Source organism: Gemmiger formicilis, from assembly GCF_018784445.1.
Classification (GTDB): Bacteria; Bacillota; Clostridia; order Oscillospirales; family Ruminococcaceae; genus Gemmiger.
Map to the genome: position 1 here is coordinate 1 of NZ_WQOH01000031.1, position 103,638 is coordinate 103,638.

Annotated in this window: 102 protein-coding genes and 1 tRNA gene; 42 read left to right on the forward strand and 61 right to left on the reverse strand. The window is 58.7% G+C overall.

The annotated features are described in order from the left end of the window. Positions 1-44: 44 nt before the first annotated feature. Complete coding sequence (locus GPK89_RS10065) at positions 45-1,667, reverse strand: relaxase/mobilization nuclease domain-containing protein (RefSeq protein ID WP_215692802.1); 1,623 nt, start codon at positions 1,665-1,667, stop codon at positions 45-47. Continuing rightward, entirely contained in the window at positions 1,639-2,037 is a 399-nt protein-coding gene (locus GPK89_RS10070) for a plasmid mobilization protein (RefSeq protein WP_034479871.1), read from the reverse strand. The genes GPK89_RS10065 and GPK89_RS10070 overlap by 29 nt, the downstream gene beginning before the upstream one ends. A gap of 73 nt (positions 2,038-2,110) precedes the next feature. On the opposite strand from GPK89_RS10070, the gene GPK89_RS10075 reads away from it, so the two are divergent. Next, a complete protein-coding gene (locus tag GPK89_RS10075; RefSeq protein ID WP_055168421.1) occupies positions 2,111-2,629 on the forward strand; it encodes a hypothetical protein in 519 nt (172 codons plus the stop codon). 51 nt (positions 2,630-2,680) lie between these two features. Here the strand turns inward: GPK89_RS10075 and GPK89_RS10080 are convergent, their stop codons facing one another. The 3 genes from GPK89_RS10080 to GPK89_RS10090 all read right to left on the reverse strand — a co-directional run bounded on the left by GPK89_RS10080 (position 2,681) and on the right by GPK89_RS10090 (position 4,154). Further along, positions 2,681-3,001, reverse strand: coding sequence for a hypothetical protein (locus tag GPK89_RS10080; RefSeq protein ID WP_044960761.1), 321 nt, complete (start codon positions 2,999-3,001; stop codon positions 2,681-2,683). Positions 3,002-3,246: 245 nt separating this feature from the next. Next, positions 3,247-3,834, reverse strand: coding sequence for a DUF2812 domain-containing protein (locus GPK89_RS10085; RefSeq protein WP_005927795.1), 588 nt, complete (start codon positions 3,832-3,834; stop codon positions 3,247-3,249). Further along, on the reverse strand, positions 3,831-4,154 hold the full coding sequence (locus tag GPK89_RS10090; RefSeq protein ID WP_005927798.1) for a PadR family transcriptional regulator: 324 nt from the start codon (positions 4,152-4,154) through the stop codon (positions 3,831-3,833). The genes GPK89_RS10085 and GPK89_RS10090 overlap by 4 nt, the downstream gene beginning before the upstream one ends. 198 nt (positions 4,155-4,352) lie before the next feature. On the opposite strand from GPK89_RS10090, the gene GPK89_RS10095 reads away from it, so the two are divergent. Continuing rightward, the gene (locus GPK89_RS10095) at positions 4,353-5,027 is read left to right on the forward strand and encodes a glycosyl hydrolase family 28 protein (protein WP_252261626.1); all 675 of its coding nucleotides are present in this window, start codon (positions 4,353-4,355) and stop codon (positions 5,025-5,027) included. 459 nt (positions 5,028-5,486) lie between these two features. Here the strand turns inward: GPK89_RS10095 and GPK89_RS10100 are convergent, their stop codons facing one another. The 6 genes from GPK89_RS10100 to GPK89_RS10125 all read right to left on the reverse strand — a co-directional run bounded on the left by GPK89_RS10100 (position 5,487) and on the right by GPK89_RS10125 (position 13,119). Beyond that, entirely contained in the window at positions 5,487-7,166 is a 1,680-nt protein-coding gene (locus tag GPK89_RS10100) for a glycoside hydrolase family 13 protein (RefSeq protein WP_215692806.1), read from the reverse strand. 11 nt (positions 7,167-7,177) lie between these two features. After that, entirely contained in the window at positions 7,178-7,816 is a 639-nt protein-coding gene (gene pgmB, locus GPK89_RS10105) for a beta-phosphoglucomutase (protein WP_215692808.1), read from the reverse strand. Between the two features lie 16 nt (positions 7,817-7,832). Continuing rightward, complete coding sequence (locus tag GPK89_RS10110; protein ID WP_215692810.1) at positions 7,833-10,142, reverse strand: glycoside hydrolase family 65 protein; 2,310 nt, start codon at positions 10,140-10,142, stop codon at positions 7,833-7,835. Between the two features lie 18 nt (positions 10,143-10,160). Then, complete coding sequence (locus GPK89_RS10115) at positions 10,161-10,994, reverse strand: carbohydrate ABC transporter permease (protein ID WP_215692812.1); 834 nt, start codon at positions 10,992-10,994, stop codon at positions 10,161-10,163. A gap of 14 nt (positions 10,995-11,008) precedes the next feature. After that, complete coding sequence (locus GPK89_RS10120; RefSeq protein WP_215692815.1) at positions 11,009-11,920, reverse strand: carbohydrate ABC transporter permease; 912 nt, start codon at positions 11,918-11,920, stop codon at positions 11,009-11,011. A 104-nt stretch (positions 11,921-12,024) separates the two neighbouring features. Beyond that, positions 12,025-13,119 carry an extracellular solute-binding protein gene (locus GPK89_RS10125; protein WP_346344852.1) on the reverse strand — a complete coding sequence of 365 codons (1,095 nt, stop codon included), beginning with the start codon at positions 13,117-13,119 and terminating at the stop codon, positions 12,025-12,027. Positions 13,120-13,145: 26 nt separating this feature from the next. On the opposite strand from GPK89_RS10125, the gene GPK89_RS10130 reads away from it, so the two are divergent. The 4 genes from GPK89_RS10130 (at position 13,146) to GPK89_RS10145 (ending at position 14,804) form a co-directional block, all read left to right on the forward strand. Then, complete coding sequence (locus GPK89_RS10130) at positions 13,146-13,430, forward strand: hypothetical protein (RefSeq protein WP_215692819.1); 285 nt, start codon at positions 13,146-13,148, stop codon at positions 13,428-13,430. Positions 13,431-13,585: 155 nt separating this feature from the next. Next, positions 13,586-14,311 carry a Rep family protein gene (locus GPK89_RS10135; protein WP_215692821.1) on the forward strand — a complete coding sequence of 242 codons (726 nt, stop codon included), beginning with the start codon at positions 13,586-13,588 and terminating at the stop codon, positions 14,309-14,311. Between the two features lie 65 nt (positions 14,312-14,376). Then, the gene (locus GPK89_RS10140; protein WP_215692823.1) at positions 14,377-14,535 is read left to right on the forward strand and encodes a hypothetical protein; all 159 of its coding nucleotides are present in this window, start codon (positions 14,377-14,379) and stop codon (positions 14,533-14,535) included. Positions 14,536-14,591: 56 nt separating this feature from the next. Continuing rightward, on the forward strand, positions 14,592-14,804 hold the full coding sequence (locus tag GPK89_RS10145) for a hypothetical protein (protein ID WP_215692824.1): 213 nt from the start codon (positions 14,592-14,594) through the stop codon (positions 14,802-14,804). A 68-nt stretch (positions 14,805-14,872) separates the two neighbouring features. Here GPK89_RS10145 and GPK89_RS10150 read toward each other — a convergent pair whose 3' ends face one another. After that, on the reverse strand, positions 14,873-15,061 hold the full coding sequence (locus tag GPK89_RS10150) for a hypothetical protein (RefSeq protein WP_215692826.1): 189 nt from the start codon (positions 15,059-15,061) through the stop codon (positions 14,873-14,875). Between the two features lie 55 nt (positions 15,062-15,116). Between GPK89_RS10150 and GPK89_RS10155 the strand changes: the two genes are divergently transcribed. The 9 genes from GPK89_RS10155 (at position 15,117) to GPK89_RS10195 (ending at position 21,999) form a co-directional block, all read left to right on the forward strand. After that, positions 15,117-17,591 (forward strand): hypothetical protein, encoded by a 2,475-nt coding sequence (locus tag GPK89_RS10155; protein WP_215692828.1) that lies wholly within the window; start codon positions 15,117-15,119, stop codon positions 17,589-17,591. 4 nt (positions 17,592-17,595) lie between these two features. After that, positions 17,596-17,952, forward strand: a complete 357-nt coding sequence (locus GPK89_RS10160; RefSeq protein WP_215692830.1) for a hypothetical protein — start codon at positions 17,596-17,598, stop codon at positions 17,950-17,952. A 2-nt stretch (positions 17,953-17,954) separates the two neighbouring features. After that, positions 17,955-18,101, forward strand: a complete 147-nt coding sequence (locus GPK89_RS10165) for a hypothetical protein (RefSeq protein WP_215692832.1) — start codon at positions 17,955-17,957, stop codon at positions 18,099-18,101. Continuing rightward, positions 18,101-18,598 (forward strand): hypothetical protein, encoded by a 498-nt coding sequence (locus tag GPK89_RS10170; RefSeq protein WP_215692835.1) that lies wholly within the window; start codon positions 18,101-18,103, stop codon positions 18,596-18,598. The genes GPK89_RS10165 and GPK89_RS10170 overlap by 1 nt, the downstream gene beginning before the upstream one ends. A gap of 83 nt (positions 18,599-18,681) precedes the next feature. Then, positions 18,682-18,861, forward strand: coding sequence for a hypothetical protein (locus GPK89_RS10175; RefSeq protein WP_215692836.1), 180 nt, complete (start codon positions 18,682-18,684; stop codon positions 18,859-18,861). Then, entirely contained in the window at positions 18,861-19,775 is a 915-nt protein-coding gene (locus tag GPK89_RS10180) for a hypothetical protein (protein ID WP_215692838.1), read from the forward strand. Before GPK89_RS10175 ends, GPK89_RS10180 begins: the two co-directional genes overlap by 1 nt. Before the next feature lie 20 nt (positions 19,776-19,795). Further along, entirely contained in the window at positions 19,796-19,990 is a 195-nt protein-coding gene (locus GPK89_RS10185; RefSeq protein WP_215692840.1) for a hypothetical protein, read from the forward strand. 3 nt (positions 19,991-19,993) lie between these two features. Beyond that, entirely contained in the window at positions 19,994-20,224 is a 231-nt protein-coding gene (locus GPK89_RS10190) for a hypothetical protein (protein WP_215692842.1), read from the forward strand. A gap of 707 nt (positions 20,225-20,931) precedes the next feature. Then, a complete protein-coding gene (locus GPK89_RS10195; RefSeq protein WP_215692844.1) occupies positions 20,932-21,999 on the forward strand; it encodes an IS30 family transposase in 1,068 nt (355 codons plus the stop codon). A gap of 136 nt (positions 22,000-22,135) precedes the next feature. Here the strand turns inward: GPK89_RS10195 and GPK89_RS10200 are convergent, their stop codons facing one another. Together GPK89_RS10200 and GPK89_RS10205 are read right to left on the reverse strand one after the other, a co-directional pair. Then, entirely contained in the window at positions 22,136-22,576 is a 441-nt protein-coding gene (locus tag GPK89_RS10200; protein WP_215692846.1) for a hypothetical protein, read from the reverse strand. 195 nt (positions 22,577-22,771) lie between these two features. Beyond that, positions 22,772-23,791, reverse strand: a complete 1,020-nt coding sequence (locus tag GPK89_RS10205) for a LacI family DNA-binding transcriptional regulator (protein WP_215692848.1) — start codon at positions 23,789-23,791, stop codon at positions 22,772-22,774. Between the two features lie 257 nt (positions 23,792-24,048). Here GPK89_RS10205 and GPK89_RS16785 point away from each other — a divergent pair, with 257 nt between their 5' ends. Together GPK89_RS16785 and GPK89_RS10215 are read left to right on the forward strand one after the other, a co-directional pair. Continuing rightward, the gene (locus GPK89_RS16785; RefSeq protein ID WP_215692850.1) at positions 24,049-24,216 is read left to right on the forward strand and encodes a helix-turn-helix domain-containing protein; all 168 of its coding nucleotides are present in this window, start codon (positions 24,049-24,051) and stop codon (positions 24,214-24,216) included. Further along, on the forward strand, positions 24,137-24,541 hold the full coding sequence (locus GPK89_RS10215) for a site-specific integrase (protein ID WP_215693037.1): 405 nt from the start codon (positions 24,137-24,139) through the stop codon (positions 24,539-24,541). Before GPK89_RS16785 ends, GPK89_RS10215 begins: the two co-directional genes overlap by 80 nt. 410 nt (positions 24,542-24,951) lie before the next feature. Here the strand turns inward: GPK89_RS10215 and GPK89_RS10220 are convergent. Further along, positions 24,952-25,040 (reverse strand) — tRNA-Ser (locus GPK89_RS10220). 405 nt (positions 25,041-25,445) lie between these two features. Between GPK89_RS10220 and GPK89_RS10225 the strand changes: the two genes are divergently transcribed. Then, positions 25,446-26,627 carry a hypothetical protein gene (locus tag GPK89_RS10225; RefSeq protein WP_215692852.1) on the forward strand — a complete coding sequence of 394 codons (1,182 nt, stop codon included), beginning with the start codon at positions 25,446-25,448 and terminating at the stop codon, positions 26,625-26,627. 257 nt (positions 26,628-26,884) lie between these two features. On the opposite strand, the gene GPK89_RS10230 is transcribed toward GPK89_RS10225, so the two are convergent. Then, a complete protein-coding gene (locus GPK89_RS10230) occupies positions 26,885-27,730 on the reverse strand; it encodes a glycosyltransferase (RefSeq protein WP_215692854.1) in 846 nt (281 codons plus the stop codon). Between the two features lie 295 nt (positions 27,731-28,025). Here GPK89_RS10230 and GPK89_RS10235 point away from each other — a divergent pair, with 295 nt between their 5' ends. Then, positions 28,026-29,516 carry a carboxypeptidase M32 gene (locus GPK89_RS10235; RefSeq protein WP_215692856.1) on the forward strand — a complete coding sequence of 497 codons (1,491 nt, stop codon included), beginning with the start codon at positions 28,026-28,028 and terminating at the stop codon, positions 29,514-29,516. Between the two features lie 37 nt (positions 29,517-29,553). Here GPK89_RS10235 and GPK89_RS10240 read toward each other — a convergent pair whose 3' ends face one another. The 3 genes from GPK89_RS10240 to GPK89_RS10250 form a co-directional block, all read right to left on the reverse strand. Next, a complete protein-coding gene (locus tag GPK89_RS10240) occupies positions 29,554-30,117 on the reverse strand; it encodes a hypothetical protein (RefSeq protein ID WP_215692858.1) in 564 nt (187 codons plus the stop codon). A gap of 239 nt (positions 30,118-30,356) precedes the next feature. Next, a complete protein-coding gene (locus GPK89_RS10245; protein ID WP_215692860.1) occupies positions 30,357-30,881 on the reverse strand; it encodes a hypothetical protein in 525 nt (174 codons plus the stop codon). A gap of 30 nt (positions 30,882-30,911) precedes the next feature. Further along, positions 30,912-31,295 carry a winged helix-turn-helix transcriptional regulator gene (locus GPK89_RS10250; protein WP_252261627.1) on the reverse strand — a complete coding sequence of 128 codons (384 nt, stop codon included), beginning with the start codon at positions 31,293-31,295 and terminating at the stop codon, positions 30,912-30,914. A 233-nt stretch (positions 31,296-31,528) separates the two neighbouring features. Here GPK89_RS10250 and GPK89_RS10255 point away from each other — a divergent pair, with 233 nt between their 5' ends. The 7 genes from GPK89_RS10255 to GPK89_RS10285 all read left to right on the forward strand — a co-directional run bounded on the left by GPK89_RS10255 (position 31,529) and on the right by GPK89_RS10285 (position 39,143). Further along, positions 31,529-32,827, forward strand: a complete 1,299-nt coding sequence (locus GPK89_RS10255; RefSeq protein WP_215692861.1) for a M18 family aminopeptidase — start codon at positions 31,529-31,531, stop codon at positions 32,825-32,827. Next, the gene (gene gluQRS, locus GPK89_RS10260) at positions 32,824-33,744 is read left to right on the forward strand and encodes a tRNA glutamyl-Q(34) synthetase GluQRS (RefSeq protein WP_215692863.1); all 921 of its coding nucleotides are present in this window, start codon (positions 32,824-32,826) and stop codon (positions 33,742-33,744) included. The genes GPK89_RS10255 and gluQRS overlap by 4 nt, the downstream gene beginning before the upstream one ends. Positions 33,745-33,934: 190 nt before the next feature. Next, positions 33,935-36,535, forward strand: coding sequence for a heavy metal translocating P-type ATPase (locus tag GPK89_RS10265; protein WP_215692865.1), 2,601 nt, complete (start codon positions 33,935-33,937; stop codon positions 36,533-36,535). Beyond that, on the forward strand, positions 36,532-36,816 hold the full coding sequence (locus GPK89_RS10270) for an acylphosphatase (protein ID WP_215692866.1): 285 nt from the start codon (positions 36,532-36,534) through the stop codon (positions 36,814-36,816). The genes GPK89_RS10265 and GPK89_RS10270 overlap by 4 nt, the downstream gene beginning before the upstream one ends. Positions 36,817-36,924: 108 nt before the next feature. After that, the gene (rsmI, locus tag GPK89_RS10275) at positions 36,925-37,758 is read left to right on the forward strand and encodes a 16S rRNA (cytidine(1402)-2'-O)-methyltransferase (protein WP_215692867.1); all 834 of its coding nucleotides are present in this window, start codon (positions 36,925-36,927) and stop codon (positions 37,756-37,758) included. 168 nt (positions 37,759-37,926) lie between these two features. After that, positions 37,927-38,412, forward strand: a complete 486-nt coding sequence (locus GPK89_RS10280; protein WP_215692868.1) for a metallophosphoesterase family protein — start codon at positions 37,927-37,929, stop codon at positions 38,410-38,412. Beyond that, on the forward strand, positions 38,409-39,143 hold the full coding sequence (locus GPK89_RS10285) for a biotin--[acetyl-CoA-carboxylase] ligase (protein ID WP_252261628.1): 735 nt from the start codon (positions 38,409-38,411) through the stop codon (positions 39,141-39,143). Before GPK89_RS10280 ends, GPK89_RS10285 begins: the two co-directional genes overlap by 4 nt. Before the next feature lie 104 nt (positions 39,144-39,247). Here the strand turns inward: GPK89_RS10285 and GPK89_RS10290 are convergent, their stop codons facing one another. The 3 genes from GPK89_RS10290 to GPK89_RS10300 all read right to left on the reverse strand — a co-directional run bounded on the left by GPK89_RS10290 (position 39,248) and on the right by GPK89_RS10300 (position 41,750). Further along, the gene (locus tag GPK89_RS10290) at positions 39,248-39,859 is read right to left on the reverse strand and encodes an ECF transporter S component (RefSeq protein ID WP_215692869.1); all 612 of its coding nucleotides are present in this window, start codon (positions 39,857-39,859) and stop codon (positions 39,248-39,250) included. 152 nt (positions 39,860-40,011) lie between these two features. After that, positions 40,012-40,692: an HAD family hydrolase gene (locus GPK89_RS10295; protein ID WP_215692870.1), complete on the reverse strand. Its 681-nt coding sequence runs from the start codon at positions 40,690-40,692 to the stop codon at positions 40,012-40,014. 185 nt (positions 40,693-40,877) lie between these two features. Continuing rightward, complete coding sequence (locus tag GPK89_RS10300; RefSeq protein WP_215692871.1) at positions 40,878-41,750, reverse strand: patatin-like phospholipase family protein; 873 nt, start codon at positions 41,748-41,750, stop codon at positions 40,878-40,880. Positions 41,751-41,877: 127 nt separating this feature from the next. On the opposite strand from GPK89_RS10300, the gene aroD reads away from it, so the two are divergent. Then, positions 41,878-42,621: a type I 3-dehydroquinate dehydratase gene (gene aroD, locus GPK89_RS10305; RefSeq protein WP_215692872.1), complete on the forward strand. Its 744-nt coding sequence runs from the start codon at positions 41,878-41,880 to the stop codon at positions 42,619-42,621. Positions 42,622-42,758: 137 nt separating this feature from the next. Here the strand turns inward: aroD and GPK89_RS10310 are convergent, their stop codons facing one another. From GPK89_RS10310 to GPK89_RS10330, 5 genes are all read right to left on the reverse strand, one after another. Further along, positions 42,759-42,926 (reverse strand): DUF362 domain-containing protein, encoded by a 168-nt coding sequence (locus tag GPK89_RS10310; protein ID WP_078784341.1) that lies wholly within the window; start codon positions 42,924-42,926, stop codon positions 42,759-42,761. A 197-nt stretch (positions 42,927-43,123) separates the two neighbouring features. Beyond that, positions 43,124-43,963: a PSP1 domain-containing protein gene (locus tag GPK89_RS10315; RefSeq protein ID WP_215692874.1), complete on the reverse strand. Its 840-nt coding sequence runs from the start codon at positions 43,961-43,963 to the stop codon at positions 43,124-43,126. Positions 43,964-43,995: 32 nt separating this feature from the next. Beyond that, complete coding sequence (locus GPK89_RS10320; protein WP_215692876.1) at positions 43,996-44,922, reverse strand: DNA polymerase III subunit delta'; 927 nt, start codon at positions 44,920-44,922, stop codon at positions 43,996-43,998. Next, entirely contained in the window at positions 44,922-45,245 is a 324-nt protein-coding gene (locus tag GPK89_RS10325) for a cyclic-di-AMP receptor (RefSeq protein ID WP_215692878.1), read from the reverse strand. The genes GPK89_RS10320 and GPK89_RS10325 overlap by 1 nt, the downstream gene beginning before the upstream one ends. A 37-nt stretch (positions 45,246-45,282) precedes the next feature. Next, on the reverse strand, positions 45,283-45,927 hold the full coding sequence (locus GPK89_RS10330) for a Rhomboid family protein (RefSeq protein WP_215692880.1): 645 nt from the start codon (positions 45,925-45,927) through the stop codon (positions 45,283-45,285). A gap of 248 nt (positions 45,928-46,175) precedes the next feature. Between GPK89_RS10330 and GPK89_RS10335 the strand changes: the two genes are divergently transcribed. Both GPK89_RS10335 and GPK89_RS10340 read left to right on the forward strand, forming a co-directional pair. After that, the gene (locus tag GPK89_RS10335) at positions 46,176-46,685 is read left to right on the forward strand and encodes a helix-turn-helix domain-containing protein (protein ID WP_215692882.1); all 510 of its coding nucleotides are present in this window, start codon (positions 46,176-46,178) and stop codon (positions 46,683-46,685) included. Between the two features lie 358 nt (positions 46,686-47,043). Next, positions 47,044-47,268 (forward strand): hypothetical protein, encoded by a 225-nt coding sequence (locus tag GPK89_RS10340; protein WP_215692884.1) that lies wholly within the window; start codon positions 47,044-47,046, stop codon positions 47,266-47,268. Between the two features lie 88 nt (positions 47,269-47,356). Here GPK89_RS10340 and GPK89_RS10345 read toward each other — a convergent pair whose 3' ends face one another. After that, complete coding sequence (locus tag GPK89_RS10345) at positions 47,357-48,202, reverse strand: MurR/RpiR family transcriptional regulator (RefSeq protein WP_215692886.1); 846 nt, start codon at positions 48,200-48,202, stop codon at positions 47,357-47,359. A gap of 73 nt (positions 48,203-48,275) precedes the next feature. Beyond that, positions 48,276-48,944, reverse strand: coding sequence for a GDSL-type esterase/lipase family protein (locus GPK89_RS10350; protein WP_215692888.1), 669 nt, complete (start codon positions 48,942-48,944; stop codon positions 48,276-48,278). Positions 48,945-49,490: 546 nt separating this feature from the next. Here GPK89_RS10350 and GPK89_RS10355 point away from each other — a divergent pair. The 8 genes from GPK89_RS10355 to GPK89_RS10390 all read left to right on the forward strand — a co-directional run bounded on the left by GPK89_RS10355 (position 49,491) and on the right by GPK89_RS10390 (position 57,497). Further along, positions 49,491-50,846, forward strand: coding sequence for an ABC transporter substrate-binding protein (locus tag GPK89_RS10355; protein WP_215692890.1), 1,356 nt, complete (start codon positions 49,491-49,493; stop codon positions 50,844-50,846). 169 nt (positions 50,847-51,015) lie between these two features. Beyond that, the gene (locus tag GPK89_RS10360; protein WP_215693043.1) at positions 51,016-51,894 is read left to right on the forward strand and encodes a carbohydrate ABC transporter permease; all 879 of its coding nucleotides are present in this window, start codon (positions 51,016-51,018) and stop codon (positions 51,892-51,894) included. 16 nt (positions 51,895-51,910) lie between these two features. Continuing rightward, positions 51,911-52,879 carry a carbohydrate ABC transporter permease gene (locus GPK89_RS10365; protein WP_215692892.1) on the forward strand — a complete coding sequence of 323 codons (969 nt, stop codon included), beginning with the start codon at positions 51,911-51,913 and terminating at the stop codon, positions 52,877-52,879. A gap of 272 nt (positions 52,880-53,151) precedes the next feature. Beyond that, entirely contained in the window at positions 53,152-54,081 is a 930-nt protein-coding gene (locus GPK89_RS10370; RefSeq protein ID WP_215692894.1) for a dihydrodipicolinate synthase family protein, read from the forward strand. A gap of 11 nt (positions 54,082-54,092) precedes the next feature. Then, positions 54,093-54,542 (forward strand): YhcH/YjgK/YiaL family protein, encoded by a 450-nt coding sequence (locus tag GPK89_RS10375; RefSeq protein WP_215692895.1) that lies wholly within the window; start codon positions 54,093-54,095, stop codon positions 54,540-54,542. A 242-nt stretch (positions 54,543-54,784) separates the two neighbouring features. After that, the gene (locus GPK89_RS10380) at positions 54,785-55,486 is read left to right on the forward strand and encodes an N-acetylmannosamine-6-phosphate 2-epimerase (RefSeq protein WP_215692897.1); all 702 of its coding nucleotides are present in this window, start codon (positions 54,785-54,787) and stop codon (positions 55,484-55,486) included. Positions 55,487-55,497: 11 nt separating this feature from the next. Continuing rightward, positions 55,498-56,415 carry an ROK family protein gene (locus GPK89_RS10385; protein WP_215692899.1) on the forward strand — a complete coding sequence of 306 codons (918 nt, stop codon included), beginning with the start codon at positions 55,498-55,500 and terminating at the stop codon, positions 56,413-56,415. 203 nt (positions 56,416-56,618) lie between these two features. Then, positions 56,619-57,497 (forward strand): helix-turn-helix domain-containing protein, encoded by an 879-nt coding sequence (locus GPK89_RS10390; protein WP_215692901.1) that lies wholly within the window; start codon positions 56,619-56,621, stop codon positions 57,495-57,497. Positions 57,498-57,568: 71 nt separating this feature from the next. Here the strand turns inward: GPK89_RS10390 and GPK89_RS10395 are convergent, their stop codons facing one another. From GPK89_RS10395 to GPK89_RS16270, 26 genes are all read right to left on the reverse strand, one after another. Beyond that, positions 57,569-58,108, reverse strand: a complete 540-nt coding sequence (locus GPK89_RS10395) for a DUF5662 family protein (RefSeq protein WP_275951435.1) — start codon at positions 58,106-58,108, stop codon at positions 57,569-57,571. Between the two features lie 126 nt (positions 58,109-58,234). Continuing rightward, positions 58,235-59,857 carry an MBL fold metallo-hydrolase RNA specificity domain-containing protein gene (locus GPK89_RS10400; RefSeq protein WP_215692903.1) on the reverse strand — a complete coding sequence of 541 codons (1,623 nt, stop codon included), beginning with the start codon at positions 59,855-59,857 and terminating at the stop codon, positions 58,235-58,237. A gap of 335 nt (positions 59,858-60,192) precedes the next feature. Continuing rightward, the gene (locus GPK89_RS10405) at positions 60,193-62,961 is read right to left on the reverse strand and encodes a GH25 family lysozyme (RefSeq protein ID WP_215692905.1); all 2,769 of its coding nucleotides are present in this window, start codon (positions 62,959-62,961) and stop codon (positions 60,193-60,195) included. A gap of 294 nt (positions 62,962-63,255) precedes the next feature. Then, positions 63,256-64,587 (reverse strand): MATE family efflux transporter, encoded by a 1,332-nt coding sequence (locus tag GPK89_RS10410; protein WP_252261629.1) that lies wholly within the window; start codon positions 64,585-64,587, stop codon positions 63,256-63,258. Between the two features lie 9 nt (positions 64,588-64,596). Then, complete coding sequence (locus GPK89_RS10415) at positions 64,597-66,162, reverse strand: glucosyltransferase domain-containing protein (RefSeq protein WP_215692907.1); 1,566 nt, start codon at positions 66,160-66,162, stop codon at positions 64,597-64,599. A gap of 3 nt (positions 66,163-66,165) precedes the next feature. Continuing rightward, a complete protein-coding gene (locus GPK89_RS10420; RefSeq protein ID WP_215693049.1) occupies positions 66,166-67,110 on the reverse strand; it encodes a glycosyltransferase family 2 protein in 945 nt (314 codons plus the stop codon). A gap of 260 nt (positions 67,111-67,370) precedes the next feature. Next, a complete protein-coding gene (gene leuS, locus GPK89_RS10425) occupies positions 67,371-69,914 on the reverse strand; it encodes a leucine--tRNA ligase (RefSeq protein ID WP_215692909.1) in 2,544 nt (847 codons plus the stop codon). 206 nt (positions 69,915-70,120) lie between these two features. Continuing rightward, positions 70,121-70,495, reverse strand: coding sequence for a ribosome silencing factor (rsfS, locus tag GPK89_RS10430; protein ID WP_215692911.1), 375 nt, complete (start codon positions 70,493-70,495; stop codon positions 70,121-70,123). A gap of 21 nt (positions 70,496-70,516) precedes the next feature. Continuing rightward, entirely contained in the window at positions 70,517-72,448 is a 1,932-nt protein-coding gene (locus GPK89_RS10435; protein WP_215692913.1) for an LCP family protein, read from the reverse strand. A 30-nt stretch (positions 72,449-72,478) separates the two neighbouring features. Then, a complete protein-coding gene (gene yqeK, locus GPK89_RS10440) occupies positions 72,479-73,045 on the reverse strand; it encodes a bis(5'-nucleosyl)-tetraphosphatase (symmetrical) YqeK (protein WP_215692915.1) in 567 nt (188 codons plus the stop codon). A gap of 125 nt (positions 73,046-73,170) precedes the next feature. Next, positions 73,171-73,770: a nicotinate (nicotinamide) nucleotide adenylyltransferase gene (gene nadD, locus GPK89_RS10445; protein WP_215692917.1), complete on the reverse strand. Its 600-nt coding sequence runs from the start codon at positions 73,768-73,770 to the stop codon at positions 73,171-73,173. Continuing rightward, positions 73,767-74,069, reverse strand: coding sequence for a YhbY family RNA-binding protein (locus GPK89_RS10450; protein ID WP_215692919.1), 303 nt, complete (start codon positions 74,067-74,069; stop codon positions 73,767-73,769). Before GPK89_RS10450 ends, nadD begins: the two co-directional genes overlap by 4 nt. 145 nt (positions 74,070-74,214) lie before the next feature. Beyond that, a complete protein-coding gene (gene rdgB / locus GPK89_RS10455) occupies positions 74,215-74,844 on the reverse strand; it encodes an RdgB/HAM1 family non-canonical purine NTP pyrophosphatase (RefSeq protein WP_215692921.1) in 630 nt (209 codons plus the stop codon). Next, positions 74,841-75,839 (reverse strand): signal recognition particle-docking protein FtsY, encoded by a 999-nt coding sequence (gene ftsY, locus GPK89_RS10460; protein WP_215692923.1) that lies wholly within the window; start codon positions 75,837-75,839, stop codon positions 74,841-74,843. The genes rdgB and ftsY overlap by 4 nt, the downstream gene beginning before the upstream one ends. Before the next feature lie 118 nt (positions 75,840-75,957). Beyond that, positions 75,958-79,515 (reverse strand): chromosome segregation protein SMC, encoded by a 3,558-nt coding sequence (gene smc / locus GPK89_RS10465; protein ID WP_215692925.1) that lies wholly within the window; start codon positions 79,513-79,515, stop codon positions 75,958-75,960. Between the two features lie 151 nt (positions 79,516-79,666). Further along, the gene (gene rnc / locus GPK89_RS10470) at positions 79,667-80,332 is read right to left on the reverse strand and encodes a ribonuclease III (RefSeq protein WP_215692927.1); all 666 of its coding nucleotides are present in this window, start codon (positions 80,330-80,332) and stop codon (positions 79,667-79,669) included. A 141-nt stretch (positions 80,333-80,473) separates the two neighbouring features. Beyond that, a complete protein-coding gene (gene plsX, locus GPK89_RS10475; RefSeq protein WP_215692929.1) occupies positions 80,474-81,502 on the reverse strand; it encodes a phosphate acyltransferase PlsX in 1,029 nt (342 codons plus the stop codon). After that, entirely contained in the window at positions 81,499-82,809 is a 1,311-nt protein-coding gene (gene trmFO, locus GPK89_RS10480; protein WP_215692931.1) for a methylenetetrahydrofolate--tRNA-(uracil(54)-C(5))-methyltransferase (FADH(2)-oxidizing) TrmFO, read from the reverse strand. The genes plsX and trmFO overlap by 4 nt, the downstream gene beginning before the upstream one ends. Before the next feature lie 46 nt (positions 82,810-82,855). After that, a complete protein-coding gene (topA, locus tag GPK89_RS10485; RefSeq protein ID WP_215692933.1) occupies positions 82,856-84,940 on the reverse strand; it encodes a type I DNA topoisomerase in 2,085 nt (694 codons plus the stop codon). 131 nt (positions 84,941-85,071) lie between these two features. Then, positions 85,072-86,172: a DNA-processing protein DprA gene (locus tag GPK89_RS10490; protein WP_215692935.1), complete on the reverse strand. Its 1,101-nt coding sequence runs from the start codon at positions 86,170-86,172 to the stop codon at positions 85,072-85,074. 127 nt (positions 86,173-86,299) lie between these two features. Then, complete coding sequence (locus GPK89_RS10495) at positions 86,300-87,067, reverse strand: TrmH family RNA methyltransferase (protein WP_215692937.1); 768 nt, start codon at positions 87,065-87,067, stop codon at positions 86,300-86,302. 319 nt (positions 87,068-87,386) lie between these two features. Beyond that, positions 87,387-87,740 (reverse strand): 50S ribosomal protein L20, encoded by a 354-nt coding sequence (rplT, locus tag GPK89_RS10500; RefSeq protein ID WP_078783376.1) that lies wholly within the window; start codon positions 87,738-87,740, stop codon positions 87,387-87,389. 58 nt (positions 87,741-87,798) lie between these two features. Next, positions 87,799-88,005: a 50S ribosomal protein L35 gene (gene rpmI, locus GPK89_RS10505; protein ID WP_078783375.1), complete on the reverse strand. Its 207-nt coding sequence runs from the start codon at positions 88,003-88,005 to the stop codon at positions 87,799-87,801. A 29-nt stretch (positions 88,006-88,034) separates the two neighbouring features. Beyond that, a complete protein-coding gene (infC, locus tag GPK89_RS10510) occupies positions 88,035-88,601 on the reverse strand; it encodes a translation initiation factor IF-3 (RefSeq protein WP_374116781.1) in 567 nt (188 codons plus the stop codon). Between the two features lie 354 nt (positions 88,602-88,955). Next, entirely contained in the window at positions 88,956-89,879 is a 924-nt protein-coding gene (locus tag GPK89_RS10515) for a transposase (RefSeq protein WP_252261630.1), read from the reverse strand. Between the two features lie 353 nt (positions 89,880-90,232). Next, positions 90,233-90,751, reverse strand: coding sequence for a type II secretion system protein (locus GPK89_RS16270; RefSeq protein WP_252261631.1), 519 nt, complete (start codon positions 90,749-90,751; stop codon positions 90,233-90,235). 160 nt (positions 90,752-90,911) lie between these two features. On the opposite strand from GPK89_RS16270, the gene GPK89_RS10525 reads away from it, so the two are divergent. The 5 genes from GPK89_RS10525 (at position 90,912) to argS (ending at position 95,977) form a co-directional block, all read left to right on the forward strand. Then, positions 90,912-91,232, forward strand: coding sequence for a helix-turn-helix domain-containing protein (locus tag GPK89_RS10525; protein ID WP_215692941.1), 321 nt, complete (start codon positions 90,912-90,914; stop codon positions 91,230-91,232). 316 nt (positions 91,233-91,548) lie between these two features. Then, positions 91,549-92,658, forward strand: a complete 1,110-nt coding sequence (locus GPK89_RS10530; RefSeq protein ID WP_215692942.1) for a D-alanine--D-alanine ligase family protein — start codon at positions 91,549-91,551, stop codon at positions 92,656-92,658. After that, a complete protein-coding gene (murI, locus tag GPK89_RS10535; RefSeq protein WP_215692943.1) occupies positions 92,658-93,473 on the forward strand; it encodes a glutamate racemase in 816 nt (271 codons plus the stop codon). Before GPK89_RS10530 ends, murI begins: the two co-directional genes overlap by 1 nt. Positions 93,474-93,659: 186 nt before the next feature. Further along, a complete protein-coding gene (locus tag GPK89_RS10540) occupies positions 93,660-94,097 on the forward strand; it encodes a DUF1934 domain-containing protein (protein ID WP_215692944.1) in 438 nt (145 codons plus the stop codon). 122 nt (positions 94,098-94,219) lie between these two features. Continuing rightward, positions 94,220-95,977: an arginine--tRNA ligase gene (gene argS, locus GPK89_RS10545; RefSeq protein WP_215692945.1), complete on the forward strand. Its 1,758-nt coding sequence runs from the start codon at positions 94,220-94,222 to the stop codon at positions 95,975-95,977. Between the two features lie 1,476 nt (positions 95,978-97,453). Here the strand turns inward: argS and GPK89_RS10550 are convergent. The 6 genes from GPK89_RS10550 to GPK89_RS10575 form a co-directional block, all read right to left on the reverse strand. Further along, on the reverse strand, positions 97,454-97,927 hold the full coding sequence (locus GPK89_RS10550; protein ID WP_215692947.1) for a GNAT family N-acetyltransferase: 474 nt from the start codon (positions 97,925-97,927) through the stop codon (positions 97,454-97,456). 60 nt (positions 97,928-97,987) lie between these two features. After that, on the reverse strand, positions 97,988-98,221 hold the full coding sequence (locus tag GPK89_RS10555) for a methylenetetrahydrofolate dehydrogenase (protein WP_215692949.1): 234 nt from the start codon (positions 98,219-98,221) through the stop codon (positions 97,988-97,990). A 53-nt stretch (positions 98,222-98,274) separates the two neighbouring features. Further along, a complete protein-coding gene (locus GPK89_RS10560) occupies positions 98,275-99,066 on the reverse strand; it encodes a TatD family hydrolase (RefSeq protein WP_215692951.1) in 792 nt (263 codons plus the stop codon). Beyond that, the gene (locus GPK89_RS10565; RefSeq protein ID WP_215692953.1) at positions 99,063-100,001 is read right to left on the reverse strand and encodes a DMT family transporter; all 939 of its coding nucleotides are present in this window, start codon (positions 99,999-100,001) and stop codon (positions 99,063-99,065) included. Before GPK89_RS10565 ends, GPK89_RS10560 begins: the two co-directional genes overlap by 4 nt. 9 nt (positions 100,002-100,010) lie before the next feature. Continuing rightward, positions 100,011-102,026, reverse strand: coding sequence for a methionine--tRNA ligase (metG, locus tag GPK89_RS10570; protein ID WP_215692955.1), 2,016 nt, complete (start codon positions 102,024-102,026; stop codon positions 100,011-100,013). Positions 102,027-102,255: 229 nt separating this feature from the next. Next, complete coding sequence (locus tag GPK89_RS10575) at positions 102,256-102,948, reverse strand: aspartate/glutamate racemase family protein (RefSeq protein ID WP_215692957.1); 693 nt, start codon at positions 102,946-102,948, stop codon at positions 102,256-102,258. Between the last annotated feature and the right edge of the window lie 690 nt (positions 102,949-103,638).

A 103,638-nucleotide genomic window follows, 5' to 3' on the forward strand; every position in this document is an offset into this window, starting at 1 on the left:
GCCCCCTTGTTCTGTATGGGTTCGGGTACATTTTGGGGTGGTTTTTATCGCTCCTGTTCCTGCCTTTTCACAGGCTTGCGTTCCCGGCGTAAAATCTGGTCAATATTGCCCTTGACAGTCTGTAAGCAGCGGTATTCCTCCCGTTTTGCCCGGTAATCGTTGTAGCCGCTGTTTTTCTCTTTGATAAGGGCTTCAATCTCTGCTTGCAGGGCTTTATAGCTTGGCAGCTTGGAAATGCCGTTCTCCCTAAAATAACGGGCGGCTGCGTCTGCTATGATAAAGTCGCTTTCGTGCTTCTGTCGGTAGGCTGCTTTTGCTTTGGTGTTTTTCTGCTGTTTCAGCCCGTCCCGGACAGGGCGGGTCTTGGAATAGGCAAGCACCTGCCGTTGCAGCTCCTTTTTCCCGTTCAGCGTCTTTTCCACCTGCTTCAGCTCTGTAAGGCTTTCCTGCATGGCGGCATAGGCGGCAGAACAGGCTTCGTCCAGTTCCTCCGGGGAAGAAAAGCCGTACTGCTGATAGGCGGTAACGGTAGCCGCCATTTGCTTTAGATTGTGCTTTGCCGCCCAGCGGTCATAGCCTACTCCCTTGCCCTCAGCTCGCTTGGCTTCCCGGTCAACCATGCGCTGCAAGGTGTTGTCTGCCGGGGTGGTTTTTGCGGCTTTTTCCTCCCGCAAGCGTTCCTTTTGGGTGTGCGGGTATTCGGGTATGGCTGTGGTCTTTTCGGCGGCTCTGTGGGCGTTCTGCGTGAGCAGGGCAAGGACAGCAGCCTTGTCAAAATCTTCCCCCAGCTTCCGGGCTGTGATAGGCTTTGTCCTGTCCGGCGTGAGGTAGGAAAGCCGCCCCCGGCTCTCCTTGACGGTCACACCCTCCCGCAGCAAAAGGGAAGAAAACTCGTCAAAGCTGGTAGCTTGGGAAAATGCCTGCCGTATCGTCCGGCGCAGCTTCGCCTTGTCCGTTTCAAACTTGGTGGGCTTGGTCGGCTGTCCGGCGGCTTCTCTGGCGGCGTTCTCTTTATCAAGGGCAAGCTGCCCTTTCTTTGCCGCCCAGTATTCCCGTTCCGTTATCCGTTCCTTGCTGCCGTTCAAGAGGTCGATTTGGTAAAGCCCCTCCCGGTGGCACATCTCCATGACTTCACTCTTGAAATATTCCATAGCGGCGTTGGTACAGCGGTGCTTGCAGCCCTCCCTTGTGTCGGCTGGTCTGTCCATGTAGGGCAGAAGCGGGACTTCGTAAATCCGCAGGGAGTTGATGACGATATGCACATGGATATTGCCGCTGTGGTTATGCCCGTCCGGGTGGGTGCATACAAGGGCTTGGTGTCCGGGGAAATGCTCTTTGCAGAACTGCTCGCCCAGCTCCTGCGCCCGGTCTACGGTCAAGCCGTTGTCTGTTCCGTCCCGTGGGTCAAAGCTGATGATATAGTGGTGGCTTTTCACATCTTCCCGTTTTTGATTTTTCTCATGGCGGAGATTGGCTCGCATACAGGCAACGGCGAAATCCTCGCCCCCGCAGTTAAGGGAAGAAATGCGGTAATCCTCCCTCGGTATCAGCCGCCCGTTTTCATCAAGGGTGGGCTTCATGGTAAACTCGTCATGCTCAAATGTGAGGTAGGCTTCCGCTGCGCCATAGTCCGCATTTTTAGAGCTGATATGTTTGAATGTTGCCAACAGCGTCACCTACTTTCTGCAAGACTTCAAACTTTAGGGCAGCAAGGTCGGAAACCGCCGCCCGTACCTCCCCGGCAAGCTGCGGGTAGGGGCTGTGCCACTCGTTCAGCGTCCGGGCTATCTGGTTTAAGTTGCCGCCGATCCTGCCGTATTCGGCGGTCAGCTTCCCGACAGCGGCAAGCAGCTCGTCGTTGACGGGGGAAACGGTTATGATGGGGCGTATGGCTGCCCCGGTTATGGCTTGCCGGATAAACTCGGCTTGGCTCATGTTGCAGGCAGAAAGCCTTTCCGCAAACTCGGCGTATTCTTCCTCGGTCATGCGTGTCTTGACTACCCGGCTGCGGTGCGGCGTGTTGTATCGTTTTCGCATGGTAAAACCTCCTTTCTGTGCGTGGTGTCCTCTCACTAATAGGAGAAAAACGGGGTGTGAAGCGGAACTGTTTTTGAAAAATCCGAAAAAATATTTTGAGGGATTTTTAAGCGGCGCAAGCCGCATAAGCAGGGTTTGGGGAAGGCACTCCCCAACAAGATTCCCGCAGGGGCAAAATGAGCGAAAAGCGAATTTTGGTACTGCGGTAGAATCTTGCTCTGAAAAACTGCCACTTTCCTCTGCGGCTGACTTTGCGGCAATCTACAAGGGTCGGTGTGGCTGCTTTCGTCAATATAGCGATTGCGGAGGCGTGTCCTGCCCACCTTTGTTCCCCTCTACGGACAGAAACGGAAAATGCCAAACGCTCATTTGGATTTTTCATCACTACTACGGCAGGCAAGCCCATTTCGGGCAAACTTCCCCGTCACTCACTACTACAAGGGAACGGGGCGTTTTGCCAAAAATGGGAGCAAAAAACGCCACGGATTTTCAAAAATCTGTGGCGTTGCTGTTTGGAGCAGTATTCAATTTTAGTCTCCCGTTCCCTCTTTTGGGTAAAAGAAAAGGACAACCGATTTTGGCTGTCCTGTGAAAATGTGTATTATGTTGTATTATGTATGATTGACAAGATTAAATTTGAAGATCATTCTTCTACAAAGTATCTGTATGCGGCGGCTTCAAGCTCTCCACATTCGTTAAGCAAGTTGCCATTTTCATCATAAAGCTTATAGGTAATTTGAGTATTACCTAACGACGCTTCTCCGTCCAATCCAAGCAACAAAGTATAGTAATTTTCTTTTAGTACCAAATTCAATAGATCATACAAATCATCTTTTGATATACCTTGTTCAGTTATTGCACTGATTTTTTTGCCGACAACTGATGAAGAATTAGGATTGAAGTATTCGGCTAAAATGGTTTTCTTTTCTTCGTAGCATAATTTAACAAATTGTTCTCCTGTCATTTTTATACTCCCCATACCGTAGTGTAAAATATATATTTATATTTCATTCTGTCGGAACTATTATAGCACATAGATGTGAAATTTTCTACTGTCTTTCCCCCATAATGGGCGGGAGCGACAGCACTTTAGTCTGTCGCTCCCTTGATTGCCACAAAAGCAGGACGGGCGGCGGCTGTCAACGGTGGCACATTTGCGCCGTTCATCTTGACCGTTGACTGGCTCGGCTGGATTTGCTATTTATTTCCTCACCATTCCTGTGTCTTGGCTTCCTTCCGGATTTTCATTATCTGTATTTGATATATACTGCCAGGAATTACAGAAACCAACGCAAAAATACCAAAGATTATAGATTGCTTTGTAACTGCGAATAGTGCAAACATGAGCAGTAGAAATAGCCACGGATTGCGTAAGTTGCGATAATATTTTTCTTTATCGTCATAAGAGGTATGGAGTTCAAAAGGCTTTCCATCATTTGCTTTTTCCACAATCAAGATTTCTCGATTAAAAGTTGTTGTGTTTGTCGCAATACGACCGCCCCTTTCTGCCCATGGGCGCCAACGAACTTTTCCAACAGAATAGTTTAGATTGATATTTTTAAAAAACACCTTATATCCCATATCCTCCAAAAAATTAGCATAGTCTATTGAACTCTCTTTTGATTTTTCTCCGATAAACTCTACACAATAGGTCACTTCATCGGGCTTGCATTTTTCAAATTCGTATAACAGTTTTCCTGTCCGAACAAGTCGATAACCCTTTTCAGACATTTTGTTTAGCCATTTTTCCTGCGTATTTAGCAATCCGCCAAAAAAGCGATAACATTTTTTACTCATACTGCACCTCCAATAATTTCACTTGCAATGCTTACAAGTTCATTTAGTCTTGCAAGCTCTTTTTCTGCAATTTCTTTTCCCTGTGCTGTAATGTGGTATTCTTTTTTTCTTCCCTCACTATCTCCATAAGGTTCAATCCACTTCTTGTCCTGCAAAGAGTTTAATGCTCCATATAAAGTGCCTGCGCCTAACGAAAGCCGCCCGCCCGTTTTTTCTTCAACAAACTGCATAACGGCGTATCCGTGTTTTGGTGTATAAAGAGAGAGTAAAATATAAAAGGTCACTTCTGTAAGTGCGCCACTTTTTGCATTGTCTCTCATAGTCCAGCCTCCTTATTACGATTACTGTAATAAATATATCACTAACCGTAATATAAGTCAAGCAGATTCAAGGAAATTATTTAAGGGGCATGAAAATGGAGCAGCAACATTTTCGTGTTACTGCTCCACTTTGATACAGAATAGTAGGGTACGCTGTTCTCAATTTGTGTTGTTGCTTCTTTACCGTATATGAGCATTATGTCGAGGATTGTAACGGGAGACGGTATTGATATTACGAGCAGCCAGGACGTAGAGGTGAAAAATTGCTTTATCCGTTCCACAGATGACAGTATCTGCATCAAATCCCAAAGATTGTTTGAAGATCCGTCAACGGTACGTGACGTAACAAAAGTGCGTGTTCACAATAACGTGATCTGGAATGCAGAACCCGGTAATGCCATAGAGCTTGGTTATGCCCTCCAGAGCGAAATCCACGACCTAGTATTTGAGGATTGTGATATTATACACTGCCAGTATGAAGGAAACATGGGTGGTGCGGCGATTTCCATCCATCAGGCAGATGGCGGCCATGTTCATGATATACATTATAAAAATATCAGAGTAGAGCAGGCAGAACAGAAACTGTTCGATATTAAGGTTCTGCTTTGCAGATATACGGAACAGCTTGCCAAAGGAGAGATTAATGATATCTATTTTGATAATATCCAGGTGCTGAACGGAGATATCCCGGTCTCCATGATCCGGGGGTATCAGACGCCGACAGAAGAAGTACGTGTCCATGATGTCCATTTTGATAACATTACTTTTATGGGGAATAAGTGTGAAACCTGGCAGGATATGCGGCTTGTTACAGAACTGGCAAATGACATTTATGTCAATGGTGCCAGATTATGCAGACAGATGAAATTCTGAGAATATCACCATATAGAGATGGTTTTATTACTTGCAGCAAGGAGGGTATTTATGGAACAAAGCAGCGATAACTGCTGAAGCAGTTCTTGGCTTTGCAAAAGGCCATCGGGGTTTATTCTGATGATGCTAAATGATGTCGCGGAAAACAAATACTCTGGAAAGAGACACACCAGCTGTGATTGGAAGAACTACAAGATGCTTTTGAAGTGTTTGAGAACGCCGCCAATGGTGATTTGTTATCTAAAGACTTAGGAGCAGCATAGAATAACGCAATCTACCGCCTTATCGTGAGATAGGGCGGTATTTTTTGAAAAATATGTAGGCAGGCGGCACGGGCGACAGCACCGACATTTTGAGGTGGTGCAAAGCGGGGTTCGGGTTGACCCGTTGAGTTTTGTGCCCTAAAAGAAGAAAGTCCTGATGCCGAAATTCGGCATCAGGACTCTTTACTGTTGCGTTTTACTTTCTGTAAACCACCGCTTCAAACGGTCGCAGACTTCCGGGGTTTCCGGGGGTGTTGTAGTTGCTGATAAGCAACTCTGTGTTCTGCCAATCGTTCAGCAATGGGCAGGGTACGTCATGGTCGGTAAAGTTGCAGACCACGAGTATCTGCTCGTCGTTCAATGTGCGGGTGTAGGCGTAGATCTCTTCGTCGTCGGGCAGCAGCAGGGCGTAGTGACCGTAGACGAAGGTCTTGTCCGACTTTCGCAGCGCCAGCAGGCGGCGGTAGAAGCTGTACACCGAGTCCGGGTCGCCCACCTGTTTGGCTGCGTTGATCTGCGGGTAGTTGGGGTTCAGCGGTATCCACGGTGTGCCGGTGGTAAAGCCTGCATTGGCGGTATCATCCCAGTGCATGGGGGTGCGGGTGTGCTCGCGGCTGATGTAGTTGGCCGCCTTCATGAAATCCGCCACGCTCTCGCCGCAGCGCTGGGTCTTTTCAAAGTAGGCGTTGCGAGTCATAACATCGTTAATGGGGTCGATGCTGTCGAAATGCTTGTTCGTCATGCCCAGTTCCTCACCCTGATAAATGTAGGGCGTTCCCTGCATCAGGTAGAGGCAGACAGCCAGCATTTTGGCCGACCGCACACGGGATTCTTCGTCCTTGGTGCAGCCGAAGCGCGACACCACGCGGGGTTGGTCGTGGTTGTTCCAGTACAGACTGTTCCACGCCTTGCCGTCCAAACCGGTCTGCCAGCGGGTCTGTATTTTTTTGATGTCTGTCAGCTTCCACGGGTGTTCGGGTTCCCACTTGCGGCTCTCGCCGCCGTCAACATCCATCAGTTCAAACTGGAACACCATGTTCAGCTCATGGCGATCCTCGCCCGCGTACAGGCAGGCAAGCTCCGGGTTGACGTTGGCGTTCTCGCCCACCGTCATGCAGTCGTAGTGGCTCAGCACACGGCGGTTCATCTCCTGCAGGTATTCATGCACACGGGGACCGTTGGTACACTGGTCGGTATAGTCGCCGTACAGACCATCGGCGCAAAGTGGCCCGTCTGCATATCCGGCCTTGGAGATCATACTGATGACGTCCATGCGAAAGCCGTCGATGCCCTTTTGGAACCAGAAGTTCATCATGTCAAAGACCTGATCGCGAACCTCCGGGTTCTCCCAGTTCAAATCGGGCTGTCCTTCAGCAAAAAGGTGCAGGTAATACTGACCGGTTTTCTCGTCGTACTTCCACGCCGAGCCGCTGAAACAGCTGCGCCAGTTGTTGGGGGCACCGCCGTCCGGGGCGGGGTCTTTCCAGATATAATAGTCGCGTTTGGGGTTGTCGCGGCTGGAACGGCTCTCAATAAACCACGGGTGCTGGTCCGACGAGTGGTTGACCACCAAGTCCATGATGAGCTTTAACCCATGGGCATGGACATCCGCCAGCAGGGCGTCAAAGTCGGCCATTGTGCCGAAGTCTGTCATGATATCGCGGTAATCGCTGATGTCATAGCCGTTGTCCACATTAGGAGATTGATAGATCGGGTTCAGCCACAGCACATCGACGCCAAGGTCTTTTAAGTAGTCCAGCTTTTCACGGATACCGTTCAGATCACCGATACCGTCACCGTTGGAGTCCTTGAAGCTGCGCGGGTAGATTTGGTAGACGACGGCCTCTTTCCACCACGCGGGGTGAACGCTTTCCATAAGTATACCTCTTACAAAATCGTTCCCGGCAGTTTGGTCACGTCCTGCATATGGTAGGTAGGTTCAAACGGCATCGGGGCCGTGCCGACGATGGCACAGTCCATGCCGCCCGCGCGGGCGGCCTCCAGCCCGGCAGCAGCGTCCTCCACAACCAGGCAGTCTGCCGGGGCAAGCCCCACCATGGCGGCAGCCTTGGTAAAGACCTCCGGGTCAGGCTTGGAATGAGCGATCATCGTGCCGTCACACACAGCGTCAAAGTAGCGGTTCGCGTCGAGCCGTTCCAAGATGTAGGCCGCGTTTTTGCTGGACGAACCAACAGCCAGCTTCAGCCCCGCGTTGTGCAGCGCCGTCAGGGCGTCGCGCACGGCAGCGGGCATATCGGCGGGCGACATCTGCGCCAGCAGCTTGCGATAGCGGTCGTTTTTCTCGGTGGCAAGGCGTTCCTTTTCCGCATCGGTAAAGGTCTTGCTGCTGCCGGAAAGGATGATTTCCAGACTCTCCATCCGGCTGACGCCGCGCAGCTTCATGTTGATGGTTTCGTCAAACGGTGCGCCGACTTCCTCGGCTGTCTGTTTCCACGCTTCAAAGTGGAAACGGTCTGTGGAGCAGAGCACTCCATCCAAGTCGAAAATAATACCCTTGTATTTCATAGAAAGTTCCTCATAGTTACTCGGCGGCCAGCTTTACCGGGTGACCGTCCACGGTAATTTCCACAGCGGAACCGCCGCGGTGGGTGACAGTGATGCCCGCATGGGTGACTTCCACATGGAGCTTTGCACCGCGCCAGACGATGTTGAACGCCGCGCGCTGCCAGCTTGCGGGCAGATGACTGCGCAGGGAAAGCCCGCCCTCGTGCCATTCCATCCCGGCAAAGCCGCAGACAACACACTGCCAGACGTTACCCATCGATGCACTGTGGATGCCTAAGTCGGACGACTTCATATTCGGGCCGAGGTCAATGGCAATGGCGTGGCGGTACATATCCAGCGCCATATCGTCCAGTCCCTCCCACGCGGCCAACACACAGTGCTGACCATGGCTCAGGGAGGAATCATGCAGTGTGCGGGACTCATAGAACATAAAGTTCTTGCGGCGGGTCTCAGCATCGAACAAGTCGGGCATAATGCGCATGAGCATGACCAAGTCAGCCTGCTTCGAAACCATAAGTTGGTTCATCTGGGCGGGACTGTAATCCTCGTAAATCGAGGACACGCCCTGCTGGTTTTTGTATTTGCTCAGGTCGATCGCATCCAGCCCCAGATATTGGGCGTTCTGCGGCACGATGCCATCGGCGTTGGGCTGCGGCAGGTAGACTTTTGCCTTTTTGTCCTGCAATTCAGCCGCCAGAGCATTCAGGTCATAGCTGTCGCTCAGCTTGGCGTAGGCATCCGGCCACTGGGTGGGCATATCTTTGATGCAGCGTTCGGCCTGTTCCATGGCAAAGACGGTCAGATAGTTTGTAAAGGCGTTGTTATCGACGTGATCTTTGTACTCATCCGGACCGATGACGTCTTTGATTTCATAGCGCTGCGTATCTTCCTGCCACTCTACGCGGCTTGCCCAGAAACGGGCAATTTCAATCAAAAGCTCACAACCGCGGCGGTTCATGAAATCATCATCGCCGGTGGCTTGGTAGTACAGCCAGACACTCCAGGCAATATCCGCAGAGATATGCTGCTCGATCATACCGGTCAAAACCGGGCTGCTCTTGCCGGTGACGATATCCGCACCGCAGTAAAGCGGCGTTACTTCGCCGTCGTCCAGCCACGCACTCTCCCAGGGGAACATAGCACCCTGATAGCCATTCTCGCTGGCCTTTTTGAACGCGCCGGGCAGGCTGCGCCAGCGGTAGCCCAGCAGGGTCTTGGCGGCGGCGGGGTCAGTCAACAGGTAGTAAGGCATCAGGAACATCTCGGTATCCCAGAAAGAATGACCTTTGTAGCCCTCGCCTGTCATGCCCTTGGCACCGATGCCAACGCGGTCATCATCGCGCTTGATCATAATGTTCAGGTGATACAGCGCAAACCGCATACCCAGCTGGTCAAAGCTGTCATCGCTTTCGATCTGCACATCCTGCTCTGCCCAGTAAGCTGCCCACTTTTTGGCGGAGGCTGCAAGCAGAGCGTCATAACCGGTATCCGCAAACTTTGCCGCCAGCGCATCACCGGCAGCGGCAACGATGTCCGGGTTCGTTGTGCCGCGCTGCTGACCGTAGACCGTAAACGGCAGGTCACGGCCTGTGTGGTAGCAGGTCAGCTTTTCGATGCGCAGCGTCTGCCCTTTTGCCAGCCGGAACGTGTAGCGCCCCACAAAGCGGCGGCGCTCAATGACCGGCAGCGACTCGGAGGGTTCTGCGCTGAATTTGTGCAGGCAGTGTACACTGATCGGCACATTGCTCTCATTCGTATGGGTCATCAGGCGCAGGATGCCACCGGGCAGCATCCGCATTTCGCCCTCCACACAGTGCTGAGAGCCGGTATTGCTGTTGCGGGTCGAGATACCGCTATTGACGACCAGCTCGATATCCTGATTCGTCGGTGTGACTTCCACCGAGAACGCGGCAATATGCTCATTATCCAGCGAAACAAAGCGACGGAAGGTTAGTTCCAGCGCTGCCCCGGCAGGGCTTTTCCACTGCACGGTGCGCGTTGCTTCGCCGGTGTGCAGATCCAGTGTGCGCAGGTAGCTTTGCAGCGTACCCTGATCCATGGCGAAACGCTCACCGTTGACGATAAACTCCATAGCAGTCACGTCAGGCAGGTTGGGCAGCTCGGTCACTTCGTCGGGCATAGCCTTATTGAATGTGCCCGTGATAAAAGCGCCGCGGTAGGTATCAAGGTAACCCTCCTCCAGCGCGCAGCGGATGTTGATATAGCCGTTGCCCTGGGCAAAGATGGATTCACATTTGGCGGTGCGGCACGGGTCAAAGGTTTCCTCTGCCACGATCCAGCCGCGGGGTTCGAGATCATATTTCATAGGCGGGTTTCCTTTCCATCAGCCCTTGACACCGGAAGCGGCCACGCTGGCCTGCACCTGATCCTGTGCAAGCGCATACAGGATGATGCCGGGCAGAATGACAATGGTAAGCGCGGCAAACAGCTGGGTGTAGTTGTAGGAAAATTCGCTGGTGAAGAACGCCAGCGCGATGGGCAGTGTGCGCTGCGAGTCCGAAACGGTCAGCAACGAGGCAAAGTAGTACTCGTTCCAGTTGCCGAGGAACATCAGGATGCCGGCAGTCGCCAGTGCGCTTTTTGCCAGCGGCAGGTTGATGGTCCAGAACGTGCGGAAGAAGCTTGCGCCGTCCAGTGTCGCAGCCTCGTCCAGGCTTTTGGGAATCGCCATAAAGCCGGCTTTCAGCACAAAGATGGACATAGCCATACCGGCAGACAGGTAAACAAGGGTGACGCCCCAGATGCTGTCATAAAGGTTCAGTTTCGTGATGAGCGAGAAGATGGGCTGGGTCTTGCTGTGGCTGGGCACAAGCAGCGTGATGGTGAACAGCGCAAACAGCAGCTTGCGACCGGGAAACTCAAACTTGGCAATGACATACGCGCCCATGGCATAGAACAGCAGCGAAACCAGCGTCGAGACGCCCGCCGCCAGCAGCGAGTTGAAAAAGTAGGTGGGGAAGCTGTACTTCTGGAAAATGTCAATGAAGGTATCCAGCGAGAAGTGGGCGGGCAGCGCCAGCGGTGAACTTAAAATTTCGCCGTTCGTCTTGAAGGACGACATAATGACCCACAGAATGGGAAACACAGAGAGAATAATGACGATGGCCTCCACAAGGTACATCAAAACCTTTGCCCAAGGCTTGTATTTGATTTTCATGGTGTGCCTCCTTCTCAGTAATCAGCTTCGTCCATGCGGAACAGCTTGTTTACGATGCCCAGCACGATCAAACCGATGATAAACATGACCACGCCCACCGCGTTGGCGTAACCGTAACGGTAGTCCATGATGCCCTTGACCAGAATGATGGGCAGGCTCATCGTGTCGTCGCCCGGACCGCCGGACGTCGTCAGGGCAATCTGCTCATACATGGCAATACGGGATGTCAGCGAGGCAATGACGCTGGTGCCGATGGATGCACGGCACAGCGGCAGCTGGATATAGCGGATCAGCTGCCAGCCGGTAGCGCCGTCCATGAGGGCGGCTTCATTCAGTTCCTTCGGAATGTTCATCAAATCACCCAGCACGACCAACGTGACGATGACTGCATAGAACAGCCAGGTGAACGTAACAGCCCAGAACGCCCACGGCGATTTGTAGAACCACTGGACGTTGAAATTCGGGTTAAAAACGCGGATGACCGAGTTCAGGATGCCGAAATCATTGTTGAAAATGAATTTGTAGATCATCGCCCAGGCCGCCGCACTGATGACGTTGGGGATCATGAACACTGTACGGGTGAACTTCCAGCCGTGGGGGCGCTGGTACAGTACAAAAGCGACCAATGTGCCGAAGCCGACGTGCAGCGTCAGGGCAATCACGCACCACCAGAGCAGGTTTTTCAACGCAATGAGGAACGAACTGTTGGTAAACAGATTGATATAGTTTGTCAGACCGTTGAACTTTGGTGCGTTGAAGCCATCCCATTTCGTGAACGACGTCACAAATACCTGCGCAATGGGCATCAAATAGAACATCGCAAAGATCACGATGGTGGGAAGCAGGAACAGATAGATCCATTTGTAGTTTGCACGCTGGATGCGGCCCGCCTTGATGCGCGTTGCTTTTTTCGGGGCGGTTTTCATGGCTTTGCAGCTCCTTCCTTTTCAAAAAATGCGTGCCGCCGCCGTATGCAACGGGACGGCGACACGCCTTGAATTACATATTGTTCTTGCGCGGATTGCGCGGATTACTCGGCGCTGGCTTCCGCGGCCTTGTCACTCATCCATTGGGCGAACTGCTCCGGGGTGCAGGTGCCGTCGGCCAGGCTGGGCAGCAGCTTACCAAACTCGGTGTTGGCAACGGAGGCAGGGATCACATCGAGGATGCGGGGGACAAACACGGTATCAGTAGTGGTGTCGGCTGCCAGATCAGCAAGCACCTGGGTTTCGCCCTGCTTTGCCTTGAAGTCGTCGGAGTAGGTCAGCTTCGGTGCGTCGCCACCCTCGGCCAGCATGTAGGCTTCCAGCTCAGCGGGGCTGTAAATGAACTCAAGGAAAGCCTTTGCAAGAGCAATTTCATCCTCAGAGGCAGAAGCAGAGATCCACCACTCACCGAGAGAGGCGGTGTCGGCAATGCCGACGTCGCCCGGGAACAGGGAGGCACGGACCTTCGCGCCGTCAAAGCCGTTGGACCACTTGTCGGAGTTGGAGCTCTCGAAGTCAGAGGACATCCAAGGACCGTTGGCAATGATGGCGGCCTGCTCGCTCATGAAAGCGTTGGCGGCATCCGCGTAGGCTGCGCCTACCGAGTTGGAGGCTGCGTTGTTCTGCAGCAGATTCTGCAGCTTGGCCACAGCGTTGATGAAGCAGGGCTGGTTGAAGTCGGTGATCTTGGTCTCGATGCCACTCTTCAGCCATTCTACGCCACCGTCTTCCTCGGCCACCAGCGCGGTCAGGAACAAGGCGGAAACCCAGCCGTTCTCGGCGGTGGAGAAGGCGATCTTCTGGTCGCCCAGCGCGGAAACAAATTCATCCATGCTCATAGCGCTGATGTCAGCATCGGTGCTCCACATAGCAGAGTTGTAGAAGAAGCCGATGGGACGTACCGTTGCCAGAGGCATAACCATGACTCTGCCATCCTCATTGGAGCAGTATTCACGACTGTCGTCAATCAGGACATCCTTGATGGCGGGGGTCGAGTCGATCCAGTCGGTCAAGTCGTAGGCAAGGCCGTTGGGGATAACGACGTTCTTGCTTAGAGTTTTATAATCGTGACAAAGGCCGCAAGACCTTGAACCTGACCGAAAAGTACAAAAAATAAGAGTGCTGGCAACAAAGAAAATAAGCCCAGCGGAAAGAGAGAAAGAAAATGCTGTATCAGGTTATTGGCGTTGAGCGTAAAGAGGGCGAGTTCACTCCGCAGGACAAGCCGAACCAGAAGATTCACTATGACAACATCGTGTTCCACGTTGTCGGTCTGAAAAAGTCCATCGGCGTGACCGGCCAGATTGCCGAACAGTTGTCCATCAAAACTGTGGACGCCGGGGAAATCGTCGATGCTGTCGGCGGCAAGGTCGAAAACGCTGTTGGTCGTCAGTTCGACTTTGAGACCCGCTACGGCAACAAGATTCGCGCGTGGGAGTTGGTTAAGTAATGCTCCCTGCCCCACCAGAGAACGCCCAGCCGCCACCATGTAAATAATTGCCGTCAGCCGCGCGGCTGACACTCCAAAGGCGCTACGTCCTTTGGAGTGTCAGTGTCAGTGCCAAGACACAAAATAAAAATGACAGTAAACAGGATGGTAAAGCTATGGGCGACACAAAAGCTCCACCACGTTTGCGCAGTCGGCAGTGTATGTTTGTACTGTACCCCGAAAGCCAGCAAGCATCAATCGACTATTGCAAACAAAACCTGCCCTGCGCGTGGGCGCTGCATGATAAAGACGTGTACACGCAAGCGGCGTTCGACGCCTACGTGAAAAAGCACGAGGGAACGCTTCCGGATTGGATGCCGGGCGACCTCAAGAAACCGCACGTTCACTTTGTGTGCAGCTTTCCTAATGCCCGGTATTTCTCCGGCATTGCAAAAGAAATCGGCGTTGAGGTCAACGTCATTCGCAAGGTGAACAACCTTTATAAGGCGTATGTTTATCTGTGGCATATGCTTGACCCCGACAAATACCAGTATAGCAAGGATATCGTCGGCACTCACGAATTTGAAGAACCCAGCGAACACGCCGGTATGTCCCAGATGGAAGATGACCAAGTGCAAATTCTACTGGATATGCCAACGTTCGACACCTTCAACGAACTGTGCCGGTGGGCGTATGAGCAAGGCTGTTGGGCCACCTTCAAAAACAACTACGCCATGTGGCGCGACCAGTTCATTGAACGCCAGCGCCTTCGGGATATGGCCCAGACGGCCAACGAACGGCTAGAAATGCAAGCCCGCCTTGCCGAACTGGGCAACAGCCAAAAGGTCAACGACGTGGACGGCTTTGTTATGATTGCCGATGATTTGAAGGAAAATTTCTAATGAGAATCACACAAAAAACCTTGTATGATTACGGCGAACTTCTTCCGGAGATTTGCCAAGCGTCTATGGATGAAAATCTTGAATTTCTCTTGCTGCTGATTGCCGCGAAAACCGATATCGAACGAGCATACGCCAGCCAGTGCAACAACTATTCCGTGCTGGTTACCTGCTTTGAAGATGAACCGGACGATTACAAAATCGTTCCGCACGATTACCAGTTGTAACGCAAGCCCCCAAAAGCAAGCGATTACATAAAAATTCTAGGAAAGGAGAAGCAACTATGTACACTATGTTCGCCGCTGGCGACGGTGCAGAGGTTGCAAAGAGCGCTATGGAAACCGTTATCGCCGCAATGACCGATGTGTTCACCCTGTCCGGCACCGTCGTTACCGAGATTACCAAGCAGCCCATCCTGCTGTTCTGTCTCGCCGCTGGTCTGGTTCCTGTGGGTATCGGCATCTTCGCCCGCTTGAAGAACGCCGCCCGCGGCTGATTCAGACAAGCCCCTGCGGGGCCGGAAAGCTCCGGCCCCGCTATTTTTTTTAACTAAAAAAGCCGCCATCACTGGCGGCTGTTGATGTTAAAACGTTCTTGTAACCAATAAATGATGTTTGCAAAATTAGCATCAATTATTTTTATTGCTATTCCTATGATAATTGCTCCTGTTATAACTGCGTATAAGTTTAGATGCATTATCATTGCCACGATAAGATATAGCACCCAAATAATTGCTTTGTCTTTTGTATCCATATATATCGACCTTTCGACCTTTTCTATATTTTACAACTTCTTGTAGGTGATGTCAATGAAAAAGCGATTACTTTCCTTATTTCTTGTTTTGGCAGTGGTGTTTTCGTTTTCCCTTTCCGTCTTTGCTACTGATACCGGCATTGATATTATTGATGACCCGCTATCATATTACCTTGAGAATCAGGTGCTAGGCGTGTATAAGGGTACAGGTGTTACTCTTGTTTGTCCTAAATGTGATTATAAGGTTGTTTATACTGGTGGCACATTAGTTACTTGCCCCTATGACGGTGAAGCTTTGGTACTTTCTGACCTTGCAGGTGTTCATGCCGAAAAAGTTCCCTCCGGCATTGGTCGCAAAGACCTTCCCGGTTATGAAGATGATGAAGGCACGGCCCAAGTCAGCAAGGAAGGTGTGTTGACATACGTTGCACATCCTAGATGGTTTATTAGTGATGGTGAGAAAAAATATTCGACCGTCCCATATCAAGACTTTTATGAGCATCAAATATGGGATGATGAAAAATGTGTGGCGGGTAGTGGTCATACATCTAGTTGTATAGATAGTGAATTTTATTTTACATACACTTCTGGTGGATATGATTTTAAATCAATAAATAATTTTAAGCCAAAACAATCATCGAGACTTTCGATGGCATGGGATATTGCCGATGGTAAACCTGCTCCAGGTATATATTATGTAGCTGCTAATCAGCCGTATGGCCGCTATCGAAAATCCCTTGGCGCGGATGAGACAATTCGTTATACAAGTAGTCGCACTATCGCTTTACCCTTGTCTGATGGGTATACTAACTACGGTATCTCGTTATATATGCCCTTTTCTACTACGGTTATGTGTTATAATGCTGATAGTATATCACGAACACTTACAGCGCACTTTTACCCTTTTATTGTAACTTGTGACCCCACGGAAAACACCATCACACCGAAAGACACGGTTACTATCGGCGATAACACATTCACCGGCAAAATTTACGAAGATAGCAATACAGATTTAACGTATATCTATCCCGAGTGTTCTACTACTGGTGATGATGGGGATACTATTACGGTTGTTCCCGACCATCCGCTTATTTACAATTCTGGTTCGGATACATACTATATTTACGACAATTCGACAAAGAACTATTACTATTTAGACTATACGCCGCAGGTAACGCCCACGCCCAGTCCTACACCTTCACCGACCCCTGTTGTAACGCCTACTCCTTCCCCTGAGCCTGTCGTCACGCCTACTCCGACGCCGGTTGTAACGCCGACACCTTCTCCCGAGGTGACACCCACTCCTACCCCTGACGCCGGAAACAATGACCATTGCGACCACACCGGCATTATTGCCGTCTTAGAACAAATTCGGGATAAAATGGTTGCTGGCTTTACAGATATTACGGCTAATATACACGCCGACATGGTAGACTTTAAGGCCGCTGTGGTTGCCGGTTTCACCGACATTACTACAAATATTACGGCGGTGGTGGCAGACTTCAAAGCCGCCGTTGTGGCTGGCTTCGCTGACCTTTCCGCAAATTTCCAACTTGCTATTGAGAATCTGAACATCAACATTCAGAATTTCTTTAACAAGAAAATGGAAGATTTACCCGAGCCGACGCCCGCTCCCAGCCCGACGCCGGAACCTTCCGCGCCAACACCCAGCCCGGCCCCTACGGAGCCGCCCGCGCCTATTCTTCCCGAAACGCAAAACTTAATTATCCCGAAGATGAACAGCAATACCTTTACCGATGAACACGGCACTTGGATTGCTTCTGGTTCCTCAAAGTATAGTGATGTGTTCGACTTCTTCCATGCTTTTGACCGTTCGACTTCCGATTTTTGGGAAACAAATGCAAGTCCCTCTTACCTGCAAATTGAGATTCCCGACCCCAAAAATTATTACGTTGACGGTTATATTATGCGGATTTCTAAATTCACTAACCGTTACGCTAAAGAATGGACGCTTCAAGGCTCTGACGATGGCAAAACATGGGACGATTTGGATACACAAAAAGGCCAAAATCTCTCGGATTTGGAAGAACACAAGTATCCCCTTACCCTGCGCAAGGCGTACAAATACTACCGCTTGAATATGTCGAACTACGCAAGTTCTATGTGTTCCCTTAGTCACTTCAACCTTTTGGGCTACGATGCAAAAGATGTTGTAACTCCTACACCTGCACCGACTAACCCGCCTTCGCCTAGTCCTGCACCTGACCCCGGTACAGACCCGACACCTGTACCCACACCGGGCGGAGATTCTGGCGGTAACAATTCCAGTAGTGGCGATTCCAGTTTGAACCCCTTCAAATGGTTGACCGACTTACTCAAAAATATTGTAGAAGGTATTTTAAAAGCCATCTGGAAACTAATAACCGCACTGTTCGGTTTCCTGCTCTGGCTGCTCTCCCTCGTCGGTAGTCTGTTCCCCTTCATCCCTGGTCAAGCTGTTCTCGCGGTAACATCGGCAGTGGTTATCGTGGCTGTTATCCGCATTATCAAATTTATTACAGGTAGGTGATACCATGAAAAAACTGTGCGCTATTCTAGCTCTGTTTTGCGTCCTGCTCTGCACGGCCTGCCCGGTCTTTGCGGATGAAGTGGCTGGCGATATCAGCACCAGCGAGACAGCGCAGGCCGGCGACGATATGGCCAACGCTACCACGGATTCAGCCGATGCGCTTACAAACCTTATGAACGGAGTAAAAGAAAAATGGGAAGAACTTTTCGGCGGTTTAGAAGGCGTCCTAGAATTTACTACCGTCTGCGTCGGCGGTGCTATCGGTTGTTTACCTTCGTCCTTCGCGCTGTATCTCATTATGTTGTCGGTCTGTGTCGCGGTGGTCGCTATCTTTAAAGCCTTGGGCGGAAAGGATAAATAAAAATGTTTGTAGCAGTTATGACAGAAATTGCAAAATTTCTGCAAATCAAAATGGACATATACGGCGCTGTATTCTCGTTCTGGGATTTCATGCTCTGGACGCTATTAGCCGCGCTGGTCGTCTGGGTCGTAAAGGAGATGCTGTGGTAATGAGCGACAATTTCAATAAATTCTGTGGCGTTCTCATCCTACTGTTGCTCGGTCTTTCCACGCTGTTCACGCTCCGGGCCAGCGCCGAGGACTACACCCCGCCCGCCGATGCAGCAGAAACGACCGAAGAAGAAACACATGAAGTAATTCAAGTGCAGGGCGTTCAGACCTACGACCCCCAGCTATATGAAAAGTTGGACACCTTGCAAGAATCCATCAACACACTGGTGGACGTTCTGACCCCTGCCGAGGATGCAGCCGACGTGTCCGAAACGCAGACCGCCGAACTGGCGCAAGACTATACGGCCCAGTTGGACACGATCTCCGAACAACTTGTGGACCTGCGCACAGCTGCGGAAATGGCGACCGCCGAGACGGCCCAGCCCGCTGCATTCGAGAAAGCATTTTCCGATTACAGTGTATCCGAGGTGCTGCTGTTGGTGCTGGCCGCCGTGGTCGTCGGTGCAATCGTCGTCGGTTTGGTTCGTGGCTTTTAAGCAAAAGCGGCAAGCGCGTTCGGGGCGCGGGGGCTATTGCCCCCGCCCCGCGCGCGCGTCGCCGCAAAGTGAGGTGTAAAAAAATGGTATCTCTGTTCTATGACCTGCTGGCGTTCTTCGGTATCTCTGCCGACGCGCCGCAAAACCTGTCCGAGTTCTTCCCCTGGTTCCTTGCAATCCTTGTGGCCATGGCGCTGTTCCTATTCGTGTTCGGCATCGTCAAGGATTTCACCCACACATTTGCACGTGGGGGTCGCTTCTGATGAACGGTTACATGGTTCTGCTTCTGGTCGCTGTGTTCATTACGTTGGGTGTCTCTCGCATTGCGCGGCAAATAACGTTCCATCCCTTCCAAACCGGCTTCAACGCTATCAAAGACCTGTACTATTACCAGCTGCACCGGGGCTGGCATAACTGCCCGGTGGGTGCGCTGGATATCTACTGCGGCTACTTCGGCTCCGGTAAAACGCTGTCGTTGGTACATAAAGTAGTTGGCCTGTATAATCGCTACAATGATAAAGTAGTATGGTGCCCCCGGCGTAAAAAGTTTGTGGTGCAGAAAATCAACATTCTTTCGAACGTGGATTTGGCTGTTCCGTACACAAAATTAGAAAGTCTTGCACAGGTCGTCAAGGCAAGCAAAACCACGAAAGCCATAGACGACGAGGAAGAAACGCTGACAGTAACCATTGTAGCAATGGACGAGCTTTCCGTGCAGATGAACAGCCGCTCCTTTAAGGACAACTTCAACGCCTATTTCCTCAATACGCTGCTTTGTTGCCGACACTACCATATCAGTTTCTACGGCTCGGCCCAGCGGTTCCAGCACGTGGACAAACTGCTGCGGGATGTTACCCACACCGTCATTCAGTGCAACAAGATTTGGCGTTTTCAACTCTGGGCAAGCTATGACGCATGGGAAATGGAGAACGCCACAAATGCCGAAATGATACGCCCGCTCCGGTGTGGCCTGTGGTTCGTGCTCGACCGCGACTATAACGCTTATGATACCTTGGCCGTCGTGGACAACCTGCAAAAGAAATTCGAGGAAGGCGACATTCTCCCCGAAGCGGAAATTATCAGCAATCAGGCCCCGGCCGGGCCGCTTGGTCTGGAAGTCGCAAGTAAACCCACAAAGAAAGCCCAGCGCCGTATGTCCGGGCAGATTAAGAGATAGCCCCAAAAGGAGAACGTAAAATGACTTTTAAAGAATTGTACGAAATCTCTAGCGAGATTCACTTTGACCTGTTTGACGAAGTTGACGGTTCACTTGGTTGTTTGTCCACCGGCCCCATCGTTGATGATGGGCTATTTGAAATGGTGGAAGATGCCACTGTGCGGAAACTTGTGTGTGTTTCTCCGCATATGCTTATTGTGTTTCTTGAGGTGTAATAGATGAAAAAGGTTTGCCGGATAGACAAAACGAATAAGCGCCCTTACTGCCTGCGCAAGCCGTGCTCGTATCGGCTGGATGGTAGTTGCTCCGGGCCGGTGGTGGCCGTGAAGGACTATTACTCTGTGCACAACTGCCCGGATGTGCCTATCAGCCTAGCCCCGCCGCCTGACTGCGGCCAGCACGCCGAGTGTGCCTTCTGCCGGGATAGAAAGCGTTATGGGGCGCAGTAGTCCGCGTATGGACGCGCACACAGAACGGTGCTATACTTGAAAAGTCACCTGCAATCTTCCGGGTGTTCGGCCCACACAATTTTTTAAAGTGGGCCGGTTTGGCGGGTATGGGGCGCCTAGCCCCATATTGGCAGCGCCTGCGCGGCGCTCACCTTCCCACGCCTGCAACTGAAATCGCGCAAAGGCAAGAGTAGGAACTTCCCGGAGCCCGGAATTTTCCTCTTATTGGCCTCAGCGCCAGACCGCCAGTCTTGCCCGGCCAGCAACGTGAAACGGCGCAAGAGTGCGAGACTTTGCCCCGCGTCAATCCTTCGGGCGGCGCTCTGGCTGTGGGTTATCGCAGGCCGTCCCTCGTGACCGTCCCCGGTCCCGACCGGGGACTAAAAAGACACATTAGAATCCGCGGCCCGCGAACGCGGGCTTGTGCATAATTTTTGATAGCCGAACCCCCAATTTATAAAGGGTTCGGCGTCTGAGCGGGCACATGCGCCGCAGGCACATTCTTTTATGCAACTTAGCGCAGTGCGTGTGTAGTAGGCGCGGAGAAGGTGTGAAACGGCTGTGAAGGGTCTAGGCCCGAAACAGTCGTGCAGCCCTTCGGAACGTCTGCGGAACGCGCCGAAGCGGGCCATGCAACAAACAATAAAGTAAAAACTGCCGTTGCGGCCCAACAGGACGCGGCGGCAGTTTTTGTGTAGAGGTGTACCATGTACGAACAGCAACGGAAAAAAGGCCGACCATTGACCGGCACAGAACGCAACTTAATCGCACATCTGTATAAACTGGGCTTCACGCAAACCGCCATTGCAAAAGAGGTCGGCGTTTGGCCGTCAACCATCTGCCGCGAACTTCGGCGCGGCATGGTTGACCAGCTGAACGGCGCAACATGGGAATACTATAAAACTTACTCGCCGCAAAAGGCACAATGCCACGCTGATTATATGCGTACCGCCCATGGCCCCGATTTAAAGATAGGCAGTCGCGCGGACTATCTGGCCGCGCTGGAATCGTATATGCTGACCGGATCCAGCCCGCAGGATGCAATAGCACAAGTCGGCAGCGCCTACGGTATCACGATAAGTAAAACAACCTGTTACCGCTATATCCGCATGAGCCTGTTTCAAACGCTGCGCTATAAGCACCTGCCGCAGGGCCACCCAAAGAAGGGTAAAGGAACCGTCACACACTCGAACGTATCCCACCCCAAACACCGCAGTATTGAACACCGCGCAAAGAGTATCCGAAACCGTGAAGAAGTCGGACACTGGGAACTGGATAGCGTCATAGGCAAGGCCGAAGGAACCGGCGAGAGTTGCCTTGTAATGACCGACCGCAAAACCAGAGGTGAAATCATCATCAAAGCCCGGAGTAAAACTGCCGCCGATACAGTCCATGCCCTGCAATGGCTCAAATGTCAGATTGGCCGCGATTGGAAGTTGATATTCCACACCATCACGAACGACAACGGCTCCGAGTTTGCCGACCAAGACGGTATAGACGCGCTGGGCGTGACAACATTCTATTGCCATCCGCAAAGCCCCCACGAGCGCGGTACTAATGAGGTCACAAACAAATTGGTGCGCCGCAAACTGCCCAAAGGTAAGAGCATGGCGAAGGTCACGCAGAAACAGGCCACCGAGGTGCAGCACTGGGTCAACCACTACACCCGGCCCATGTTCGGCGGTAAGTCTGCCGCCGATATGCTTAAAGAGGAATTAGACAAACTGCCCCTATACAACCGCGAAAAGGTGTACCGCTTCTTTGACCTGCTCTAGCAGCGGGCCACAATATGCCCCACCAGCCCGCCGCAATGCGACGGGCTAAAGGTGTTGCAAAAAGCAGAAAATCCCGGTGCAGATTTGCGCAAGCAAATTCCGCACCGGGATTTTTCACCACAAAAGCAACAATTATCTATTGACGCTTTTGTGTAAATCGTCTAATTTTGCCAGGAACCCTTGACAGTAGCATAACGACGTTCTTGACCCAGTCCGGGTCACCGCCCTCCACCAGCACCGGCAGCTTGTTCTGCTGTGCCAGCTGCTTTATGCGGTCATTGAAAATACTATCCTGGGGTACGCTCTCCAGATTGATTTTGTACTTCCCGGCGTACTTCTCGTTAAAACGCTCGACCTGCGGCTCAAAGAAGACCGCACCGACGTTCTCGCCGGTTTTGAAGGAGGGAATGGTGACTTCCACCACGCCGCTGTTGGTATCAGCGGATGCCGTGCTGCTGGCAGTATCGCCGCCGGTTGTGGAAGTTGCAGCAGAGGATGCAGCGCCACCGCAGCCGGCCAGGCTGGCGGTCATCATGGCAGCGGCCAGAGCGCCTGCGAACAGTTGCTTCTTTTTCATAGTGTTTCTCCTTTACTTTTGTGCTTTTTTGTTTTATTAACACGGTGCGGTTGCACCAAATGTTCCAAAAGTTATTGCAAAAACGTTTTTGTTTTGCGGTTAAAAATATTTGCAGTGAAATTTGGCTTAAGAAGTTACTGCAAAAACGTTTGTATCTCTGTCTGAAAAAAGCGGCCTTAACCGCTGATTTCGGTTTTATAGGGGGCGGACGCTGTCGCGCACCGTCAGGGTGTGGGGCAATACCAGCCGCTGTGCCTTGCGCTTGCCGCGGATCATATCGCACAGTAGGCGAGTAGCCTCGTAGCCTTTTTGCTGGATGTTCTGGTCAATGGTGGTAATAGCCGGGTCGGTGTAGTTGGTGACTTCCAACCCATCGAAGCCCACGACCGAGTAGTCTTTTGGCACTTTATAGCCCAGTTCTTTCAGCCCCTCGATCGTGCCAATGGCCAGCATATCGCTCATGCAGAGGAACGCCGTGGCGCTGTCCGGGCTGTGGGTTCGGAAGTATTCCTTCACACCGTCGCGGGCTTCCTCCCGCCCGAAGTTGGTGTAGATGATGTTGTCGCGGGGCAGCTCCAAACCATTGCGCTGCATAGCTTGGTACGCACCCACAAGGCGCTGCATACTGACCATAGCCAGCTTGCGGCCATGTACCACCACGATCTTGCGGTGTCCCATGTCGATGAGGTATTGGGTCAGCTCGTCAAACGCTTTGATGTCGTCCATCATCACACAGCTGACATTCGGACCGGGAACCTCAATATCAATGGTCACGCAGGGGTATTTGCTTTTCGCCAGCAGTTCGCAGTAAGGGTCGTTGGTTCTCAAACCCATCAGGATCGCGCCGGCGATGTTGTGCTCATAGCAGAGCTGTTCAAAACTTTTTTCGGTCTGGATCTTGGTGTTGATAACCTGAATGGACATTTCCACATCGTTGTTGACTGTGTAGTGGAAGCAGCCTTTCATCAGCAGTGCATCAAAATCGTTGATAAGCTCTTCTTCCAGAAAGCCTGAAAGCACCAGCGCGATATTGTGATTGTGCTTGGAGGAAAGGTTGCGCGCCATCTGGTTGGGGCGATACCCCAACCGCTGCGCGGTCTCTACGATGCGCTCCCGTGTGGTAGGGCTGACATCTGGGTAGTTGTTGAGTGCGCGGGAAACCGTACCGACCGTGACTCCGGCTTCCCGTGCAATGTCGCGGATCGAAACTGCCATGCCTGCTCACTCCTGATCCTCTTTTCAACCAAAACCGTTTTCGGTACCGTGTATACCACTGCGCTCCAAAAACGTTTTTGTTGTGATTTCTTTATACTCTAATTTCCCTGTTTTGTCAACACCCTCTGCCTGCTTTCTACATTTTGCAAAAGAAACAGGTTGTGGTTTTGTGTAGCTTGCACAAGTGCAAAAGGCAGAAGAGGGGACGGTATTTTTTTGGGGGGAACAATTGCAGATTTTTCTCCAACATCGAGCAGATGTGCGATGCCCTGCGAATCAGCACCAAAACGGGGTACAAGCTGCTGCACGAAGGCAAAATTCCGGCAATAAAAATCGGGCGCTCGTATCGCATCCCCAAAGCCCACCTGTTTACCTACCTTCAGATTTGCGGTCAACACTGTCGAGCAGAGAATCGACAGTGTTGATTGTTTTGCGCCGATGCGGTATGTATTTGTGGATGCAATGGGCAACCTGATCCAGCCGGATTCCGTGACGACAGGCTTTCCACAGTTGCTGAAAGAGAACGGTCTGCGCAGGATCCGATTCCACGACTTGCGCCACTCCTGTGCCAGCCTATTGCTGAAAGAGGGTGTACCGATGAAGCAGATTCAAGAGTGGTTAGGCCACAGCGATATTTCTACCACGGCGAATATCTACGCGCATCTGGATTCGCAGTCTAAGAACCTGAGCGCCCGGACGATGGCAAACACGCTGACACTGCCCGAAGCGCAGCCCATAAAGAAGTGGTGATTTGAACAGCGGCGGCATCTGAGAAATCAGGTGCCGCCTTTTTTGCTGTCAATTTGTACCCAAGCTGCGGGAAGAATCTTGTGTAGTTCTGTGAATAGCTATTTGCCGCGATTGCTGGTATGATTTGTACCGAACCCGAAAATCACTACTTGAAAATAAAGGGGAGATGTTTATAAGAAAAGTACGGGGATTTTACAAAGCGGCAGCAAAAAATCACTACCCAATGTAGAATTGAGTAGTGATACTTGGCGCAGACGGTGGGATTCTCCCGCGCCCTTGCAACAGTCCGCAGGACTGTTGCAGCCCGGCGGGACGCAAAGCGCCGGGCACGGGCTGTTCGAATCCCACCTTGCAACCCTTGCATAGTTTGCCGCAAAAATAAAAGACAGCACCCCGCAGGGTGCTGTCTTTGGCGCAGACGGTGGGATTCGAACCCACGTGGCATTGCTGCCAAATTGATTTCGAGTCAATCTCGTTACGACCGCTTCGATACGTCTGCCTATTTAGTTTTTATCGCACCGCCTCGCACAGCGTTTGGAAAAATGCGAGATTTCGATGCAAGATAACGATGAAAGGTTGGGTACGCGACACCCGATAAAGCCCGCCGTTATGGGATTTCCTGCGGACAAGGTGACCTGCCGGATGCAAACTTTCGAGTGCTCCCTCTTACGACCACTTGAGTACATCTGCCTGTGTACTTTACCGCACCCACACAGGGATACTTATAGTATTATACCAACTCCCCGCCCGGTTGTCAATCATCCGCCAAGGTTTTCTGCCATTCATACGCTTTCGATGACCATTCATCCTACTTTCCCCCGCAGTGACCCCACCCATGCTATACTGTGTACAGTTCAAGCAAAACTTCTCCACTCCCCCACCACAAAGAAAAGGATGGATAATCATGAAAAAGACACTCAAACATCTGCTCCCTGCGCTGTTCCTGGCGGCGGTCATGGCTTTGCTGACCGGCTGCACCAAATCCGTGGATCTGCTGCAATACGCCGACGTCACCTTCGACGGTGCCAGCGGCAACGCCACAGCCACCGTAACACTCGACTACAACGGCCTGGGCAAAGCGCTGTTTAGCAAAGGCAAGGACCAGGACATTTGGGACGAAGCCCAGACCGAGCTGAGCCTGATGGGCCACGTCAACTACACCGTCACCCCGCAGACCGGGCTGTCCAACGGCGACACCGTGACCCTGACCGTAAGCGCCGACGACACCTTCCTGAAGAACCACGAAATCACCTTGAGCGAGACCAGCAAGACCCTGACCGTCTCCGGCCTGAAGGAACCTGAGACGATCGACCCGTTCGAGGACAGTCTGCTGAACATCGCCGTTGAAGGTGAAACCGCGAGCGGCAAGCTCAACATCCTCGTCCGCGGCTGCGCCCCGCACCTGGGTGTCACGGTCTCCAGCGACCTGCCCGCCGACGACCCTCGTTCGGCGCTGACCTATTCCGTCGCGCCCGAAAGCCCCGAGGGCGGTTATGCCCAGGGCGATGTCGTCACCATCACGGCCACGCCCAAGTTCAGCAGCGACTTCACCAATAACTACATTCTCTCCCGCGACAGCCTTGAAGTTTCCCTGGAAAACGTTCCCCACTACCTCAACTCCGCCGACGAAGTGACCCCCGACCTGCTGGCCCAGCTGAAGCCCCTGGTCGAGAACGAGCTGAACAGCAGCGTCGACTACGGCATGACCTATACCAGCATCTGGGCCGCCGACGGCAGCTCTCCGGTTTCCAGCGAGTCCAGCGCCAGCGGTCCCCGCTGGACCGGCACAGCCTCGCTGCTGGTGGACAAGGACAGCGACATCTACAACGGCAGCTACTACGGTGACAATATGCTGGTTTTCCCCTACGAGATTGCCTACAACGTTTTCTCCGGCGAGGGTTCCGGCACGGCGGTCGGTGGTATCTACCTGCTGAACGTCAAGGTCAACGCGGACGGCAGCTATGATCTAAGCGAAGTCTCCACCGGCACGACCAGCTATTACACCGACATGGACGCTTTTCTGGCTAAGGAAGTCAACAACCGCAGCGAGTGGTACGACATCGCCACCGCGCCCTTCAACTGGTAACAACTCTACGCTCCGCAGGTTGTACCGTACAGCTTTGCGTCAGCGACAAGATCGTCTCCAAGTGGGAGACTGCCCGCAGCCTGCCCGACATCATCCTGTTGGAGCCGCCGGGGCCATGGGAAGCTGTACTGGTACTGCAACCGGCACGGATTATTTGAGCAAAAGGTATAACAAAAGCGAGCAGCCCATCATCGGCTGCTCGCTTTTATTTTGTGGCCGAGGGCTGGGTATGTCCAGCCCCTACACACGGTATTCTTTTACGCTTCCGCCACGGCCACCAGGTATTTGTAAATCTGCGGCTTGTATTCCTCGTACAGGCCCAGGTGCTCGTACAGTTCCTTATAGTAGGCAAACAGCGTGGCGCGTGTGGCAACAACGTTGACCGGGTTCAGCGCTGTGTGGACCGCACTGCCGGGCGTATTAAAATAATTGTAAATCGGCGTGGAGAGGGCGTAGAACTTTTCCGCATAGCGGATGTAGCTCAAATTGAAATACAGATCTTCCGACCAGTCCATATCCTCGGCGCAGATGATATCATCGTGGGCGCGCACGATATCGGCGCGGTAGAGCTTATTCCACATAACACCATAATAAAAGCTGGCCGGTTCCTGCATCAGGCCCGCGGCGAACTCCTCCTTGGTCATGGGGCCTTCCAGCAAAAAGCCGTAGGTCTGCACCTTGGTCGGGCGCTCGGGGCGGGGGTCATCCTCGGCCCGGGGGCGGGGCGGCGTGATGCGGTTATAGTGGGCAATGACCAGGTCAGCCCCGTTTTCCTCGGCGCGCTGCACCAGCATTTCCGTCGCGTAGGGCTGGATGGTGTCATCCGCATCCACAAATTGCAGGTACTTTCCCTTGGCCTCCCGCAGGCCCATGTTGCGGGTGGCGGCCACGCCGCTGTTGGCCTTGTCGATAAGGACGATGCGCGGGTCAACGTTGGCGTACATTTTGCAGACTTCCAGGCTGACGTCCTTACTGCCATCGTTCAGCAGCAGGATTTCCAGGTTTTTGTAGGTCTGGCGGCGGATGCTTTCCACGCAGCGTGCAATATGATCCTGGGCATTGTAGATCGGCACAATGATACTGACGAGCGGCTGTTCCGGCATGGCTGGCGGCCTCCTTTTTACTTAGTATACCCACAATACCATAATTTTGCCCGGTTGGCAATGGAAAAAATCCGCCGGGTGTGGTATGATGAAAGTAAAGGCTTCTCCCGAGGGAGAATCTGTCCGCGAAGCGGACTGATGAGGGACGCGTTTCCCGCGGCTGCCCCTCATTCGGCCTGCGGCCACCGTTCAGTCTACGCGCTAAGAGCCGCCTTCGGCGGTTGCGCTCCGACACGCGCCTGCGGGCGCAGCCCCAAGGGGGAAAGCATTTCTGTTGAAACGAGGAACACCACACATGAAAGACTCCATCATCCGCCTGCGTGCGCTGGAAAAGCAGCTGTACGCGTATCTCTACGCCCTGACCGTCATTGACTTTGACGCCGAGACCATCGCACCCGAGGGTTCGGCCGACGGCCGTGCCGAGGCTACCGAGGTGCTGAGCCGCGCCAACTTTGACCTGCTGGTCAACGAAAAGACGGCTGCCCTTTTAAAAGAAGCAGCCGCCGATGCCGAGACCGAGCAGGAAAAAGCCGAGGTGCGCAATTTGCAGCGCCAGTACGACGAAATCGCCAAGATTCCCGCCGACGAATACGCCGCTTTCACCAAGCTGTGCAGCCAGAGCGTGCCCGCCTGGGTCAAGGCCAAGCGCACCAACGACTTCAGCATCTTTGCGCCGTATCTGGAAAAGATCGTCGCCGCCCGCCGCGCCCAGGCCCACTACTTTGCGCCCGACCGCGACCCCTACGAAGTGCTGCTGGACCGCTACGAGAAGGGCCTGACCATCGCCCAGTGCGACGAATTTTTTGCCACCCTGCGGGAGACGATCGTGCCGCTGCTGGCGGACATCCAGGCCCGGGGCAGCGCCGTCCGCACCGACTTCCTCGACCAGGAATGGCCCATCGACGCCCAGCGCAAGGTCAGCGAGAAGATCATGCAGCTGTGGGGGCTGGACCCCGCCCACAGCCACCTTTCCGAGAGCGAGCACCCCTTCACCACCGAGTTCTGGCGCGGCGATGTGCGCATCACGACCCATTACATGGAGCGGGATATGTTCTCCAACCTGTACAGCGTCGCCCACGAGGGCGGCCATGCGCTGTATGAGCTGAACATCAACCCGGACTACGACTACACCGCCGTGACCCACGGCGCAACCATGGGCATCCACGAGAGCCAGTCCCGCCTGTTTGAGAACATCGTGGGCCGCTCCCGCGCCTTTGTCAACTACCTGTACCCGACGCTGAAAGAGCTGTTCCCCGCCCAGCTGGCCGACGTCTCCGCCGAGGAGATCTGGCGCGCCGTCAACCGTGCTGAGCCCAGCCTGATCCGTACCGAAGCGGACGAGTTGACCTACGCGCTGCACATCATGGTGCGGTACGAGCTGGAAAAGGCTTTGATCCAGGGCACGCTGGCCGTGACCGACCTGCCCGCCGCCTGGAACGCTAAGTACAAAGAGTACCTGGGCGTCGATGTGCCCGACAACGCCCACGGCTGTTTGCAGGACATCCACTGGGCCATGGGCGACATCGGTTATTTTCCGAGTTATGCCCTGGGCAGTGCCTACGGCGCACAGGCCATTGACGACTTGCGCAAGACGAACGACTTTGATGCCCAGTGGGCCAAGGGCGACATGGAGCCGCTGAAAGCCGCGCTGAAGGAGCGCGTCTGGCAGTGGGGCAGCATGAAGGAACCCCAGTGGATTGTCGAGAGTCTGTGCGGCGGCAAGTTCGACCCGCACCATTTCACCGAGTATTTAAAGAAGAAGTATACGGAGCTGTATAACCTGTAATTGAAAGAGCCTTCCCCTAAGAGGAAGCCTTTTTATTTCAGCACAGCACACTGTCCGGGAAATTCAGGCAGGTGTACAGATACCGCAGGGCCTCGTCCATGGTGTCAAACTCGCCGCCGTCGGTGTCCGCCGGGCGGGCGGCGATGGTGGACTTATCAAACGGGATATCGTTCTGTCTGCGCCATTCATCCACCTGCACGGCAATGTTTTTCGCGTAGGCAGTGCGGTCACTGCTGCTGCCGTCGGCATCAATGTAGACGCAGGCGCTGTACTTGTCCTTGCCGGGCAGGTGTACCAGCTCCGCCAGCGTGTAGTAGTCGCGGTCAAAGTAGAACAGCATCCTGCCGCGGTAGGCGGCAATTTCCGCCACGTTTTCGTCACGGTTCGTGATCTGGGGTACGGTGTCCACCAGCTGGCGCAGTTCAGCCAGCAGGGCGTCGCCATCAGCGGGGTAGTTGTCTGTGCCCTTGGCATCGGCAATTTCGCCGAAGCAATAGGCCTGCCAGTGGGGCGGGCACTTGCCCAGTTTGGCGCGCTCGATATAGTAGAGCAGGTCCGCACGGTAAGAGGCTGCAAGAGCATTGGTTTTTACGTTTTCCATAAGTTTTCTCCTAAAAATCTGAAAGTAGTTTTGTACCGCAGCGCTCGCGCACTTCCTCCTAGTAAGTGCGCGGCGCTGCCTTTTTGTTTTTCCTAACAGCCCTATCGTATCACACTCCGCTGTCGAATCTTGCCACATTATAAGACCGAACGCCGTTTTATTTTGGGGACAGTTGTCCTGTGATGTCAAAAAACAAAATGCAGAGGCACAAAACGCACCTCTGCATTTTTGTTTGTCTATCAGCCCGCCTTGCCGGTCAGCACGGTGTCCACCGTCACGAGCTTATCGGGCACCTCGGTCAGGGCCATGTTTTCAAAATCCGTCGTCACACCTGCAGTGATCAGTTCATCAGCCTCGCCCGCAGGGTCACCGCAGATCGCCTCGGCCTCGCTCAAAATGCCGGGCCAGTTCAGGTCCAGCAGCTCCTTCTGGTCGTCGGTCAGGCCCGTGCACCAGTCAGCCATCACATCGGCATCCAAATCCGAGCAGCTCAGATATTCTACCAGCACGGCAGCGGCTTTGGCAGTCTTCAGGCTGCCGCCTGCTGTGTCCGCGCCAAAATCCACCAGCTGATCCAACACATCGATCTGCTCGCCGGTCGTATCATACGCCGCAGGGTCCTCGGCCGCGGTCGGCTCCTCGGTGGGAGCCGGGGTAGTTTGCGCCGTGCCGGACGCAGCTGCCGCCGATTCCGATGCTGCCGGGGCAGCGGCACAGCCAGCCAGCAGAGCAGCCCCCAGCACAACAGCAATCAATTTACGCATAAACGATTCCCCCTACGCGTTTATTTCATATTATTCACAGCAGGCGTGCTTTGCGCCGCCCCCGCAGCAATCATTGCAGGCGTGGCCGCGGATATACCGCTGGATATCGTCAAAAATCGGCATAAGCGCCTCGCCGTTGGGGGTCAGGCGGTACTCGACCCGGGGCGGGACCTCATTATAGTCGATGCGCTCCACCAGGCCGTCCGCAGCCAGCTCTTTTAACTGGTTCGAGAGCATCTTGTGGGTCACACCGTCCAACAGCTTGCGCAGCTCGCCATAGCGCAGCGTGCCGTGGGCACCTACCATAAAGAGTATGCGCATTTTCCACTTGCCGCTGATCTGGTCCATGACCTCTTCCATCTTGTCGCAGCCCACATCGGCATAGCGGCAGTTGCAGTGTTCGTTCGGGTGCATAGGGGTTCACTCTCCTTTTGGGTAGCGGTTTCCAAAAAGTGCGTACTTGTCAAAACCGACCATTTCGCTATACTGAGTATAGAACAATTTTCGCAGGTTTGCAACTTGTTTCTTACCGGCTTTTGCGGTAATATAGTTGTGTGCAGCTCAAGCGTAGGGCGGCATGCCCCCATGCCGTCCCACGGTATCACCGCCAACCGTGCGGAATATTGTTCAAGAGGAGAAACCGACCTATGTACGATGATCTCGTAGAATTTTTGCAGGAATCCGTCACCCCGTTCCACGCCGCTGCCACGGCCGAAAGCTGGCTGCGCGCCGCCGGTTTTACCCGGCTGGAAGAAGCCGACTACTGGAACCTGGAACCCGGCAAGGGCTACTACACCACCCGCAACGGCTCGTCCGTGGTGGCCTGGCGCGTGCCGGACCACGCCATCGGCGGCTGGCGCATCGTGGCCAGCCACAGCGACTCCCCCACTTGGAAGATCAAGACCGACATCGTTGAGAATGACGGCTGCCGCCGCCTGAGCGTCGAAGGCTACGGCGGGATGATCATGTCCACCTGGCTGGACCGCCCGCTGACTGTCGGCGGCCGCGTCATTGTCAAGACCGAGGACGGCATCGAGAGCCGCCTTGTCTGCATTGACCGGGATCTCCTCGTCATCCCCTCGCTGGCCATCCACTTCCAGCGCGACATCAACAAAGGCCACACCTTCAATCCGCAGGTCGATATGCAGCCGCTGTGGGGCCCCGCAGGCAGCCGCACCCTGACCGACCTGGTGGCGGAGGAACTGGGCGTGGACACTGCGGACATCCTGGACAGCGATTTGCAGCTTGTGACCCGCCAGGCCCCGACCCAGATCGGCCCCGACGGTGAGTTCTTCATGGCCCCGCGCATCGATGATCTGGAATGCGCCGCCACGACGCTGCTGGGCTTTCTGGATGCAGCCGTCGAGACAGACAGTGCCTGCGCCCCGGTCTGGGCGATGCTAGACAATGAGGAAGTCGGCTCGTCGAGCCGGATGGGCGCCCAGAGCAGCTACCTGCGCGACGTGCTGGACCGCATTGTTGACGCCATCCCCCACAGCGGGCAGGCCATGCACCGCGCCATGGCAAACAGCTTTATGCTGAGCGCCGACAACGCCCACGCCACCCACCCGAACTTCCCGCAGAAGTCCGACCCCTGCGCCCCGGTACGCCTGGGCGGCGGCGTGGTGCTGAAGTACAACGCCAGCCAGAAGTACACGACCAATGCCGTCAGCGGCGCGATTTTCCGCGCCATCTGCGAGAAGGCCGACGTGCCGGTGCAGGTCTTTACCAACCGCGCCGACGAGGCCGGCGGCTCGACGCTGGGCAATTTGCAGAGCCACACGCTGCCCATCCCGATGGCGGATATCGGCCTGGCTCAGCTGGCGATGCACAGCGCCGTGGAGACGGCCAGCGTCGCCGACGCCGAGGCCATGACCAAGGCCGTGGCCGCCTTCTACCGTGTCCATCTGCGTGCCCTGGGCGACGGCACCTACACGCTGGCATGATTACCGGACGGTACGCACCCAGCCCCAGCGGCCGGATGCACCTGGGCAATTTGATGTGCTGCCTGCTGGCCTGGCTGAGCGCCAAAAGCAAGGGCGGCCAGGTGCTGCTGCGCATTGAGGACCTGGACACCCAGCGCTGCCCCCGCGCCTACGCCGACGCTATCATCGACGATTTGGCCTGGCTGGGCCTGGCCGCCGACGGCCCCGAGCCGCCAATCTATCAGAGCGAACGCAGCGCCATCTACCAGCAGTATTTTGACGAGCTTGCCCGCCGGGGGCTGGTTTACCCCTGCTTTTGCAGCCGCAGCCAGCTCCACGCTGCCAGTGCGCCCCACCGCAGCGACGGCCAGGTCGTCTACGCCGGGACCTGCCGCGGGCTGACCCCCGCCGAAATCGCCGTGCGCACTAAGACCCGCGCCCCCGCCTGGCGCGTGCAGGTGCCCGATGAGGTCATCGCCTTTGAGGACGGCCATATGGGCCATTACGCGGAAAATCTTGCCCGCGACTGCGGCGACTTTTACCTGCGCCGGGCCGACGGTGTGTTTGCCTACCAGCTGGCCGTCGTCGTGGACGATGCCCTGATGGGCGTGGACGAGGTCGTGCGCGGCAGTGACCTCTTATCCAGCACGCCGCGCCAGCTCTGGCTTTACCGGGAGCTGGGGCTGACCGCGCCGAAATTCTACCATCTGCCGCTGCTTTTGGCACCGGACGGCCGCCGTCTCTCAAAGCGCGACGGCGACCAGAGCCTCGAAAACCTGCGCGAGAAATACACCGCCGGGGAAATCATCGGCAAGCTGGCCTTTGCCTGTAATTTGCAGCCCAAGCCCACCCCCACGACCCCGCAGGAATTAGCCCGCACCTTTGATTGGGCTAGGGTGCCAAAAAGCGACATACTTTTACCGGAAAAGCTGTTTTAATATAAGGTAGATACCTAAAGGCTTCCCCCCTTGGGGGAAGCTTTCTGCGAAGCAGACTGATGAGGGGCAGCCTTGCTGCTGTCGCCCCCTTCCCCGGGCGGCTATGGCAACCGCGCCCCTCATCCGGCCTGCGGCCACCTTCCCCCAAGGGGGAAGGCATTTACCATTTCACCAAAAGGAGACCTTCCCCATGCAACGCTATGACATCACCGGCATGAGCTGCGCGGCCTGCGCAAGCCATGTGGAAAAAGCCGTGGCGGCTGTGCCGGGGGTTGCATCCGTCGCTGTCAGCCTGCTGACCAACTCCATGCAGGTCGATTACACACCCGATGCCGACCCTGACGCAACCGCAAAACGCATCATCAAGGCGGTGGATGCCGCCGGGTACGGCGCATCCCTCGCCACCGCCGAAAGCGAGAACGCCGAGTTGGAGGACACCGAGACCCCAAAGCTGAAAAAACGCCTGATTGCCAGTCTGTGTTTTCTCGTTCCCCTCATGTATGTCTCGATGGGCCACATGATCGGCCTGCCGCTGGGCAGCGTGTTCCACGGCGGCGGTTGGCACGCCATTCTGTTTGCAGGCACCCAGCTGGCCCTGACCCTGCCCGTCTGCTGGATCAATCGTGCCTTCTTCATCTCGGGCTGGAAGGGCATCAAGACCCGCGCCCCCGGCATGGACACGCTGGTGGCCCTCGGCGCGGGCGCGTCACTGGCCTACGGCCTGTTCGCCATCGTCATGATCTGCGTCGGCCTGTACACCGGCAATGACGATTTGGTCATGCAGTACCGCCACGACCTCTATTTTGAATCAGCGGCCATGATCCTGACCCTGATCACCGTGGGCAAAACGCTGGAAGCATACAGCAAGGGCAAGACCACCGACGCGCTGAAAAGCCTGATGAAGCTGGCCCCGCAGACCGCCTGTGTGCTGCGCGGCGGCGAGCAGATCACAGTCCCGGTCAGCGAGGTCAATGTCGGCGACCTGTTCCTGGTTCGCCCCGGCGAGAGCATCCCGGTGGATGGCACAGTCGCCGAGGGCATTTCCACTGTGAACGAGGCCGCCCTGACCGGCGAGAGCATGCCGGTGGACAAGTTCCCCGGCTCGCCTGTCAGCGCCGCCACCATCAACCAGAACGGTGCCCTGACCTGCCGTGCCGAGCGCGTCGGCCAGGACACGACGCTGTCCCAGGTCATCCGCCTGGTGCGCGACGCCGCCGCTACCAAGGCCCCGCTTGCTAAGACGGCCGATAAAGTTTCCGGCATCTTCGTTCCCACCGTCATCTGCATTGCCACCGCAACGTTCCTGATTTGGCTGCTGCTGGGCCAGACCTTCACGTTCGCGCTGGCACGCGGTATCAGCGTGCTGGTCATCAGCTGCCCCTGTGCCCTGGGCCTGGCCACCCCGGTCGCCATCATGGTGGGCAGCGGCGTCGGTGCCAAGAACGGCATTCTGTTCAAGACCGCCGCCAGCCTCGAAACCACCGGCTACACCGACGCTGTGCTGCTGGATAAGACCGGTACCGTCACCACCGGTGAGCCGAGCGTCGTCAAAATCGTTGGCACCGGCAACGTGCCCGAAAAGTTCCTGCTCAGCCTGGCTGCCGGCCTGGAACTGCGCAGCGAACACCCGCTGGCACGCGCCATTTTGGAACGCGCCGACAAGGACAAGCTCTCCTACACCACCGTCGCCAACTTTGAGGCTGTCCCCGGCAAGGGTTTACAGGGCAAAGTTGCGGGCAAAGTCATCGCGGGCGGCAACGCAAACTTCATCCGCGAGCACTGCGAGCTGCCTGACGATCTGGCCCAGGCGGGCGACGCCATGAGCGCCGACGGCATCACGCCGCTGTATTTCTCGCTGGCCGGCAAGGCGGCGGGCGTCATCGGCGTGGCCGACGTCGTCAAGAAAACCTCGAAATCTGCCATCGACCAGATGAAGGCTCTGGGCCTGAAGGTCGTGCTGCTGACCGGCGACAATACCGCCACGGCCCGCCACATCGGCGCAACGATCGGCCTGGACACCGACCACGTCATTGCAGGCGTTCTGCCTGCGGGCAAGGAAGCCGAAGTCCGCGCCCTGCAGGCGCAGGGCCGCGTTGCCATGGTCGGCGACGGCATCAACGATGCCCCCGCCTTGACCCGCGCCGAGACCGGCATCGCCATCGGTGCCGGTGCGGACGTGGCGCTGGACGCCGCCGACGTTGTGCTGGTGCGCAGCGATCTGGCCGATGTGCCCGCCGCGGTGCGCCTGTCCCGCGCGGTGGTGCGCAACATTCACCAGAACCTGTTCTGGGCGTTCTTCTACAACGCCATCTGCATTCCGCTGGCGGCGGGCGTGTTCACCGGTATCGGCATCACGCTGAACCCGATGATCGCCTCGGCGGCCATGAGCCTTTCCAGCGTCTGCGTTGTCACCAACGCGCTGCGGCTCAACGCCTTTGACCCGCGCAATGCCGCCCACGACGCCCCGCCGAAGCGCAAGGCCCCTGCCCGTAAACCCATTTCTGAACCAACCACCTGCCCCACCGGCAGCTGCCCTGTACAGCCTGCCGAAATTGACGATAAAACGGAGGAAATCACCATGAACAAGACGATTCACATTGAAGGCATGATGTGCGGCCACTGCGAGGCCGCTGTGAAGAAGGCCCTGGAAGCCCTGGACGGCGTTGCCAGCGCCACGGTCAGCCACGAGCAGGGCACGGCCATCGTCGCCCTGACCCATGACGTGGCCGATGCCGAGCTGAAGGCCGCCGTTGAGGCCAAGGACTACACCGTTACCGGCATCGACGCATGAGCACCCTTCGCCGCCGCTGGCGGTTCACCGGCACGGTGCAGGGAGTGGGCTTTCGCTATTACGCCCGCGCCGCCGCGCTGCACCTGGGGCTGACCGGCTGGGTCGCCAACAACTGGGACGGCAGCGTCACGCTGGAAGCCCAGGGCGACCGCGCCGCGCTGGACGCGCTGGTCCCCTTGATCGAGCGCACCAACCGCTGGGCCCGCATCGAGAACATCGAGACCGCCACCCTCCCCCTCAAGGAGCATGAGTACGGGTTTGAGGAACGGAGCGGGGATTAAATTTACGGGCAGCACTGCCGAATGGCAGCGCTGCCCGCTTTTTTGCTTGCACTTACCCGCTGTTACGGCTATAATAATACTATATCAATATCAAAAGGGGTTTTCGTTTTGCCCGGAACTTTATATCTTGTCGCTACGCCTATCGGCAATCTGGACGATATGCCGCCCCGCGTGGCTGCCACCTTCGGCATGGCGGACTTCATCGCCGCCGAGGATACCCGCGTGACCCTGCGGCTGCTGAACCATCTGGGGCTGAAAAAGCCGATGGTCAGCTACTATGAACACGCGCTCCACCACGGCGAGGCCATTTTGCAGCGCATTGAAGCGGGCGAAAACTGCGCCCTTTGCAGTGATGCCGGTATGCCCTGCATCAGCGACCCCGGCGAGCAGATTGTTCGCGAGGCCCACGAGCGCGGCATCAAGGTCGTGCCCATCCCGGCCGCGTCAGCCTGCGTCACGGCACTGGCAGCCAGCGGCCAGCCCACGGCCCGCTTTGTGTTTGAGGGATTTTTGCCTGTGCCCAAGCGCGACCGCCGCGAGCGCCTTGCCTTTTTGCAGAACGAGACCCGCACCATGATCTTCTACGAGGCCCCGCACAAGCTGCGCGGCACGCTGGACGATTTGGCCGCGGCGTTTGGCGCAGGACGCTCTGTCTCGCTCTGCCGCGAGCTGACCAAGCTGCACGAAGAGATCAAAAAAACGACCCTTGGTGAGGCCGTGGCTTACTATAAAGAAAACGATCCCCGCGGCGAGTATGTGCTGGTCCTGGCCGGTGCCGACCCCGCCGCCGTTGAGCAGGCCGCTGCGCCGACTTTGGAAGAAGCCGTCGCCGCTGCCCGTGCCTTGCAGGCAAACGGCCTGCCCCCCGCTGCCGCCGCCAAGCAGGCCGCCGCCGGGACACCGTTTAGTAAAGGTGAAATTTATAAGCAGCTTATCCAATAAAAAGCCTTCCCCCTATGGGGGGAAGGTGGCCGAGCCCGCGAGGCCGGATGAGGGGCGCGTATGCCCAGGCTGCGCCGTAAAAGCGCAGCCTGGCAAGCCTGCCCCTCATCAGTCTGCTTCGCAGACAGCTTCTCCCAAGGGAGAAGCCTTTTTCAACAGGAGTTTCCTATGTGTAAAATCTTAGTCGTCTCCGACGTCCATGGCCGCCTGCGCGACCTTCGTTGGCTTTTGAATAACGAGACCGCCGACGCTATGTTCTACCTCGGCGACGGTCTGTACGATCTGAACGCCGCGCTGGAGCTGCGCAAAGAGCCAGTCCCCTACCCCATCTACCGCGTGGCGGGCAACTGTGATATGAACTACAACGAACCCAGCGAGGGAATGGTTCCTTTCGGTGGGGTGCTGTTCTTCTACACCCATGGCCACCATTACGGCGTCAAGATGGGCAGCGAACGCCTGGCCGAGTGTGCCGGGGAGCGCGGCGCGGATGTCGCCTTGTTCGGCCACACCCACCGGCGCGAGCTGGTGCGCGGCGTGGGCACGGCGGCCACCGTCTTTAACCCCGGCAGCCTGCGCGACGGCGGCAGCTACGGCGTCGTTACCATCACCAACGGCGAATGCAGTTTTACCTGGAAGAGGGTGCCTGAATTTTGAACGAGAGCGTTATCTATCTGCCGGAAGTAGACAGTACCAACCTGTGGGCCAAGCATAACCTGGACAAGTTCGGCCCCATCGGCGCGGTGTACACCACCCACCAAACTGCCGGGCGCGGCCGCCTGGGCCGCGATTGGCTCGACGCGCCCCACAAGGGCCTGTATTACACGGCGGTCATCAAGACTGACCTGGTCCAGCCCGCCACTTTGCCGCTGTTTGCCAGCCTGGCCGTCTGCGACGCCCTGCGGGAGCGGTATCACATTGACTGCCAGATCAAATGGCCCAACGACCTGCTGCTGAGCGGCAAGAAGATTGTCGGCATTTTGTGCGAGGTCGGCCCCGACGGCCACAGCATTGTGGTGGGTATCGGCATCAACCTGGCCCAGCCGCAGGAGTATTTCGACGCCGCGGGCCTGCCCCACGGCACGAGCCTTGCCTTGCAGGGCGTATCGGTGGACATGGACACCGACCCTGAGTGGCTGGCACAGTACATGACGGATTTCGGCTTTGACCGCGCACTGTACACCTACGAGAGCGAGGGCTTTGCCCCCTACCGTGAGCGCTACAAGGCCTGCTGCGTCAACCTGGGCCGCCGCGTCACCTACGACGGCGGCGCAGGCATCGCCACCGATGTGGACGCCGACGGCCGCCTCATCGTCCACGACGAATCCGGCGACACCCGCGTATTTACCGGCGAAGTCAGCGTAAAGGGCATTTACGGGGCGGTGTGACACTGGCACCACACCGTAGGGGCCGGGCATGCGCGGCCCCTACATCTCTACAAATAAAAAGCGATGGAACATTCCACGTTCCATCGCCTTTTTATTATAAATTCTTAATTCATCTTCAAATATTTCCGCACCGGCAGGGAAACCGCACCGGCCACGACGCAGCAGATGGCCCACTCAAAAATTGCCTGCACGCCCACAAGCAGCACAATGAACATAAACGCATTGGCTGCGCCCAGCGTGTTTGCCAGGTTCTGCACGTACTCGCAGTTATAAAAAATCAGCACCAAAAAGCCCATGAAGAACACGGTGTTCAGCACCGGCGCGGCCAGGCCGCCCAGGAAGCAGCAGAGCTTCTCGTTCTTCGGCATCGCTTTGCGCAGGGCGGCAAAAATCAGGCCGGCGCACAGGCCCACCAGCACGCGGGCCACAAAGCAGACCACAAAGGTGCCGAACGGGCTGACCTGAAACAGGGCCGCGCCCATGGCGCTCTTGCCCTCGACCGCCTGGATAAAGCTGGTCGCGCCGAACACGCCGCCCAGGATGGCGCCCGCCGTGGGGCCCATCGTCATGGCGCCGATTGCCACCGGCACCGTCAGCAGCGACGCCGACAGCGGGCCGATCTGCAGATAGCCCAGCGGCGTATAGTTCAGCACAAGCAGAATGGCCACCAGCAGTGCAAGCTGGGTCAGCCAACGGATGTTGGTACGGTTTTTCATATTCAATTTTCCTCCTGCTGCCGTCTCCTACAATTCGGGAGTACAGCGCAAATGTACGGCCCGTCCCGGGCCGCCGACATTCAGTATACCACAAACAGAAGGAAAAGGCAAGCGCTTTTTGGCCCCCCTCGGGGGGGGGGAAAAAAGGCTTATTACAGCTTCCCCTCAATCAGCAAATCCCGCACTTCCAGCAGGTCCTCACATTTGCGGTCGTACAGTTGCATGATCTCCTCGGTCGGCTGCATCATGTCCGGCACCATCACGGTCACGCAGCCCGCCGCGCGGCCCGCACGCACACCGTTGAAGCTATCCTCCAACACCAAACAGTCCTTCGGGTCGAGGTGCAGCTTTTCCGCCGCCAGCAAAAACGTGTCGGGCGCGGGCTTGCTGTGCTTGACCTCCGTGCCGGAGACAACGTCGTGGAAATACCGCGCCGTGCCGGTGTTCTGCAAATTCATCTCGATCATCGTGCGCGGGCTGGAGCTTGCCACGATGCGCGGCATCCCCCTATCATCCAGCGCGGTCAGCAGCTCTTTCAGACCCTTTTTGCAGGGCACGCCCTGGGCAAACCGTTCGTCAGCCATCTGCCAGACCTTGTCCAGCAGCCGCTGCGGGTCGCCGGGGATGTATTTTGCCACCTGGCTGCGCAGGTTATCCCCCGCCAGCCCGCGGCAGCTGGCGCTGAACGCCGCCAGATTCTCCGGCAGCGGCAGCCCCAGCGCCTTGCAGGCAGGTTCCCACATTTTATCCCACAGCCGCTCCGTGTCAAACATCAGGCCGTCCATATCAAAAATAACGCCTTTAACCATCGGTGTCTCCTCTGTGTATGTCATAATTGTACCTTTTGTAACGCACTTTGACCGCCATTGCAAGAATAAGGCTTCCCCCAAGGGGGAAGCTGACTGCGAAGCAGTCTGATGAGGGGCAGCCTTGCCTTACTGCACCCTTACTGGGTCATATCGGCAAACGCGCCCTTCATCCGGCCTTCGGCCACCTTCCCCCAAGGGGGAAGGCAAAATCACTTTTCCAAATACGTCCGCAATTCTTCCAGCTTTTCCCGCCCCTCGCGGTGGCCGCGGTTGTAGAGGTCCAGCAGCTTGTTTTCGTCGCCCTCAAAGCGGCCGATGGTGATGGGGTCATTGGGACGGATGCAGTGTACGCGGCCGCTCTCTTCCAGCTCGTCCAGCTGATCCATCAGGGTATTATAGCGCATCTCCTGGGTCAGCATATCGGCCAAGAACAGCGGTTTATCGCCGTAAAAATCGTCGTACAGCTCCACCATCCGCTGGCTGGGCATCGTCTTACGGAACCCCTTCTGCCGCGTGGTGATGACGACGATTTTCTCAAAGCCCTGGTTCAGCGCCCAGTTCAGCGCGATGGGACAGGAGCAGCCGCCGTCCAGGTAGGGCTGGCCGTCCAGCATGACCGGCGTGGACGCCAGCGGCAGGCTGGCCGACGCGCGCACGGCCTCATTGAAGTCAAAATCGGTCTTGCCTTTCTCAAAATAAGCGGACTTGCCGGTCGCTACATTCGTGGCCACCGCAATCATCCGCATACCACCGTTCCGGAACATTTCCTCGTCGAACGGCACTTCTTTTTTGACGTCGTGCAGCATAAATTGCAGGCCAAACACGCTGCCGCCGCGCAGCGCCGCCTTGGGGCCAAAGTAGCGCGGGTCGTGGCGATAGCGCAGGTTGATACTGGCCGACCGCCCCGGCTGGCGGGAGACATAGTTCATTGCGTTCAGCGAACCGGCGGACACGCCCGCCACCGCCGGGAAATACAGGTCGTTCTCCATGAAGGTATCCAGCACGCCCGCGGTGTACAAACCGCGCAGCGAACCACCCTCCAACAGCAGGATGGAGTTCCCCGGAATCGTGATTTTGCTCATAAAACTCACCTCATATTCAGCATTTTACCCGATTGACAGGGGTTGTGCAAGCAAAATAGCGCGGTTGTTTTACACTTCGGCCAAATTGTGCTAAAATAGAAAAAACTGCCCCGAGAGGATGATTTTTATGCTGACCCTTCGCGGTCTGACTTTCGACGCCGCCGCACCGCGTATCATTGTGCCGCTGTTTGCCCGCAGCCTGGGTGCCCTGCGCCCGCTGGCCGCGGCCGCCGACGCAGACCCCGCCGCCGAGGTGGTGGAGCTGCGCCTGGACCCCCTGCCCGAGGTCGATTTTTCCGCCGCGCTGGCGCTGGTGCGCAGCCTGACGGACAAGCCGCTGATCGTGACGATCCGCACGAAAGCCGAGGGCGGGGAGCTGGCCCTGATGCCCGACACCTACGCCGCCCACTGCCGCGCACTGCTGGCCCAGGGCGGCGTGGACGCACTGGACATTGAGTGGAAGGCCTGCGGCCCCCACCGCGACGCCCTGCGCAACGCCGCCCGCGCGGCGGGTGCGGCGGCACTTTACAGCGAGCACCATTTTGACGGCACGCCCGCCACCGACGCCATGGCCGACACGCTGGTGGGTATGGCCGACGCCGGGGCCGACATTGCCAAGCTGGCCGTGATGCCCCACACCGCCGCCGACGCTGCCCGCCTGCTGGAAGCCACAGCCCGCGCCCACGCGGCCCGCCCGGGCGTGCCGCTCATCACGATGAGCATGGGCGCGATCGGGGCCGTCACACGATTTTGCGGCGGGGCCTTTGGCAGCGCCGCCACCTTCGGCGTGACCTCTGGTACCACCGCCAGCGCCCCCGGCCAGCCCTCGGCGGAGGTTTTGAAAGAAAAACTATTTGTCTCCGGCCAATGATTTGTAGGGGCGGCCTATATGCCGCCCGCAACTTTCCCGCAAATGGCTGTCCACCGTACACGCGCGGGCTCTATACAAAACAAAAAGCGCGTTCTCTCTTTGCCTGAGAGAACGCGCTGTATTTGTGCTAATGTAGCTTACTCAGCCTGGATAGCACCGGTGGGGCAAACGCCCTCGCAAGCGCCGCAATCAACGCAGGAAGCTGCATCGACAACAGCCTTGTCCTCCATGGTGATTGCACCAACGGGGCAGGTGTCAACACAAGCGCCGCAAGCAACGCACTCGCTGGAAACGGTATGAGCCATCGTGAACTCCTTATCTCCGTGCTGAATCTATATTTTGTACCGTCCCGGCCCTGCACGGCTGCTCCCCGGGGCAGCACACAGTCGGTTTGCTCTGCCTACTGCGTTGTACTTAGTGTACCACATTGTTTGGATTTTGGCAAGTGCCATATCTTGAAATTTTTCGACGGTAAGCCGCAACTAACCGCGCTTATAGTCCATTATTCGTCCTCTTTATCCGGGGCCTGCGGGGCGCGTTTGCCGCCCCGGATGTAGGCGCATTCGTCCCTCTTATAGATGCGCGGAGCTAAAATTTCAACATTGGAACGTACTTTCAGCGTGCCTGCCACAACGTTCGTCTCGATGACAGTGCCCTCGCCGTCCGGCGTGCGGACGATGCTGCCCACCTGCGGCGTAATCGAATTCAGATATTCGTAACTCTTTTGTTCATAAGCCAAACAGCACATCAGGCGTCCGCATGACCCGCTGATTTTTGCGGGGTTCAGGCTCAGGCCCTGCTCCTTGGCCATCTTGATGGACACCGGCTGGAAGTTCTTGAGGAAACGGCTGCAGCAGAACGGCTGGCCGCACAGCCCCAAACCGCCCAGCATTTTGCTCTCGTCGCGCACGCCGATCTGGCGCAGCTCGATACGGGTGTGGAACTGCGCGGCCAGATCCTTGACCAACTCGCGGAAGTCCACGCGGTTGTCGGCAGTGAAATAGAACACCAGTTTGCTGCGATCCAGCGTATATTCTGCGTCCACCAGCTTCATTTTCAGGTTGTGGGCGGCGATACGCTGCTCGCAGATTTCGTAGGCGTGCTGCACATCGGCGCGGTTCTGGCGCATACGGCGCACATCCACGGCGTCGGCCACGCGGATGACCGGCTTGACCTCGCGGGAGAACCCCGGCACCTCATGGGCGGCGCGGACGACCTCGCCGCACTCGGTACCGCGGGCCGTGGTGACGACAACAAAGTCGCCCTCCTTGATCTTAAACGCACCCGGGTCAAAATAATACGCCCGGCCGTTCTCTTTAAATTTGACGGATACTACTTTCATTGGCTTGTCCTTATTATATAATGAAGTCTTTTTTACGTTATCTCCCCCGCCAGCACGGCTACATTCAGGCGCAGGTTGCCGTTGCCGTTCAGGCTCCGGCGTGCCCCGGCGTCGGCGCGCAAAATCTTTGCCGCGTCATCCGGTGTCAGGCCGCCGCACTGTTCCTGGCCGTAGGCCGGGCGGCGCAGGACGGCGCTGCACAGCTGGTCCAGCTGCCACAGCAGGGCCGCAAAGCCCTCCTTGTCGCGCTCATACTTTGTCAGCAGAGCCAGCGCCCGGTAGGTGTCGCCCTGGGCAGCGTAGCCGCACAGCGTTTTCGCCATGCCCAGCGCGGCTTTCGTCGTCTGGTCGTTCCAGCTTTTCAGCGCCGTGCCGATATGCCCCTCGTACAGAAAGGCCAGCTCGTCCGCCGCCTTGGCGGGTAAGCGCTCAGCGCGCAGCCGGGCCGCGCAGTCCGCCGCAGGCACCGGCGCAATCGTGTACGCCGCGCACCGACTGCGAATCGTCGGCAGCACCACCGCCGCGTTAGGTGCTGTCAAAAGAAACAATACACCTTCCGGAGGCTCCTCAATAATTTTCAAAAGTGCATTGGCCGCAGAACCCTGGGTTCCGTTCAAATTCTGCGCCCCATAAATAAACAGCACGCGGCCCGCCGCGTCGGTGGAAAGCGCCGACCGCTGGATAGCCTCGCGGGCCTCACGCACTTTTTTGACCGGGATCTGCCCGCTGGCACCCTCGCCCTGCAAGACCAGGCACTCGGTGTCCTCTTTTTTCAGCACGGCCTCGGCGTGGGGGCCACCCTGCGGGTAGAGATAATCCGCCGCCAGGCAGCGCGCGGCAAAGCCCGTGCCGCAGCCCGGCTCGCCCACCAGCAGTACCGCGTGGGGCAGCCGGCCGCCGCGCAGGGCAGCGCCCAGTTCGGATTTCAGCGCATCATTGCCGGCCAGACGTTCCAGCATCACAGCTTTTCAAAACGCTCGACGTTGGTGACCATGACGGTCGCGCCGCCGACGGTGACTTCCATCGGCATCGTGCTCTCGATGCCCAAACCCAGCGTGGCCGTGCCGGGGACGATTTCGGTGCGCTGCTTGCAGCACTTGGAGATGATACCGATGCAGTCGTCAACGCGGGCGTCGTCGGTGCAGATGAGCAGCGTCATGTTGCCCGCCATCAGGAAGCCGCCGGTGGTCGCCAGGCGGGTGACGTAGAACTTATTTTTCAACAGCTCGTTACAGACGTTTTTGGAATCCTCTTTGTTGACGATCGCAGTGATGAGTTTCATAGTATACTCGACCTTTCTATGTTAAAAATTACAGATTTCAGCGGTTGCGGTTTTCCCAGTCGCGGCGGCGTTTCCAGCTTTTCACGGTGTCCACGCACCAGTCAAAGACCTCACGGCCGTAGAACGCCCAAAAGCCAGCCAGCCCCAGCACCAGGCACACTTTTGTGGGGAAGCCGCCCCGGAAGAAGCTGACCGCCCACCAGGCCATCTCATACCAGCCCAGATACTTGATTTTGAAGGGGATAATGCCCATCAGCAGCACGGTCTGGTTGGGCCACAGCCAAGCGTAGGCCAGCAGCAGGCTCATAAAGATCGGCTCGCAGGAAGCGTACCCGGTCAAAAAGCAGCTGATCCACGCGCCCAGCATACCCAGGGCGATATAGAGCGTCATGCGGAAGTCGCCCCAGACGCGGGTCAGAGCGTTGCCGACCCAGAAGTAGAACACCAGGTTCAGCACGCCCAGCGCACTGCCCAGCCAGATGGGCTGAAACAGAAACGTGACGAGCCGCCAGACCTGCCCGCCCGCGAGATACGCGCGGCTGAGGTCGATCTGGTAGGCAAACTGCCAGCTGAACAGCAGGATGATCAGCCCCGCCGCCAGCTGGCCCAGCATCAGGCCGTTGATAAGGTAGGGGATGCCGCGCCCGCCGCAGCGGCGTTCGAGTTTATCGATCCAATTCATGGGGAAGAGTTCCTCCGTGTATATAGATTTACAGAATATATTATAGCAATTCTGCGGCCAAAGTGCAACAAATTCCCTGTCGAATCCCTTGCGGCGGGGCGTAAAATATGCTAGGCTTATTTTTATAAGGGCAATACCGCATAATTCTAAGTGCCGATACGGGGAACGAGGTGCGGCAGATGCCGGAGCGGTGCTTAAGCCGTCAGGCGGGAATTGTGCGATGTTGCCTAAGGAAAAAGGAGCCGCATATGGGACGTACATCCACCAAAGAGAACAAGACAAGCTACCAGCTGATCCGCGAGGAACTGGGCCTGACCCGGGAAAAGGCCAGTGAGCTGCTGGAGACCATTGCGCCCGAGCGCATTGAAAAAATCGAGAACGAGCGCACTGTCCCCCGCCCTGACGAGGTGCTGACGATGGCCGAAAAGTACAAACGGCCGTCACTGTGCAACTATTACTGTTCCCGCCAGTGCCCCATCGGGGAGCAGTATGTGCCCCAGGTGCCCATGCGGGAGCTTTCGGCCATTGTGCTGGAAATGCTGGCCTCGCTGAATGCGATGAACAAGGAAAAGGAACGCCTCATCGAAATTGCCGCTGATGGGCATATCTCCAATGATGAGATCGACGATTTCATCCACATCCGCAAAGAGTTGGAGCGTATCTCCGTCACCGTGGAGACGCTGCAGCTCTGGACCGAGCGGATGCTTGCCAACGGTCAGATCGACGCGGAGATCTATAAGGAGAAGATGGCGGAGTAATCAGCTGCAGAGGTCGCCCCCCCGACGACCCGCTTTTCCTTCTCTCCACAGTAAAAAACGCCCCCTATTTTTCTAAATTTTCCCTGTTTGCGCAATAACCCGCGTGGTAAAATCGTAGTACAAGGTGATGGAGCGACACCCTGTACCTGAAATGCTTACTTATGGCAATACCGCACAATTCCCGCCTGACGGCTTAAGCACCGCTCCGGCGGCTACGGCACGGCATCTGCGTTGCCAAAATGCTCGATAAGACATCCAGTATTATCTGCGCTTTTGGCTTAGCAGCTGCCGCACCTCGCTCGCCGTATCGGCACTTAGAATTATGCGGTATTGCCTTATAAAAAAGGAGAAATAGAGGATGTTTACGCTGTTTGTGATTTTGGTTTTCGGCTGGCTGTTCTTCAAGTCGGTGGGGCTGGCGTTTCACCTGACCTGGGGACTGGCAAAAATTGTGGCGACGCTGCTGTTCGTGGTGGCCCTGCCGCTGCTGGTGGTGTTTGCGGTGCTTGGCGCCCTGCTGCCCCTGCTGGTGCCTGTCGCCCTTGTCGCCGCCGCCTATGGGATTTTAAAAAATTACGCCTGACCTGACAAAAAAGGAACCGCCCGGCATCGCAATGATGCCGGGCGGTTATTGTTTGCATGGCTTCTCCCTTGGGGGAAGGCTCTTTCTTTTACAGCAGCTTATTCGCCAGCGCGTGGCTCGTTCTTGTCAGGGACAGATTCGCCAGTTCCTGGTTGTCCAGCGTGTAGCGCAGCACCAACACGTTTGCCACAAACAGCACGGCCAGCTTGACCGGCATACTGCCGGAGTCCAGCGGGCTTTCCTTGGCACCGCACAGCAGCACCACGTCTGCCAGCGCCACACCGGGCGCGTCGTCGTAATGGGTTATCAAAATCACCTTTGCGCCGTTCTCCTTGGCCAGGTGCAGTGTGTCCATCATGTCCCGCGTTGCGCCGGAGTAGGAGACGAACAGCACCACATCTTCCGGCCCCATCAGGCTGGCGGTGATTGCCTGCATATGGCTGTCCCCCGCCGTGTGGAACTTGGTGGTAATCGTGGAAAACCGCGCCCAGATGTCATTTGCCAACACCTGGCTGCCGCCCTGGCCGAAGCAATACACCTGCCGTGCCCGCTGCAAAAGAGTGGCCGCACGGTCGATGGCGTCGGGGTCCAGGGCGCTGCGGGTGCCGTTCAGCGCCTCGATGGCCGTATTGTAGGCGTGGGTGCAAAGGGTCTGGGTGTCCACGCCGGGCTCCAGCTTCAGCGTGACCGGCAGGGCCGTGGCCGTCGCCTTGGCCAGCGCGATCTTCATTTCATTGTACCCATCAAACCCCAGCGAGCGGCAGAATCGGAAAATCGTAGCCTCCGCCACGCCGCAGGCCTTCGCCAGCGACGAGATGGACAGGTATTGTGCGTCCTCTGCGTGCTGCAATAAGTAATCCGCGACGATGATGCCCGATTTTGTCAGGCTGTCGCGCTTGGTGCGCAGCATCTCCCAAAAACTCTGCTCAACCATGGTGGATGGATCCTTTCCGGTGTATTTTTCTGATAATAGATTGCTGCCGCAGGGCAATGCTCCGCCCCTATCTTTATAGTGTACTGCCCGTCAGTTCCTTTTGCAAGGCTTTGGCCAGAACTTTGTGGGCCTCCAGCGTCATGTGCATCCCATCCACATCCGAGCATCCCGCCCCGGGCAGGGTGTTCGCATCCAGGAACCGCACATGGGCCATTCCCTCGAGCATCGGTTTCAGCTGGGCGGCGATGCCCGCGCAGCGTTCGTGGCAGCCGGGGCCCATTTCCTCGCGGAATTTCAGCTTGTCGTACTCCGGCGTGATGGACGGCGGCACGATGACCAGCACATCCGGGTTGGCGTTGTCGCGCCAGCACTCAGTGTGCAGCGCCTTTTTCACCAGCCGCACAATGCCCAGCGAGATCAAATAAGAGCTGCAGTCGAACCGGTTCTTGCTGTCGTTCGTGCCCAGCATGATGGTCACGGTGTCCAGCGGCGCGTGGCTCATCAAAATCGGCGTGATGAGCGCCAGGCCGTTCATCCCCTCGGTGATGGCATCGTCAAACACGGCCGTGCGGCCGGGCAGGCCTTCCTCAACCACCGACCAGCCGTCGCCCAGCAGATTTTGCAGCACCATGGGGTAGCGCTCGTCGTCGCCGTAACGTCCATCTCTGACCGGGTCATAGCCGTAGGTGTTGGAATCGCCGTAGCAAAGCACGCGGCGGCGGGTCATGTTTTCATAAGTCATAAAAGAGGCTCCCTTTCTTAAAAATGAAAAGTTATTTTTTTATTTCATTATATAGGGAAAATGCCTTCGTTGCAAGTGACTATCTTCCAGTTTTTGCGGCCTATTTTTGTGCATTTGTGCAAAAAATAGGCAAAGTTCCTCGAAACGAATGCCTCATTTGACATTTTTCATTTTCGCAGGGAAAGGAGTATTCCAAGGCCGCCTCAAAGGCGATTTTCCATAAATCTTATGAGTGATCGCCTTTTTTGCCTGCTGTTTTTCCGCCGGTGCGCAGAGGAAGCCTCCTATTTTTGGAACTTGTTTTCATTTTGTAATAACTGCAAAAGAAATACTTTTCATCCGCAAACCCACGAAATCGCTGTATTTCTGCGCGCATTTTGCACTGTATGCAGCTAATTTTGTGCAACTTGTACAGAAACGGCCGTTTTTCTTGGCTATTTCACATCTTTACAAAATGAAAAAAGTTTTCTAAAATAGAGACATCACGAGGGACACAGAACGATGATGCCCCCAACAAGGCCGAAAGGCAAAAAAGGAGAACAACGTATGAAAAAGCAAGTATCCGCGATTTTGGCCGCCGGTATGGCCGCCAGCCTGTTGGTAGGCTGCGGCGGCGGTTCCACCTCCACTGCCCCTGCCGAGAGCACTTCCACCGCCGCCTCCACCGAGGCCGCCGCTCCCGCAGAGTCCACCGAGGCCGGCCAGGCCGCTGATATTACCCTGTGGACCTACCCCATCGGCAAGTGGGGCGACTCCGAGTCCGTCGATGCACTGCTGGCTGACTTCAACGCCCAGTATCCCGACATCCACGTCACGGTCGAGTACCTTGACTACACCAACGGCGACGACCAGGTCAACACCGCCATCGAGGGCGGCAGCGCACCCGACCTCGTTATGGAAGGCCCCGAGCGCCTGGTCGCCAACTGGGGTGCCAAGGGCCTGATGGTCGACTTGAGCGACCTGTGGACCGATGACCAGAAGGCCGACATCAGCGCCAGCGTTGAGTCCGCCTGCAAGGATTCCTCCGGTGCTTACTACGAGTTCCCGCTCTGCATGACCGCCCACTGCATGGCCATCAACAAGACCGTGTTTGAGGCTGCCGACGCCATGCAGTACGTGGATGCTGAGAATCACACCTGGACCACCGACAACTTCCTGAAGGCTGTGCAGGCCGTCTACGACTCCGGCAAGACCGACGTCGGCGCGATCTACTGCAGCGGCCAGGGCGGCGACCAGGGCACCCGCGCCATCATCAACAATATGTACGGCGGCACCTTCACCGATGCAGCCCACACCAAGTACACCGCTGACTCCGCTGAGAACGTCAAGGCCATTGAGACCCTGCACAACCAGGACGGCATCAACTTCGACGCTTCCATCAACGGCGGCGAGGAGATCACCCTCTTCCGCAACGGCACCCTGCAGATGGCTTTCTGCTGGAACATTGCCCAGCAGACCAACAGCGACAACAGCGCGGCCGGCACCACCAACAACGGTGACGACATCCTGTTCATGGCGTTCCCCACTGAGTCCGGCGATCCCGCTCTGTGCGGCGGCATCTGGGGCTTCGGCATCTTCGACAACGGCGACGAGAACAAGATCGCCGCTTCCAAGACCTTCATCAACTTCATGGCCAACTCCGACGAGACCGCCAAGGCCGTCAAGACCTCTACTTACTTCTCTGTGAAGAACTCCCTGTCTGACCTGTACGCCGACGATGAAGTCATGAACGAGTACCAGAAGCTCATGCCTTACCTGGGCGACTACTATCAGGTCACTCCCGGCTGGGCCGAGGCTCGTACCGCTTGGTGGAATATGCTGCAGCAGGTTGGCGAGGGCGCTGACGTGACCACCGCCGTTACCGAGTTCTGCACCACCGCAAACGCAGCCGCTGCCGGCTGATAACGGCTGAAAACCTCCTTCTTCCTTTGTAACACCCCCACGGCGTCCGACCTCTGACCTCAAACGCAGCGGTGGGACGCCGCTTTTATTGAAACTCACCTGTGAATTTTAAATTTAGAAGGGAGCGATCCTCTTGGCAAACACAGCCGCCAAAAAGAGCGAGCCTAAGATGAGCCGTGCGCTTGTCCGGCAGGAGACCATCGCCGGTTATCTGTTCCTGCTGCCCAGTCTGGTGTTCTTTATCGGCTTCGTCATCTACCCCATGGTGATGTGCGTATTCACCAGCTTCTTTGATTCCACCATGAACCGTGCCGACGTCTTTGTCGGCTTCCAGAACTACATCAACCTGTTCCACGACAGCGTGTTCCTGGGTGCCTTGCGCAACACGCTCATCATCGTGATCGTGTCGGTACCCATCACCTGCATCTTCTCGCTGTGGGTGGCATCCGCCATCGTCAATATGCCGCCGTGGGCGACCTCGCTGTTCCGCGTCATCTTCTATCTGCCCGTCGTCACCGGCTCCGTCGCCGTCACCGTCGTGTGGAAGTGGATGTTCAACAACTACTACGGCATCTTCAACTACCTGGGCAAATCCATGGGCATCCTTGACCAGAACATAAACTGGCTGGGCGACGCCCGATACGCCCTGGGCTGCATCATCCTGATCCTGCTCACCACCTCCGTCGGCCAGCCCATCGTTCTGTACGTTTCCGCCCTGGGCAACGTCGATCAGTCTTTGGTCGAGGCTGCCGAGGTGGACGGTGCCACCAAGCTGCAGGCCTTCTGGAAGATCAAGTGGCCGCAGATCATGCCCACCACACTGTACATCCTGGTCATCACCACCATCAACTCCTTCCAGTGCTTCGCGCTGATCCAGCTGTTGACTTCCGGCGGCCCGAATCACTCCACCGATACCATCATGTACTACATCTACTACACCGCCTTCAAGCTGTACAAGTACGGCTACGGCAACGCGATGGGCGTTATCCTGGCCCTGATGATTGCCGTGCTGTCCGCTGTGCAGTTCAAGGTCACGCAGTCTGACTGAAAGGAGGAAATTTGACATGGAAGCAACGAAAACCGCTGCGCCTGCCACTGAGCAGACCAAAAAGAAAAAGAAGAAAGTTTCCCCCTACATGGTGTTCAGCACCATCGTCATCATCCTGCTGGCGATTGCCTTTGCCTTCCCGCTGTACTGGATCATCACCGGCTCCTTCAAGACGCAGGTGTCCATCAACGCCACCACGCCCGAATGGTGGCCCAGTGAGTGGGTCGCCACGAACTACGCCAAGCTGTTCAGCCGCCAGAAAGCCCCCCTGTGGGAGTTTGCAGTGCCGTTCAGCAGCAACTTCAGCAAAGACGGCAAGGACATCATCTGGTGGTCCGGCCCCCAGGTACCCGCCGCCATCCGCTGGCTCATCAACACAGTCTTTATGGCCGTTGCCTCGATGATCCTGACCTGCATCACCTCCGCCATGGCCGGTTATGCCCTGGCGAAAAAGCGCTTCGTCGGCCGCAGCGTTCTGTTCACCCTGATCGTCTGCGCCATGGCGCTGCCCAAGCAGGTCATCCTGATTCCCCTGCTGCGCGAGATGAGCAGCCTGAACCTGTACAACACGATCTGGGCGGTCATCTTCCCCATCGTCGGCTGGCCTTTCGGCGTGTTCCTGATGAAGCAGTTCAGCGAGGGCATCCCCGGTGAGATGCTGGAAGCCGCCCGCATCGACGGTGCCAGCGAAGCCACGACCTTTACCCGCATCGCGCTGCCCATCATCAAGCCCGGCATCGGTGCGCTGGCCATCTTCACCTTCATCAACTCCTGGAACGACTACTTCATGCAGTTGATCATGCTGTCCAGCACCAGCAAGCTGACGATCTCCCTTGGTATCGCCAAGCTGCAGGCCGAGAACTCCACCGACTACGGCCTGATCATGGCCGGCGCCGCGCTGGCCGCCGTGCCCATCATCATCGTGTTCCTTGCCTTCCAGAAGTACTTTACCAAGGGCATCACGATGGGTGCTGTTAAGGGCTAAAAATCCGACCGCCGGAAGTTCCGGTTGTCGAAAAGCTCTTGTAGGGGCGAGCATTGCTCGCCCGTGCCCGTTTGCCTTGTATGAAAACCGACCCGGAAACCGCGATGCTGCGCCAAGTTGGCGGGCGACCGATGGTCGCCCCTACACATTCCATAAACCAAGAATGTGATTTTTTGACACGCTGTGTCGCCGCATCCCACATATCCGCACCACCCTTCTCCTTCAAAATTCAACGTAACATCAGCTATTTATGAACAGGAAGTGTTTTGTTTATGAAAGACATTACCAAGTACCGCGGCATCATCCCCGCCTTCTATGCCTGCTACGCACCGGACGGCTCTATCTCCACCGAGCGCGTCAAGGCGCTGACCCGCCACCTGATTGCCAAGGGCGTCAAGGGCGTCTACGTCGGCGGTTCCTCCGGCGAGTGCATCTACCAGCACCCCGACGAGCGCAAAGCCGTTCTCGAGGCCGTCATGAGCGAGGCCAAGGGCAAGATTACCGTCATTGCCCACGTTGCCTGCAACAATACCGCCGATTCCGTCGAGCTGGCCGCCCATGCCGAGAAGTGCGGCGTTGACGCCATCGCGTCCATCCCGCCCATCTACTTCCACCTGCCCAACGACGCCATTGCCGCCTACTGGAACGCCATGAGCGCCGCTGCCCCCAACACCGAGTTCGTCATCTACAACATTCCGCAGCTGGCAGGCACGGCGCTGACCATGCCCCTGCTGCAGACCATGCTCAAGAACCCCAACGTTATCGCTGTCAAGAACAGCTCCATGCCCACCCAGGATATCCAGCTGTTCAAGGATGCCGGCATCCAGGCCCGCGGCGAGGATGGTTTCGCCGTGTTCAACGGTCCCGACGAGCAGTTCGTCTCCGGCCGCGTCATGGGCGCTGACGGCGGCATCGGCGGCACCTACGCCGTCATGCCCGAACTGTTCATCCGCATGAACGAGCTGATCGAGAAGGGCGACATCCCCACTGCCCGCGCCATCCAGTACAAGGCTGACCGCATCATCTACAAGATGTGCGAGGCCAAGGGCAACCTGTACGCGGTCATGAAGGAGATCCTGCGCCGGATGTACGGCCTGGAGCTGGGCGGCGTCCGTGCCCCGCTGGCCAACCTCGCCCCCGAGGATGAGGCCGTCGTCGCCGAAGCGCAGAAGATGATCGAAGAAGCCATTGCAGCACTGTAAGGGGTAAAAAAATGATCGTAGATTCGTTTGATTACATTGCCTGTTACAAGGGTCTGCACCCGAACCTGGACACCGCCATCGAATGGCTGAACAGCCACACGCTGGATGCGCTGGAAAACGGCAAGACCATCATTGACGGCGACAAGGTTTTTGTCAACGTGATGGATGCCGACCTGCGCGACGCCGAGGGCGCAGCGTTTGAATACCACCGCCGCTACGCCGATCTGCAAATCGACCTGACCGGCGGCGAGTACCTGGGCTGGGCATCCGAGGGCAAGGACGAGGGCGTCTTTGACGAGACCGCCGACTGCGGTTTCAAGTCCGCCCCCGATCACTGCGGCATGACGCTGGGCGATGGCCGTTTCGCCATCTTCTTCCCCGGCGAGCTGCACAAACCCAGCTGCAAAACGCCCGACTGCACCCACGTAAGAAAAGCCGTCGTCAAGATTTTGATGAAATAATTTGCATTCCCCAAGCCTTCCCCCTTGGGGGAAGGTGGCCCCGCAGGGCCGGATGAGGGGCAGTCTTGCCGCAGGAACCCGTGAACGGGCAGCAACGGCAGTGTTTGCCCCTCATCAGTCACCTTCGGTGACAGCTTCAGTCTCCGCGCTAAGAGCCGCCTCCGGCGGTTGCGCTTCGACACGCGCCTGCGGGCGCAGCCCCGAGGGGGAAGCCTTTTTGCGTATGGAAAGGAGTCCTCACTATGACCCACGAACAAATCTTCACCCAAATCCAGGGCGGTCTTATCGTCTCCTGCCAGGCATTGGAGCACGAACCGCTGTACACGAAAGAAGGCGGCGTCATGCCGCTGATGGCCAAGGCCGCCGCCCAGTCCGGTGCTGTCGGCATCCGCGCCAACACCGTGCGCGATATCACCCAGATCAAGCAGGTCGTTGACCTGCCGGTCATCGGCATCATCAAAAAGGATTACCCCGGCACGCCCATGTACATCACCGTCACGATGAAGGAGGTCGACGAACTGGTGGCCTGCGGCGTGGACATTCTGGCCGTGCAGGGCACCGGTGCCCTGCGCCCCAATGGGCAGACCAGCGCCGAATTTATCCGTGCCATCAAGGAAAAGTACCCCGACCAGCTCGTTATGGCCGACTGCGACAATATTGAGAATGCGCTGGCCTGCGCGGGAGCCGGTGCGGATTTCGTCGGTACAACGATGCGCGGCTACACCCCCGAGACGAAGGGTATCAACGACGTTGACTTCGGCTTTATCGCCCAGCTGGCCCGCGAGTGCCCGGCCAAGGTCATTGCCGAGGGCCACATCCACACGCCCGAGCAGGCCGTGCAGGCCCTCTACGCCGGTGCGTTCGCGCTGGTCGTGGGCGGTGCCATCACCCGCCCGGCCGAAATCACGGCCCGCTACACTGCCGCCATCAACAACCACAAATAAGCAGGTGCGCTATGAGTAAAACCTATCTGGGCGTCGATATCGGCGGCACAGCGGTCAAGCTGGGCCTGGTCGATGACACCGGCCGCGTGCTGCGCCGCGCCGAGCGCAGCGTCAGCTTTGACGGCTACAAGACGCCGATCCTGGACACCGTGCAGACCGCCATCCGCGACTTTTTGGGCAGCCATGATGTGCCGAAGCTCGAGGGCATCGGCGTGTCCGCCACCGGGCAGATTGACAGCCGCCGCGGCGTGGTCGCGGGGACCTGCGGTAATTTCCCGGGTTGGATCGGCGTGGATATCAAAGGCACGCTGGAACGCGAGTTTGGCCTGCCGCTCACCGTCGCCAACGACGCCAACTGCATGGTGCTGGGCGAAGTCTGGGTCGGCGCGGCCAAGGGGTACACCGATGTGATCGGTGTCACCTTAGGCACCGGCGTGGGCGGCGGCATCATCACCGGCGGCCGTTTGCTGGAGGGTGCGCGGGGCCTTGGCGGTGAGCTGGGACATTTCCGCCTGCACGCGCTGGACGGCGTGGCCTGCACCTGCGGTGCCATCGGCTGCTATGAGCGGTACGCCGCCACGACGGCGCTGGTGCGCGGTGCCCAGAAGATGGGCCTGGACGCCCCCGACGGTCGCGCGATCTTTGAGGCAGCCGCCGCAGGTAACGCCCGCACGCTGGCTGTGCTGAACGACTGGATCAGCGAGATTGCGCAGGGCCTGGCCGGGCTGGTACACATCTTCAACCCGCAGCTGATTTTGATTGGCGGCGGTGTCAGCGCCCAGCAGGAGCTTTTGATCGATCCGCTGGCCGCGCAGGTGTGCAAGTCGGTCATGCCCGCTTTCGCGGAGGGGCTGGAAATCAAAGCCGCCGCCCTCCAAAACGACGCCGGTCTGGTCGGTGCCGTGTATTATTTCCGGGAAAATCAATAACCACAACATCACCCCGGGCACATTGCCGAATCTGGCGTGTGTTCCCGAGGTGTTTTTCGTCATTTTGACAGCTATGCACTTTTAGTCTTTTTAGCATTTAAATCGCCTATGCAAAAACGCAAATTCGCGTATTTAGTCCCTTTTAGCATCTAATTTCTTTGAAACCTCTTGCCGCACACATCATCTTGTGCTATAATACTGCCATGATAAACACAACATTACCACAATCGAATACCGCCCCCGCCTGCACAGCGCTGGGATCCGGGGTGTGGCTGGCGTTCCGTCATATCGCGGGCACATCGGCCCCCGCCGTGCCGCCGCCCGCCGCCGGGGCACACCTGCTCTCGGTGGAGTTCTGCCGCCGGGGCCGCCATGCGCTGCCTGCCGGGGACTACTGCACCATCGCCGCCGACGGCCACGCCGCTGTGAGCATGACCGCCGCCGGGGCCGACGACTACTACCCCGGGGCCGTTTATGAGGGGCTGCAATTCTGGATCGACCCGGACGCCCAGACCGGCAGCGGCTTTCTGGCCCTGATGGGCCTGGACGTCCACGGCATCATCAACTATTTCTGCGCCGGCGGCCCCTATTACTGCCCCATGGGTGACGAACTTGCCGCGCTGGTGGACGAGCTTTGGCGCGAATTCGACGTCTCGGGCTATGCCAGCCCGGGCGAGCTTCGCTATGCCGTGGTGCGGCTGCTCTATATGCTGCTGCAGCTGCCTTACGCGGACCAGATGGCCTGGTATCCCCGGGCGCAGGTGGATTTGGTGCGCGATGCCGAGACCCTGATGCTGGCAGATTTGTCGGTGCGCCACACCGCCAGGGAGCTGGCCGTGCAGTTCGGCGTCAGCGAGAGCAGCTTCAAAGCCTACTGCCGCGACGTGCTGGGCGACGGCTACCTGCCCTACTTCCGCCGCAAGCGGCTGGAAAAGGCTGCAGACCTGCTGGCCCACACGGACTTAAAGGTACAGGACATCGCCGTACAGGTCGGCTACGAGAGCCAGAGCAAATTTGCCAAAGCCTTTGCCGACCAATTCCGCCTGACCCCACTGGAATACCGGCGGCTGGCGGAGAAATAAAAAAGCTTTCCCCGTGGGCACAGTGTAAAAACTGTGCCCACGGGGCTTTTGTCGTTTATAGACCGCATTGCTTACTTTTTCTTTCCCAGCAGTTCCTTACGGATATGCGCAAAGCACGCGTCCTCGCCCTTGTCGCGTAAAATCAGCAGGCAGGTTTCCAGCTGTTTGCGGGTCTCGGGGTGCAGGATGTAGTGATCCCTGCTGCGGTCGTAGTACTCCCACGCAGCGGCGTCGGTGTACCGGCTGCCCTTGTAGTTTTTGCTGGCGGCAATACGGTCGCAGACCATCTCGGCCACGTATTTTTCGGGCATCCGCATCCCGGCCATGGCATGGTCGCCGTCTGGGGCGTAGTCGATCCAATATTCCAGGTGGTGCTTGTTCCGGCCCTTGTGATGCAGCCAGGCCGCGCTGTATCCTTCGGTCTGGCGCTGGGCGTTGTTGGGGCTGCAAGTGCCCTGCCAGTACTTGGCACCGGCCCAGAACTCCACCGGCGCGAGCTTGCTCAAATCATGGGTCAGCCCCTGCCAGTACAGCCCGCAGCGGAAGCAGTGCTTCATCACCAGCATTTTATGATGATGGATCGTTTTATAATGCTTGATCGGATGCCACAAAGTAAATACTCCTTTAGTAGATAATAGATAATAAAAAATGTGGTATTTTCGCCCCAAGGGCGAAAACGAAATTTTGAGCGCCGCGCAAGCGGTGCGATCCGCCAATTTTCTTATCTATTATCTTTTTTATCTGTCCCATTTGTCGCACAGCGCGGCGATCTGGCTGGCGAATTTGGCAAGGTCCTTGTTGGCGCCGCCCTGGTTGTGGCGGATGACCGCCATCAGGCGCTTGCCCATGTTGACGAGCCGGTCGTAGGCAGCGCTGGTGCGCACCATCTCGGCGCTCTTGGTGCGGATGATCTTCTGCGTGTTGCCCGTCTCGGCGCAGGCAACGCGCCCTTCGGCCGCGATCCAGACCGAGCCGTTGTACGGCGCGTCGGCCTCGTAGCCTTCGGTGCGCAGTTTCTCGGCCCAGTGCTCGGCCACAGCGTCCTCGCCATGGTTGACAAAAACGAACTTCGGTTTCTCGTCAAAGGCGTGGAGCCAGGCGGCCAAACCGTCACAGTCCGCATGGCCCGAAAGCCCGCCCAGCTGCGCAATGCGGGCCTTGACCTGCACCGGCTCGCCGAAGAGCTTGACCTCCTGTGCGCCGTTGACCAGCGCATTGCCCAGGGTGCCCGGGCTTTGGTAGCCGACGAACAGCACCGTGCACTCCGGCCGCCAGAGGTTGTATTTCAGGTGGTGGCGGATGCGGCCCGCATCGCACATACCGGCGGCGGAGATAATGACTTTCGGCGTCGGGTCGCCGTTGATGGCCATGGATTCCTCTTTCGTCTCGCTGATGTGCAGCCCCGGGAACTGCAGCGGGTTCTGGCCGCTCTGCACCAGGGCAAGGGCCTCGTCGTCGTAACACTCGGCGAAGTTTTCCCTGAAAATCGTGGTGGACTTACTGGCCAGCGGGCTGTCCACGAACACCGGGAAATTGTCGTGGCCCTTGACGCGCTTTTCGGCCTTGATCTGGCGGAAGAAATAGAGCAATTCCTGCGTGCGGCCCACGGCAAAGCTGGGGATGACCACGTTGCCGCCCTTGTCAAAGGTCGATTGCAGCACGGCGGTCAGCTCGCCCAGGTAGTCGGGCTTGGGGCCGTGGCTGCGGTCGCCGTAGGTGGACTCCATGACGAGGTAATCGGCATGGCCGGGGTTGGCCGGATCCTTGATGAGCGGCTGGTGCTGGTTGCCGATATCGCCGGAAAACACGATGATTTCCGGCGCACGGCCCGGCTCCGCAATGCGCAGCGAGATGGACGCGCTGCCCAGCAGGTGGCCCACGTCGGTAAAGCGCACCTCGATACGCCCCTGGGGGCCGTCGAACAGGGTCTGCCATGCCTCATAGGGGCAGGGCACGAACTGCTTCATGACGTTTTGGGCGTCCTCGACCGTGTAGTCCGGCTCGATCATTTCTGCGCCGCTGCGCATGGCCTTACGGTTTTTCCACTCGGCCTCCTGCTCCTGGATGTGGGCGGAGTCCTCGAGCATGATGCCGCAGAGGTCGCGGGTGGCCTCGGTGGTATAGACCGGGCCGCGGTAGCCATTTTTGTACAGGTACGGGATGCGCCCCGAGTGGTCGATATGGGCATGGGTCAGCAGCAGGGCCTCATAGGTGCCGGGGGCATAGGGCAGGTCGGCGTTTTCGTAGACGTCGCGCCCCTGCTCCATGCCGCAGTCCACCAAAAAGCGGTGCCCTGCGGCTTCGACCTGTGTGCAGCTGCCGGTGACTTCCCGGTCAGCGCCGAGGAATGTGAGTTTCATGTGGGTGCCCCCTTTGGTCAAATAATCCATATGTTTGGTGAGCGGCGGGTGGGGTATGGGGATATTGGGCAAGGTGCGATGCGGGGCGTCGAGGACGCCGCCCCCTACAACTAAAGGATAAAGGAGTTCTAAAGGCACAGTGCGGCGGCCTGAGGACAGGCCGCCCTACGGAGCAGCAGAGGAAAAGCGAGAGGGGTAAGGGAGGGCGGAAGCCTTCCCCTGACGGCGCGGGCGGAGCAGAGCCCCGCACCACGTCGCAACAGCGGCAGTTTTCTTTGCGAGCTTTCTTTTGCTGCCAAAAGAAAGCGACCTCCCGGGAGGATGCCGTTCATCCTTTAGCCGCGCCGCCCGACGCCGTACTGTGGGGCCTCGGGCAGGACAAAGTCATCATTGAAATTATTCGTCAGATCGTTAATGTTCATGCGCACAGCCCAGAATACGTCGCCGTAGTCGCGCAGGACGGTGTAGTCAACATTCAGGGCCGCCAGCGTGGCCGTGTCGGTGACGATGTAGGCGGTGTCGCCCTCGGGCGCGTACTCGGTCAGGCTGTTCTGGTAAACGCGGCTCACCGTGCCGCCGTCGGCCAGGGCCTTGGCCGCGTCAGCGGGCAGGCTGACCAGCTGGATGCGCGCCGTGGCAGGCAGGGCGTTCAGCAGATCGCCGCGGGTGATATCGCCGTATTCCAGCTCGGTCACGCCGCCAGCAAAGGCTTCGGCGGATGTGCCCTCGGGCAGGCCGCCGGCGTTATCGTTTGCCACAATTTCAGCGTAGAGCGCCGCCAGATAGTTGCCGAAGCTGATGGTCTTGCTGGTGTCGGGGTTTTCGGCGTAGGTGAACAGCGGCGTGTAGTAGATGCTCTGGTCATCGGCGTCCAGCCCGGCCAGCTTGGCGGCGGCGTAAGTGTAGGCGTCCGCACCCGCCTGCTGCGCTTCGTCAACGCTCTCGGTCGGGGCGGCGGTGTCCTTGCCACCTGCGGCCTCGGTGTCCTTGTCGGGGTCGGCAGCATCACTTGCCGTGGTCTGGTCGTCGGCGGCAGCACTGGCGGCCAGGGTTTCCCAGTCGGTGCGTTTTGCCTGCAAGGTGTCCGCCGTCACGGCGCTCTGCACCTCGGCGCGGCAGCCGCCGCCCTGGGTGAACACCAGATTCAGCTGCGCCACGCCGTCCAGGCCCAGGCCCGCGCCCAGCACGTTCGGGCTGCTCTCGGCGGTCGTGCCGTCGATGATGGCGGTCACGCCGCTGTTCAGCAGCGCCTTCTGCCAATCACCCTCCGGCGCGGTGGACGCCACGGCGATGATGGCATCGCACCCGGCGTTCTGCAACGCCGTGATCTGCTCATTCGCGGTGTCGGTCCAGTCGCGGGCCGTGATGAACTCGCCGTTGGAGGCGGAAATTTTCGCCGCCTGGGCCGTATCGTTCAGCGCAAAGAAGCCGATTTTGTACCCCGCGCGCTCGACAATCGTGTACATACCGTTGGTGACGCGGTTGCGGTTCCAGCTGGTCGAGCGGTAGAACACGGCGGTGGCGTCGGTGTTGATGAGGTTCGACGCCAGCGACGGGCCGCTGCCCATGTTGGCGTCGCTGACCAGGCGGGACGTTCCGTAGGCGAAGTCGTCCAGCGCCATGGCCTGCAGGTCGTACCCGGCCGCCGAGAAGCCGGACAGCATATCCATACCGCCGGTCAGGCTGGCGCTCTGGGTACCGTGCAGCGCCCCGCCCGCATCCAGCAAAATCGAATCCGGGGTCGAGGCCTTCAGCGCGGCGGCGTCCGCCAGCGTCGTTCGGTCGCCGTGCAGCCCTGCTGTGGCAAAGACCGGGACCGTAATGTCCCCGATGCGCACCAGGCAGGAAATGCTCTCAGTACCGTCGGCCAGCGTGGCCGTGATGGTACATTCGCCGCTGTCGGTGCGGGCGCGGACCGTGCCGTTTTTGTCCACGGTGGCAATGTTTTTGTCACTTGTCGTCCAGTAGACCCTGCGGCCGCCTTCGTCCTCGCCCGGCTCGTTCGTCGCCAGCGTGGCGTAGGCGTCCTTGCCATCCATGTGCAGCTCATCGGTGCGGGTGTCGTTCAGCAGCACCGGCGCTGCCGCCTTGCCGTTGCAGGCCGACACGCCTGTAAATGTAAACGGCCGCATGACGAAATCCAGGTCCACCGTCTCACTCTGCACACCGTAGTCCGCGCCGGGGGCGCTGTACGTCGACTGCCACATATCGTAGGTGCCGTTGTAGCCCAGCTCGTCGGCAAAGCGGGCGATCCAGAGATTGTCGCGCCATTGGTCGAAGCCGGGATCTGAAAAGCGGCCCCGCACCCAGTTCAGCGATGCATAAAGCCCCTGCTTGCCGGTGTAGCCGTGCTCTTCCAGCCGGGAGAAGAATGCCTCGGTCAGCTCGGCCATCTCGGCGGGGAAAACGCCGCTGATGTACTTATCTTCCAGGTCGTAGTAGACCGGGTAGGTCAGCTGGTAGGGCGCGGCGGTGTAGTCGTCCAGACCTTCCTGCGGCGGGGCGATCAGGCCCAGCAGCCGGGCAACGTGGTCGGCCTCACTGCGGGCCTCCTCCACCGTCGTCGCGTAGGAGTAGAGATAGGTGCCGAAGGGGATGCCCAGCCGGGTACACTCGTCAGCGTTGCGCCGCCAGTAGGTGTCGTCCTGGGCCCAGTTTTCCTCCTGGCCGTCCCACTCGCCGCCGTAACCGCAGCGGATGATGGCAAAGTCGATGCCGGCGGCCTTGGCCTTTTCCCAGTCCACCTCGCCCTGGAACTTGGAGACGTCCATGCCCTTGAGCACAGCTGCGGGCATGGCCTGGCCGCTGGTGTTGAAGTAGTAGCCCAGCTCGTTTTTCTGCCAGGCGTCGGCGGGCGTGCCAAAGTCCGGCGCGGCGGGGCCTTCCGGCTCGGCCGTGCAGCGCACCAGCACCACAGACACCGCCAGCACCACAACCAGGCAGAGCAAACACAGCCCCAGTACCAGCATACTGCGGCGGCGTTTGGCACTGCGGCGCTTTGGCTTTTTGGGCGGCTGCGGCGGGCGCGGGGCCGCCGTTTGGGCCGGTCTGGCCTTGGCGGCAGCGCGGGCGGGGCTGCGGTAGACTTTGCGTTCTTCTGGCACGGCGGTTTACCTCTCTCCGGGTAGATTTTATGCAGGGATAGCTATTATTAGTGTAGCATTTTGTCGAAGAAATTACAATCAGCCGCAGCAGATATTGGGGAAATTTTACACAAAAAACCCCGTCGTGGATACGGCGGGGTCGTAGGGGGGCGGCGTCCTCGACGCCCCGCAAATCAGTAGATGTTACACGGGGTCAAACGCTGTTCGTCCGCGCCGCAAAAGGCAAACGGCCGCCCGCCTTTCACGCGCGGGCCGGGCATGCCCGGCCCCTACAGGAGCTGCACTGCCGAGACTTCACAGCCCCTTCTTTTTACACGTCCAAAAATAATACGGCACCTCAAACGCCAGCATGACGCACCAGCCGAAGGCGCAGGCAAAGGCGATGCCCTGCAGCCCCACACGCGGGGCCAGCACAGCGGCTGCGGCGGCGCGCAGACCCGCCTGCATACAGGTCCCGATCAGCGTCGTCGTCATCTTGCCCATGCCGCGGTAAAATCCCTGGAAACCGTTCGTCAGCGCGGGCAGAGCATAGAACACCGCCATGTACCCCAGGTACTCGCTGCCCAGGGCCACCACGTCGGCGGCCCCCTCCCCCGCCACAAACAGCGAGAGGATCGGCCCGCGGAATGCCAGCGTCACGCAGCCCACCAGCAGCCAGTAACCCAGTTCCAGCCGCAGGCCCACGGCAAAACCGCGGCGGATGCGCTCGTTCTGCTGTGCGCCCCTGTTCTGGGCAATGTAGGTCGTAATGGCCGTCGCGATGCTCTGCTCCGGCGTAAAGGCGAAATCGTCCACCCGCGTGACCGCGTTGAATGCCGCAATGGCTCCGACGCCCAGCGCGTTGACCTGTCCCTGGATCAGCACCTTGCAAATCGGCTGCACCGCCTGCTGCAAAGCCGTGACCGAGCCATAGCGCAGGATCGGCCCCAGCAGGTCGCGGCGGATGCGCCACTGCCCGCGCCCAGGGCAAAGCTCCGGCACGCGGCGGGCCATGTAAACGGCTGCCAGCACGGCGCTGGCGGCCTCGGCCGCCACGGTGGTGGCGGCGCTGCACACGATGCCGAAGCCCAGCCCACCTATCAGAATCAGGTCGAGCACAGCGTTCAGCACGGCGGAGAACGCTAAAAATTTCAGCGGCGTTTTGCTGTCGCCGACGCTTTTCAGCCCCGCCGCCAGCGCGTTATAGAAAAACGTGAACGGTGCGCCCCAAAACGTGATGCGCAGATAGATGGCTGTGATGCCGAAAATCGCATCCGGCACGGCCAGTGCACGCAGTATCCACGGCGTTAGTACACAGCCCAGCGCCGCAGCGCCGCAGCAGAGCACCGCCCCGAACAGCAGCGTCGTCGCCAGCGTTTCTTGCAGCCGGTCGGTTCGTTTGGCCCCGAACGCCTCACTCATCAGCACGCCCGCGCCGATACACAGCCCGCTGATGGCCAAAATTACAAGGTTCATGACCGGCCCGGCCACGCCCTCGGCGGCCAGGGCATCCTGCCCGATGAACCGCCCAGCGATGATGGAATCCACCGCATTGTACGCCAGCTGCAGCCAGTTTCCCAACAGCAGCGGCACCGCATACAGAAAGAGGTGCCCCAGCGGGGCACCCTTGGTCATATCACGCATCATTATCAGCTCTCAAAACGGAAAATCTGCCACCTTCAGCGTGACAACGCCGTCGATGGTCTGGATACAGCCATCTGCCGGGTAGTTGGGCATGGCCTTGAACGCGTCGGAGTTGCTGATGGCTCGGACAGTATCGTCCGCGCATTCGTTGAGCTGGACGCCCAGCTCGTCCCACACCAGCACATACCAGCCGTGGGCGTTGAACGTCGGGTCGTAGGAGAGCGGGCCGAACTGCGCCAATTCCCCGGCCATAGGCTTGAGCGGGGATTCCTCCGGGTACGCGCCGCGCTTCGGCTCGCCCAGGATCACGACCTCGGCGCCGTTCTGGTAGTCGGCGTTTTCTTCCAGCCGGGTACACAGGCGGTTGGCGAGGTTCACAACGGTGGTCTTTTGTTTCAGCATGACCGCCGCGTCGTTGTTGACCTGCACGGCAAACCCACGCAGCAGCACCGCACAGAACGCCGTGCAGAGCGCCATCCCCCAGGAGAACGCCCGTTCCGTCAACACGGGAGCCGCGTCGATCACGGCAATGGCAAACGGCACCACGATGGCCAGCGAGCCCGCCATCCGCAGCGCCACAGTGGCCCCGGTGTTGATAACGTCGGTCACATTGGCTGCGGCGGGCAGCAGGGCCACCAGCACCACCGCCGCAGCGGCGGCCTTGCGGTCATGCAGCACGACGAGCCACCGCAGCCCGGCCAGTGCCGCCAGCACAAACAGCAGCAGGTAGCCTGCGATCTGCCCATAGTGGTTTTGGGCAATGCCGTGGGTGAAGAAGTAGGCGTAAAAATCAAAGTAGGCGTTTTTCAGGCCCAGCGGCAGACTGCGCAGCGTGTCCAGCCCCACAGCGTTGATGCCGTTCACACCGGACAGGCCCACATCGTACAGCCGCAGGAACACCTTTAAAATCAGCATATACAGCACCGCGCCGCTGCCGCCCATCAGCACCATGCGCAGAGCGGTCAGGCCGGTGGCTTTCCACGCGCCGGGGCGGCGCAGAACCGCCAGAATCAGCAGCATGACGCACAAGCCTGCCGCCGTACCCAGGTTGGCCTGGTACATACCCAGCGAGAACGCCATACAGACCGTGCCCGCCAGCCAGGCAAAGCGTACACCGCAGACAGCGGACTGCACCGCCAGCACAGCCAGCAGGAAGGACAGCGCATAGGACACGCTGCAATAGTGGAAAAACTCGATCTCCGCCACATAGGGCGCACAGACCAGCGTGAGGGGAATCAGATATTTTGCCGTGCGGCTGCGCACGCCGAACAAATCCGTCAGCAGCACACCCGCCAGCGCGTAGAGGAACAGCATCAGCAATGCAGAAAGTGCAGGCTGGTTGATGCCGCCGCGCAGCATATCCACCAGGCGCAGTGCCCAACGGCCCTGCTCGGTTTCCCAATACAGGTGCTCGGGCCAGCCGTCGGCAATGTACAGTGCGCCGATGTGTACGGCATCCATCGTGCCCAGCTGGTTAGCGTAGATCGTGTAATGTACGCCGCAGCCGACCAGCAGCGCCACGACCAGCGGGCGGAAGTTTTTGGCACACCACAGGCTTACTTTTTTCTGCCAGTCCATCGTTTATTTTTTATCCTCTTCGGTCTCGGCCACAATGTAGATGGGGCGGTGCTTGACCTCTAAGTAGGTTTTGGCCAGGTACTCGCCCACGATGCCGGTGCAGAACAGCTGGACGCCGCTGCACAGCAGAATGATGCAGACAAGGCTCGGCCAGCCGGAGGTCGGGTCGCCGAACATCAGCGCCCGGACGATGACAAAAATAATACCGATGAACGCCAGCAGGCAGAACAGAACGCCCACGCCCGCCGCCATCAGCAGCGGCGTGGTCGAGAAGCCGACAATACCCTCGATGGAGTATTTGAACAGGCCCCAGAAATTCCACTTGGTCGTGCCGGCCACGCGCTCGATGTTCTCGTAGTCGAACCATTTGGTCTTAAAGCCGACCCAGCTGAAAATGCCCTTGCTGAAGCGGTTATACTCGGCCATGCTCAGCACGGCATCGGTCATCTTGCGGCTCATCAGGCGGAAATCCCGCGCACCATCGACAATCTCTGTATCAGACATCTTGTTGATGATCTGGTAAAACTTGCGGGCGAACCAGCTGCGCAGCGGCGGCTCGCCCTTGCGGGTCGTGCGGCGGGTGGCGGCACAGTCGTACGCGCCGGTCAGCAGCGTGTCCAGCATCTGGGGCAGCAGCGCGGGCGGGTCCTGCAGGTCGGCGTCCATCGTGGCGACGTAATCACCCCTGGCGGCCTGCAGACCGGCGTAAATGCCGGCCTCCTTGCCAAAGTTGCGGCTGAACGAGACATAGCGCACCCGGTCGTCCTGCGCGTGCAGCTCACGCGCGACGCGCAGCGTGCCGTCGCGGGAGCCGTCATCCACAAAGATGAACTCAAAATCCGCACCGTGGCTGGTTTTCATCTCCGCCGCCACGCGGGAGGCTTCTTTATAGAAAAGCGGCATCGCTTCTTCTTCATTGTAACAGGGTACGATCAGACTGATGAGCATGGTGTGACCTGCTTTCGTCAAAATATTGTATCTTTTATTATAGCGTAGTTTGGCGGGTTTGTAAACAATGGATGTGGCAGGGTTCCTAAAGCCTTGGCCCCGCAGGGCCGGATGAGGGGCGCGTGTGCCGCAGCCACCCAGTAGCGGGTTGTAAGGCAAGGCCGCCCCTCATCAGTCAGCGGTCGAGGCCGCTGACTGAATGGTTTCTGCAACACAAAAAAAGGCAGAGCTTTCGCTCTGCCTTGGGTTCATGCTATAAATCAGCCTTTGACCGCGATATTGACCAGCTTGCCCTTGACGTAGATTTCCTTGGCAATGGTCTTGCCGGCGATGGCTTCGGCCACGGCGGGCTCGGCCTTGGCGGCAGCAATGGCGTCCGCGCTCTCGATGGCGGCGGCCACCTTGATGCGGGCCTTGACCTTGCCGTTGACCTGCACGGCAATTTCAATCGTCTGCTCAACACACTTGGCCTCGTCGTAGGTGGGCCAGGCGTGGTAGGCCAGCTGCTCGGTGTGGCCCAGCTGCTGCCACAGTTCCTCGGTCATGTGGGGGGCAAACGGGTTCAGCAGCTGCAACAGCAGCTCGTACTCGGCCTTGGTCGCACCACCGTTATCGCTCAGCGCGTTGACATAGATCATCAGCTGGGCAATGGCCGTGTTGGCCTTGAGGGCGTCAATGTCCTCGCCGACCTTCTTGATGGTGCGGTTGGCAACGGCCTCCAGCTCGGGGCGGACGCCCTCGCCGGGAACGAGCTTCTCGCTCATCGACCAGATCTTATCCAGGAAGCGCTTGCAGCCCTTGATGGAGGAGGTGTTCCACGGGGCGGCCTTCTCAAAGTCGCCGATGAACATCTCATACAGACGCAGGGTGTCGGCACCGTACTCGTTGACAACATCGTCGGGGTTGACGACGTTGCCCAGAGACTTGGACATCTTGACGATCGGGTGCTCGGCCATCTCGCCGTACTTCTCAACCAGGGCCTTGCGTGCGCCTTTCTCGTCGCCGTACTCGGCCAGCAGGCGCTTGCGCTCGGCGTCGGGCTGGTTCTCAAACGCATGGGGGTTCAGGCCCAGGATCATGCCGTGAGAGGTACGCTTCTGATACGGCTCCTTGGTGGGGACCACGCCGATATCATACAGGAATTTATGCCAGAAACGGCTGTACAGCAGGTGCAGGGTGGTGTGCTCCATACCGCCATTGTACCAGTCCACCGGGCTCCAATACTCCAAAGCCTCCTTGCTGGCAATGGCGTCGTGGTTCTTCGGGTCGCAGTAGCGCAGGAAGTACCAGCTCGAGCCGGCCCACTGGGGCATCGTGTCAGTCTCGCGCTTGGCGGGGGCACCGCAGCAGGGGCAGGTCGTGCTGACCCACTCGGTGTGGCGGGCCAGCGGGCTTTCGCCGTTCTCGCCCGGCTCAAAGTCCTTGATTTCGGGCAGGCGCAGGGGCAGCTCGCTCTCGGGCAGGGGCACCCAGCCGCACTTGTCGCAGTAGACCATGGGGATAGGCTCACCCCAGTAGCGCTGGCGGCTGAACACCCAGTCGCGCAGCTTGAAGTTGACCTGCTTGTGGCCCTTGCCGTTCTCCTCGAGCCAGGCGTACATCTTGTTCTTGGCATCCTCAACAGACAGGCCGTTCAGGAAGTCGGAGTTGACAAGCGTGCCGGTGGCCACATCGGTAAACGCCTCCTTGTCGAGGTCGCTGGGCACAGTGCCCTTGACGACCTCGATGATGGGCAGGCCGAACTTCTTGGCAAACTCCCAGTCGCGGGTGTCGTGGGCAGGCACGGCCATGATGGCGCCGGTGCCGTAGGTTGCCAGAACATAGTCGGAGATAAAGATGGGGATCTCCTTGCCGTTGACGGGGTTGATGCCCTTGACGCCCTCGATGACGACGCCGGTCTTGTCCTTATTCAGCTCGGTGCGCTCGAAGTCGGACTTGCGGGCGGCTTCCTCCTGGTAGGCAGCAACAGCGTCGGCGTTCTTGATCAGGCCCGCATCGACCCATTTCTTGATGAAAGCATGCTCGGGGCTGATGACCATGTAGGTCGCGCCGAACAGCGTATCCGCGCGGGTGGTGTAGACGGTCAGGGTATCACCGGCGGTGGTGGCAAAGTTGATCTCGGCACCGTGGCTGCGGCCGATCCAGTTGCGCTGCTGAGTCTTGACGCGGTCGATGTAATCCACATCGTCCAGGTCGTTGATGAGGCGGTCAGCGTAGGCGGTGATTTTCAGCATCCACTGGCTCTTGTTCTTCTGCACAACGGGGCTGCCGCAGCGCTCACAGACGCCGTTGACAACTTCCTCGTTGGCCAGAACGACCTTGCAGCCGGTGCAGTAGTTGACGGTCGTTTCCTTCTTATAAGCCAGACCCTTTTTGAACAGCTGAATGAAGATCCACTGCGTCCACTTATAATACTCGGGGTCGGTGGTGTTGATTTCACGGTCCCAGTCGAAGGACAGGCCCAGGGCTTTCAGCTGGCTCTTGAAGCGGGCCACGTTCTGGGCGGTGACGATCTCGGGGTTGATATGGTTTTTCAGGGCGTAGTTTTCAGTGGGCAGACCGAAAGCGTCCCAGCCCATGGGGTACAGGACGTTATAGCCGCACTGGCGCTTTTTGCGCGCGACGATATCTAGCGCGGTGTAGCTGCGCGGATGGCCGACGTGCAGACCGGCGGCAGAAGGATACGGGAACTCGACCAGAGCATAGAACTTCGGCTTGGAATGGTCGATTTCAGCGTGGAAGGTATCCTCGTCCTCCCACACCTTCTGCCATTTGGCCTCAACGGTTTTAAAGTCGTACTTCATAAATTTCTCCCCACAGATAAATTTTTGATGGGTCGTAACCTTCTTAAAGCCTTCCCCTTGGGGGGAAGGTGGCCCCGCAGGGCCGGATGAGGGACGCGTGTGCCGCCGCTGCCCATTTATAGGCTGCCGCGGGAAAGTCTGCCCCTCATCAGTCAGCGGTCGGGGCCGCTGACAGCTTCCCCCGAGGGGGAAGCCGTTCCGCATTGTTACTGCTCGTCCGCACCTTCGCCCGGCATCCACTCGCTTGCGGGCACGACTGTGGCATCGGCCCAGAGGTGCTCGAGGTCGTAGTAGTCGTGGGCCTCCTGCGTAAAGACGTGGACGATGACGCTGCCGTAGTCCAGCAGCACCCAGCGCTTGCCGTCGTGGCCCTCGGTGCGCAGCACCTTGACGCCCTCGCGGTCCAGCTGGAACTCGGCTTCATCGGCCAGGGCGCCCACATGGGTGGTGGACATACCGGTGGCAATGACAAAATATTCGGTAACGGTGGTCAGGTCCTCAACAGCCAGGATATGGACGTTGACGGCCTTCTTCGCGTCCAGCGCACGCGCCAGACGAATGGCAAGTTCTTTGCTTTCCATAGTGTAAACTCCTAGTGTAAATTACGCGGCGGGCTGGCTTTCGCTCTCGGCGGAATCGCTGCTGCTGTCCGCGGTGTCGGTGGACTCGGAATCAACATACTCCACCGTGTGCGAGCCGTCCAGGTTCTGGTTCTGCTGGGCGTCTGCGGCCTCCTGGTTCAGCTGGCCCATATACTGCACGTTCGCGTCGGTTGCCGTGTAGCCGCTCAAATCAAAGCCCAGCACAGACGCATCGTCGCAGAGCTGCAGCTCGCTGGCATCCACAAAGCCGGTATTCTCGCGGAAATACTGGTTCAGCAGGTCGGCGTCCTCCTGGCGGGCCGGGTAGACAACGGACTCTCCGTTGTACTTTTCGGCCATCTTAATGGGCATCTGGCAGATCATGATCTTGCTGGAGTCGATCTTCAGCATACTGACCGCAAAGCTGACAAGCTTCGAGGCGCTCAGACTAGTCTCCATATAGTTCAGCACAGCAGGGGTCAGCTTGGCGACATCCCAGATGTTGCCGATGCTCTTCAGGCGGCGGAACAGCGCCGAGTAGAACTGCCGCTGCATATTCAGGCGGCCAATGTCACCGTTGTTGTAGATGTGGCGGGTGCGCAGCAGGAACTCGCAGGCGTCGCCGTTCAGCGTCTGGTAGCCCTGATCCAGGTGGCTGCCTTTATAATCCATCTCCTGCGGGACGTACAGCTCGATGCCGCCGAACGAATCGACCAGCTGCACCAGCATTTCCAGACGGATGGTCATATAGCCATCGATCGGCAGCTGGTACATATTCGAAATCTGCTCACACAGGGCGGCCATGTTCATGCTGTTGCTGTCCGCGGCCTGCGTCTTAGCGATGTTATTGATGCGGTAGTTGCCCGACACGCTGCGGTCGGTCGTGACCATCGTGTCGCGGGGGATCTGCAGCATCTTCATCTCGCCCGTCTCGTTGTTGAAATGGACGTAGAGGATCATATCGGTGTTGCCGTCATCGACGCCTGCATCATTGAGGTCGTCGCCCTCCTTCTGGGACGAGCGGTCGATGCCGACCATCAGGAAGTTCAGCTCCTTGCCCTGGAATTCCTTCGGCGTGTTGATGAGCTGATTCAGCTTGATGCTGCCGCCTGCCGGGGCGATCGATCCCATAATAAGCGCGAACGCGCCGCCGAAGATCAGCGCAATGACCAGCAGCGTGATGAGCAGGATCTGCCACCAGCGGATCTTTTTCTTCTTTTTGCCATTGCCGCCCTTGCCGTCGCCGCCTTTTTTGCCGGACTTTTTCCCTTTGGACTTGCGCGGGGCGTCGTCGGTATCACGCGGGGGCTTGCGGCCGCCATTGCCGCCTGCGGCGGTTTTGGGCGCACCGGCGCGTTTGGCGCGGCGCGGTGCGGCGTCTTCCAGCTGGATGCCGCCTGCGGCCTCGATGTCATACATCGGCTTGCTGCCCTGGGCGGCGCGCAGGTCCATTTTCTGCACTTGGGCGCGGGGGCGCTGAGCGGCGGGCTGCCGCGAGGCTGCCGCAGGCTGGTCGTACAGGCGGTTTGCGGCCTGCTGTGCCTGCTGCGGGGCCGCCGTCTGGGCTGCCTGCGGGCGGTTCACGGTACGGCGGGGGCGCTGCACCTGGAACTGCAAGGTATCGCCGTATTTGCGCTCGGCTGCGGCGCGGTAGGCCATGGCCTGGCGCTGGGCATAGGTCAGCGCACGCGAGGCTTCAGGCTGGGGCGCGGCTTGCTGGACAGGCTGCTGCACCGGCTCCTGTATGGGTTCCCGGATCGGTTCCGGCTCGGGCCGGGCCGCCGGGCGCTGGCTGATGTGCCGCCCCTGGGCCGTGCGCATGGGCTGCTGCACCGTGCGGCGGCGGGCGTTCTGTTCGGCCAGCTGCTGGGCGCGGCGGCGGGCAGCCTCGTACTGCTCCTGCTCGGAGCTTCCGGTCGCGCCGGCGGTATACAGCTTACGCGGTTCGCTCATTGTTTTTCCTCCCTGCTGTATGGAGTGTTTTTACTTTAGCTGTGCTTTTGCATACTCGTAAGCGGCTACGCTTTCAGGGTCCAGCGTGCCGCCCTTTTCTTCCACAAAATCGATGCTCCGTTTTAACGCGTCGCAAAGGGCCCGGTCCAGGTCCTGCATTTCCAGTTTGCGCAGTTCATCCACGCCGGGCCAGTCGCGCTCGGCGCTGGTCATATCGGCCAAGTAGATGATCTTATCGAGCAGGGACATATCCGCTTTGCCGGTGGTATGGCAGCGGATGGCGGACAAAATCTCCGGGTCGGTAATGCCCCACTGGGTCTGGGCCAGGATGGCGGCGGCTATGCCGTGCCACACCGGCGAAGGGCGTGCAGGGGCATTTTCTGCTATTATAGCATTATCGGCGAAAATCTGCAACAATTCTTGTTTAGGCAGTTCCTTGGCGGAATCATGCAAAATTGCCGCCATAGCGGCCTTTTCCGGGTCAGCACCCCAGCGTTTGGCAAGTTTTACTGCCATTTTTTTTACATTCTTCGTGTGGGTCCAGCGTTTTTCGCCGAGTCTGGACTTCACAAGCTTCCTGGCTTCGTCATAATCCATGCTATATATTCCCCTCTCCTTGGCGGTAGGGGCCGGGTATGCCCGGCCCTCGGCCTTGCCTCTATTGCCCTTGAACGGGTTATGATTTTTTTGCTGCGGGCCGGGCATACCCGGCCCCTACAGTGCTATAAGCTGCCGTAAAGCCGGTTTTTCCGGATAACCGCCAACACTTCCGGCGGCAAAACCTCCGGCCACTTTTCCGGCGGGATCTTCCCGCTGCGGATATCGCTGGACGCACAGGGGTAGCTTTCGGCCTGGGCAAACAACACCGTGCCGCCCGCCTGTTCCAGCTTGGCAGCAGCGGCGTGCAGGGCGGCATCGTCCGTGCCGGTACGGCTTTCCACCACCAGCGCGGCCATTTTTAACATATCCTGCCAGCGGTACCACTCGCCGAACGTCAGCAGCATATCGCTGCCGACGCAAAGATACAGTTCCGCGCCGGGGTTGGCGCCCCGCAGCATTTCCAGCGTGTGGACGGTGTAGCTGCGGCCGCCCTGGCGTATCTCCCAATCGCTGACTTCCACCGCCGGGGACAGCGCCCTAAAGCACTGGCACATCTGCAAACGCAGTTCCGCCGGGGTGGCGCTGGCGTGTTTGTGGGGCGGCGTGCCCGCCGGCATGACGATGGCCCGGTCGGGCCGCACCCGTTCCAGCGCAGCCCGCAGGTTGTTCTTATGGCCGTTGTGGGGCGGGTCGAAGGTGCCGCCGTAGAGCAGTATCTTCATTTTGCCAGCACAGCGGCGTAGGCGCTTTCCTTTTTCTTTTGCTTGAACAGGACGAACTTGCGGCCAATGACCTGCACGCACTCGCAGCCGACGGCCTCACAGAGGATATCGGCGGCCTGGCGGGGGTCATATTCGCTGTTTTCCAGGACTTTGACCTTGATAAGTTCGCGGGCGGCGATGCAGTCGGCAATCCCTTGGATCAGGGTCTCGTCGATCTCGCCCTTGCCGATCTGGTAGACAGGGTCCATCGTATTGGCTGCGCCGCGCAGAGCCGCGCGCTGTTTGCTGGTTAAAGACATAGGGTTTCTCCTTTATAATTATCGTATATATCGTATCGCGGTAGGGGCCGGGCACGCCCGGCCCTCGGCCTTGCCTTGCCTGCCCTTGAACGGGTAGTATTTTTCATGTTGAGGGTCGGGCATGCCCGACCCCTACGGACTGCCATTACTTCAAAAACGCGGGCAGCTTTTCTTCCAGCTTCTCCATCGCCCGGCCTCTATGGCTGATGGCGTCCTTCTCGTCTGGGGTAAGCTGGGCATAGCTGCGGGCCTCGGCGTTGGGGTGCTTGCCATCGGGTGCGCCGTACTCGTCGGGGATGAACAGCGGGTCGTAGCCAAAGCCGTAATCGCCGTTCTGCAGGCTGAACGCAATGCGGCCCGGGCACTCGCCCTCGACTTCCAGTGCGCGGCCATCGGGCAGCATAAAGCAGACCGCCGAGACAAACTTTGCGCCGCGCTGTTCGGCGGGCACATCGGCCATTTCTTGCAGCAGCTTTGCGTTGTTGGCGTCGTCATCGCCGTGGTGCCCGGCATAGCGGGCGCTGTACACGCCGGGCGCACCGTTCAATGCATCGGTGCAAAGGCCCGAGTCGTCGGCCACGGTGGGCAGGCCGCTGGCCTTGCAGAAGGCCTCAGCCTTGATGCGGGCGTTTTCGGCAAACGTCGTGCCGGTCTCCTCGGGGTCCAGGGTGATGCCAAGCTCCCGCAGACTCTTGACCTCATGCCCCATGCGTTCCAAAATGCGGCGCAGCTCTTTCAGCTTGCCCGCATTGTTGCTGGCGGCGCAGACGATCATGCTTCGCCCTCCCCTTCTTCTTTCTGTTCCTCTTTCTGCAGGGCCGATTCCGGCAGCAGGCTTTCCACAAAGGTCTGGGCGTCAAACTCCATCAGGTCGTCGATTTTCTCGCCGACACCGATGAACCGGATGGGCAGGCCCAGATTCTCCCACACCGAAACCGCGCAGCCGCCGCGGGGCGTGCCGTCCAGCTTGGTCAGCACCACGCCGGTGGCGCTGGCAGCCTTGCAGAACTCCTCGGCCTGGCTGATGGCGTTCTGGCCGGTGATGGCGTCCAGCACCAGCAGCACCTCCAGGCTGGCCTCGGGGCTGGCCTTTTTGACGCTGCGGGAGATCTTGGACAACTCGTCCATCAGGCCCTTTTTGTTGTGCAGGCGGCCTGCGGTATCGGCAATGACCATGTCATAGCCGCGGGCGTTCGCACTCTTGACCGCATCAAAGATGACGGCGGCGGGATCCGCGCCCATGCCAGCCTGCACCAGCGGCACACCGGCGCGGTCAGCCCAGAGTTCCAGCTGCTCGCTGGCAGCGGCGCGGAAGGTATCGCCCGCAGCCAGCATCACGCGGCGGCCCTGCTTTTTGTACAGTGCAGCCAGCTTGGCGATGGTCGTGGTCTTGCCCACACCGTTGACGCCGATGACGAGAATAACGGCGGGCTTGCCGTCCAGCTCCATCGGGTAGCGGGGGGTCAGCTCCTGGCAGATGATGCCGCGCAGGGTGTCCAGCGCCTCCTGGCCGGTTTTCAGGTGCTTTTCCTCGACCTCGTCGTGCAGCTCATCCACCAGGCGCACAGCGCAGGCGGGGCCGACGTCGGCCAGAATCAACTGCTCTTCCAGCTGGTCGTACAGGTCGTCGTTGATCTGCGCGTGGGTCAGCGTGTTGACGATGTTCTGGAAAAAGCCGGTGCGGGTCTTTTCCAGCCCGCGCTTGACCTTTTGCTGTTCCTGAAATTCTTCTTCTGAAATATCACGTTTGAAAAAGTTGAAAAAGCCCATGGCGGCCTCCTTTTTTTAGGGCAATACCGCACAATTCTAAGTGCCGATACGGCGAGCGAGGTGCGGCAGCCGCCGAAGCGGTGCTTAAGCCGTAAGGCGGGAATTGTGCGGTGTTGCCTTAGGTAATCAAATCCGCACTGACATTATCCAGATCCAGCCGCAGAATCTTCGATACGCCGTCTTCCTGCATGGTGACGCCGTACAAAACATCGGCGGCTTCCATTGTTCCGCGGCGGTGGGTGATGACGATGAACTGGGTGTGGTCAGTCATGCGGCGCAGGTATTGTGCGTACCGCGCGACGTTGACGTCGTCCAGTGCGGCCTCGATCTCATCCAGGAAGCAGAACGGCGCGGGGTTGACGTTGAGGATGGCAAAATAGATCGATATAGCGACCAGTGCCTGCTCGCCGCCCGAAAGGGCAGACAGGTTTTTGATGACCTTGCCCGGGGGCGAGACCTCGATCTCGATGCCGGATTCCAGCACGTTCGCCTCGTCAGACAGGTAGAGCCGCGCGTGGCCGCCGCCGAACAGTTCCCGGAAAATCTGCTGGAAGTGGGTGTTGATCTGCTTGAAGCTCGTCGTGAACAGCTCTTCCATCTCGCTGCACAGCTCGGCGATCATCTTGGTCAGTTCGCTCTTGGCCTTTTCCACGTCGGTGACCTGGGCTTTCAGGAAGTCATAGCGCTCCTTGACCTCTTTGTATTCCTCGATCGCGCCAACGTTGACATTGCCCAAGCCGCGAATTTTACCGCGCACCTCAGTCACGCTGCGGCGCAGCTCGGTCAGGCTCTCGAAGGGCACACACTGGCTGCGGGCTTCGCTCTCGGTCAGCTGGTATTCCTCCCACAGCTTGCTGTTGGTGTCGTTCAGCTCGGTCTCGGCGGCGGTGCGGCGCTCGGCCAGGCGGGCCATTTCGCCGCTCATCCGCTCTCGCTCGTCGGTCAGGGCACGGTTGTCCTGGCCCAATTTGGCGATAGCGGCTTCCTTCTCCATGCGGGCCGCATTGGCGGAACGGATGGTTTCCTCCGCCGCTGCGATCCTCTGCTGGTTTTCGCCGCGGGTGCGCTCCATCTCGGCGATTTTCAAGGTGTTCGCCTCAATTTTCGCCTTGGCCGCGTCGATGGCGGCGTGCAGCTCCCGGGCGCGGGCCTCGGCCTCGCCGGTACGGCTCTGCAAGCCCTCCAAAGCGGCCTCATGCAGGCTGATGTCCTTCTCGTCGGCCAGTCGCTGCATCTGCTTTTCAGAGAGCTCGCCGGTGATTTTTTCTCGTTCTGCCGTGAGACTTCCAGTGCTCTCACCCAGAGCCGCCAGCTCTTCGGTGTACCGGACCATCTCGGTTTCGGCGTCGGCCTGGGCCTTTTCTGCCTCAGCGCGGGCCGTCTCGTTCTGGGTTACGGCGGCCTGCTGGTTCGCAATTTCGGCTTCGATGTTGCGGGCCGTCTCCTCGTACTGGGCGGCGGCTTTCGTCAGGCGTTCCAGTTCCAGCCCGGCGCGGACGTGTTCGGTGGCGGCGTTCATGCCCTCGCCCTCGGCACCCGCCAGCTGGGCACTGAGGTTATCTACCTCGGCCTTGCGGGCGGCCAGTTCCTTTTCGGCTTCGGTGCGCTTTTCTTCCAGCTTTTTCAGCCGGGTGCGCAGCTCGTCCAGCTCCTGTTTGCGGCTGAACACGCCGACGCTGCGGGCCGTGGAGCCGCCGGTGAAGGAGCCGCCCGCGTTGATGACCTGGCCGTCCAGCGTGACGATGCGGTTGCGGTAGCCGAGGTTCCGCGCCACGGCGGAGGCCTCGGTCAGGTCCTCGACCACGATGATGCGGCCCAGCAAGTTGTCGATGATATGCTGATATTTTGGGTTTGTCTTAACGAGATCGGCGGCGACTTCCGCCGTGCCGGTCAGGCGGCCTGTAAAGCGGCTGCCCTGCACGGTGTCCAGCGGCAGAAACGTCGCGCGGCCTGCGCGCTCGTCCTTCAAAAAGCCGATGGCGGCGCGTGCACAGCCCTGATCCTCGACCACGATGTTTTGCAGCGCAAAGCCGAGGGCCGTCTCGATGGCTGTCTCATAGCCTTTTTCGACGGTGATGATGCCCGCCACCGGGCCGACGATGCCCCGCAGACGCCCGCCGCCTGCGGCACGCATAACGGCCTTGACGCTCTGCTGGTAGCCGTCCATGTTGCGCTCCAGATCCTCTAAAATATGGATGCGCTGGGCGGCGGCGGATTTCTCGCGGTCAGCCTTTTGCAGGTTGTCGGCAGCTTCGGCCTGCTGGCGGCGGCGGCTGTCGAGCTTGAGTTTTAGGCCCGCCTTGATGTTGTCGTTGCGGGTCACGGCCTCCTGGGCGTCCTTGAAGCGGCGCTCGGCGCGGCGGCGTTCCTCGTCGGTGGCAGCAGCGTCGGTCTGCAAAGTCTCGGCCTGCTGCCTGGCTTCGGCCAGGCGGTTGGCGGCGGCCTCCCCTGCCGACTGTGCCGACGCGGCGCGGACCTTGGCGGCGGTGGCGGTGTCCTGCAGGCGGGCCATGGCGGCGTCAATGACGTCGCGGCGCTCGCCGCTTGCGGCGGCCTTTACTTCCAGCGCGTGCAGGGCCTCGCGCAGCTCGGCCACGCGGGTGTCCAGCGCAGCCATGCCGTCCTTTAAAGCGTCGATGGCGGCGCGGTGGTCGGCGGCCTCGCGGTCAATGCTTTCCCGGCCCTGGCCCGCGCGTTCCAGCTCGGTATTTGCCTCGTCGATGCGGAACCGGCTGTGCTCGCTCTCGTTTTTCAAGACGGCAATCTCGCTCTCGCTGCCGGCGTTGGCCTCGGTAATGGCGCGGATATCGGCATTGGCCTGCTCGACTTTCAGCATGAGCTGCTGCGTTTCTTCGCGCAGATCCGCGTTTTTTTCATCAAAGGCGTCCAGCTGTCGGCTCAGACGGTCGTAGTCGGCCTCTGCGGCCTCGTACTTGCGCTGCTGATCGCGCAGTGTATCGTTGGCGCGGCGGATGGCATCGACCCACAGCGTAATTTCCAGGCTCTTGCGCTTCTCGCTCAATTCCAGAAACTGCTGGGCCTTCTCGCTGTCGCGCTTCAGCGGGCCGACGCGCTTTTCCAGTTCGCCCAAAATGTCGCGCAGGCGCTCTAAGTTGCCCTCGGCGGCGTCCAGGCGGCGCTCGGCCTCATTTTTACGGTAGCGGTATTTGGCGATGCCGGAGGCTTCCTCAAAAATTTCACGGCGCTCTGCGGATTTTGCGCCAACGATCTCGGCAATGCGGCCCTGGCCGACGATGGCGTAGCCGTCGCGGCCAATGCCGGTGTCCAGCAGCAGCTCGTACACGTCCTTTAAGCGGACGCTCTGGCCGTTGATGGAGTATTCACTTTCGCCGCTCCGGTAGTAGCGGCGGCCGATGGTGACTTCGTCGGCGTCCATGTCCAGGCCGTGGTCGCTGTTGTCGATGGTCAGTGCGACCGACGCATAGCCCATGGCACCGCGGGTCTGGGTGCCGCCGAAGATGACGTCCTCCATCTTGCCCGAACCGCGCAGCTGTTTGGAGCTGGTCTCGCCCAGCACCCAGCGGATGGAGTCGGAGATATTCGATTTGCCCGAGCCGTTGGGTCCGACAACGCCGGTAATGCCCTGCCCGATCGAGATCTTCGTCTTATCGGGGAAGGACTTAAAGCCTTGGATTTCCAGTTCTTTCAGGCGCATTGAAGTAGTGTACCCTTTCGATTCTCTCTGGTCGTAGGGGCCGGGCATGCCCGGCCCTCAACCCCGCCCTGTATACCCGTAAACGGGCTGCGATTTTTATGCCGCGGGCCGGGCATGCCCGGCCCCTACAGAGCATCATTAAACGGCAATATTACTGCAGTTTTTCCAGCGCCACCTTTGCGGCGTGCTGTTCGGCGGCTTTCTTGCTGCGGCCTTTGCCCTCGGCCAAAAGCCGGCCGTTGCGCCAGACGCAGACGGTGAACTGCTTGTCGTGGTCGGGGCCGGTCTCGCCGGTGACTTCGTATTTCAGCACGGCGCTGGGGTCCTGCTGCACGACCTCCTGCAAACGGGTCTTGTAGTCGTCCTCGGCGGTCTTGCCCTCGGTGATGAAGGGCAGGATGAAGTTGCGGGCGGTCTCCATGCCGCCGTCCAGATACAGTGCGGCAATGACGGCCTCGAACGCGTCAGACACGACGCTGGGCCGGTTGCGGCCGCCGCCCAGATCCTCGCCGTGGCCCAGGCGCAGGTACTCGCCCAGGTGGATCTCCTGGGCAAACTGGAACAGCGCATCCTCGCTGACAAGGCTTGCGCGCATCCGGGTCAACTCGCCCTCGGGGCGGCCGGACTGGTGGAACAGGTAGTCCGCCACGACGACGGACAGCACGCTGTCGCCCAGAAATTCCAGCCGCTCGTTGTGGGTGGTAGCGACCTTGCTCTCATTGGCAAAGCTGGTGTGGGTCAATGCAATGCGCAGCAGCGCAGGATTTTTGAATGTATAGTGCAGGACTTCCTGCAATTCTTCCGGCTTGTGGGCCATAATTATCACCTTTCCGGCTTTTGTAGGGTCGTAGGGGCCGGGCATGCCCGGCCCTCAACCTTGCCTTGCTGTCCCATGAAGGGGTTATCATTTTTACGCTGCGGGCCGGGCATGCCCGGCCCCTACAAGGCGGCTTTACTTTTAAGCGTCTGCTTCTTCTTTCTTCTGCGCGGCCACCTCGCCCAGCGCCTTCTCCATCGTGCCGCACAGGTCGTTGGCTACACAGAGCTTGGCCTGGCGGATGGCGTTCTTGATGCCCTTGGCGTGGCTGGAACCATGAGCCTTGATGACCGGCTTGGCCGCGCCCAGCAGCGGTGCGCCGCCGACTTCCTCGGAGTCCATCATCCGCTTGAGTTCGCCCAGGCCGCCCTTGATGCCCAGGTAGCTGAGTTTCGTGATGAGGTTCTGCAGGAAGATTTTTTTCAGCATCCCCAGCAGCGTTTTGGCAACGCCCTCGGTCAATTTCAAGACCACATTGCCGACAAAGCCGTCACAGACCACGACATCCACCTCGCCGTCCATGATGTAGCGCGGCTCGATGTTGCCGACGAAATGGATACAGGGGTTCGCTTTCAGCAGCTGGTGCGCCTCGCGGTAGGTGGGGGTGCCCTTGGTGTCCTCAGCGCCGTTGTTGACCAGTGCGACCTTCGGCGTTTCGCGGCCCATGACCTTTTCCGCGTAGACGCTGCCCATCGTGCCGAAAGCATTCAGCATCTCGGGGCGGCACTCGACGTTCGCGCCGCAGTCCAGCAGCAGGAAATTCTGCTTTGCGCCGGGCATCGGGGTGGCCAGTGCCGGGCGCTTGACGCCCTTGACGGTGCGCACGATGAGGCTGGTGCCGACGTGCAGCGCACCGGTGGAACCGGCGGAGACAAAGGCATCGCCCTCTCCGTTTTTCAGCATGGTCAGGCCCTTCACAAGGCTGGAATCCTTCTTGTGGCGCACAGCCTTGACCGGGTCGTCGTGCATATCGATATTCTCGGTGCAGTTGATGATTTCAAACGGTGCAAGGTCGATTTTATTTTCTGCCGCGCAGTCGCGGATGGCTTTTTCCTCGCCCAGCAGCGTGAGAGTCATGCCGTCGCCGAACTCTGCAGCCGCCTGGCTTGCACCCTGCAATACACACAGTGGGGCGTTGTCACCGCCCATGGCATCCACTAAAATTTTCATTTGTATTCCTCCGTCCATGCACGCATGGCATCTTGGGCGTTCTGCGAGAGCGCCATGTAGCGCTCCCGCTTATCGCGGATAGCGTTGATCTCCTCGGTGCGGGGCAGAATGCCCATGTTTGCACCCATCGGCTGGAAGTCTTTGTTCGGCGTCGTGATGTAGTCGAGCAGTGCGCCGCACATCGTCGCCGCCGGGGGCGGCGGCAGTTCGCCTCCTTGCAAGCGGGCCAAAATCTGGTGGGCCGCCAGCAGGCCGCTGGCCGCGCTCTCCATATAGCCCTCAAAGCCGGTGATCTGCCCGGCAAAGAACACGTTGGGGTGGTCAGCCAGGAATTGCTGCTTGGTCAGCACCTTGGGGCTTTCCAAAAACGTGTTGCGGTGCATGACGCCGTAGCGCACAAACTCGGCGTGTTCCAGGCCGGGGATCATGCTGAACACCCGCTTCTGCTCGCCCCACTTTAAGTTCGTCTGGAACCCAACGAGGTTGTAGAGCGTGCGGGCCGTGTTTTCTGCCCGCAGCTGCACGGCGGCCCAGGGGCGGTGGCCGGTGCGCGGGTCCCGCAGGCCGACGGGTCGCAGCGGCCCAAAGCGGATCGTATCCGCGCCGCGGGCGGCCATGACCTCAATCGGCATACACCCCTCGTAGACGGTCAGGTCTCCGTCAAAGTCGTGGAGCGGCGCACGCTCGGCGGCGATGAGCGCCGCGTGGAAGTTCTCATACTCTTCCTTATTAAAGGGGCAGTTGAGGTAGTCGGCCTCGCCGCGGCCATAGCGGGATGCAGCAAAGACCTTGTCATAGTCCAGGCTCTCGGCGGTCACGATGGGCGCAACGGCGTCATAGAAACTCAGCCGATGGTCGCCGGTCAGCGCCGCCACGGCCTGGGCCAGCGCCCCCTCGGTCAGCGGGCCGCTGGCGACGAGCACTGGGGCGCTCTCGTCCAGAGCCGTGACTTCCTCGCGATGGATCGTGATGTTTGGGTGCTTTTCCACCATTTCCGTCACGGCGGTGGAAAACACATCGCGGTCGACAGCCAGCGCACCGCCTGCCGCCACGCGGGCGGTCTCGGCGGCGTCCAACAGGTGGCTGCCCATCATCTTCATCTCGATTTTGAGCAGGCCGGATGCGGAATCCGGGCGCTCGGCTTTCAAGGAGTTAGAGCAGATGAGTTCCGCAAACCCCTCGCTTTTATGCGCGGGGGAAAATTTTGTGGGTTTCTGCTCGTACAGGTCAACCTGCACGCCGCGGTCCGCCAGCCACAACGCCGCCTCGCACCCCGCCAGGCCGGCACCGATAATGTTAAGTTGCATACTTGTCCTCTCTCAGGCTCCCCTTTGCGGGGAGGCTTTAAAGCGGTCATTTTTTCTCAATCGCCTTCACAAACCCGCAGCCCTCTTTGGCGCAGTACAGCTGGCCCTTCTTTTTAAACAGGGTGCTGCCGCACTGGGGGCATTTTTCGGGCACAGGCTCGTCCCAGGTCATATAGTTGCACTTGGGGTAGTTGCTGCAGCCGTAGTACACGCGGCCCTTGGCGCTCTTGCGTACCAGCATATGGCCGCCGTCCAGTGGGCACAGGCCGCCGGTGTCCTTGACCAGCGGGTGGGCGTTGCGGCACTCGGGGAAGCCCGAGCACGCCACAAACTTGCCGTACCGGCCCGATTTGATGACCATGGGGCGGCCGCATTTTTCGCAGATCTCATCGGTCGGGATATCCTCGACCTTGATGCGCTTGCCCTCCATGTTCTTCTCGGCCTGTTCCAGGCTCTTGGAAAATCCCTGGTAGAAATCGTCGATGGTCTTGACCCAATCGGCCTGACCGGCTTCGACGACGTCGAGCTTTTTCTCCATGTCAGCGCTGAATTTCACGTCCACGATATTCGGGAACTGCTCCATCATGACCGTGTTGACGGCCTGGCCCAGCGGGGTGGTTTTCAGCTTTTTCTGGTCCTTCTCCACATAGCCGCGGTCGACGATGGTCGTGATGATGGGCGCGTAGGTGGACGGGCGGCCGATGCCATTTTCCTCCAGCGCATGGATGAGCGTCGCCTCGGTGTAGAGCGGCGGCGGCTGGGTGAATTTCTGGTCCGCCGTCAGTTTTTTCAGCGCCAGTTTCTGGCCCTCTTCCAGCGGGGGCAGGGCCGTTTCCTTCTTCTTCGTGTCATCGGTGGATTCCTCGTACAGCGCGGTGAAGCCGTCGAACGCGACCCGGAAGCCCGACGCGCGGAACAGGTAATCCCCCGCCGTGATGGATGCGGACACCGTATCCTGGATGCAGTCGGCCATCTGGCTTGCCATAAAGCGGCTCCAAATCAGGCGGTAAAGCTTGGCGGTGTCGCCGCTGATGCTCTGCTCGACCTCGTCGGGCGTCAGCTCCGGCATAGACGGACGAATGGCTTCGTGGGCGTCCTGGGCGGCGGTGGCGGAACGGCTCTTCCACTTGCGGGCGGTCTTGCAGACGTAATTCTCGCCCCAGCGGTCCGCAATAAAGGTCTTGGCCGCCGCCTGGGCCTCGGCGGCGATGCGCAGAGAGTCAGTACGCATATAGGTGATAAGGCCCACAGTGCCGTGGCCAGCGATGTCCACGCCTTCGTACAATGTCTGGGCAGCGCGCATCGTGCGGGTGGCCGAGAAGCCAAAGGCGCGGCTGGCGTCCTGCTGCAAAGTCGAGGTGATAAAGGGCGGTGCGGGCTGGCGGCGGCGCTTGCCTTTTTCAATTTTGGTAATGGTGTAGTCCCTGCCGTCCAGCGCGGCCAGGATGCCGTCGGCCTGGGCCTTGTTCGTCACCGTCAGCTTTTTGCCGTCGGCGGTGGCGGCCAGGCGGGCGGTGAACTCGCTCTTGTCGCCCTGGGCGTGGAGCAGCGCGTCGATGTTCCAATACTCGTCGGGCTTGAAATTCTCAATTTCAATTTCCCGGTCGCGGATCAGGCGCACAGCCACACTCTGCACGCGGCCTGCGGACAGGCCCTTGCGGACCTTGCGCCACAAAAACGGGCTGAGCTTGTAGCCCACCAGGCGATCCAGCTCGCGCCGGGCCTGCTGGGCGTTGAACAGGTCAATGTTGATGGCGCGGGGGTGGGCCATGCCCTCCTTGACGCCTTTTTTGGTGATTTCATCAAAGGTCACGCGGTTGGGCGCGGCAGGATCCAGCCCCAGAATATTCGCCAGGTGCCAGCTGATGGCCTCGCCCTCGCGGTCCGGGTCGGTTGCCAACAGCACGCCGTCGCACTTTTTGGCTTCGGCCTTCAGCTCTTTGACGAGTTTCTGCTTGCCCTTGATGGTGATATATTTCGGTGTATAGCCATTTTCGACATCAATGCCCAGCGTGCTGGCGGGCAGGTCGCGCACATGGCCCATGCTGGCTGTGACCTTATAGCCACGGCCCAGATACTTGCCAATGGTTTTCGCCTTGGCAGGGGATTCCACGATGACTAGTTTCGGCATAAGCTACCTCAATGAAAAAGTATTTTAGATAATAGATAAGAGATAAAAGATAAGAAATATTGTGGATTGCAGGCCGTTGGCCTGCTCAAAATTTTGCGCTGCGCGCACTCCTTTTTTTATTATCTATTATCTTATAGCGCAATATATCTGCGTCCCGGCTGGGCCTGTGCACCGCCCATAAGTTCCAGCTCCGTACAGGCCGCCAGCACGCGGCCGGCGGGCAGGCGGGCGGCGGCACACAGGGCGTCGATGCCCTGGGGCGTGGGCTTCAAAACGGCGTAGACTGCCTGCGCGTCGGGACTGACGGCGGCGGGGTCAAACCGCTGCTGTGCCGGGTCGGCGGTCTCTGCGCCAATCCCCAGTATGTCCAGCGCGTCGGCGGCTTTGCACAGCGGCTCGGCGCGGTGGGTACACAGCAGTTCGTTCGTGCCCTCGCTCAACGCACTGTAAATGCTGCCGGGCACGGCCAGCACCGGGCGGCCCAGCCGCTCGGCGTGGCCCACGGTGTTCAGCGTACCGCTGCGGGTGCGGGCCTCGGCCACGCAGAGTACCTCGCTCTGGGCGGCAATCAGCCGATTGCGGGCCAAGAATGTGCCGGTCGTGCGGCCTGTGTAGCCGGGCGGGTACTCGCTGCAGACCACACCGCCGCCCTTTTCGATGGCGGTGCGCAGCTTGGCGTTGGCGGCGGGGTAGGTCTTATCGATGGCCGTGCCCAGGAACGCCACGGTGGGCACCTCCGCCTGCACGGCGGCGCGGTGGGCTTCGCTGTCCAGGCCGTCCGCCATGCCGCTGACCAGCACCACGCCCGCCTGTGCCATCGCCAGAGACAGGTCAAACGCCGCCTGCCGCCCGTAGGCGCTGGGGCGGCGGGTGCCCACCATGCCCGCGTACCGCCCGCCGTTCAGGCAGGCAGCGCTGCCGGTCACGTAAAGTACCAGCGGCAAATCGGGCAGATCACGCAGGCGGTCCGGGTAGGTGCCCTCGTCGGGCGTCAGGATATCGATGCCCGACAACAGGCAGTGGTCGAGCCGTTCCTCATAGTCAAACGGCGTCGTATCCCGCAGCTGTGCCAGCGCGTGGGCGCTCAAACAGGCGGGCGGGGCCTCAGTCCCAACACGCAGGATATCGTACAGTTCCGCCGGGTCCGGGTACAGGTCCAGCAGTTCCCGCGCATATTGGCACCCCGAGCCGACGGCATCCGCCAGCCAGAGCCAAGCCAGTGTTTTGTCCATGGTGGATGCCCCCTTTTATCCTCTCGGCTGCATAGCGGCGGGCAGAGGACTGCCCGCCCTACGCCCGCTGTTGCCCCGTAGGGCGGCCAGTCCCCTGGCCGCCGCACAGCAGCTTCCGGATGTCTGCTTACACGCCCCTGAAATGCCACAACAGCACGCTGCCCGCCACGGCGGCGTTCAAACTCTCGACACGGTCGGTCATCGGGATGCGCACGGCCATGTCGCAGGCTTCGACGGTGGCATCCGTCAGGCCCTGGCCCTCGCTGCCGATGACGACGCACAGCCCGCCCGGGAAGTCGTTTCCGGCCTCGTCCAGCGGGCGGGAACGGTACAGCGCCGTCGCCAGCGTCGTGACGCCCCGGGCACGCAGCTTTTGCAGCGCCGCGGGTAAATCCTCGGTGTGCAGCGTCGGCAGCCGCCCGGCCGCGCCCATCGAGGACCGCAGCGTTTTGGGCGACAAAGGCGACGCGCAGCCCGGTCCCAGCACGACGGCGTCAAAGCCGAAGGCCGCGGCGCTGCGCAGCAGCGTACCCACGTTGCCGGGGTCCTGCACGCCCTCCAGCGCCAAGATGCGGCGGGCCGTGTTCAAAATGTCAGCGGGCGGCACGGGCGTCTCAAACAGCGCAAACACGCCCTGGTTGGACTTGGTACCGCTGAGCTTTTCCGCCACATGGGGCGCGATCTCGGCGGGGTCGAATCTTGCCAGTTCCGGCGTTTTGGCCAGCGCCGCCGCCGTGGCATACACCACGCGCGGCGTGCAGCTTTTCGCCAGTTCCAGGCAGAGTTTTGGCCCTTCGGCAAAGAACACGCCGTCGGCGGCACGCTGCTTTTCGGTATCGCGCACAGCACAGGCGTATTTGATCTTGGCGTTATCGCGGCTGGTGATCGTTTCCATTGTAGCGCCCCTTTTGTATAAAATCAACTAAATTGTGTGAATAAAGAGAAACGGCAGTCTGCCGGACAGTTCCACCTCATCCGGCCTGCGGGCCACCGCTCCCCCTCTGGCGCTACGCGCCACCTCCCCCGTATCGGGGGAGCCTGTCCTCAAGGGGAAGGCTTGGGGCCGCGCTCGGATGAGGTGCGGCGGGCAGAGGACTGCCCGCCCTACGACCTTGCCGCCTTGTAGGGCGGCCAGTCCTCTGGCCGCCGCACCACAAACTTCCCTTTAAACACAAAAGGACTCGCGCGTGTGCGCGAGTCTTTTTAGCAAGCTATTACAGAGCCTTCTTGGCGGTCTCGACCAGCGCATTGAAGCTGGCGGGATCGTGGATGGCCATCTCAGACAGCATCTTGCGGTTCAGCTCGACGCCGGCCTTCTTCAGGCCGTTCATGAAGGTGGAGTAGTTCATACCCTGAGCACGAACAGCGTTGTTGATGCGGGTGATCCACAGGTTGCGGAACTGGCGCTTCTTCTGCTTACGGCCAACGAAAGCGTAGTTGCCGCTCTTCATAACGGCCTGCTTGGCCATGCGGAAGTGCTTGGACTTAGCACCGTAGTAACCCTTTGCGAGCTTGAGAGTCTTAGCACGACGCTTGTGCGTCATGGTAGCGCCTTTAATACGAGCCATGTTTTATATCTCCTTTGTCTATAACTGGTAGTAAACTGACCTTTAAATGTCGTAGCGATTAGCCACCGTAGGGCATCATTTTCTTGACAGCAGCCTCGTTGGTCTTGTCAACGTACTTGGGCATACGCAGGCCACGAGTGAGCTTGGTGGTCTTCTTGGTCAGAATGTGACGGCGCTTGGACGCATTGCGCTTGATCTTGCCGGAAGCAGTCATCTTGAAGCGCTTCTTGGCGCCGGAAAGGGTCTTGAGCTTCATTTTAGCCATTGTTGTTTCCTCCTAGAGAGTTTACTTTCTTACTTGTTGGGAACGGGGGACATGAACATCATCATGCTGCGGCCCTCAAGCTTGGGCTGCTTGTCGATGACGGCCTTGCCCACCAACGCCTCGGCAAAACGCTTATGGACGTCCAGACCTAAGCTGGTATGCGCCATTTCGCGGCCGCGGAACCGGATGCTCACCTTGAGCTTGTGGCCCTGCTGCAGGAACTTAGCAGCCTGATTCACCTTGGTGTTGAAGTCGTTGGTGTCGATGTTCAGAGACAGGCGGATTTCCTTGAGTTCAACCACTTTCTGGTTTTTCTTGGCTTCCTTTTCCTTTTTCTGCATCTCGAACCGGTATTTACCGTAATCAAGAATTTTGCACACCGGCGGCTTGGCCTGCGGTGCGACCTTGACCAGATCAAGGTCCTTGTCGATAGCCATTTTCAGTGCATCGCGGGGGCTCATAATGCCCATCTGTGCACCGTCCGCGCCGATCAAGCGGATCTCTTTGTCGCGGATCTGCTCATTGATCTCCAGTTCGTTGGATTTGCTGTTGCTGGCGATTGTAACACACCTCCCACAAGTGTATGATAAAGACAAAAGCGGCTGCCATTGAAAGCAGCCGCCGAACATACGAAGTTGCGCACCTAGTGCGTATCATGGTATGACCCGGGGTTTTGACAAACCCTGCAAGGTGAGCCGACGGCCTACTGCCGGTTGCTGCTTTTTTTACATCGATTAGTTTACCACAAAAGCAAGGGCGTGTCAATAGGGCCGCCGAAAGTTTTTTGCGTATTTATTCCTCTCGTACAGATGCACGGCCAAAGCGCCGCCGCCCTGTAGGGGCCGCATATATGCGGCCCGCAGCTTTCCCCCAGATGCCCCGCTGCCTTACACCCGCGGGCCGGGCATGCCCGGCCCCTACGGCTCTACAATGTTTTTCATCGTACAGCACTACATCCTCGCCAGATCAAACAAAATTTTTGCAATCACGCACCAACTGCACCCGGCGCGGCGCAGCAGGGCGGGCAGGGCGTCCGGCACGCCCGCACACCGGGCCACCCATTTTTCTGCGGCGTCCTCATTGGCGGGGGCCACGCGCGCCCACTCCCTCTCCGGGCCGGGGTCATCGGTGGGGCCGCGCTTGTCGTTCATGCCGCGCCAGCCGTCGCGCAGGTAGCGCTGCACCCAGCGGTAGACCTGGTGGTAGGCCACGGCGTATTTCTGCGCCATAGCGCCGTAATTTTTCTCGTTTTCCAGGCAGTCCAGCACAATGACCAGCCGCTGCATCGGCGGCACAGTGCGCTCACGCCCCTTGGCGCGGCTTGTGCCCTCGCTGCTGTGGCGGGCGTCGTGCAAAGCGGCCGCCCCGCCCGCGCGGTACTGCCCCACCCACCGTACAAGCGCCTTATAGTCCACGTTATATTTTAACGCAGCCACGCCGTAATCGCAGCCGTTTTGCAGGCATTCCCGCACGATCTTTTCCCGGTCGGCGGCCGTGGTGTAGGCCGTGCCCTTGTGGCGCGACGCCCCATGGTAGCCGCGCAGTGTGCCGCCTGCCTGCACAGTCTCGACCATTTTTTGCAGGTTTTGGGTACTGCGGATGCCGTATTTTTTGCAGATATCAAACAGCGAGCCTTCCCCCGCCAGGTAGGCGGCGACGGCGGCCTGTTTTTCCTCGGCGGTCAGGTGGCGGGACGTCGTGCGCGGGGCCAGACCGTCCGGGCCTTCGGCCTCATAGATGCGCAGCCATTGGCGCACCGCCGTGACACTGACGCCGACGCTTTTCGCCGCCGCTTGGCGGCTGGTCTCGCCGGATATTATTTTTTCCACAAGCGCGACCTTTTGTTGTGGAGAAAGCTTTGGTGTCTGAGGCATGGTAACCGCCTTTCGGAGGTTGTAGGGGCGGATTGTCGAAAGGCCTCCCTTGTCAAAGGGAGGTGCCGAGCGCAAGCGAGGCGGAGGGATTCCCGCCCGGCTGCGGGGGTGACGGCGTGCAGGGCAAGGCCCGTCAGAATCCCTCCGGCCGCCTTCGGCGTCCACCTCCCTTTGACAAGGGAGGCTTTTCTGCGGGAGGGATGAATCCCTCCCCTACGGCTGACCCGGGGCCGCGCGGCTATGGCAAGGCTGCGGGCCGGGCATGCCCGGCCCCTACAGAGCGGGTATTATAAGGTAGAGGGTATGAAAAATCCCACCACGGGAGGTGGTGGGAGAACATTTAGATAAAGGAATTAGCCGTTGTTGCCCGGGGTGTTACCACCGGCAGCATTTGAAGCACTGTTGTAGACATAGTAGTTACCATTAGTCTCAATTGCCGTACCTACGCCAGTAGGAGTAGAAGTGCTGTAATAGCAAGTCTTTCCATCTTTGTAAATCAACTGCTTAAGTTTACCGTCCTTGGTAATCATAACGCCAGAAATCTTGGTCTGATCCAATTCTGCCAGTTTAGCAATTGCTTCGTAAGTAACATCCTTATCGCCAACAACAACCTTGTCAGTTGCAGCAGTCGTCGTGTCCTCAACAGCCTTCGACGTATTAGCGTAAGCCTCATCAACCAACGTCTGTGCCGCCATAACAGCGGAGCGCGTCTCAGCGATAATCTGCTTGTTGCGAGCCTTATCAATATACCCCGTCAACGCGGGAACCAGCAGCGCGGCCAGGATTGCCAGAATGACCAGAACAACAATCAGCTCGACGAGAGTGAAACCCTTTTTGTCTGTCAGTTTTTTGAACACCTTGTTTTCCTCCAAATTTTTCTCTTTTACACCAACATTTCAGCGCCATGTCGGCATTTCATATTGTCATTTTATAACACATTTCGTGCTTTGTCAAGCCAAGTCGTGCTTTTGCAACTCGTTTTGTGTTTTTCTGCTATTCTCAAACCAAAGTTTTATGGAAAAAGGCAAATTTATGGAATTTAACGAACGTTTACGCTATTTGATTGACTGCGAAGAAATCAAAATTAAAGACCTTGCACCCAAATTGTGCTTGAGTGCCTCGACGCTCAGTAACTATACACAGGGCATCCGTGAACCTGACTACGACACCCTGCGGCGCATTGCGGATTATTTTGGGGTCAGCATCGACTATCTGCTGGGGCACAAATCCCCGGTGACGGACGACGAGCGCCAGCTGCTGGCGCTGTTCCGCAGCTTTACCCCCAGCCAACGGCGGCTGCTGCTGGAGCAGGCCGAACTGCTGACCCACTACAAAATCAAGCTGGACGACTGACCCGCCGGGATGGCGGGTCGTTTTTTGTTTTATAGCGGCCTTCGGTTGTAGGGGGCGGCGTCCTCGCCGCCCCGCAGGGTTCCCTACATGAAGCTGCGGGCCGCACATGTGCGGTCCCTACAGGGCGGCGGCGTTTTGGCCGTACATCTGCCTAGGAAGTCCGCCGGGCGGGATAAATCTCTCCCCCTACGATATATTCGCCTAAAAAATCGTAAAAATAATCTAGCCAACGGCCGCATAATATGTTATGATTATAAGCTGAAGACTTGTAGTGTGCCCCAAGGGGCCGCGCAATTTTACAAAGGGAGTCTTTTTGATGAATAGTAATTCCAAGCTGCGCGTTGCGCTCTTCTTCGGCGGCGTCTCCAGCGAGCATGAGGTCAGCTGCGTGTCGGCCTCGGCCTGGCTGCGCGCCCTGGGCCAAAGCCCCTGCGCAGAACAATATGAGGTATTCCCGGTGGGCATCACCAAGACCGGCCGCTGGCTGGCCTGCCACCCCACGCCCGAGGCCATGGCCGACGGCAGTTGGGAGCAGGGCAGCTGCACGCCCTGTGTGCTCAGCCCGGACCGCGCGGACCACGGTATCTGGCTGCTGAAAGACGGCAAGGCCGAGCTTGTCCGCATTGACATCTGCGCCCCGGTCATGCACGGCAAAAACGGCGAGGACGGCACCATTCAGGGCCTGTTTGAGATGGCCCGCATCCCCTACGTGGGCTGCGGCGTGCTGGGCAGCGCCGTCTGCATGGACAAAGCCGTTGCCAACGCCCTGATGGACGCTGCGGGCGTGCCCCACTGCAAGTGGGTGGCCGCCACCCGCGCCGACCTGGCGCTGAACGGCCCCGTGGTGCTGGACGCCGTGGAGGCAAAGCTGGGCTATCCCATCTTTGTCAAACCCGCCAATGCGGGTTCCAGCGTGGGTATCTCCAAGGCGGCCGACCGCGCCATGCTGGAGCAGGCGGTTGAGATTGCCCTGCGCGAGGACGACAAGGTCGTGTTTGAGGAGTTCATCGACGCGCAGGAGGTCGAGTGTGCCGCCATCGGCAACCCTGACGACCCCGCCAGCGTCATGACGACCCGCCCGGGCGAGATTCTGGCCGGGGCCGAGTTCTACACCTACGACGACAAGTACAAAAACGGCGTGTCCCAGACCGTCATCCCCGCCCATTTGAGCGAGGAAAAGCTCGACGAGGTGAAGGCCGAGGCCCGCAAGGCCTATCTGGCGCTGAACTGCGCGGGTCTGTCCCGCTGCGACTTCTTTGTGGAGCGCGGCACCGGGCGCGTTTTGTGCAACGAGCTGAACACCCTGCCCGGCTTTACGCCCATCAGTATGTACCCCAAGCTGATGGAGCACGAGGGGCTGAGCTATGCGGCACTGGTCGATAAGCTGCTGCAGCTGGCCCTGCACCGCCGGAAGGGGGCCTACTGATGGACCCGCGCCCCATCGGCGTTTTTGACAGCGGCCTGGGCGGGCTGACCGCCGTGCGCCAGCTGCGCCGCGTGCTGCCCGGCGAGGATATCGTCTACTTTGGCGACACCGGCCGCGTGCCCTACGGCAGCCGCGGGCGGGACATCATTGTGCAGTACGCGCGGCAGGATATCCGCTTTTTATTGCAGCAGGACGTAAAATTCATCATTGCTGCCTGCGGTACGGTGTCCTCGACCTATCCGCCTGAGGAAGCCGCCAAACTGCCCGTGCCGTTCACCGGCGTGGTGGGCGCGACGGCCCGCGCGGCAGTGGATGCGACCCGCAACAAAAAAGTGGGTATCATCGGCACGGCGGCGACGGTGCGCAGCGGGTCCTATGCGGCGGTCATCCGCGACATGATGCCCGAGGTGGAGATTTTCGCCCGGGCCTGCCCGATGTTCGTGCCGCTGGTGGAAAACGGCTATTTCAACGACGGCAACCCGGTCACAAAGCTCATCATTGCGGAGTATCTGCAGGAGCTGAAGGACGCGGGCGTTGACACGCTGATTTTGGGCTGCACACACTATCCGCTGCTGAAAAAGATGATCGGCGATTTTATGGGCGGCGACGTGCATCTGGTGGATTCCGGCAAGGTGACGGCGCAGGCCGCCGCGGCCGCGCTGGACGACCTGGGGCTGCTGAACGGCAAGACCAGCGGCGGCACGGCGAAGTATTTTGTCAGCGACACACCGGACAATTTCGACGAGCTGGCCCACACGTTCTTAGGCGAATACGCCGGCGGAACGGTGGAGCGCATTGCGATCGAAACATATTGAGCGCTGTCACCGAAGGTGACTGATGAGGGCGAAGTTTCCGGGCATTACCCATTTACAGGCAGTAATGGCAAGGTCGCCCCTCATCCGGCCTTGCGGGCCACCGCACCCCTTCTGGCGCTGCGCGCCACCTCCCCCGTATCGGGGGAGTCTGTCCCCGAGGGGGAAGGCTTTTAGTAGAGGTACACCATGGAAGAAAAATATCTCATCACCATCAAGGGCACGATGGAGCAGCGCGGCGACACGGACACCGTGGAGCTGATGACGCGCGGCTCACTGGTACACAAGGATGGCGCTTACTATATTGTATACAAAGAGACCGAGGCCACCGGCTACGAGGGCTGCACGACAACGGTAAAGGTGGCCGACGACGCGCGCAAAGTCTCGATGCTGCGGTTCGGCAAGCAGACGAGTCAGCTCGTCATCGAGAAGGGCACCCGCCACCTCTGCCATTACGAGACGGGGTACGGTGCCATCAGTCTGGGCGTGTCCGCTGACGTCATCGAGCACGCGCTGGACGAAAACGGCGGCAAGCTGCAATTCAGCTACACGCTGGATTCCGGTGCCGAGAGTTTCATCAGCCGGAATCTTGTTGACATTACGGTCGATAAGCTGCCGGAATCTTAAAAACACGCTGCCCCTACGGCTCTCAGCCTACCGGAAAGCACTCTGTAAAGGCAAAGCCGCGGGCCGGGCCTGCCCGGCCCCTACGGCGTTATCATAGAAAAATCCCCCACAGGAGGTTCATCATGGATTATAAAAACTACAACCCCCGTGCGGCGGCGCTGGCACAGGCGCGTGCGCTGCTGACCGATGCCGTCAAGGCAGCCGTCGCTGACGGTGCCCTGCCCGAGGCTGCGCTGCCCGACTTCATCGTCGAGATCCCGGCCGACGTCAAAAACGGCGATATCGCATCCAATGTTGCCATGGCCGGTGCCCGCGCGTTCCACAAGGCCCCGCGCCAGATCGCCGAGGCCATCACCGCAAAATTGCAGCTGGGCGGCAGCCTGTTTGACCGCTTCGAGGTCGCAGGCCCTGGCTTCATCAACCTGTTCCTTGGCCAGGACTGGTTCACCAGCGTTGTGCGTGCCGCCGTGGCCAGCCCCGAGTACGGCCGCACCGACGTTGGCGCAGGCAAGCGCTACAATGTCGAGTTCGTTTCGGCCAACCCCACCGGCCCCATGCATATGGGCAACGCCCGCGGCGGTGCCCTGGGCGACGGCCTGGCCGCCTGCCTGGACTGGGCCGGTTATGACGTGACCCGCGAGTTCTACATCAACGATGCGGGCAACCAGATCGAGAAATTCGGCAAGAGCCTTGCCATCCGCTATTTGCAGCTCTACAAGGGCGAGGACGCCTGCCCCCTGCCCGAAGAGTGCTACCAGGGTGCGGATATCATCGCCCGCGCCAAGGAGTTTGCCGCCGTCCACGGCGACGCCTACGTCAACAAGGACTTTGACGAGCTGAAAAAAGCCATTGTGGCCGATGCCCTGCCCAAGAACATCGCCGGTCTGCAGCGCGACCTCGGCAAGTACCGCATCGAGTACGATGTCTGGTTCCATGAGAGCGACCTGCACAACTCCGGCGCAGTCAAGGCCGTGGTGGACAAGCTGCTGGAGACCGGCGCCTGCTACAAGGCCGAGGACGGTGCCATCATGTACCGCAGCGCCCAATACGCCGCCAAGTACGGCGTTGTGAACAAGCGCAAGACCGAAGACGGCAGCGAGGAGGAGGCCAAGGACGAGGTGCTCGTCCGCGCCAACGGTATCCCCACCTATTTTGCGGCCGATATCGCCTACCACTACAACAAGCTGGCCGTGCGCGGCTTTGACAAGGCCATCGACGTCTGGGGCGCCGACCACCACGGCCATGTTGCCCGCATGAAGGGCGCGATGGACGCCATCGGTCTGGACGGCAGCCGCCTGGACATCGTGCTGATGCAGATGGTCAACCTGATGCGCGACGGCAAGCCCGTGCGTATGAGCAAGCGCACCGGCAAGGCCATCACCCTGACCGACCTGCTGGACGAAGTGCCCATCGATTCCGCGCGGTTCTTCTTCAACCAGCGCGAGAGCTCCTCCACGCTGGACTTTGACCTGGACCTGGCCGTGCGCAACGACAGCGAGAACCCGGTCTACTACGTGCAGTACGCCCACGCGCGCATCTGCTCGGTGCTGAAAAAGCTCGAGAGCGAGGGCGTAAAGTTTGCGGGCGCGGACGCCGTGGACGCCAGCGTGCTGACCGACCCCGCCGAGCAGGCGCTCATCCGCCTGCTGGCCGCCTTCCCCGCCGAGATCGCCGCCGCCGCCGAGAAGTACGACCCGGCCCGCATCACCCGCTACTGCATTGATGTGGCGTCCGCCTACCACCGCTTCTACAACGCCTGCCGCATCCTGGATGCCGAGGGTACCGTGCAGCAGGGCCGCATTGCCCTCTGCCTGGCCGTGCGCGGGGTCATCCATAACATTTTGACGATGTTCAAGGTGAACGCCCCGGAGACGATGTAAAAAAGCTCCAAGGCTTCCCCCTTGGGGACAGACTCCCCCGATACGGGGGAGGTGGCGCGCAGCGCCAGAAGGGGTGCGGTGGCCCCGCAGGGCCGGATGAGGGGCGAGTTTGCCTCAGCAACCCATTCATGGGCAATTACAGTAAGTTTGCCCCTCATCAGTCGGCGAGCGGGGCCGCCGACAGCTTCCCCCTCGGGGGAAGCCAATATAGCGAAAAACCGCTGCTTCTTTTTTCCAAGAAGCAGCGGTTTTATGTTGGCGTACACGCGCCCAACATATTTATTATACCATTTTCGATATGGAACAATCAATCCTGATTATGCACAAATATTGCATATAAAGCTTGTGCGGTCTGCGAATAGACGAAATCCCAAGGCTGTGATATAGTATAGTCACAGAAAGAAAACAGCCGGAGATAAGGAGTTAAGAACTCCAAGAGTTGCCACTTTCCAACAAATCTTCATAAAGACCGATCGTGAACAGACCGACATCTTAAAGAAGATCTTCCAGAAGTTCCCTAAAGTCGGGGAGTGAAAAAGGAAGTACTTTAAGGACTCCGATCCAGCAGCACGAGGGCAGAAGACGGAAAGACAAAGTAAAGGCCGCCGGCTAGGATTCGTAAGGAAGGAGGCTCAAGTCCAATGGCAAACTTCAAAGATCCCATTCACCACCGGCGGGCCTGGGCCTGCTGACAAGATAAGGACCGCATCCAAAGCCGCAGGTCATAACCTGTACAGAAAGCAAAAAGAACGCGATGCACGGTTGCTTACAACTTCGTTTAGCAGACCCAGGGGCCGTCAAAACAGACCCCCAGCATAACATATAGATCAGGAAGAAAGAAGGCTGGTAGAGATGACCGTCACCACTCCGCCGAACAGGAAGCGCCTGAATTTCACCTGATTACCAAGGAGAAACTCCAATGTACTAGAGTTAAGAGGCTTTGGTCCTCAGCATCAGACCCAGACCCCAGGAACGATCTTAATAACGACCATTACTCCGTTCCACAAATGCTTTTGAGCAAATAACGAACCAGAGGGTAAGTCCAATGAACAGTTAGTAAGATCCTGAAAGGGCAATCAAAATTCGCAAAAAGATAGGATGATTCCCATGACGATGCGGAAACAGTCCGAAAAATAACGAAAAAGGGTTATGAGGCTATGACTCCGAAGAAGTAAGACCGCCGGGGCGAACGAAATGTTCGCCCCGGCTTTTTGTGTTGTGCAGCAATATGGGCGCACAACCCGGGAGGGATGAATCCCTCCCCTGCAAACCTAATTCACGGGAGGGCGTAGGGCGGCCTGCCCCCAGGCCGCCATGCCCATTTGCGGGAGTGAGAAACTTTGCGGGTTATGCCTGTAGGGGGCGGCGTCCCCGACGCCCCGCAAAGGGGTCAAGCCCCGCCCTGCAAATCAACCGCGAAAGGGGTGCAGCCGTAAACCTGCGGGCCGGGCATGCCCGGCCCCTACAGAGCGGTTTTCACAGCATACACCGCATAACCTTCGTCGCTTCGACAAAATCCTGCGACTCGTAGAGTTTTACAGCGCTTTCATTCTGGGCTAAAACATTCAGTTCTACGTATTCCAGCCGCCGGTTCCGGGCCCAGCGCTTGGCGGCGGCCAGCAGTTCGCCGCCGATGCCCCGGCCGCGGTAAGCCTTGCCGACGACCAGATCTTCCAGCCGGGCGTAGCGGTGGGGCAGCACGCAGCTGTACGCGGGCGTCCACCCGGCGTAGGTGACAAGCGCAAAGCCCACCGGTGTGCCGTCCTGCTCAGCCAGCAGAAAATCCGCGTCCTGCGCCTTGACGGTGCTGCTGATCTCCGCTTCTTCCCGCGGGGCCTCGCAGAAAAACTCCGGCTGCAGATCCACCATGGCGGCGTCCAGCTCGCGGTACAGCGCAATGATGGCGGGGATATCCCCCTCCCCCGCCGGGCGTATCACGGTCTTTTGCATTCTTGTCTCCCCCTTTGCCATAACCAAAAACCGGCGGACGCAGTTGTCCGCCGGTGCAAATTACTTGATTTCCTGAATGGTGTAGTTGAAGCCGTACTCTTCCTGCAGCTTCTTCACAGCAGGCTCGCAGTCCTCAATAAAGGTCGCGGAGTAAACGCTCTGGCCGTTGTGGGCCTTCTTGTACTCCTCCACAATCTCGTTCAGCTTGTTCCAGCCCTCGTTAGCCTTGGCCTGATCCATATCCTGCGGGAAATCAATGATAAATTCGCGATGTTTAGGGATACGTGCTTTCATGGTAAGTCACTCCTGAATTTTTTATTCAATATACATCTGTATATTACAGCATTTTACACGCCAAAGCAAGCCTTGGCGTTTTGGGCGGTCTGGTCCAGCACAGCCTGGGCGTCCATGTCCCAAATCGTACCGATGTACGCCGCCACGTGGGCAATGTTGCGGCTGTCGTTGCGGGTGCCGCGCACCGGCTCGGGGGCCATGTAGGGGCAGTCGGTTTCCAGCAGCGCCCGCTCGTGCGGGATGGCGGCCAGCACCTTGGCCGCACGCTTGGCCCCTTTGTAGGTCACAGCGCCGCCAAAGCCCAGGTACATACCCTGTTCCACCAGCCAGGCCGCGTCGTCGGCGCTGCCGCTGTAACAGTGCAGTGCGCCGCGCGGCTTATATTTGCGCAGCAGCTCGTACATTTCGGCGTGGGCCTCGCGGTCGTGGACCGACACCGGCAAATCCAGCTCTTTCGCAAGTTGTAATTGTGCCTCAAACAGGTCGTACTGCTCCTGCCGGGGCACCGGCCAGTGGTGGTCGAGGCCGATTTCCCCCACCGCCACGACCGACTTATCTTCAAACAGCGGGCGCATGGCGGCCAGCTCGGCACGCCAATCGCCGTGATAAACGGCCACCGTGGCGGCGTCCTCCTCGATCAGGCTCTCCGGGTGGATGCCGATGGCTGCGTGGAAGTACGGTGCACTGTGCGCCAGTTCCAGCACGCGGGCGGCATCACCAGAGTGGGTGGCACATTCCAGCACGCCCACCACGCCGCCCGCAGGCAAAGCAGTCAACAGTGCGGCGCGGTCAGCATCAAACTGACGCGAGGAATAGTGCGCGTGGGTGTCAAAAATGTTTGTCATGCCTTGGCCTCCTGCGGGGCGCGGTTGACCAGATAAATGCCTATGCAGACCAGCAGCAGCGCGGCGAGGTAGTTCCACTCAAACAGCGGCTCGCCGTTCAGCAGCGCCGACAGCAGCACATTCATGACCGGAATGATCAGACCGAACACCGCAATGCGGGAGACCGGGTTGTTTTTCATCAGCAGCGCCCAAATCACATACCCCGCACCGGAGATAAACGCCAAAAACAGCAGCACTGGGATACCTGCGGCGCTCTCGGGGTGGAGGCCGCCGCCCATGGCAAAGCCCATCACAGCCAGCACCAGACCACCAACACCGAGGTTCAGCACACAGACCGAAAAGCTGTCTGCATACTGGGTCACGGCCTTGTTCCACGGCCCGGCCGATGCAAAGATTGCGGAGGCGATCAGCATGAACGCCATCCCCTTTGCGCTGCCGCTGCCGTGGTTGCCCAGCGTGGCAATCAGAACACCGCCAAAGCCAAGCGCACAGCCCAGCGCCTTGCGCGGGGTCATCCGGTCGGCCTTGCCGTACAAAAAGTGTGCCAGGATCACACCCATAAAGCTCTGGGTGCTGTTCAAAATACCGCCCATCGCGCCAGTCAGCAGCGCCACGGCGGAGTAGTAGAAGAAATACTGTGCAGCGGTCTGCCACAGGCCCAGCCCGCAGGCCGAAGCCAGCGTTTTGCCGTGCGGCATCGGCAGCGGGCGGCGGTTCAGCGCCAGACCGGCCAGCCAGACCAGCGCCGCGCCCATCATAAAGCGGACGCCCGCGAAGCACAAAATCGACGCCGTATCGGCGGAATCAATCGCAAACAGGCGGTAGCCCAGCTTGATGAAGGGGAATGCCGACCCCCACAGCACATTGCAGACAACGGCCATCAAAACGGCCGCCGCCGGGATGGAGAAAAATTGGTCTAACTTAGATTTTTGCATAGCACCGCCTTAGTGGATGCGCGCACCGGCGGGGGTGCTGTCCGGGAAGAACGCGATGGCACAGCCGCCGTCCACATCGGTGTCCGCGGCAAAAATCATGCCCTCGCTGACGTACTTGCCCTTCATCATCGGGCGGGGGGCCAGGTTGGCGACAATGCCAATCTTCTTGCCGAGCAGATCCTCGGGTGCAAACCACTTGGCAATGCCGGACAGGATGCAGCGCTCGCGCTCGCCGTCGAACACGGTCAGGTGCAGGAGCTTCTTGCTCTCCTTCATGCGCTCGCAGGCGCGGACCTCGGCCACGCGCAGCTCAACCTTGCAGAAATCGTCGAAGCTGATTTCTTCCTCATGCTCACCGATAAGCTCCGCAGAAGCAGCGGCAGCCTCCTCTTTCTTCGGCTCCTCGGCAGGTGCGTTGGCAGCCTGTGCGGCGGCCTTCTGGGCAGCCTCCAGGGCCTCCAGCTCAGCCAGCTCCTTGGCGGCGTCAATGCGGGGGAAGATGTTCTCGCCCTTGTGCAGGGTGGCGTTGGCGGGCAGCGTGCCGAAGCTGGCGGCGCTGTCCCAGGTCTTGCCGTCGGCGGCCACATTCAGCTGCGCAAAAATCTTCTCGCAGGTGTCGGGCATGAACGGCTGCAGCAGCACGGTGCAGATGCGCAGCGTCTCGGCCAGGTTGTACAGCACGCGGGCCAGGCGGGGCTTGGATTCCTCGCTCTTGGCCAGCACCCACGGCGCGGTGGCGTCGATATACTTGTTTGCGTTGTCGATGACCTCGAACACATCAGCCAGCGCATTCTGGAAGGCATAGGCCTCCATGTCGGCCTCATAGCGGGCGCGCAGGGCGGTGGCCTTCTCGATCAGGGCAGCATCCTCGGGGCCTTCAGCCTGCTCGGCAGGCAGCTCGCCGCCAAAGTACTTGTCGGCCATGGCGGTGGTGCGGCTCAACAGGTTGCCGAGGTCATTGGCCAGATCCATGTTGATGCGGTTGATGAGCAGTTCGTTGGAGAAGTTGCCGTCCGAACCGAACGGGAAGTCGCGCAGCAGGAAGTAGCGCAGCGCGTCGGCGCTGTAACGCTCGGCCAGCAGGTAGGGGTCAACCACGTTGCCCTTGGACTTGGACATTTTGCCGCCGTCCAGCAGCAGCCAGCCGTGGCCGTAAACGTGCTTGGGCAAGGGCATATCCATACTCATCAGCATGGCAGGCCAGATGATGGAGTGGAAGCGGACGATCTCCTTGCCGATAAAATGCACGTCAGCAGGCCAGAAGGTCTCGTAATCACTGTCGGGGTACTTGTCATTCATGAAGCCCAGCGCCGTGGTGTAGTTGAACAGCGCGTCGATCCAGACGTAGACGACATGCTTGGGGTCGAAATCGACCGGGATGCCCCACTTGAAACTGGTGCGGGAAACGCACAGATCCTCAAGGCCCGGATCGATGAAGTTGTGTACCATCTCGTTGACGCGGGAGCGCGGCAGCAGGAAGTCGGTGTTGACCAGCAGGTCGCGCACGCGGTCTGCATACTTGGACAGACGGAAGAAGTAAGCCTCCTCCTCGGCATCGACAACGGGGCGGCCGCAGTCGGGGCAGCAGCCGTTGACGAGCTGGCTCTCGGTCCAGAAGCTCTCGCAGGGGGTGCAGTACTTGCCGACGTACTTGCCCTTATAAATGTCGCCCTTCTCGTACATCTTTTTGAAGATTTTCTGGATGGCGGCAACGTGGTAGTCGTCGGTGGTGCGGATGAACCGGTCATAGCTGATGTTCATGAGCTTCCACAGATCCTTGACGCCCTTGGGGCCTTCGACGATGTTGTCGACGAACTGCTGCGGGGTGACGCCTGCTTCTTTGGCTTTCAGCTCAATCTTCTGGCCGTGCTCATCGGTGCCGGTCAGGAACTTGACGTTATAGCCCTGCAAGCGCTTATAGCGTGCCATAGCGTCGGTGGCAACAGTGCAGTAGGTGTGGCCGATATGCAGCTTATCGCTGGGGTAATAGATCGGCGTAGTGATGTAAAATTTTTTCTGATCCATTTGTGATTTCTCTCCTTATATAAACAAACCGTTTTTGGTGTGTTTTTTGCGCTTATGCTGGATTTTATATTCTGGGCATTCGGGCGAAGCCCGCAAAAGCCTGCCCTTACAAGGGCGATGGCCGAGCCGCGAGGGCGAAAGGGCTTTGCCCGTTCACTGCAGCCACACGCGCCCGGGCGGTTTCGCCGCTTCGTAGGGCGGCCAGTCCTCTAGCCGCCTCCTCGCGCCTTTAGAACCCCACCGGTTCCACCCCGCACGCTTCCAGCGCGTGGCGGCACAGTACCTCGGTGCTGTCAATAAAAAACTTGCCCAGGTGCTCGTCCCGCTTGACCAGGCTCAACTCGGTGCAGCCCAAAACCGCCATGTCGCAACCCTGCTTTTTCAGGTCGTGCACCGCCGCGCCGAACTTTGCCATATCGGCACGCTTGCCCTGCTTGATGTCGTCGTAAATCACCGACATGACTTCCTGCTGGTGTTCCTCCGACGGTATCGCCCAGTCGATGTCCTGCGCCTGGCAGGCCAGCTGGTAGGTCTCCGCCGCCAGCGTGCCGTCCGTCGCCAGGATGCCCAGCTTTGTGCAGCCCGCCGCCTTGGCGTCTGCCACGGTCAGCCGGGGCATATTCAGCACCGGTACCGGCAGCGCCTCAGCCAGGCGGTCGTAAAAATAGTGCGCTGTGTTGCAGGGTATCGCCAGCACCGTGGCACCGTAGTGTACCAGGCTGAAACCGTCCTGCTCCATCACGGCAAAGGGGTCATCCTTGCTTTTGCCCATGATGAACGCCGTGCGGTCGGGCGTCGATGCCCGCGACGAAATAACAATGTCGATGTGGTCCTGATCGCAGCTGGCCGGGGTGTGGTCGATCAGCATTTGGTACAGGTAACAGCTGGCCGCAGGCCCCAGCCCGCCCAGTATGCCCAGCACCTGTTTTTGTGGTTTGGTCTGCGCCGTGGCACACCCCTCCTTATAATAACACTTATAGTATATTATAAGGCCTGCAGCGAAATTATGCAAGGGCAAGGGCGACGGTTTTCGGGTTTTCGGGAGATTCGCAATAAAAAACACCCTGCATTTTCATGCAAGGTGTCTGTGCTGCATCCCATCGGAGCAAGCCGCGCCCGCCCCCTCTGCCTCCCTTGTCAAAGGGAGGTGGCGCCGCAGCGCCGGAGGGATTCCTATCTGTTGTCGACTGCTTTCCTTTAACCGCCCAGTAGGGGCCGGGCATGCCCGGCCCTCCACTGTATCTCTATCGCCCCCTTCCCTTTCACACCGTAGGGGCGGATTCCATATCCGCCCGCGCACCTTCGCCTTTACGCCCTACTAACCCCCGCGTTGCTTTACTCTACTCCCTCTACGTTCGCGCCGTGCGTGGAATCTCCCCCGCCCTAAAAACAGCCCGCAGGGCTGTTTTTGCCCCGCGGTACGCGGACGCGGGGCCCGGGCTTTTCGATTCCCGCACTCCTCTACTCCTTAACATGTATAATAAAAAGAAAAAAGCTCAACCTCTTGCGAAGTTGAGCTTCCTGGTGACACGTGCGTCCATCTCCCACGGACTAAAAAACAATCCGCAGGATTGTTTTTTGCCGCCTGCGGGCGGCCGTCCTGTTCGATTCC

Coding starts and splice junctions, on each gene's coding strand:
- GPK89_RS10180 (WP_215692838.1), top strand. CDS start 18,861: ATGAACGGTTACATGGTTCTGCTTCTGGTCGCTGTGTTCATTACGTTG.
- GPK89_RS10115 (WP_215692812.1), bottom strand. CDS start 10,994: ATGAAAATCAAATACAAGCCTTGGGCAAAGGTTTTGATGTACCTTGTG.
- GPK89_RS10240 (WP_215692858.1), bottom strand. CDS start 30,117: ATGGAAAACGTAAAAACCAATGCTCTTGCAGCCTCTTACCGTGCGGAC.
- GPK89_RS10085 (WP_005927795.1), bottom strand. CDS start 3,834: ATGAGTAAAAAATGTTATCGCTTTTTTGGCGGATTGCTAAATACGCAG.
- GPK89_RS10100 (WP_215692806.1), bottom strand. CDS start 7,166: ATGGAAAGCGTTCACCCCGCGTGGTGGAAAGAGGCCGTCGTCTACCAA.
- leuS (WP_215692909.1), bottom strand. CDS start 69,914: ATGAAGTACGACTTTAAAACCGTTGAGGCCAAATGGCAGAAGGTGTGG.
- argS (WP_215692945.1), top strand. CDS start 94,220: ATGGATTATAAAAACTACAACCCCCGTGCGGCGGCGCTGGCACAGGCG.
- GPK89_RS10325 (WP_215692878.1), bottom strand. CDS start 45,245: ATGAAACTCATCACTGCGATCGTCAACAAAGAGGATTCCAAAAACGTC.
- GPK89_RS10150 (WP_215692826.1), bottom strand. CDS start 15,061: ATGGATACAAAAGACAAAGCAATTATTTGGGTGCTATATCTTATCGTG.
- GPK89_RS10280 (WP_215692868.1), top strand. CDS start 37,927: ATGTGTAAAATCTTAGTCGTCTCCGACGTCCATGGCCGCCTGCGCGAC.
- GPK89_RS10160 (WP_215692830.1), top strand. CDS start 17,596: ATGAAAAAACTGTGCGCTATTCTAGCTCTGTTTTGCGTCCTGCTCTGC.
- trmFO (WP_215692931.1), bottom strand. CDS start 82,809: ATGCAACTTAACATTATCGGTGCCGGCCTGGCGGGGTGCGAGGCGGCG.
- rplT (WP_078783376.1), bottom strand. CDS start 87,740: ATGGCTCGTATTAAAGGCGCTACCATGACGCACAAGCGTCGTGCTAAG.
- yqeK (WP_215692915.1), bottom strand. CDS start 73,045: ATGGATTATGACGAAGCCAGGAAGCTTGTGAAGTCCAGACTCGGCGAA.
- GPK89_RS10560 (WP_215692951.1), bottom strand. CDS start 99,066: ATGACAAACATTTTTGACACCCACGCGCACTATTCCTCGCGTCAGTTT.
- GPK89_RS10250 (WP_252261627.1), bottom strand. CDS start 31,295: ATGCACCCGAACGAACACTGCAACTGCCGCTATGCCGATGTGGGCTGC.
- GPK89_RS10450 (WP_215692919.1), bottom strand. CDS start 74,069: ATGTCTTTAACCAGCAAACAGCGCGCGGCTCTGCGCGGCGCAGCCAAT.
- GPK89_RS10410 (WP_252261629.1), bottom strand. CDS start 64,587: ATGATGCGTGATATGACCAAGGGTGCCCCGCTGGGGCACCTCTTTCTG.
- rdgB (WP_215692921.1), bottom strand. CDS start 74,844: ATGATCGTCTGCGCCGCCAGCAACAATGCGGGCAAGCTGAAAGAGCTG.
- GPK89_RS10345 (WP_215692886.1), bottom strand. CDS start 48,202: ATGGTTGAGCAGAGTTTTTGGGAGATGCTGCGCACCAAGCGCGACAGC.
- GPK89_RS10110 (WP_215692810.1), bottom strand. CDS start 10,142: ATGAAATATGATCTCGAACCCCGCGGCTGGATCGTGGCAGAGGAAACC.
- GPK89_RS10090 (WP_005927798.1), bottom strand. CDS start 4,154: ATGAGAGACAATGCAAAAAGTGGCGCACTTACAGAAGTGACCTTTTAT.
- GPK89_RS10175 (WP_215692836.1), top strand. CDS start 18,682: ATGGTATCTCTGTTCTATGACCTGCTGGCGTTCTTCGGTATCTCTGCC.
- GPK89_RS10565 (WP_215692953.1), bottom strand. CDS start 100,001: ATGCAAAAATCTAAGTTAGACCAATTTTTCTCCATCCCGGCGGCGGCC.
- GPK89_RS10270 (WP_215692866.1), top strand. CDS start 36,532: ATGAGCACCCTTCGCCGCCGCTGGCGGTTCACCGGCACGGTGCAGGGA.
- GPK89_RS10390 (WP_215692901.1), top strand. CDS start 56,619: ATGATAAACACAACATTACCACAATCGAATACCGCCCCCGCCTGCACA.
- GPK89_RS10365 (WP_215692892.1), top strand. CDS start 51,911: ATGGAAGCAACGAAAACCGCTGCGCCTGCCACTGAGCAGACCAAAAAG.
- GPK89_RS10190 (WP_215692842.1), top strand. CDS start 19,994: ATGAAAAAGGTTTGCCGGATAGACAAAACGAATAAGCGCCCTTACTGC.
- GPK89_RS10195 (WP_215692844.1), top strand. CDS start 20,932: ATGTACGAACAGCAACGGAAAAAAGGCCGACCATTGACCGGCACAGAA.
- GPK89_RS10415 (WP_215692907.1), bottom strand. CDS start 66,162: ATGGACTGGCAGAAAAAAGTAAGCCTGTGGTGTGCCAAAAACTTCCGC.
- GPK89_RS10295 (WP_215692870.1), bottom strand. CDS start 40,692: ATGACATACACAGAGGAGACACCGATGGTTAAAGGCGTTATTTTTGAT.
- GPK89_RS10245 (WP_215692860.1), bottom strand. CDS start 30,881: ATGCGTAAATTGATTGCTGTTGTGCTGGGGGCTGCTCTGCTGGCTGGC.
- rnc (WP_215692927.1), bottom strand. CDS start 80,332: ATGGCCCACAAGCCGGAAGAATTGCAGGAAGTCCTGCACTATACATTC.
- rsfS (WP_215692911.1), bottom strand. CDS start 70,495: ATGGAAAGCAAAGAACTTGCCATTCGTCTGGCGCGTGCGCTGGACGCG.
- GPK89_RS10255 (WP_215692861.1), top strand. CDS start 31,529: ATGTACGATGATCTCGTAGAATTTTTGCAGGAATCCGTCACCCCGTTC.
- GPK89_RS10165 (WP_215692832.1), top strand. CDS start 17,955: ATGTTTGTAGCAGTTATGACAGAAATTGCAAAATTTCTGCAAATCAAA.
- GPK89_RS16785 (WP_215692850.1), top strand. CDS start 24,049: ATGTGCGATGCCCTGCGAATCAGCACCAAAACGGGGTACAAGCTGCTG.
- GPK89_RS10225 (WP_215692852.1), top strand. CDS start 25,446: ATGAAAAAGACACTCAAACATCTGCTCCCTGCGCTGTTCCTGGCGGCG.
- GPK89_RS10360 (WP_215693043.1), top strand. CDS start 51,016: ATGAGCCGTGCGCTTGTCCGGCAGGAGACCATCGCCGGTTATCTGTTC.
- GPK89_RS10515 (WP_252261630.1), bottom strand. CDS start 89,879: ATGCCTCAGACACCAAAGCTTTCTCCACAACAAAAGGTCGCGCTTGTG.
- GPK89_RS10205 (WP_215692848.1), bottom strand. CDS start 23,791: ATGGCAGTTTCGATCCGCGACATTGCACGGGAAGCCGGAGTCACGGTC.
- GPK89_RS10335 (WP_215692882.1), top strand. CDS start 46,176: ATGGGACGTACATCCACCAAAGAGAACAAGACAAGCTACCAGCTGATC.
- smc (WP_215692925.1), bottom strand. CDS start 79,515: ATGCGCCTGAAAGAACTGGAAATCCAAGGCTTTAAGTCCTTCCCCGAT.
- nadD (WP_215692917.1), bottom strand. CDS start 73,770: ATGAAGATACTGCTCTACGGCGGCACCTTCGACCCGCCCCACAACGGC.
- GPK89_RS10330 (WP_215692880.1), bottom strand. CDS start 45,927: ATGAATTGGATCGATAAACTCGAACGCCGCTGCGGCGGGCGCGGCATC.
- GPK89_RS10155 (WP_215692828.1), top strand. CDS start 15,117: ATGAAAAAGCGATTACTTTCCTTATTTCTTGTTTTGGCAGTGGTGTTT.
- GPK89_RS10320 (WP_215692876.1), bottom strand. CDS start 44,922: ATGCTGGAACGTCTGGCCGGCAATGATGCGCTGAAATCCGAACTGGGC.
- GPK89_RS10375 (WP_215692895.1), top strand. CDS start 54,093: ATGATCGTAGATTCGTTTGATTACATTGCCTGTTACAAGGGTCTGCAC.
- GPK89_RS10185 (WP_215692840.1), top strand. CDS start 19,796: ATGACTTTTAAAGAATTGTACGAAATCTCTAGCGAGATTCACTTTGAC.
- GPK89_RS10550 (WP_215692947.1), bottom strand. CDS start 97,927: ATGCAAAAGACCGTGATACGCCCGGCGGGGGAGGGGGATATCCCCGCC.
- aroD (WP_215692872.1), top strand. CDS start 41,878: ATGCTGACCCTTCGCGGTCTGACTTTCGACGCCGCCGCACCGCGTATC.
- GPK89_RS10135 (WP_215692821.1), top strand. CDS start 13,586: ATGGGCGACACAAAAGCTCCACCACGTTTGCGCAGTCGGCAGTGTATG.
- GPK89_RS10495 (WP_215692937.1), bottom strand. CDS start 87,067: ATGGAAACGATCACCAGCCGCGATAACGCCAAGATCAAATACGCCTGT.
- GPK89_RS10380 (WP_215692897.1), top strand. CDS start 54,785: ATGACCCACGAACAAATCTTCACCCAAATCCAGGGCGGTCTTATCGTC.
- pgmB (WP_215692808.1), bottom strand. CDS start 7,816: ATGAAATACAAGGGTATTATTTTCGACTTGGATGGAGTGCTCTGCTCC.
- GPK89_RS10555 (WP_215692949.1), bottom strand. CDS start 98,221: ATGAAAGCACGTATCCCTAAACATCGCGAATTTATCATTGATTTCCCG.
- rpmI (WP_078783375.1), bottom strand. CDS start 88,005: ATGGCTAAAATGAAGCTCAAGACCCTTTCCGGCGCCAAGAAGCGCTTC.
- GPK89_RS10235 (WP_215692856.1), top strand. CDS start 28,026: ATGAAAGACTCCATCATCCGCCTGCGTGCGCTGGAAAAGCAGCTGTAC.
- GPK89_RS10540 (WP_215692944.1), top strand. CDS start 93,660: ATGGAAGAAAAATATCTCATCACCATCAAGGGCACGATGGAGCAGCGC.
- metG (WP_215692955.1), bottom strand. CDS start 102,026: ATGGATCAGAAAAAATTTTACATCACTACGCCGATCTATTACCCCAGC.
- GPK89_RS10120 (WP_215692815.1), bottom strand. CDS start 11,920: ATGAAAACCGCCCCGAAAAAAGCAACGCGCATCAAGGCGGGCCGCATC.
- GPK89_RS10070 (WP_034479871.1), bottom strand. CDS start 2,037: ATGCGAAAACGATACAACACGCCGCACCGCAGCCGGGTAGTCAAGACA.
- GPK89_RS10265 (WP_215692865.1), top strand. CDS start 33,935: ATGCAACGCTATGACATCACCGGCATGAGCTGCGCGGCCTGCGCAAGC.
- GPK89_RS10525 (WP_215692941.1), top strand. CDS start 90,912: ATGGAATTTAACGAACGTTTACGCTATTTGATTGACTGCGAAGAAATC.
- GPK89_RS10420 (WP_215693049.1), bottom strand. CDS start 67,110: ATGCTCATCAGTCTGATCGTACCCTGTTACAATGAAGAAGAAGCGATG.
- GPK89_RS10315 (WP_215692874.1), bottom strand. CDS start 43,963: ATGAAAGTAGTATCCGTCAAATTTAAAGAGAACGGCCGGGCGTATTAT.
- GPK89_RS10370 (WP_215692894.1), top strand. CDS start 53,152: ATGAAAGACATTACCAAGTACCGCGGCATCATCCCCGCCTTCTATGCC.
- GPK89_RS10290 (WP_215692869.1), bottom strand. CDS start 39,859: ATGAAAAACCGTACCAACATCCGTTGGCTGACCCAGCTTGCACTGCTG.
- GPK89_RS10310 (WP_078784341.1), bottom strand. CDS start 42,926: ATGGCTCATACCGTTTCCAGCGAGTGCGTTGCTTGCGGCGCTTGTGTT.
- GPK89_RS10200 (WP_215692846.1), bottom strand. CDS start 22,576: ATGAAAAAGAAGCAACTGTTCGCAGGCGCTCTGGCCGCTGCCATGATG.
- GPK89_RS10400 (WP_215692903.1), bottom strand. CDS start 59,857: ATGAAACTCACATTCCTCGGCGCTGACCGGGAAGTCACCGGCAGCTGC.
- GPK89_RS10140 (WP_215692823.1), top strand. CDS start 14,377: ATGGATGAAAATCTTGAATTTCTCTTGCTGCTGATTGCCGCGAAAACC.
- GPK89_RS10355 (WP_215692890.1), top strand. CDS start 49,491: ATGAAAAAGCAAGTATCCGCGATTTTGGCCGCCGGTATGGCCGCCAGC.
- GPK89_RS10080 (WP_044960761.1), bottom strand. CDS start 3,001: ATGACAGGAGAACAATTTGTTAAATTATGCTACGAAGAAAAGAAAACC.
- GPK89_RS10145 (WP_215692824.1), top strand. CDS start 14,592: ATGTACACTATGTTCGCCGCTGGCGACGGTGCAGAGGTTGCAAAGAGC.
- plsX (WP_215692929.1), bottom strand. CDS start 81,502: ATGAAAATTTTAGTGGATGCCATGGGCGGTGACAACGCCCCACTGTGT.
- GPK89_RS10230 (WP_215692854.1), bottom strand. CDS start 27,730: ATGCCGGAACAGCCGCTCGTCAGTATCATTGTGCCGATCTACAATGCC.
- GPK89_RS10300 (WP_215692871.1), bottom strand. CDS start 41,750: ATGAGCAAAATCACGATTCCGGGGAACTCCATCCTGCTGTTGGAGGGT.
- GPK89_RS10095 (WP_252261626.1), top strand. CDS start 4,353: ATGTCGAGGATTGTAACGGGAGACGGTATTGATATTACGAGCAGCCAG.
- GPK89_RS10340 (WP_215692884.1), top strand. CDS start 47,044: ATGTTTACGCTGTTTGTGATTTTGGTTTTCGGCTGGCTGTTCTTCAAG.
- GPK89_RS10385 (WP_215692899.1), top strand. CDS start 55,498: ATGAGTAAAACCTATCTGGGCGTCGATATCGGCGGCACAGCGGTCAAG.
- GPK89_RS10170 (WP_215692835.1), top strand. CDS start 18,101: ATGAGCGACAATTTCAATAAATTCTGTGGCGTTCTCATCCTACTGTTG.
- gluQRS (WP_215692863.1), top strand. CDS start 32,824: ATGATTACCGGACGGTACGCACCCAGCCCCAGCGGCCGGATGCACCTG.
- GPK89_RS10350 (WP_215692888.1), bottom strand. CDS start 48,944: ATGACTTATGAAAACATGACCCGCCGCCGCGTGCTTTGCTACGGCGAT.
- ftsY (WP_215692923.1), bottom strand. CDS start 75,839: ATGGGCTTTTTCAACTTTTTCAAACGTGATATTTCAGAAGAAGAATTT.
- GPK89_RS10435 (WP_215692913.1), bottom strand. CDS start 72,448: ATGAGCGAACCGCGTAAGCTGTATACCGCCGGCGCGACCGGAAGCTCC.
- GPK89_RS10490 (WP_215692935.1), bottom strand. CDS start 86,172: ATGGACAAAACACTGGCTTGGCTCTGGCTGGCGGATGCCGTCGGCTCG.
- GPK89_RS10530 (WP_215692942.1), top strand. CDS start 91,549: ATGAATAGTAATTCCAAGCTGCGCGTTGCGCTCTTCTTCGGCGGCGTC.
- GPK89_RS10130 (WP_215692819.1), top strand. CDS start 13,146: ATGCTGTATCAGGTTATTGGCGTTGAGCGTAAAGAGGGCGAGTTCACT.
- murI (WP_215692943.1), top strand. CDS start 92,658: ATGGACCCGCGCCCCATCGGCGTTTTTGACAGCGGCCTGGGCGGGCTG.
- topA (WP_215692933.1), bottom strand. CDS start 84,940: ATGCCGAAACTAGTCATCGTGGAATCCCCTGCCAAGGCGAAAACCATT.